Source organism: Duganella sp. Root336D2 (assembly GCF_001425005.1).
Classification (GTDB): domain Bacteria; phylum Pseudomonadota; class Gammaproteobacteria; order Burkholderiales; family Burkholderiaceae_D; genus Rugamonas.
This window is the reverse complement of record NZ_LMDB01000003.1, coordinates 114,893-230,235: the sequence shown is the minus strand read 5'-3', so window position 1 is coordinate 230,235 and position 115,343 is coordinate 114,893. Positions and strand designations below refer to the sequence as shown.

99 protein-coding genes, 1 tRNA gene and 1 pseudogene (1 of these 101 cut by a window edge) are annotated in these 115,343 nt (G+C 63.1%); 55 read left to right on the top strand and 46 right to left on the bottom strand.

Annotated elements, in window-relative coordinates; all coding sequences use genetic code 11:
* The 4 genes in view from ASD07_RS06030 to ASD07_RS06015 are tightly spaced (at most 33 nt apart) and all read left to right on the top strand, a layout consistent with a single transcriptional unit that may run on beyond the window.
* Positions 1-865 carry the 3' portion of a zinc-ribbon domain-containing protein gene (locus tag ASD07_RS06030; RefSeq protein WP_055926728.1) on the top strand. Its footprint begins 1,325 nt before the window's first position, so 865 of the gene's 2,190 nt are visible here — the last part of the coding sequence; its start codon lies off the left edge, out of view; its stop codon occupies positions 863-865.
* Positions 866-877: 12 nt separating this feature from the next.
* Positions 878-3,190, top strand: coding sequence for a bifunctional serine/threonine-protein kinase/formylglycine-generating enzyme family protein (locus ASD07_RS06025; RefSeq protein WP_055926726.1), 2,313 nt, complete (start codon positions 878-880; stop codon positions 3,188-3,190).
* Positions 3,191-3,223: 33 nt separating this feature from the next.
* Positions 3,224-3,622 carry an OsmC family protein gene (locus tag ASD07_RS06020; RefSeq protein WP_055926724.1) on the top strand — a complete coding sequence of 133 codons (399 nt, stop codon included), beginning with the start codon at positions 3,224-3,226 and terminating at the stop codon, positions 3,620-3,622.
* 4 nt (positions 3,623-3,626) lie between these two features.
* Positions 3,627-4,511: a pirin family protein gene (locus ASD07_RS06015; protein WP_055926722.1), complete on the top strand. Its 885-nt coding sequence runs from the start codon at positions 3,627-3,629 to the stop codon at positions 4,509-4,511.
* Here the strand turns inward: ASD07_RS06015 and ASD07_RS06010 are convergent.
* Together ASD07_RS06010 and ASD07_RS06005 are read right to left on the bottom strand one after the other, a co-directional pair.
* Positions 4,508-5,989, bottom strand: coding sequence for an FHA domain-containing protein (locus ASD07_RS06010; protein WP_229207068.1), 1,482 nt, complete (start codon positions 5,987-5,989; stop codon positions 4,508-4,510). The genes ASD07_RS06015 and ASD07_RS06010 overlap by 4 nt on opposite strands.
* 188 nt (positions 5,990-6,177) lie before the next feature.
* Positions 6,178-6,603: a glycine zipper 2TM domain-containing protein gene (locus tag ASD07_RS06005; RefSeq protein ID WP_055926719.1), complete on the bottom strand. Its 426-nt coding sequence runs from the start codon at positions 6,601-6,603 to the stop codon at positions 6,178-6,180.
* 195 nt (positions 6,604-6,798) lie between these two features.
* Here ASD07_RS06005 and ASD07_RS06000 point away from each other — a divergent pair, with 195 nt between their 5' ends.
* On the top strand, positions 6,799-8,235 hold the full coding sequence (locus ASD07_RS06000; RefSeq protein WP_055926716.1) for a M28 family peptidase: 1,437 nt from the start codon (positions 6,799-6,801) through the stop codon (positions 8,233-8,235).
* Here ASD07_RS06000 and ASD07_RS05995 read toward each other — a convergent pair whose 3' ends face one another.
* Positions 8,236-9,093, bottom strand: coding sequence for an MBL fold metallo-hydrolase (locus ASD07_RS05995; protein WP_055926714.1), 858 nt, complete (start codon positions 9,091-9,093; stop codon positions 8,236-8,238). It abuts the gene before it with no gap.
* Between the two features lie 155 nt (positions 9,094-9,248).
* Here ASD07_RS05995 and ASD07_RS05990 point away from each other — a divergent pair, with 155 nt between their 5' ends.
* The 5 genes from ASD07_RS05990 (at position 9,249) to ASD07_RS05970 (ending at position 15,609) form a co-directional block, all read left to right on the top strand.
* A complete protein-coding gene (locus ASD07_RS05990; RefSeq protein WP_055926711.1) occupies positions 9,249-11,174 on the top strand; it encodes a TonB-dependent siderophore receptor in 1,926 nt (641 codons plus the stop codon).
* A gap of 25 nt (positions 11,175-11,199) precedes the next feature.
* On the top strand, positions 11,200-11,583 hold the full coding sequence (locus ASD07_RS05985; RefSeq protein ID WP_055926709.1) for a hypothetical protein: 384 nt from the start codon (positions 11,200-11,202) through the stop codon (positions 11,581-11,583).
* A 72-nt stretch (positions 11,584-11,655) separates the two neighbouring features.
* On the top strand, positions 11,656-13,011 hold the full coding sequence (locus ASD07_RS05980; RefSeq protein WP_055926707.1) for a TolC family protein: 1,356 nt from the start codon (positions 11,656-11,658) through the stop codon (positions 13,009-13,011).
* The gene (locus ASD07_RS05975) at positions 13,008-14,396 is read left to right on the top strand and encodes a multicopper oxidase family protein (RefSeq protein ID WP_055926705.1); all 1,389 of its coding nucleotides are present in this window, start codon (positions 13,008-13,010) and stop codon (positions 14,394-14,396) included. Before ASD07_RS05980 ends, ASD07_RS05975 begins: the two co-directional genes overlap by 4 nt.
* Positions 14,368-15,609, top strand: coding sequence for a voltage-gated chloride channel family protein (locus ASD07_RS05970; protein WP_055926703.1), 1,242 nt, complete (start codon positions 14,368-14,370; stop codon positions 15,607-15,609). The genes ASD07_RS05975 and ASD07_RS05970 overlap by 29 nt, the downstream gene beginning before the upstream one ends.
* Here the strand turns inward: ASD07_RS05970 and ASD07_RS32285 are convergent.
* The 5 genes from ASD07_RS32285 to ASD07_RS05950 all read right to left on the bottom strand — a co-directional run bounded on the left by ASD07_RS32285 (position 15,551) and on the right by ASD07_RS05950 (position 20,357).
* A complete protein-coding gene (locus tag ASD07_RS32285) occupies positions 15,551-15,763 on the bottom strand; it encodes a DUF72 domain-containing protein (RefSeq protein ID WP_373922074.1) in 213 nt (70 codons plus the stop codon). The two genes, ASD07_RS05970 and ASD07_RS32285, sit on opposite strands and share 59 nt — an antisense overlap.
* 111 nt (positions 15,764-15,874) lie before the next feature.
* Complete coding sequence (locus ASD07_RS05965; RefSeq protein WP_162246540.1) at positions 15,875-16,642, bottom strand: NF038132 family protein; 768 nt, start codon at positions 16,640-16,642, stop codon at positions 15,875-15,877.
* Between the two features lie 47 nt (positions 16,643-16,689).
* Positions 16,690-17,307: a hypothetical protein gene (locus ASD07_RS05960; protein WP_055926697.1), complete on the bottom strand. Its 618-nt coding sequence runs from the start codon at positions 17,305-17,307 to the stop codon at positions 16,690-16,692.
* A gap of 84 nt (positions 17,308-17,391) precedes the next feature.
* Positions 17,392-18,669 carry a nitrate/sulfonate/bicarbonate ABC transporter ATP-binding protein gene (locus ASD07_RS05955; RefSeq protein WP_055926695.1) on the bottom strand — a complete coding sequence of 426 codons (1,278 nt, stop codon included), beginning with the start codon at positions 18,667-18,669 and terminating at the stop codon, positions 17,392-17,394.
* Positions 18,666-20,357, bottom strand: a complete 1,692-nt coding sequence (locus ASD07_RS05950) for an ABC transporter permease subunit (RefSeq protein WP_055926693.1) — start codon at positions 20,355-20,357, stop codon at positions 18,666-18,668. Before ASD07_RS05950 ends, ASD07_RS05955 begins: the two co-directional genes overlap by 4 nt.
* A 323-nt stretch (positions 20,358-20,680) precedes the next feature.
* On the opposite strand from ASD07_RS05950, the gene ASD07_RS05945 reads away from it, so the two are divergent.
* From ASD07_RS05945 to ASD07_RS05925, 5 genes are read left to right on the top strand one after another with little or no spacing between them, the layout of a single operon-like run.
* Complete coding sequence (locus ASD07_RS05945) at positions 20,681-21,595, top strand: STM4015 family protein (RefSeq protein ID WP_055926690.1); 915 nt, start codon at positions 20,681-20,683, stop codon at positions 21,593-21,595.
* The gene (locus tag ASD07_RS05940) at positions 21,543-22,694 is read left to right on the top strand and encodes an STM4014 family protein (RefSeq protein ID WP_156397888.1); all 1,152 of its coding nucleotides are present in this window, start codon (positions 21,543-21,545) and stop codon (positions 22,692-22,694) included. Before ASD07_RS05945 ends, ASD07_RS05940 begins: the two co-directional genes overlap by 53 nt.
* Positions 22,673-23,527, top strand: coding sequence for an STM4013/SEN3800 family hydrolase (locus tag ASD07_RS05935; protein WP_229207067.1), 855 nt, complete (start codon positions 22,673-22,675; stop codon positions 23,525-23,527). The genes ASD07_RS05940 and ASD07_RS05935 overlap by 22 nt, the downstream gene beginning before the upstream one ends.
* Entirely contained in the window at positions 23,524-24,903 is a 1,380-nt protein-coding gene (locus ASD07_RS05930; protein WP_229207066.1) for an STM4012 family radical SAM protein, read from the top strand. Before ASD07_RS05935 ends, ASD07_RS05930 begins: the two co-directional genes overlap by 4 nt.
* Positions 24,897-25,784, top strand: a complete 888-nt coding sequence (locus tag ASD07_RS05925) for an STM4011 family radical SAM protein (RefSeq protein WP_229207065.1) — start codon at positions 24,897-24,899, stop codon at positions 25,782-25,784. The genes ASD07_RS05930 and ASD07_RS05925 overlap by 7 nt, the downstream gene beginning before the upstream one ends.
* Before the next feature lie 8 nt (positions 25,785-25,792).
* Here ASD07_RS05925 and ASD07_RS05920 read toward each other — a convergent pair.
* A tRNA-Leu gene (locus ASD07_RS05920) sits at positions 25,793-25,876 on the bottom strand.
* A 125-nt stretch (positions 25,877-26,001) separates the two neighbouring features.
* Here ASD07_RS05920 and ASD07_RS05915 point away from each other — a divergent pair.
* From ASD07_RS05915 to ASD07_RS05905, 3 genes are all read left to right on the top strand, one after another.
* Positions 26,002-26,850, top strand: a complete 849-nt coding sequence (locus ASD07_RS05915) for a hypothetical protein (protein ID WP_055926681.1) — start codon at positions 26,002-26,004, stop codon at positions 26,848-26,850.
* Positions 26,851-26,853: 3 nt separating this feature from the next.
* Positions 26,854-29,055 carry an acylase gene (locus ASD07_RS05910; protein ID WP_055926679.1) on the top strand — a complete coding sequence of 734 codons (2,202 nt, stop codon included), beginning with the start codon at positions 26,854-26,856 and terminating at the stop codon, positions 29,053-29,055.
* Between the two features lie 81 nt (positions 29,056-29,136).
* Entirely contained in the window at positions 29,137-30,447 is a 1,311-nt protein-coding gene (locus tag ASD07_RS05905) for a hypothetical protein (RefSeq protein WP_055926677.1), read from the top strand.
* On the opposite strand, the gene ASD07_RS05900 is transcribed toward ASD07_RS05905, so the two are convergent.
* The 4 genes from ASD07_RS05900 to ASD07_RS05885 all read right to left on the bottom strand — a co-directional run bounded on the left by ASD07_RS05900 (position 30,444) and on the right by ASD07_RS05885 (position 35,299).
* A complete protein-coding gene (locus ASD07_RS05900) occupies positions 30,444-31,325 on the bottom strand; it encodes a hypothetical protein (protein ID WP_055926674.1) in 882 nt (293 codons plus the stop codon). The two genes, ASD07_RS05905 and ASD07_RS05900, sit on opposite strands and share 4 nt — an antisense overlap.
* 92 nt (positions 31,326-31,417) lie before the next feature.
* Positions 31,418-32,719 carry a hypothetical protein gene (locus ASD07_RS05895; RefSeq protein ID WP_055926672.1) on the bottom strand — a complete coding sequence of 434 codons (1,302 nt, stop codon included), beginning with the start codon at positions 32,717-32,719 and terminating at the stop codon, positions 31,418-31,420.
* A gap of 28 nt (positions 32,720-32,747) precedes the next feature.
* A complete protein-coding gene (locus ASD07_RS05890) occupies positions 32,748-33,926 on the bottom strand; it encodes a PLP-dependent aspartate aminotransferase family protein (RefSeq protein ID WP_055926670.1) in 1,179 nt (392 codons plus the stop codon).
* Complete coding sequence (locus tag ASD07_RS05885) at positions 33,923-35,299, bottom strand: pyridoxal-phosphate dependent enzyme (protein ID WP_055926668.1); 1,377 nt, start codon at positions 35,297-35,299, stop codon at positions 33,923-33,925. The genes ASD07_RS05890 and ASD07_RS05885 overlap by 4 nt, the downstream gene beginning before the upstream one ends.
* Before the next feature lie 139 nt (positions 35,300-35,438).
* Between ASD07_RS05885 and ASD07_RS05880 the strand changes: the two genes are divergently transcribed.
* Together ASD07_RS05880 and ASD07_RS05875 are read left to right on the top strand one after the other, a co-directional pair.
* Positions 35,439-35,990, top strand: a complete 552-nt coding sequence (locus tag ASD07_RS05880; protein WP_055926667.1) for a thymidine kinase — start codon at positions 35,439-35,441, stop codon at positions 35,988-35,990.
* Positions 35,991-36,488, top strand: coding sequence for a hypothetical protein (locus tag ASD07_RS05875; RefSeq protein ID WP_055926664.1), 498 nt, complete (start codon positions 35,991-35,993; stop codon positions 36,486-36,488).
* Here ASD07_RS05875 and ASD07_RS05870 read toward each other — a convergent pair.
* Positions 36,427-38,424 (bottom strand): methyl-accepting chemotaxis protein, encoded by a 1,998-nt coding sequence (locus tag ASD07_RS05870; protein WP_055926662.1) that lies wholly within the window; start codon positions 38,422-38,424, stop codon positions 36,427-36,429. The two genes, ASD07_RS05875 and ASD07_RS05870, sit on opposite strands and share 62 nt — an antisense overlap.
* Positions 38,425-38,674: 250 nt before the next feature.
* Here ASD07_RS05870 and ASD07_RS05865 point away from each other — a divergent pair, with 250 nt between their 5' ends.
* The 3 genes from ASD07_RS05865 (at position 38,675) to ASD07_RS05855 (ending at position 44,533) form a co-directional block, all read left to right on the top strand.
* The gene (locus tag ASD07_RS05865; RefSeq protein WP_055926660.1) at positions 38,675-40,921 is read left to right on the top strand and encodes a carboxy terminal-processing peptidase; all 2,247 of its coding nucleotides are present in this window, start codon (positions 38,675-38,677) and stop codon (positions 40,919-40,921) included.
* A 240-nt stretch (positions 40,922-41,161) separates the two neighbouring features.
* Positions 41,162-42,259, top strand: a complete 1,098-nt coding sequence (locus tag ASD07_RS05860; protein WP_055926656.1) for a serine hydrolase — start codon at positions 41,162-41,164, stop codon at positions 42,257-42,259.
* A gap of 87 nt (positions 42,260-42,346) precedes the next feature.
* Positions 42,347-44,533: an NHL repeat-containing protein gene (locus ASD07_RS05855; protein ID WP_055926815.1), complete on the top strand. Its 2,187-nt coding sequence runs from the start codon at positions 42,347-42,349 to the stop codon at positions 44,531-44,533.
* 77 nt (positions 44,534-44,610) lie between these two features.
* On the opposite strand, the gene ASD07_RS05850 is transcribed toward ASD07_RS05855, so the two are convergent.
* The gene (locus tag ASD07_RS05850; RefSeq protein ID WP_162246539.1) at positions 44,611-45,453 is read right to left on the bottom strand and encodes a head GIN domain-containing protein; all 843 of its coding nucleotides are present in this window, start codon (positions 45,451-45,453) and stop codon (positions 44,611-44,613) included.
* Positions 45,454-45,797: 344 nt separating this feature from the next.
* Here ASD07_RS05850 and ASD07_RS31360 point away from each other — a divergent pair, with 344 nt between their 5' ends.
* Genes ASD07_RS31360 through ASD07_RS05830 form a run of 4 tightly spaced genes read left to right on the top strand, consistent with a single transcriptional unit; the run spans position 45,798 to position 49,276 of the window.
* A complete protein-coding gene (locus ASD07_RS31360) occupies positions 45,798-46,439 on the top strand; it encodes a PEP-CTERM sorting domain-containing protein (protein ID WP_055926652.1) in 642 nt (213 codons plus the stop codon).
* Between the two features lie 54 nt (positions 46,440-46,493).
* The gene (locus ASD07_RS05840; RefSeq protein ID WP_055926650.1) at positions 46,494-47,684 is read left to right on the top strand and encodes an acyl-CoA dehydrogenase family protein; all 1,191 of its coding nucleotides are present in this window, start codon (positions 46,494-46,496) and stop codon (positions 47,682-47,684) included.
* 9 nt (positions 47,685-47,693) lie between these two features.
* Positions 47,694-48,818 (top strand): acyl-CoA dehydrogenase family protein, encoded by a 1,125-nt coding sequence (locus tag ASD07_RS05835; protein WP_055926648.1) that lies wholly within the window; start codon positions 47,694-47,696, stop codon positions 48,816-48,818.
* Entirely contained in the window at positions 48,818-49,276 is a 459-nt protein-coding gene (locus tag ASD07_RS05830; RefSeq protein WP_055926645.1) for a MaoC family dehydratase, read from the top strand. Before ASD07_RS05835 ends, ASD07_RS05830 begins: the two co-directional genes overlap by 1 nt.
* Here ASD07_RS05830 and ASD07_RS05825 read toward each other — a convergent pair.
* From ASD07_RS05825 to ASD07_RS05750, 16 genes are read right to left on the bottom strand one after another with little or no spacing between them, the layout of a single operon-like run.
* Positions 49,267-50,196 (bottom strand): diguanylate cyclase domain-containing protein, encoded by a 930-nt coding sequence (locus tag ASD07_RS05825; protein ID WP_055926643.1) that lies wholly within the window; start codon positions 50,194-50,196, stop codon positions 49,267-49,269. The genes ASD07_RS05830 and ASD07_RS05825 overlap by 10 nt on opposite strands.
* Positions 50,193-54,617, bottom strand: a complete 4,425-nt coding sequence (locus tag ASD07_RS05820; protein WP_055926641.1) for a PAS domain-containing protein — start codon at positions 54,615-54,617, stop codon at positions 50,193-50,195. Before ASD07_RS05820 ends, ASD07_RS05825 begins: the two co-directional genes overlap by 4 nt.
* Before the next feature lie 41 nt (positions 54,618-54,658).
* Positions 54,659-55,891 (bottom strand): acyl-CoA dehydrogenase family protein, encoded by a 1,233-nt coding sequence (locus ASD07_RS05815; RefSeq protein ID WP_055926639.1) that lies wholly within the window; start codon positions 55,889-55,891, stop codon positions 54,659-54,661.
* Positions 55,892-55,901: 10 nt separating this feature from the next.
* Positions 55,902-56,972, bottom strand: a complete 1,071-nt coding sequence (locus ASD07_RS05810; RefSeq protein ID WP_055926637.1) for a phosphotransferase — start codon at positions 56,970-56,972, stop codon at positions 55,902-55,904.
* 24 nt (positions 56,973-56,996) lie between these two features.
* Entirely contained in the window at positions 56,997-57,722 is a 726-nt protein-coding gene (locus ASD07_RS05805; RefSeq protein WP_055926636.1) for a histidine phosphatase family protein, read from the bottom strand.
* A 6-nt stretch (positions 57,723-57,728) separates the two neighbouring features.
* On the bottom strand, positions 57,729-58,277 hold the full coding sequence (locus tag ASD07_RS05800) for a prepilin-type N-terminal cleavage/methylation domain-containing protein (protein WP_055926634.1): 549 nt from the start codon (positions 58,275-58,277) through the stop codon (positions 57,729-57,731).
* Positions 58,278-58,298: 21 nt separating this feature from the next.
* Positions 58,299-59,000 carry a prepilin-type N-terminal cleavage/methylation domain-containing protein gene (locus ASD07_RS05795; protein WP_055926632.1) on the bottom strand — a complete coding sequence of 234 codons (702 nt, stop codon included), beginning with the start codon at positions 58,998-59,000 and terminating at the stop codon, positions 58,299-58,301.
* On the bottom strand, positions 58,997-59,671 hold the full coding sequence (locus ASD07_RS05790; RefSeq protein ID WP_055926630.1) for a hypothetical protein: 675 nt from the start codon (positions 59,669-59,671) through the stop codon (positions 58,997-58,999). The genes ASD07_RS05795 and ASD07_RS05790 overlap by 4 nt, the downstream gene beginning before the upstream one ends.
* Complete coding sequence (locus ASD07_RS05785; protein WP_055926628.1) at positions 59,655-60,197, bottom strand: hypothetical protein; 543 nt, start codon at positions 60,195-60,197, stop codon at positions 59,655-59,657. The genes ASD07_RS05790 and ASD07_RS05785 overlap by 17 nt, the downstream gene beginning before the upstream one ends.
* The gene (locus tag ASD07_RS05780; protein WP_156397887.1) at positions 60,194-60,820 is read right to left on the bottom strand and encodes a hypothetical protein; all 627 of its coding nucleotides are present in this window, start codon (positions 60,818-60,820) and stop codon (positions 60,194-60,196) included. Before ASD07_RS05780 ends, ASD07_RS05785 begins: the two co-directional genes overlap by 4 nt.
* Positions 60,817-62,361 carry a hypothetical protein gene (locus tag ASD07_RS05775; RefSeq protein ID WP_055926624.1) on the bottom strand — a complete coding sequence of 515 codons (1,545 nt, stop codon included), beginning with the start codon at positions 62,359-62,361 and terminating at the stop codon, positions 60,817-60,819. The genes ASD07_RS05780 and ASD07_RS05775 overlap by 4 nt, the downstream gene beginning before the upstream one ends.
* Before the next feature lie 4 nt (positions 62,362-62,365).
* Entirely contained in the window at positions 62,366-63,562 is a 1,197-nt protein-coding gene (locus tag ASD07_RS05770; protein ID WP_055926623.1) for a type II secretion system F family protein, read from the bottom strand.
* Between the two features lies 1 nt (position 63,563).
* Positions 63,564-65,258 carry a GspE/PulE family protein gene (locus ASD07_RS05765; protein ID WP_055926621.1) on the bottom strand — a complete coding sequence of 565 codons (1,695 nt, stop codon included), beginning with the start codon at positions 65,256-65,258 and terminating at the stop codon, positions 63,564-63,566.
* A gap of 6 nt (positions 65,259-65,264) precedes the next feature.
* Complete coding sequence (locus ASD07_RS05760; protein WP_055926619.1) at positions 65,265-66,902, bottom strand: tetratricopeptide repeat protein; 1,638 nt, start codon at positions 66,900-66,902, stop codon at positions 65,265-65,267.
* Positions 66,899-68,719, bottom strand: a complete 1,821-nt coding sequence (gene mshL / locus ASD07_RS05755) for a pilus (MSHA type) biogenesis protein MshL (protein ID WP_055926617.1) — start codon at positions 68,717-68,719, stop codon at positions 66,899-66,901. Before mshL (ASD07_RS05755) ends, ASD07_RS05760 begins: the two co-directional genes overlap by 4 nt.
* Positions 68,716-69,600 (bottom strand): ExeA family protein, encoded by an 885-nt coding sequence (locus ASD07_RS05750; protein WP_082507151.1) that lies wholly within the window; start codon positions 69,598-69,600, stop codon positions 68,716-68,718. The genes mshL (ASD07_RS05755) and ASD07_RS05750 overlap by 4 nt, the downstream gene beginning before the upstream one ends.
* Positions 69,601-69,779: 179 nt before the next feature.
* Between ASD07_RS05750 and ASD07_RS05745 the strand changes: the two genes are divergently transcribed.
* The 16 genes from ASD07_RS05745 to ASD07_RS05670 all read left to right on the top strand — a co-directional run bounded on the left by ASD07_RS05745 (position 69,780) and on the right by ASD07_RS05670 (position 85,869).
* A complete protein-coding gene (locus ASD07_RS05745) occupies positions 69,780-71,486 on the top strand; it encodes a GspE/PulE family protein (RefSeq protein ID WP_055926616.1) in 1,707 nt (568 codons plus the stop codon).
* Position 71,487: 1 nt separating this feature from the next.
* On the top strand, positions 71,488-72,723 hold the full coding sequence (locus tag ASD07_RS05740; RefSeq protein WP_055926614.1) for a type II secretion system F family protein: 1,236 nt from the start codon (positions 71,488-71,490) through the stop codon (positions 72,721-72,723).
* Complete coding sequence (locus ASD07_RS05735) at positions 72,720-73,202, top strand: hypothetical protein (protein ID WP_055926612.1); 483 nt, start codon at positions 72,720-72,722, stop codon at positions 73,200-73,202. The genes ASD07_RS05740 and ASD07_RS05735 overlap by 4 nt, the downstream gene beginning before the upstream one ends.
* Before the next feature lie 2 nt (positions 73,203-73,204).
* The gene (locus ASD07_RS32145; protein ID WP_055926610.1) at positions 73,205-73,774 is read left to right on the top strand and encodes a type II secretion system protein; all 570 of its coding nucleotides are present in this window, start codon (positions 73,205-73,207) and stop codon (positions 73,772-73,774) included.
* A gap of 24 nt (positions 73,775-73,798) precedes the next feature.
* Complete coding sequence (locus ASD07_RS05725) at positions 73,799-74,329, top strand: Tfp pilus assembly protein FimT/FimU (RefSeq protein ID WP_055926608.1); 531 nt, start codon at positions 73,799-73,801, stop codon at positions 74,327-74,329.
* On the top strand, positions 74,319-74,906 hold the full coding sequence (locus ASD07_RS05720; RefSeq protein WP_055926606.1) for a hypothetical protein: 588 nt from the start codon (positions 74,319-74,321) through the stop codon (positions 74,904-74,906). Before ASD07_RS05725 ends, ASD07_RS05720 begins: the two co-directional genes overlap by 11 nt.
* Positions 74,903-75,718, top strand: coding sequence for a type II secretion system protein J (locus ASD07_RS05715; protein ID WP_082507150.1), 816 nt, complete (start codon positions 74,903-74,905; stop codon positions 75,716-75,718). The genes ASD07_RS05720 and ASD07_RS05715 overlap by 4 nt, the downstream gene beginning before the upstream one ends.
* A complete protein-coding gene (locus ASD07_RS05710) occupies positions 75,715-76,164 on the top strand; it encodes a hypothetical protein (protein WP_055926602.1) in 450 nt (149 codons plus the stop codon). Before ASD07_RS05715 ends, ASD07_RS05710 begins: the two co-directional genes overlap by 4 nt.
* A 4-nt stretch (positions 76,165-76,168) precedes the next feature.
* Complete coding sequence (locus ASD07_RS05705) at positions 76,169-79,297, top strand: DUF11 domain-containing protein (RefSeq protein WP_055926600.1); 3,129 nt, start codon at positions 76,169-76,171, stop codon at positions 79,295-79,297.
* Positions 79,298-79,384: 87 nt separating this feature from the next.
* Positions 79,385-80,329, top strand: coding sequence for a pilus assembly protein PilM (gene pilM / locus ASD07_RS05700; protein WP_055926598.1), 945 nt, complete (start codon positions 79,385-79,387; stop codon positions 80,327-80,329).
* Positions 80,326-81,060: a hypothetical protein gene (locus ASD07_RS05695; protein ID WP_055926596.1), complete on the top strand. Its 735-nt coding sequence runs from the start codon at positions 80,326-80,328 to the stop codon at positions 81,058-81,060. Before pilM ends, ASD07_RS05695 begins: the two co-directional genes overlap by 4 nt.
* Positions 81,057-81,752, top strand: a complete 696-nt coding sequence (locus ASD07_RS05690; RefSeq protein ID WP_055926594.1) for a hypothetical protein — start codon at positions 81,057-81,059, stop codon at positions 81,750-81,752. The genes ASD07_RS05695 and ASD07_RS05690 overlap by 4 nt, the downstream gene beginning before the upstream one ends.
* Complete coding sequence (locus ASD07_RS05685; protein WP_055926592.1) at positions 81,749-82,105, top strand: hypothetical protein; 357 nt, start codon at positions 81,749-81,751, stop codon at positions 82,103-82,105. Before ASD07_RS05690 ends, ASD07_RS05685 begins: the two co-directional genes overlap by 4 nt.
* A complete protein-coding gene (mshL, locus tag ASD07_RS05680; protein ID WP_373922073.1) occupies positions 82,102-83,883 on the top strand; it encodes a pilus (MSHA type) biogenesis protein MshL in 1,782 nt (593 codons plus the stop codon). Before ASD07_RS05685 ends, mshL (ASD07_RS05680) begins: the two co-directional genes overlap by 4 nt.
* Position 83,884: 1 nt before the next feature.
* On the top strand, positions 83,885-84,784 hold the full coding sequence (locus ASD07_RS05675) for an ExeA family protein (RefSeq protein ID WP_055926587.1): 900 nt from the start codon (positions 83,885-83,887) through the stop codon (positions 84,782-84,784).
* Positions 84,781-85,869 (top strand): tetratricopeptide repeat protein, encoded by a 1,089-nt coding sequence (locus tag ASD07_RS05670; RefSeq protein WP_055926586.1) that lies wholly within the window; start codon positions 84,781-84,783, stop codon positions 85,867-85,869. Before ASD07_RS05675 ends, ASD07_RS05670 begins: the two co-directional genes overlap by 4 nt.
* A 21-nt stretch (positions 85,870-85,890) precedes the next feature.
* Here ASD07_RS05670 and ASD07_RS05665 read toward each other — a convergent pair whose 3' ends face one another.
* From ASD07_RS05665 to ASD07_RS05650, 4 genes are all read right to left on the bottom strand, one after another.
* Complete coding sequence (locus ASD07_RS05665; RefSeq protein ID WP_156397886.1) at positions 85,891-86,322, bottom strand: hypothetical protein; 432 nt, start codon at positions 86,320-86,322, stop codon at positions 85,891-85,893.
* Positions 86,323-86,352: 30 nt separating this feature from the next.
* Positions 86,353-87,342: an HD-GYP domain-containing protein gene (locus ASD07_RS05660; protein WP_055926582.1), complete on the bottom strand. Its 990-nt coding sequence runs from the start codon at positions 87,340-87,342 to the stop codon at positions 86,353-86,355.
* Between the two features lie 18 nt (positions 87,343-87,360).
* Positions 87,361-88,515 carry a pyridoxal phosphate-dependent aminotransferase gene (locus ASD07_RS05655; RefSeq protein WP_055926580.1) on the bottom strand — a complete coding sequence of 385 codons (1,155 nt, stop codon included), beginning with the start codon at positions 88,513-88,515 and terminating at the stop codon, positions 87,361-87,363.
* Positions 88,516-88,595: 80 nt separating this feature from the next.
* The gene (locus ASD07_RS05650) at positions 88,596-89,045 is read right to left on the bottom strand and encodes a putative toxin-antitoxin system toxin component, PIN family (protein ID WP_055926578.1); all 450 of its coding nucleotides are present in this window, start codon (positions 89,043-89,045) and stop codon (positions 88,596-88,598) included.
* A 32-nt stretch (positions 89,046-89,077) separates the two neighbouring features.
* Here ASD07_RS05650 and yaaA point away from each other — a divergent pair, with 32 nt between their 5' ends.
* Positions 89,078-89,836: a peroxide stress protein YaaA gene (yaaA, locus tag ASD07_RS05645; protein ID WP_055926576.1), complete on the top strand. Its 759-nt coding sequence runs from the start codon at positions 89,078-89,080 to the stop codon at positions 89,834-89,836.
* Between the two features lie 48 nt (positions 89,837-89,884).
* Here the strand turns inward: yaaA and ASD07_RS05640 are convergent, their stop codons facing one another.
* Positions 89,885-90,682, bottom strand: coding sequence for an outer membrane protein assembly factor BamD (locus ASD07_RS05640; RefSeq protein ID WP_055926575.1), 798 nt, complete (start codon positions 90,680-90,682; stop codon positions 89,885-89,887).
* Between the two features lie 83 nt (positions 90,683-90,765).
* Here ASD07_RS05640 and ASD07_RS05635 point away from each other — a divergent pair, with 83 nt between their 5' ends.
* Positions 90,766-91,848: an RluA family pseudouridine synthase gene (locus ASD07_RS05635; RefSeq protein WP_055926573.1), complete on the top strand. Its 1,083-nt coding sequence runs from the start codon at positions 90,766-90,768 to the stop codon at positions 91,846-91,848.
* Positions 91,849-92,670, top strand: a complete 822-nt coding sequence (pgeF, locus tag ASD07_RS05630; RefSeq protein ID WP_055926570.1) for a peptidoglycan editing factor PgeF — start codon at positions 91,849-91,851, stop codon at positions 92,668-92,670.
* Here pgeF and ASD07_RS05625 read toward each other — a convergent pair.
* Positions 92,660-92,902 (bottom strand): hypothetical protein, encoded by a 243-nt coding sequence (locus ASD07_RS05625; protein ID WP_373922072.1) that lies wholly within the window; start codon positions 92,900-92,902, stop codon positions 92,660-92,662. The two genes, pgeF and ASD07_RS05625, sit on opposite strands and share 11 nt — an antisense overlap.
* Here ASD07_RS05625 and phaC point away from each other — a divergent pair.
* The 5 genes from phaC to ASD07_RS05600 all read left to right on the top strand — a co-directional run bounded on the left by phaC (position 92,895) and on the right by ASD07_RS05600 (position 99,809).
* Complete coding sequence (gene phaC, locus ASD07_RS05620) at positions 92,895-94,616, top strand: class I poly(R)-hydroxyalkanoic acid synthase (RefSeq protein ID WP_055926567.1); 1,722 nt, start codon at positions 92,895-92,897, stop codon at positions 94,614-94,616. The genes ASD07_RS05625 and phaC overlap by 8 nt on opposite strands.
* 97 nt (positions 94,617-94,713) lie before the next feature.
* Complete coding sequence (gene phaR / locus ASD07_RS05615; protein WP_055926565.1) at positions 94,714-95,268, top strand: polyhydroxyalkanoate synthesis repressor PhaR; 555 nt, start codon at positions 94,714-94,716, stop codon at positions 95,266-95,268.
* 106 nt (positions 95,269-95,374) lie between these two features.
* On the top strand, positions 95,375-96,766 hold the full coding sequence (rimO, locus tag ASD07_RS05610; protein WP_055926563.1) for a 30S ribosomal protein S12 methylthiotransferase RimO: 1,392 nt from the start codon (positions 95,375-95,377) through the stop codon (positions 96,764-96,766).
* A gap of 90 nt (positions 96,767-96,856) precedes the next feature.
* Positions 96,857-98,020: a cystathionine beta-lyase gene (locus ASD07_RS05605; RefSeq protein ID WP_055926561.1), complete on the top strand. Its 1,164-nt coding sequence runs from the start codon at positions 96,857-96,859 to the stop codon at positions 98,018-98,020.
* Positions 98,021-98,435: 415 nt separating this feature from the next.
* Positions 98,436-99,809 carry a hypothetical protein gene (locus ASD07_RS05600; protein WP_055926559.1) on the top strand — a complete coding sequence of 458 codons (1,374 nt, stop codon included), beginning with the start codon at positions 98,436-98,438 and terminating at the stop codon, positions 99,807-99,809.
* Between the two features lies 1 nt (position 99,810).
* Here ASD07_RS05600 and ASD07_RS05595 read toward each other — a convergent pair whose 3' ends face one another.
* The gene (locus ASD07_RS05595) at positions 99,811-100,173 is read right to left on the bottom strand and encodes a hypothetical protein (protein ID WP_055926557.1); all 363 of its coding nucleotides are present in this window, start codon (positions 100,171-100,173) and stop codon (positions 99,811-99,813) included.
* A 9-nt stretch (positions 100,174-100,182) separates the two neighbouring features.
* Positions 100,183-100,530, bottom strand: coding sequence for a GFA family protein (locus tag ASD07_RS05590; RefSeq protein ID WP_055926555.1), 348 nt, complete (start codon positions 100,528-100,530; stop codon positions 100,183-100,185).
* Positions 100,531-100,598: 68 nt separating this feature from the next.
* Here ASD07_RS05590 and ASD07_RS05585 point away from each other — a divergent pair, with 68 nt between their 5' ends.
* From ASD07_RS05585 to ASD07_RS31610, 3 genes and pseudogenes are all read left to right on the top strand, one after another.
* A complete protein-coding gene (locus tag ASD07_RS05585) occupies positions 100,599-101,792 on the top strand; it encodes a CaiB/BaiF CoA-transferase family protein (RefSeq protein WP_055926553.1) in 1,194 nt (397 codons plus the stop codon).
* A 131-nt stretch (positions 101,793-101,923) separates the two neighbouring features.
* Positions 101,924-102,463, top strand: a complete 540-nt coding sequence (locus tag ASD07_RS29940; protein WP_229207064.1) for a GNAT family N-acetyltransferase — start codon at positions 101,924-101,926, stop codon at positions 102,461-102,463.
* 186 nt (positions 102,464-102,649) lie between these two features.
* Positions 102,650-102,859: pseudogene (locus tag ASD07_RS31610) on the top strand (hypothetical protein); the annotation flags it as partial.
* Here ASD07_RS31610 and serB read toward each other — a convergent pair.
* The 4 genes from serB to ASD07_RS05560 form a co-directional block, all read right to left on the bottom strand.
* Positions 102,856-103,701, bottom strand: a complete 846-nt coding sequence (gene serB, locus ASD07_RS05575; RefSeq protein ID WP_055926813.1) for a phosphoserine phosphatase SerB — start codon at positions 103,699-103,701, stop codon at positions 102,856-102,858. The pseudogene ASD07_RS31610 and the gene serB sit on opposite strands and share 4 nt — an antisense overlap.
* A gap of 14 nt (positions 103,702-103,715) precedes the next feature.
* The gene (gene mfd / locus ASD07_RS05570; RefSeq protein ID WP_055926548.1) at positions 103,716-107,147 is read right to left on the bottom strand and encodes a transcription-repair coupling factor; all 3,432 of its coding nucleotides are present in this window, start codon (positions 107,145-107,147) and stop codon (positions 103,716-103,718) included.
* A gap of 61 nt (positions 107,148-107,208) precedes the next feature.
* A complete protein-coding gene (locus ASD07_RS05565) occupies positions 107,209-108,147 on the bottom strand; it encodes a lipase secretion chaperone (RefSeq protein ID WP_156397885.1) in 939 nt (312 codons plus the stop codon).
* Entirely contained in the window at positions 108,144-109,052 is a 909-nt protein-coding gene (locus tag ASD07_RS05560) for a triacylglycerol lipase (protein ID WP_055926545.1), read from the bottom strand. Before ASD07_RS05560 ends, ASD07_RS05565 begins: the two co-directional genes overlap by 4 nt.
* A gap of 246 nt (positions 109,053-109,298) precedes the next feature.
* Here ASD07_RS05560 and ASD07_RS05555 point away from each other — a divergent pair, with 246 nt between their 5' ends.
* Positions 109,299-111,131, top strand: coding sequence for a methyl-accepting chemotaxis protein (locus ASD07_RS05555; protein ID WP_055926543.1), 1,833 nt, complete (start codon positions 109,299-109,301; stop codon positions 111,129-111,131).
* Here the strand turns inward: ASD07_RS05555 and ASD07_RS05550 are convergent.
* From ASD07_RS05550 to ASD07_RS05540, 3 genes are read right to left on the bottom strand one after another with little or no spacing between them, the layout of a single operon-like run.
* Positions 111,128-111,898 carry a PP2C family serine/threonine-protein phosphatase gene (locus ASD07_RS05550; RefSeq protein ID WP_055926541.1) on the bottom strand — a complete coding sequence of 257 codons (771 nt, stop codon included), beginning with the start codon at positions 111,896-111,898 and terminating at the stop codon, positions 111,128-111,130. The genes ASD07_RS05555 and ASD07_RS05550 overlap by 4 nt on opposite strands.
* Positions 111,895-112,893 carry an ABC transporter substrate-binding protein gene (locus ASD07_RS05545; protein ID WP_055926539.1) on the bottom strand — a complete coding sequence of 333 codons (999 nt, stop codon included), beginning with the start codon at positions 112,891-112,893 and terminating at the stop codon, positions 111,895-111,897. Before ASD07_RS05545 ends, ASD07_RS05550 begins: the two co-directional genes overlap by 4 nt.
* 2 nt (positions 112,894-112,895) lie before the next feature.
* Complete coding sequence (locus tag ASD07_RS05540; RefSeq protein WP_229207063.1) at positions 112,896-115,295, bottom strand: penicillin-binding protein 1A; 2,400 nt, start codon at positions 115,293-115,295, stop codon at positions 112,896-112,898.
* Positions 115,296-115,343 lie beyond the last annotated feature (48 nt).

Here is a 115,343-nt window from a genome sequence, read left to right as displayed (position 1 = left end):
CCAGGGCCTGGCCCTGGCCAACGCTGCCCGTCATCGCGAGGCGGAACGCATCGCCGAGTGGGAAGAGGGGCTGCACCTGGCGCGCAAGCGTGAGCAGGCGCGGGGTGAAGAAGCCAAGGATGCCAGCTCGAATGTCCACGTGGCCGAAATCAGCGCCAAGCTGGAAGAATTGAAACGCAGCGGCGCCGCGGCCGAATCGATTGCCCAGTACGAAAAGCTGCTGCGCACCATCGAGGCGGACGGGGTCCAGCAGCGGCAGGGGCAGAACCTGGCGCGCCAGGCCATGCTGGACCAGGTGGCCGTGGAAGAACAGCGCCTGGAGCTGAAGCTGCGCGACCAGGAAGCGCAGTGGCAACAGTCGCTGAAGAAAATGGAAGGGGAGCGCGAGGAGCGCTTCAACCGCTGGAAAGTGGAATACGACAGCATGATGGCGCAGCAGCAGCACGCTGCAGACCTGGCACGCATTGATATCGACCGCCTGGAAGCCATCGGCCGCATGAGCGATACCGGCAAGATTGCGTTGGCGGCGACACCGAATGCGGAAGCGCTTTCGCGCCTGATGCGCCAGCAGGCGCAGGCCGCGATGTCGCCCGAGCAGCTGCAGGCGCTGGCCGGCGTGGTGGCGGCTGAGAACAGCATCACGACCGCCGAGGCGCTGCGGCTGGCGCGCGAGGACGTGCGGGATGAACGTTCGTATCGCGATACCGTGGGCGACAAGGAACGCCAGCACCAGCTGGACCTGCTGCGGGCGCAAGCCAGTGCAGGAGTTTCGGCTGGGCGCCGTTGCCGGAATGGCCATATGGTGCCGACCGATTGCGGAGACGCGAAATTCTGTCCAGAATGCGGGGCGCCGCTAGCGAGGTAAAGCACGAGAGAGATGCAGACAGCCCGAGACAAGATTCGCGAACTGCGTGCCCTGCACGAAGATGGCCTGTTAAGCCTGCAAGAGTTCGACCGCCGCAAGAATGCCATCCTGGACGCCGAATACGCGCCGCCGGGAGGGGCGGCGGCACCCATCACCATCGTGCGCCAAGGGACTGAGCTTGGCCTGATGGCGGGGCAGGAAATTGGTCCGCATAACCGGCGCTACCGGCTGGAACGCCTGATCGGCATGGGCGGCATGGGCCAGGTGTGGCAAGCCACCGACCTGGCTACCCACGCGGAGCTGGGCCACAGCGCGGTGGTCGCGCTGAAGATCCTGCCGCCGCAGCTCACCCAGAGTCCGGCGCACGCCAAGCTCCTGATCGAAGAAGCGACCCAGGCACGCCGCCTGGCGCATGACAATATCGTGCGCGTCTACGAATGGGCGCAGGACCCGGCCACTTCCAGCTACTTCATCATCATGGAGTGCCTGGAAGGGCAGGATCTCGACGCCTGGCTGGCGGAAAAGGGCAAGGCGACGCCGGCCCAGGTCGAGCAGATGCTGCGGCCGGTGGCCAATGCGCTGCAATATGCCTGGGACAAGCACCGCCTGGTGCACCGCGACCTTAAACCTGGCAATGTGTTCCTGACCAAGGCTGGCGAAATCAAGCTGCTCGACTTCGGCATCGCGTCGCGCGCGCGTTCCACCGGCACCGACCTTGGCATGGCCACGCCAAATGCGGGCACCGCCGGTTATCGCGCGCCGGAGGCGGGCACCAGCCAGGGCGCGCCGCGCCCCCAGGTGGACGTCTACGCGGTCGCGGTCATGATCTACCAGTTGCTGGAAGGGCGGTTGCCTTTCGACCAGCACACCGCGCTGCTCGAACCTGCCAGGCCCGGCGCGCTTAACGCGCAGCAATGGGGCGTGCTGAAACGCGGCTTTGCCAATCGCGCCGGCGAGCGGCCGGAAACGGTGGCGGCACTGCTCGACGAGTTACGGGAGGCGGCCGCGCCGAACGCCGAGGAAGCCGTCCAGCGCGAAGCTGCGCGCAAGGCCGAGCGGGCAGCGGCGGATCTGCAGGAACGCGAGGCGCGTGCCGCGCGCGACCTTCGGTCGCGGGCCGACGCGATCGCCCGCGCCGAAGAGGAAGAAGAGCGCCGCCAGAAAGAAGTTGAACTTGCCGCGCGGCGCAAGGCCGAAGCGTTGGCCGCGGCGCAGGAAAAGGCCCGCCAGGAGCAACTGCGCCGCGAACAGGAAAAGCAGCGCAAGGCACAGGCCGAGCAGGAAGCGAAAGAGCGCAAGGAGCGCCTGCGCCAGCAATTGATCGCGCGCCGCGATGCCGATGCATTGAAGGCGCGCGAGGCCGAGGAGGAATACCAGCGCAAGATAGCGCAATTGAAGGCGGAAGCAGCCTATCGCGCCGAGCAGGAGCGCCACCGCAAGGAGCAGGCCGCGCGCAAGGCGGCGGAACTGGCGGCGCTGCTGCCTACCGCCAGCAGCCCGGTGGCCGATGCGGAAGGCGTGCTGCGCGACCGGTTCGCCGACGGCAGCGGGGTGGGGCCGGACCTGGTGCTGATCCCGACCGGGCGCTTCCAGATGGGTTCATCCGATCATGAGCACAAGATTGCCGTCAAGGCGGGCGCCCAGAAAACCTGGCTCGACAAGGAGTTGCCGGCGCACTGGGTCGGCATCGGGCAATCGTTTGCGCTGGGGCGCTACCCGGTGACCGTGGGCGAGTGGCGCGCCTTCGTCAAGGCGACAGGCTGGCAATCGAAGATGGACGTGGACTGGCAGCAGCCCGGCTTCGCGCAGGACGACCGCCATCCTGTGGTGTGCGTAAGCTGGTACGATGCGCAGCTTTACCTGCAGTGGCTCAGCGAGAAAACCGGCCAGGAATACCGCTTGCCCAGCGAAACGGAATGGGAATACGCTTGCCGCGCCGGCAGCCACACGGCCTTCAGCTTCGGCGACGAGATCACGCCGGAGCACGCCAACTACGACGGCCACTTCACCTACAACGACGGTCCCAAAGGCAACAGCCACGGCGGCACCACGCGCGTCGGCAGCTACCAACCCAACCCATGGGGCCTGTTCGACATGCATGGCAATGTTTGGGAGTGGACGCAGGACACGGTGCACGACAATTACCTTGGCGCCCCGATCGATGGCAGCGCATGGGAACAGGGCGGCGACCAGGCGCGCCGCATCCTGCGCGGCGGCGCCTGGCTGTACCAGCCGCGCTATCTTCGTTCCGCGCTGCGCAACGGCTACTCCGCACTGCTGGCGAACGATGTGGTGGGCTTCCGCGTAGCACGCAAGTTGGTGTAAATTGCGGGATAAACCAACAAGCAGGAAACCACCATGACCGTTAAAGTAGTCCGCGACCAGTCGCTCCCAATGCGCAGCATCCTGCATGTGCGCAACCACATTGTCTCGGTCGATGGCACGATCGAAGAAGGCGGCAACGACGCCGGTCCTTCGCCGCACGACTTGTACGATGCCGCAATCAGCGCCTGCAAGGCCCTGACCGTGATCTGGTATGCCCGCCGCAAGGGCATTCCTGTCGAAGACGTACAGGTGACCACCGAACGCGATGCGAGCGAAGAGCGCAAGGGCGTGTACCGCCTCGCCGCAACGCTGCACCTGACTGGCGAACTGAGCGAAGAGCAGCGCGAAGAGCTGCTGGCCATCTCGCAGAAGTGCCCGGTGCACAAGCTGATGACGGCCGTGACCACCGAAATCTCCACCAAACTGGGGTAAAGCCATGAATATCGCGCACCTCCTGAAAGGCCATGAAAAAGACCTGGGCGGCGGTTTCGTCGTGCGCCGCTATTTGCCGGCGGCTGTCAAGCAGGCGGTAGGTCCATTCATCTTTTTCGATCATTTCGGCCCGGTCGACGTGCCGGCCGATGCCGACCATGACGTGCGGCCGCACCCGCATATCGGCCTGGCTACCGTTACCTACCTGTTCGAGGGAGCGATGGAGCACCGCGATAGCCTGGGCACGCTGCAGCGCATCGAGCCAGGCGCCATCAACTGGATGACGGCCGGCCGCGGCATCGTGCATTCGGAGCGCACCCCGAAAGACCTGGTTGGCGTGCCGCACCGCACGCACGGCCTGCAGCTGTGGGCCGCCTTGCCGAAGGCGCATGAGGAGGAGGAGCCTTCGTTCGCCCATACCCCGGCGGCGGCAATTCCGGAGATGGCGGTCGACGGCGCCAAGGTCCGGGTGCTGATCGGTTCGGCGTTCGGCCACACTTCGCCGGTGAAGACCTTCAGCCAGACGCTGTACCTGGACGTCAGCCTGAAGGCAGGCCAGCAACTGGCCCTGAACGGCCTGCCGCCGGAAGCGGCCATCTATCCGGTCAGCGGCTCGGTCGATATTGACGGCGCGCCTGTGCCGCAGCACAGCATGGCCTTGCTTGATACATCGAATTCGCAGCGCGTCACGGCGAGCACGGATGCGCAATTCGTCATCATCGGCGGCGAACCGCTGGATGGCCAGCGCTTCCTGTTCTGGAATTTTGTTTCGTCGAGCAAGGAGCGCCTGGTCCAGGCCGCCGACGACTGGGAAGCGCAGCGCTTCGCCAGGGTTCCCGGCGAGACGGAATTCATTCCGCTGCCGAAAAGGCCATCCGTCGCGACTTAAGTAGTCGCTTCTGCTGGCGGCAAGTGCGCGGCGCCGCTGCGCACGATCCAGTGCTCCGGGTATGGATCGCTGGCGAAGCGGGTATGGGCCGGGGTGCGGCTCAGTTTTTCCTGCTTCGGCGTTGGCGCCAGCGCGGTTTCCTTGCCGGTGAGCTGGTCGATATGCCAGAAGCCGCCCTGGTGGTGCATCAGCAGCGGCAGGCTGGATGCCTTGGGCAGCGCGTTATGGCGCGGCAGCGGGTAGCCGGGATGGGTATCGGCAGCCAGCAGCACGAAACATTCGGCGCGCGCGCCCTCGTCGATCCGATGCAGGATCACGCCATGCGGCATCACGGCGCCGACTTCCAGCAGCACGATGCCCTTGATGCTGGCGCTCATTTCAATCTTCATGCCGGTGCGCAGCAGCACCGGCTTGTTCTTGCCCGGCCAGACGCCGTCCAGCAGCAGGCCGTAGCGCGACACGTCTTCGATTTCGAAGCCGTTGCGGGTGCGGCGGATCAGCGCGTGGCGGCCGGACAGGCGGCGCGTCAGGCCGGCGCAGTCCGGGCCTTCGGCGCTGAAGTGGTGCAGCAGCACGTCGGCTTCGGGATCGGCCAGCTCGAAGCGGCCGAACGAGACCTCTTCCATTGCAAACAGGCGGATGTGGCGGCAGGCGCCGTTTTCCGGCGCGGCGTTGATGAAGCTTGCGGCCAGGGTAGGGTGGGGATGCGATGGGCCGCTGCGCGGCTGCTCGATCTCGATCAGGTCTTCGTCCCAGGCGATGGTCGAATAGCCGACGTCGACCTTGCCCGCCGGTGCGCCGAGGTCGAGGTGGGCGATGCCGGCATTGCGCGCGGTGACGTCGATGTCCATGGTGTTGCCGCCCTGGGCGGAAACGCGGGCGATCGCGGCGTCGTCGGCCATCACGCGCACATTCTTGTGGGTGCTGAGGAAGGTGCGATGGATTTCATTCAGGCTGGCGTCGACACGCGGCACCAGGATGACAAAAGTGCATTCCCACTGGCGCTGGACGTTGTCATCCTTGCTGACGATCTCGGCGTGGATCTGGTACTGGCCATGCTCCTTGCCGCGCGAGGAGAATTCCACGAACACGGGCCGCCAGTCGCCATGCACCGAGCGGATGAACTGCTGCTGCAGCGAACCGTGCGGGATCAGTTCAGAACGCAGGCGGATCGACAACGTGGGGCCGCAATCCTGTGGCATGCCGCGCAATTCCATCTTGAGCGACTGCCGGCCGCCGGCGGCGCGCGGGTCAAAACCGCTGATGTGCAGCTGCGGGTAGACCCGTGCCGGCGCCGAGTAGCCTGCCACCGGAACAGGCGGCGGGCCGCTGCGGGCGCTGCGCATGGTGTTCAGCAGCTCGAAGCTGCCGCCTTCCGCTTCTGCCGCCGGTTGCGCATGGCCGCCGGCGCACATGCTTTCCCCTGGCATGACCCAGTAGGTGCAGTGCGGATGGTCTGGGTGACAGCACTTGTTCATGGAAAGACGTTTTGAGGGATAACGCAACTTTACGCGTATACCCCGTTGCTTGGCAACACGGCTTTCCTTCGATAAAGGGTGTTTTTACCCCTGTATTCCTTGTGGAGCAAAAGCGCAACGTTTTTGCTGTCGGAATGACATGCAAACTGACAAATGAAAAACCCGGCAATTGCCGGGTTCTTGTCTGATTACCAACGACCGTGGTGGCCGTGGCCATGTCCATGGCCGCGGTAGTAGTACACCGGACGCGGTTCGACGTAGACCGGTGCCGGCTCGTAATACACGCGTGGCGCTGGTTCGTAGTACACGCGTGGCGGCGGGTTGTAATAGACCGGGGCTGGCTCGTAGTAGACCGGGGCCGGCTGCGAGTAGACGCGGGTCTCGACGTAGCCGCGGTTGTGGCGGCCGCCGCCGGACAGGGAATTACCAACTGCAGCGCCCACCAGGCCGCCAACCACTGCACCGCCGGTACCACCATTGTGGTTGCCGATCGCGGCGCCGATTACGGCACCTGCGGCGGTGTTGAAGTCACGGTCACCCGCGGCAAAAGCGGCGGAGGAAGCGGTCAGGGCTGCGCCCATCAGCATCAGGCCGGCAAAACGTTTGTTGAACATGGTAAGTCCCCTTTCAATCTCTGTTGGTATGTAGATTAGCGAGCCGCGAAAACTTGCGCCAGTGCATATACACATTCTTACAAACTCCACAGGGGAGAGAGATTTGTATCGTTAAGTTGTCCTCCCAGCAGGATCTTATTAAATGCGCTATTGTGTCAAGTTCCGAGCGAAACTTAACCTTCTCACAGGAAACGCATGAACCTCCGCAAGCCCGCATTTTCCGCCCTGTTTGTCTGCCTGCTGGGCGCAGGCTTTTCCGGCATTGCCAGTGCCGCCAGCCCGAATGATGCTGCCACTTTGGGCAAGATCCGCGATGCTGCGATGCAGAGCGACTACTCCTACCAGCGCCTGGAAGACTTGACCGATCTGGTTGGCCCGCGCCTGTCCGGCTCCCTCGGTGGCGCGGCTGCGGTGGAGCAGGTGGCTGCCGCCATGCGCGCCCTGGGCGCTAAAGTCACCCTGCAGCCGGTGAAGGTGCCGCACTGGGTGCGCGGCGAAGAGAAGGGCGAGCTGGTGGATTACAAGGGCCGCCCGGCCAATATCACCCAGCGCGTGGTGCTGACGGCACTCGGCGGCTCCGGTGCTACCCCGGCAACGGGCCTGACGGCGCCCATCGTCGTGGTGCGCGATTTCGATGAATTGAAAGCCCGCGCGCCGGAAGTGAAGGGCGCCATCGTACTGTTTGACGTGGCCTTCGACCAGGGCATGGCCGATCGCGGCCTGGCAGGCAACGCCTACGGCCAGGCTGCGCGCTACCGCAGCAACGGCCCGCGCATGGCGGCCGAACTGGGCGCGGTGGCCGCGCTGGTGCGCTCGGTCGGCGGCGCCGATTACCGCCTGCCGCATACCGGCGCTACCAACCTGAAAGACGACCAGCGCATTCCCGCCGCTGCCGTGACGGCGGAAGATGCGATGCTGATCGGCCGCCTGATGAAGCGCGGCCCGGTCAGGATGAAGCTGACCCTGACTCCGCAAACCTTGCCGGATGCGGACACCTTCAACGTGATCGCCGACCTGCCTGGCACCGACAAATCCGACGAAGTCGTCATCGTATCCGGCCACCTGGATTCCTGGGACCTGGCCACCGGCGCGCATGACGACGGTACCGGCGTCACCACTTCGATGGGCGTGATCGAGACCATCAAGAAACTGGGCCTGCAACCGCGCCGCACCATCCGCATGGTGGCGTGGGCCAACGAAGAGAACGGCCTGAAGGGCGGCAATACCTACTACGAAGCGCACAAGGACAAGCTGGAAAAGCAGTTCGCTGCGATTGAGACCGACGGCGGCGTAGGCCGTACCTTCGGCATCATGGGCAGCGTGCGGGGCGAAGCGGAGAAGTATTTCGCTCCGGTGAGCAATGCGCTGCTGCCGATCGGCGCCGGCGTGTTCAACCGCCGCGATTCGGCATCGGGTTCAGACGTGCACCAGCTGGAAGCGGGCGGTGTTCCGTCGTTCATGCCTTACGTCGACACCAGCGCCTACTTCAACTACCACCACACGCCGGCAGACACCTTCGACAAGGTCGATCCGGTGAACATGAAGAAGCACGTGGCCGTCATGTCGGCGCTGGCCTGGTACCTGGCCAACACCGACGATCCGATCGGACGTTCGCCGGAGCCCTTGAAATAATCAGAGGGCGTTGAGGGGGATCTTGAGGTAGCGCACGCCGTTATCCTCAGCCTCCGGCAGGTGGCCGGCACTGAGATTGACCTGGATGGCAGGCAGGATCAGTACCGGCATCTGCAGCGTGGCATCGCGCCTGGTGCGCATGGCCACGAATTCTTCTTCGCTGACGCCGTCGCGGATATGGATATTCGCGGCGCGCTGCTCGGCTACCGTGACTTCCCAGCGCGGCTCGCGGCCGGCCGGCGGATAGTCGTGGCACATGAACAGGCGCGTCTCCGGCGGCAGCGACAGCAGGCGGTGCACCGACTTGTACAAGTCGCCTGCGCAGCCCCCGGGGAAGTCGCAGCGCGCGCTGCCCACGTCCGGCATGAACATCGTATCGCCGACAAAAACCGCATCGCCAATCTGGTAAGCCATATCCGCCGGCGTATGGCCCGGTACGTGCAGTGCGCGCGCCTTCAGCTTGCCGATCATGAATTCTTCGTCGGCCCCGAACAGGTGGCCGAACTGAGAGCCGTCTTCCTTCTCGCCTTTGCGGTTGAAGATCGCCGAGAAAGCATGCTGCACCTTGCAGATGCCGGCGCCGATACCGATGCGGCCACCCAGCTTGCCTTGCAGGTAAGGCGCGGCAGACAAGTGGTCGGCGTGGGCGTGGGTTTCCAGCAGCCAGCTGACGTGCAGGCGATGCTCGCGCACGAAAGCGATGATCTTGTCGGCGGCAGTCGTTGCGGTGCGGCCGGCCTTCGGATCGTAATCAAGTACTGAATCGACGATGGCGCATTCGCTGCCGTCAGCCTCATAAATCACGTAGCTGACGGTGGATGTAACGGGGTCGAAGAACCCTTGGATCTCTGGCTTCATATCAGGATAGTAGGATGATTCAAGCCCAGCTATTATAAAGAATCCTGATATGGCGGGCGAGGCTTATTCGTTTTACGATGAAAGCCATATGTGTGGCGGGAAAAACTGCCGCCGTGCTAAGATTTTCGACAGTGCTTCCTGAAAGAGAGGCCGCCATGCCCAAAGCAGGCTATTCACTGAAGTGGGGACTGGCCGCTGGCTGTATCTGCAGCCAGTCGCTATCGGCCGTCGCTGCCGCCGGCGGCGCAGCCACGCCGGAAAACTTTGCCAACCTGTCGCTCGAAGAATTGAGCGATGTGCGTGTGGTGTCCGTTTCAAAACGCGAAGAGAGGCTGGGCGACGCCCCGGCGTCGATCTTCGTGATCAGCGCCGACGACATCCGGCGCAGCGGCGCGCGCAGCCTGGCCGAAGCGTTGCGCATGGCGCCCAACCTGCACGTCTCGCAGACTCCTGCCGGCAATTACATCATCACCGCGCGCGGCTTTGCCGGCAACAGCGCCAACAAGCAATTGGTGATGATCGATGGCCGCTCGGTGTATACCCCGCTGCTGTCCGGCGTATCGTGGGACGTGCAGCAGGTCGCGATGGATGCCATCGAACGCATCGAAGTAGTCAGCGGTCCGGGCGGCACGCTGTGGGGCACCAACGCCGTGAACGGCGTGATCAACGTGATCACCAAGCCGGCGGCATCCACCCTTGGCGGCATGGCCGAACTGCGCTGGGGACAGGAACAGTCCGGCGCGGCTTTCCGCTATGGCGCGGCGATGGAGGACGGTGCCTGGCGTGCGTACGGCATGGATTACGCCATGCCGCACGGTGAAACCCTGGCCGGCAAGGCGCTGGGCGATGCCTGGCACAATGCCCAGGCGGGGTTCCGTGCCGATTGGCTGCGCGGCAGCGATGCGCTTACGATGCAGGGCGATGTGTACCGCATCGGCGCCGGGCAGCTCGTGACGGCGTCGGCCCTTCCTTTGCCCGCCGCATCCATGCGCGGCGCCAACCTGATGGGGCATTGGACCCGCCAGCTTGACGGGGGCGCCAGCCTGTCCCTGCTGGCTTACTACGATCGGACGGAGCGCAACCAGGTGGGCGTCTATAAGGAGAACCTGGACGTCGCCGACTTGCAGGCACTCTACAACTTCGCGCCGCTTGGCCGGCACATGCTGGCGCTGGGCGCTGAATATCGCTTTGCGCTTGACCGGGTTTCGGTCACCAGCGGTACCGCATTCCATCCCGAGCGCGCCAGCATGCATTGGGCCAGCCTGTTTGGGCAGGATACCGTCGCCTTCAGCGAGCAGTTGAACCTGACAGGCGGGTTGCGTATCGAACGCAACCAGTACACCGGGATGGAATTCCTCCCCAACTTGCGCCTGGCATGGAAGGCAACTCCCGAGACTTCCTGGTGGGCGGCCCTGTCGCGCACCGTACGCGCACCATCGCGCGTTGACCGCGAAATTTATTTCAATGCCGGGCCCTTGGGCACCCTGAGCGGCGGCCCGAATTTCCAGTCCGAGACGGCCCGGGTGCTGGAGATAGGTTTGCGCCAGCAGTTCGGCAACCGCGCCAGCTATTCGCTCACCGCTTATCGCGCCCTGTACGACAAGCTGCGCACCATCAAGCCGGTGGCGCCGCTGGTTTATGAAATCGGTAATGGCATGGAAGGCGAAACGCGCGGGCTGGAGGCTTGGGGAAGTGTCCAGGCTACGCCTGACTGGCGCCTCAGCGCGGGCCTGACCCTGATGCATGAGGAATTCTCGCTCAAACCGGGCGAGCTTGATTTCGGCAACCGTTCGGTGAGGGGCAATGTGGACCCGCGCCGTGTGGCGAAACTTCGCTCCTCATTCACCCTGGGGGAAGGGCGCGACCTGGACCTGACCTTGCGCCACGTCGGGCCGCTGCGTTTTACCGCGCTGCCCGGCTATACGGCACTGGATGTCAACTTCAACTGGCAGGTCAGGGCGGGCCTGGAACTGGCGCTGGGTGCCAGCAACGCATTGGACCGGGACCACGAGGAGTTCAGCGGCGCTACCAGGCTGTCGCTCGGGCGGGGCGCCTATGCCAGGGTCATAAGCCGCTTCTAAGGCGGTCATGGTAATATCGCTGCCCATGAAATCCGTGATCCGTTTCATTGCGCTTTGGCTGATGCTGGTGGCTTTGCCCTTCCAGGGCTTTGCCTCGGCCAGCATGCTGCTGTGCGCTCAGGCCAATGCTGACAAGCCGGCTGCCCGGGCGATGCAGGACGGGTCACACGATCATGCGGCGATGCTGGCGTCCGCCCAGCAAGCCGGCGACAGCGGCGACCATTGCGCCGGTAGCGCGCACGGCAGCGCCATGGGCGATTGCTGCGTTGGCGCCGCATTGGCCTATACCTTGCCGCAACCGGCATCACATTCCCCGCTGGCCGAGCGCCTGCACCTGCCCGATCCCGTGCCGCCGCTGCCGGTTGACCTTGCCCTTCCCAAACGCCCGCCCCGGGCGATCCCTGCCTGATCCATGCCAGCCGTGGCCGCTGGCGCTATCCTGCGTCCCCGCGCAGGACGACCAAGCATTGGAAAGATCACCATGAACCAAGCATTCAAGCTGGCGGCAATGGCCGCCGCGGCTGCGCTGCTGTCCGGTTGCGCCACGTTTTCGAACGATGGCGGCTTCGGCGCAGTGGCGCAAGCCACCAGGAGCCGCAGCGGCGCCGAGACGCGCCTGCTGCGCAATGAGCAGGACCGGCGCGCGCTGGACGAACAGTTAAAGAAGCTCCTTGCCGAGCCGCTTAGCGCCGATGCGGCCGTCCAGGCCGCACTCCTGAACAACCGCGGCCTGCAGGCTCGATACTGGGACCTCGGCATCGCCGAAGCGGAACTGGTGCAGGCAGGCCGCCTGGCCAATCCCGGTTTCAGTTTCAAGCGCACGCATGGCGGCGGCGAGGTTGGCATCGAGCGTACCCTGGGCATGAATTTTATCCAGCTGCTCACACTGCCGCTGGCCAGCCGCATCGAAACCCGGCGTTTCGAGCAAGTCAAGCTGGAACTGGCCGGTCACGCGGTCTCCATGGCCCACCAGGCCCGCCTGGCCTGGATCGAGGCCGTGGCGGCGCAGCAGGGCGTTGAATACGCCCAGCAAATCAGCGACGCGGCCGATGCCAGCGGTGAGCTGGCGCGGCGCATGCAAGCTGCCGGCAACTGGAGCAAGTACGATGCGGCCAAGGAGGAAGCTTTCCACGCCGATGCGATGGCCGACGTGGCGCGCGCCCGCAAGGCCGCAACCGCCAGCCGCGAGAAGCTGACCCGCATCCTCGGCCTGTCCGGCGGGGAGGCTACGGCTTACCGCCTGCCTGAGCGCTTGCCCGACCTGCCGGCCAAGCCGCGCGAGGTGGATGGTGCCGAAGCAGTCGCCATGCGCGACCGCCTGGACGTGCAGGCAGCCCGCCTGTCGTCGGAGCACACTGCAAGATCCCTGGGCCTGGCCAAGGCCACACGCTTCATCAACGTGCTGGAATTGAGCGGGATCAGCGAGCGCGATGGCGAGCGCCGTTCGCACGGTTACGAAATTTCCGTGGAAGTGCCGTTGTTCGACTGGGGCGGCGCTCGCGTGGCGCACGCGGAAGCAACCTATATGCAGTCGCTCAACCTGCTGGCCGCCGCAGCGGTCAATGCCCGCAGCGAAGCACGCGAAAGCCAGCAGGACTACCAGGCCTCTTACGAGCTGGCCAGGCATTACCGCGATGTGGTGATTCCGCTGCGCCAGAAGATCTCCGAAGAGACCCTGCTGCGCTACAACGGCATGTTGCTGTCGGTATTCGAACTGCTGGCCGATGCGCGCGAACAGACTGCCGCCGTCAACAATTACATCACCGCGCTCAAGGAGTATTGGATCGCCGATGCCAATCTGGATGCCGCGATTGGCGGTAAGGGAGTACAGCAATGAATAGCCCCGTCAACAAACGCCGGTCTTTCCTCGCCAATGGCGCCGCGGCCCTGATCGGAGCAGGCCTGGTGAGCCGTGCCGGCGCCGCCGGCCTGCCGGAAGCGGCGGTGCAATCGAGCGCTTCGACCGCACCGCCGCTGATGCCGCCCAATGGCCGTCCGTACAACCCGGTCGTGACCTTGAACGGCTGGAGCCTGCCGTGGCGCATGAAAGATGGCGTCAAGGAGTTCCACCTGGTCGCGGAACCGGTGGTGCGCGAAATTGCGCCAGGCATGTACGCCAGGATGTGGGGCTACAACGGCCAGAGTCCGGGACCGACCATCGAAGTGGTGGAGGGCGACCGCGTGCGCATCTTCGTCACCAACAAGCTGCCGGAGCACACCAGTGTGCACTGGCACGGCCAGATCCTGCCAAGCGGGATGGACGGGGTGTCGGGCGTGAGCCAGCCGGCTATCCAGCCGGGCAAGACCTTCGTCTACGAATTTGTCGCCAGACATGCCGGTACTTTCATGTACCATCCCCATGCTGACGAAATGGTGCAGATGGCGATGGGCATGATGGGCTTCTGGGTCACTCACCCGAAAGACCCGCGCCAGCATGCGGTGGACCGTGATTTCGTGTTCCTGCTCAGCGCCTACGATATCGAACCGGGGAGCATGGTCCCCAAGGTCAATACGATGACGGACTTTAATATCTGGACGTTCAATAGCCGCGTCTTCCCCGCCATCGACCCGCTGGTCGTGCGCCAGGGCGACCGTGTGCGCATCCGCGCCGGCAACCTGACCATGACCAACCACCCGATCCACATTCACGGCCACCGGTTTGAAGTGACCGGTACCGACGGCGGCTGGGTGCCGCCAACTGCGCGCTGGCCGGAGGTGACCACCGATGTCGCGGTGGGCCAGATGCGCGCCATCGAGTTCATTGCCGACAATCCGGGCGACTGGGCCTTCCACTGCCACAAGTCGCACCACACCATGAATGCCATGGGCCACAACGTGCCGAACCTGATCGGCGTGGACCACAAGGGCGTGGCCGAGAAGATCAACAAGCTGGTGCCGGGCTATATGGTGATGGGCGACAAGGGCGGGTCGATGGGGGGCATGGAAATGGAAATCCCCGAGAATACGCTGCCGATGATGACCGGTACCGGCCCATATGGCGATATCGAGATGGGCGGCATGTTCACGCTGATGAAAGTGCGTCCCGACCAGAAAAAAGGCGACTACACCGATCCGGGCTGGTACAAGGCGCCAAAGGGAAGCACGGCTTACGAATGGACCGGCGAAGTGCCGCCGCCTGTTTCTGCGCCTGGTGCGGTGCCGCCGGCCGGCGTCAAGCCGGTGGAAGTGACGCGTGACAAGAAGGGGCACGACCATCATTAAGCAATTGCGCTACCTGGGGAAGTGGAGCCTGCTGGCCGGCATCGTCGCTGTGCTGGCGGGCAGCGCTTCCGCTTTCTTCCTGGTGGCGCTGGATGTCGCCACCGCCTGGCGCGAGGCTTATCGATGGGTGGTATGGCTGCTGCCGCTGGCCGGCTTTGCGGTGGGCTGGATTTACCTGCAGGTCGGCAGCCGCGTTGAAGCGGGCAATAACCTGCTGATTGACGAGATCCACGATCCCAAGAACGTCGTGCCGCTGCGCCTTGCGCCACTGATCCTGTGCAGCACGGTGGTGTCGCACCTGTTCGGTGCGTCGGTCGGCCGCGAGGGCACCGCGGTGCAGATGGGCGGGGCGCTGGCCGACCAGCTCACCCACGTATTCCGGCTGCCGCGCGAAGACCGGCGTACCGTCCTGATGGCAGGTATCAGCGCCGGTTTTGCTTCCGTCTTCGGCACGCCCCTGGCCGGCGCGATCTTCGGCCTGGAGGTGCTGGTGGTGGGGCGCATGCGCTTTACCGCGATCTATCCCTGCATGCTGGCGGCGCTGTTGGCCGACCAGGTCACGCGCGCCTGGGGCGTTGGACATACGCATTACCCGGCTGGCGCACTGGGCGCGCCGGATGGCCCGCTGCTGCTGGCGCTGGCCGGCATCATTGTGGCGGGCGTGGTGTTCGGCCTGGTGGGGCGTGCTTTTGCCGCAGCCACGCATGGCTTGTCGGCCTGGTTCAAGGCGCGCTTTGGCTATGCGCCGTTGCGGCCCCTGGTTGGCGGCGCGATCATTGCGCTGGCAGTCGGTGCCGGCAGCTTCGCCGGCATCGACTTCCACCGCTACCTTGGCCTCGGCATCGGGCCGATGGTGGAGGCTTTTCGCGTGCCGCTGGACTGGTGGGACTGGCTCGGCAAATTCGTTTTTACCGTCGGCTCGCTGGGCTCCGGCTTCAAGGGCGGCGAAGTGACGCCGCTGTTCAACATCGGCGCGACGCTGGGTAATGTGCTCGCGCCGCTCCTGCACCTGCCATTCCCGCTGCTGGCGGCAATTGGTTTCGTCGCGGTGTTTGCCGGCGCGGCCAACACGCCGCTGGCCTGCACGGTGATGGCGATGGAATTGTTCGGGCCGGCAATCGGCCCTTATGCCGCGCTGGCCTGTGCGGTTGCCTTCATGTTCTCGGGCCAATCCGGGATCTATCGCGCCCAGCGGCGCCCCCTAGCCGAGTAGGCGCTGCGCCAGGCACGCTTAGAAAGTGCTCGAACAAGTCTTCATCGAATTTGAAATTGGGTGGAAACTGCCAGAGGAAGGGGCCCAGTTTTTTGCGCAGCAGGAGGACGCCGCTGGCGAAAACGTTTGCTAGCGGTTGTTCGGGGGCACGCAGGTGCCGGATGTGCGTGATGTAGCGGTTGCCTTTGTGGGCGAATACGCAGCTCGGGCGGGTAAAACACGCCGCGCCACGGAGTATATCGCCAGCCCGAGATGCCGATGCGGATCACCGCGCCAGGCGTTTCAGCACGCTGAACATGGCCAGGCCCGCCAGCAGCATCGCGTATTGTCCAGGTTCGGGGATGGGCAATGGCGCGCCGCCGACGGTAAAGGCATCGATAGCCAGTCCTGAATCGAAGTCCTGGTCGTCCCAATTGGTCACGCCGAACTCAAGCCGGTATTTGCCGGCATTGGCGATGGCGTATTGTGCCCGCACCCAGCCAGTGGCACCGCAACCGGCGTCATAGCATTCGTCGGAATCGGGGCCGAGCGGCGCCCACATGGTCTGGCCTGGCGCCACGGCGACGGGGAAGGGTGTCAGGGTCGCGGCTGGCGGCGGCATGTCGAAACCGGGGATCGCGTTGCCATTTTCGTTGGTGCGGGCGGTGAACAATAGCGCCACCTGCTTATCGTCGGCATCGAGCAGGCGCGCCCACGCATAATCGGCGTAACCTGCGCCGTCGGTCGTCACGTAATTGAAACGAAAATCGAGTGCTGCGTTGGTGTCGGCCATGAACGACACTGAACGCAGGATTGAACCATTCGCTGCTTCGCCCACGCCACCAACGCCGGGCAGCGCGACCTGGCTGCCGGAGTTGTAGCTGGAGATCCAGCCGTAGGCGCTGCCGCCGCCCGGCGCAAGGCGGACGACCCCGTTGGCACCCAGGGTGCCGCATTTGCCGGTGCAGCGCCACGGTGCCGGCATGCCATCGTCGAAAGTGCCGGCAAAGGCAGGCGCGGCAAGCGTTGAAAATGCTGCGCAGGTGGCGAGCATCAGAAAGTTTCTTGTCTTCATTTCGCAGCCCCTCGAAGAGAACGCCATCATTCTCCACGCGCGGAGCGTATGTGCCGAAAGACTTCCTCTATCGTGCGGGCGGGGACAATAGCTAGTTTCGCGAAGGAACTATCTGAACAGTCTGCCGGGCCCGGCCAGACGGTGTCAGCCAATGGCCTTCCCTGGCAGCGCGATGGATCAGTCAGGGCGCCGGTCTGGACGCCGCGGCAGACCCAGATCTGGCTGCCGTTTTCGCCGGTGTAGCGGTCCCAGGCCCATTCACGGTCGGTGTTCGGCGCGTAGGCCGGTTCGGAGGAGTACCAGTCGTCGCCGTACAGCCCGACAGTGCCGCCGACCCCGATGCTGACATCGTTATGTTTGCTGGCCGCGACTGCCAGTGCGACCACGCCGGCCGCTACCCCAACGGTGACCCAGGTCTCGCGCTCTTTGATGACGTCAGGGCAGGATGCTTCCGCCACGCCACGACGGCCCAGTTCCATGCGTAAGGCGTTGGAAAAGTCCATGTCGGGCGAACCCGTGGCAAGGGTCTTGCACATCCCGAACGTGCTGGCCGCCGCAGGATTGGCATAGAAAGTTTGCGCGCCAATGCCGGCACAGCCAGTGAGCAGCGCAGCCAGTGCTGCGATGGAAAGCAGGGTTTTCATGCCGCTAGTATAGCAACCCCGGAAGCGCCCAAGTCATGCCAAGGGCCAGCTGGCGCGGTATGCCTGGGCACAGCGCTGCGCTTGTCAGGCCAGGCGCAGGCGGCGCGTGTGGAAATCGAATTCATAAATCTCTCCATAGCGCCCCCACTCTACGGCGGTGCGCATGATACGGCGTGCTTCTTCCGGTTCGATGGCTTCCAGCAAGGGCGCCAGCACGTGTTCTTCCGGCAGCGCACCGTCCGCGGATGCGCGCAGCATGCTGTAGATGTGCTGCGGCAGCGTGACGTGGGCCAGCAACTGGCGGCCGAAGATGGCTTGGCGGCCAGCGTGGTCGGCTGCTTCATAGCGGCGGCCGAGCGCCGTCATGGTGATGTCGCCGCCTTCCACCGTGGCCAGGCCAAGCTGGGACAATGCTTCGCAGGCCGGGAACAGGGCTTCGTCCGGCAGTTCACTTTCGTCGGACAGGCGCGGCAGGTCGGCGCGGCCGTTGAAACCATCCGATGCCAGCAGCGAAAGGACCGCCTCAACGCGTTCGATGTCGGCGTCCGGCAGGCGGTAGTCCAGGCCAGCCTCACGTGCCGGCACGGCAGCCGGCGCGCGCATGGTCATCAGGCCATACACTTCGTCCACCAGCTGGCGCACGGCCGGGCTGTCGGGATTGCGCGGGCGCGGCAGGTCGATGCGGATTTCGGTGCGGATGCGGCCGGGATCGCTGGAGAGAATGACGATCCGGTCCGACATCATCACCGCTTCTTCGATATTGTGCGAAACGACCAGGATGCCGCGCGTCGGAATGCGTCCGTGATCCCACAGCTCGAGGATGTCGTCGCGCAGGGTTTCGCCGGTCAGCACGTCGAGCGCGGAAAAGGCCTCGTCCATCAGCAGCACGTCCGGATTGGTGAGCAGGGCGCGCGCGATGCCCACGCGCTGGCGCATGCCGCCCGAAAGTTCGCGCGGCAGGGCGCCTTCAAAGCCCGAAAGGCCCATCAGGTCGAGCATGGCTTCACTGCGCGCGGCGCGTTCGGCGGCAGCGACGCCTTGCGCCTCCAGGCCCAATTCAACGTTCTGCTGCACGGTCAGCCAGGGGAACAGGGCGAAGGACTGGAACACCATGGCGATGCCCGGCACTGGTTCCGCCAGCGGCGCGCCACGGTACCGGGCGGTGCCGGCGTCGGCCTGCACCAGGCCCGCGATAATGCGCAGCAGGGTCGATTTACCCGAACCCGACTTGCCGAGCAGCGCCACGATCTCGCCCGACGCCAGCGCGAAGTCGACGCCATCGAGCACGGTGCGGCTGGCGCCATCGCCAGTGCGGAAGGATTTGCCGACGCCTTGCAGGTCGACCAGGATTTCTTTTTTCATGCCTGCTCCCGATACAAACGGCTCCAAACGAAGCGGTTGATTACCATTACAAATACACACATCACACCGATGCCGAGGGCGATGCGGGGGAAGTCGCCGGCATCGGTCATCTGCTTCACATAGCTTCCCAGTCCATGCGCCACCAGCGTGGTTTTACCCCAGGTGACGTATTCGGCCACGATGCTGGCGTTCCATGATCCGCCGCAAGCGGTGACGGCACCCGTCACATAGCTCGGAAAAACTGCCGGCAGGTAGACGCGGCGCCATTTCAGCCAGCCTTTCAGGCCCAGGTTTGCCGCCGCCAGCCGCAAATCGGTGGACAGGGTGGACGCACCGGCGACGACGTTGAACAGGATGTACCACTGGGTGCCGAATACCATCAGGGGGCTGAGCCAGATGTCAGGATTGAGGCCCAGGTGCAGCACCGAGTACACCACTACCGGGAACAACAGGTTGACCGGAAACGCGGCCAGGAACTGCGCCGCCGCCTGGATCTTCTGCGCATAGCGGGGGCGCAGGCCGATCCACACGGCGACCGGCACCCAGAACAGGGATGCCAGCGTGATGAGCACAGCGACCCGCGCCAGCGTCGCCAGGCCGAGGCCAAACACGCCGGCAGCTTCGCGCCAGCCAACTTCAGTATGGATGAAGGCGGCCACGCGGTAGCTGGCCCAAGCCGCAAGCACCAGCAGCAGGGTATCGGCAGCCCGTCCCGGCAGGCGCCAGCGGCGCGCGGCCTTGCCTGGACCGCCGGCGCCGAGCGGACGGGCGGGGAACCAGCCCAGGGTGGAGCGCATCAGCTTCCAGGCCTTGCCGGTCAGACGGCTGGCGATACGGCTGCGGCGCACCCAGTCGAGCAACCAGGAGCGGCGGCCGACTTCCCCGTCCAGTTCCTCGAAGCGGAATTTGTCCGCCCACACCAGCAAAGGGCGGAAGAAGAGCTGATCGTACATGACGATGCCAACGAACATGGCAGCGATGGCCCAGGCGATGGCGCGGCCGTTTTCGGCCTCGATCGCGACCGCGATGTAGGCGCCGATGCCTGGCAGCTTGACGTCCTGCCCGGCGACGGAAATCGCTTCCGCCGCGACCAGAAAGAACCAGCCGCCGGACATCGACATCATCATGTTCCACAGCAGGCCCGGCATGGCGAACGGCAGTTCCAGGCGCCAGAAGCGCTGCCAGGCCGAGAGGCGGAACATGCGGCTCGCCTCATGCAGTTCGGCCGGCACGGCGCGCATCGACTGGTACAGGCTGAAAGCCATATTCCAGGCTTGCGAGGTGAAGATTGCAAAGATCGCCGCGCATTCGACGCCCATCTGGCTACCGGGGAACAGGGCGATGAACGGCGCAATCGCGATCGCCTGGAACCCCAGCACCGGCACCGACTGCAGTACGTCCAGCAGCGGCACCAGCACTTTTTCAGCCAGCCGGTACTTGGCCGCCACTGCCGCAAACACGAAGGCGAACAGCAGCGAAACGGCCAGCGCCGCGAACATGCGCAAAATGGTGCGCAACAGGTAATAGGGCAGTGCGCCCGGATCGAGGCTGACCGGCATGGGCTGGCCAAGCACGAAGGGGCGTGCCATCTGCATGGCGCCATAGGCGACAGCGATCAGCACCGCCAGCACGAGCGGCAGCAATGCCCAGTCCCAGCGATTGGGACGCGTTGTGATAGATGCGAACATCAGGCTCTCCGCAAGGATGCGGGCCCGCGATCGTGCGCGCTTGAATCATCATCCGCTCATGGCGGATGACGGTAGGACAGGAGCCCTGGACGTGATCGTGCCGTTATGCGAAGCCGAAGTGAATTCGGTGACAACTATGACTCGAACAAGTGCCCATGAAAGGGGGCTCCAAAATATGATAACGGGGCGGAGTTTAGGCGGATGAGCTACCCAGCGTCAACTTAGGGAATCACCTAATTTAAGCGGGCGTTAAGCATGGCGCATGCTAATATTTCAATATTTCCCAGGCGAAAGGCGCCGGGGTCTTTTCCAGGAAGCGCACTGTGACCATCTCCGAAAGCACTGAAACCTTCTTCAACAAAACCGTCACCGCTTTCGACCCGGCGTTGCCGGTCGACCTCTCTGGCGACAAAGTCTACCGCTTGGCGCTCGACTACGACGACGAGCGCAAGATGTCCGGCCTGATGGATCAGTTCCTGCAAAGCGCCGACAAGTCCAGGCTTGACGCTCTGGTGATCGGTATGTGGGGCGAGCCGTATGAAGAAGGCGCCGACGACATCATCGCGGCACTGGTGGCCCGTGCGCCGGAACTGCCGGCCCTGCGCGCCTTGTTCATCGGCGACATGACGTTTGAAGAGTGCGAAATTTCGTGGATCGTGCAGGGCGACTACACGCCGCTACTGAAGGCATTTCCAAAGCTGGAAGAACTGCGCATCCGCGGCGCGCAGGACTTGTCGCTGGAGCCGGTAACCCATGCCGCGCTGCGCAAGCTGACCATCGAATCTGGCGGCCTGCCGTCCGAAGTGGTGGAATCCCTGATCGCGTCTTCGCTGCCGGCGCTGGAGCATCTGGAACTGTGGCTGGGCTCCGATGATTACGGCTTCGATGGCGATGTCGACCTGTACCGCCGCCTGCTAGGCGCGCTGGCCGGCCCATCGCTGCGCTACCTGGGCCTGCGCGACTCCGACATCTCCGACGAGCTGGCCGAATGGCTGGCAAGCGAAGAAGTGATTGGCCGGCTGCATACGCTGGACCTGTCGCTGGGCACCTTGGGCGATGATGGCGCCAGCGCCTTGCTGGGCAGCCCCCATGTGCGTATGCTGCGCCGCCTTGACCTGTCCCACCACTATATTTCTGCAGGCATGCAGGAGAAATTGAAGGCGCTGCCGCTGGAAGTGGTACTGGATGACGCGCAGGAAGAAGACGACGGCGATCGTTACGTCGCTGTTGGAGAATAAGGCATTGCCAGGCCGCCTGGTCTTATTGGGCGTCGCCAGTGGTAAGCGCGTCCGGCTGACGCAGCTGGCCCGCAGCCAGGCTGGCCTGCCGCCGGCCGAAGTGCTGGAATGGCGCGACTGGCTCGCAGCGCCAGGGAAGTTGGGCGGCATGCTGGCGCATTCCTGTGTATTCAAGGTGGAACCTCCCGGCGACGATCCGGCCGTCCAGGCGCGGTTGCTGGCAGATGGATGCCTTGCTGAAGGCATCGCCAACCCAGGTTCCCTGGAACACGGCGAACTTGCAGTGTCCGGAGCGTGGTTCAAAGGCCTGGAGCGGGCCTTGCTGCGCCTGGAGCAGCAGGTGGCAAACATGCCGCATGTGCGTGTCATGAACGCCCCGCGTGAAACAATTTTGATGACGGACAAACTGGCCTGCCAGCACCATCTCGCAAAGCACAAGGTGGCTGTTCCAGCGGTGCTGGGCATGGTGGAAGGATATGATCACTTCCATTCATTGCTCGACCAGCATGGCCTGGACCGGGTCTTCATCAAGACCCGCTACGGCTCCAGCGCGTCGGGCGTGGTTGCGTACCGGCGCAACAGGCGCGGCGGCGAACAGGCCACCACGTCGGCGCAACTGGTGCATGGAACAGGCGCCATCCGGCTCTATAACTCGAAGCGAATGAGCCGCTACCACCTTGCTGCCGACATTCGGACTTTGGTCGACCTTTTGGCCAGCCAGCAGGCGTATGCCGAAGGATGGCTGCCCAAGCCGCGTGCCGGTAATGGGCACTACGATATCCGCGTACTCACGCTGGGCGGACAGCCGGCGCACCGTGTCGCGCGCATCGGCAAGTGCATGATGACCAACCTGCACCTGGACAATCGCCGTGGCGCTGCCGACAGCCTGCTCGATCCCGCGTCGCAGGAAGCACTGGAGAAAGTAGCGCGGCAGGCCGCGCAGGCTTTCCCCGCAAGTCACGTCATCGGGCTGGACGTAGTCGCGCAGCGGGGCGAGGCCCATGTGCTGGAAGCGAACGCATTCGGCGACCTTCTTCCCGGCTTGCTCTGGCAGGAACAGGATACCTATACCGCCCAATGGAAAAGCTTCCTGCAATGACGCAGCCGGTACACAGCATTCCCGACATGAACCAGGTGGTCGGCAGCCACGATATCCTGTTCATTACGCTCGATACCCTGCGCTACGACGTTGCGCAGCAACTGTACGAGGCAGGAGAGTTGCCCGTTCTGGGGCGCCATCTTCCACCCGGCGGCTGGGAGCGCCGGCATTCGCCGGCCAGCTTCACCTATGCCGCGCACCACGCTTTCTTTGCCGGCTTCCTGCCGACCCCGGACAGTCCAGGCCCGCATCCCCGCCTGTTTGCTACCGCCTTCCGCGGCAGCGAGACGACTTGCGCGCATACCCGCGTGTTCGAGCAGGAGAGCATCCTGGCCGGGCTGGTGGCAGCGGGCTACCATACCGTCTGCATTGGCGGCGTCGGCTTTTTCAACAAGCAGACCGCGCTGGGATGTGTGCTGCCGTCGATGTTCGCTGAAAGCCATTGGTCGCAATCGATGGGTGTCGACGCCCCAAGATCCACCGCCAAGCAGGCGGCGCTGGCGCTGCAACGCCTGCAGGCTGCGGTTGGACAGCGCGTGATGCTGTTCCTGAACGTGGCTGCGATCCACAAGCCAAACCGCGTCTACCTGCGCGGCTGCAAAGCCGACAACCTGGAGAGTCACGCAGCTGCACTGCGCTACGTCGACCGCGAACTGGAACCGCTGCTGGCCGCTTGCGCGGCGCGTGCACCGACGTTCGTCATCATCTGTTCCGACCACGGCAGCGCCTATGGAGAAGCAGGATTCCAGGGACACCGCCTGGCGCATGAAACCGTGTGGAACGTCCCTTACGCGCATTTTTTCCTTAACCCGCCCGGAGCGACGCGATCTTGAACCACCCCGCCCCCGCCAGCACGCTGGCGCAACGCATGCGGCAGACGCCGTACCAGGCTTACTCCTACTCCTACCCGCACAAGTCCGCATACCGGACCCTGGAACAGCCAATGCCGCTGCAACCATTGTGGGCGGGAGAAGACCGTTCTGCCTTGTTCGGCTATATCCATGTCCCGTTTTGCGAGATGCGCTGCGGTTTCTGCAACCTGTTCGCGATGGCCAATCCCGGCGACGAGCTGGTGGAGCGCTACGTATCCCAGGTAGTGCGCCAGATGCGGGTGCTGAATGACGTACTGGGCGAACGACGGTTTGCCCGTTTCGCGCTGGGCGGCGGCACGCCAACCTTCCTGCAGCCGCGCCAGCTTGAAACCTTGCTGCGCGCCGCCGAGGATGTCCTCGGCATTTCATTGCAGGACACACCCTCCGGCATCGAGGCTTCGCCGGAAACGGCGACCGCAGGCAAACTGGCGGTATGCCGCGCCATGGGGATCGACCGCGTGAGCCTCGGCATCCAGAGCTTCTCGGCCCCGGAGATGCGCGCATTGGCAAGGCCGCAGCAAAATGACGCGGTGCGCAGCGCCATTGGGCGCATCCGCGCTGCAGGATTCCCGACCCTTAACCTCGACTTAATCTACGGTATCGCCGGGCAAACGATCGCCAGCTTGCTGGCATCGATCGACAGCGCGCTGGAATTCACGCCGGAAGAACTGTACCTGTACCCGCTTTATGTGCGCCAGCACACCGGCTTGGGCAAGCTGGCGCAACGGCGGGCGGCAGGAAGCTTCAACACGATCGCGCTTGCGCCGGATGGCGACAGCCGGCTGCAGCTGTATATCGCAGCGCGCGACCATCTTCGCGCACGGGGCTATGTGCAGGTGTCGATGCGCATGTTCCGTGCGCCCCATGCGCCGGGCCAGGAAGGACCTTCCTACTGCTGCCAGAACGATGGCATGGTAGGTTTTGGTACCGGCGCCCGTTCCTATACGCGCGCACTGCATTATTCAACCGATTACGCGGTGGGACGCGCCGGCACCATGGATATCATCCAGGGTTATCTCGCGTACGGCGATGAAGACTTCCTGCAAGCCCGCCATGGCTTCCAGCTTGGCCTGGACGAACAGCGGCGCCGCTACGTGATCCAGTCCCTGTTGACGGACCCTGGCCTCGATTTGCTGGCCTATGCGGCGCGCTTTGGCAGCTCATGCCTTGAGGATTTGCCGGACTTGCAGGAATTGGCGGCCCTTGGCCTGGCGGAGCAACACGGCTCCATCCTTCGCCTCAACGACCTTGGATATGCCTATGCCGATACGGTTGGACCATGGCTGGCATCCGGGCGGGTGCAGGACCTGATGTCCAGCGGCGGGGCATCGTGCTGAGCACCTCTGGCGAAACGCCGCTCTCGCTGCTGTACCGGGGAACGCTTGAGAGCTGCAATTATGACTGCGGCTATTGTCCCTTCGCCAAGCGCAAGGATAGCCGCGCCAGGCTGGAAAAGGATGCCGCCGAAGTCGCGCGCTTCGTGGTTTGGGCGGGGGAGCAGAAGCGCCCCCTGCGCATCCTGTTCACGCCGTGGGGCGAAGCCCTGGTGCGGCGTCATTACCGCGCGGCAGTGCAGGCGCTGGCGGCGATGCCGCATGTGCAGCAGGTTTCGGTCCAGACCAACCTGGCTGCGCCCTTGTCGTGGCTGGAGCAGGTCGAACCGGATAAAGTCGCCTTATGGTGCACCTGGCATCCGGGGCAAACCTCGCAGGTGCGCTTCCTGGAGCGTTGTGCGCGGCTGGCGAAGATGGGAATCAATTTTTCTGTTGGCGTGGTGGCAATGCGTGAGCATTTCAGCGCCATCAAAGAACTGCGGGCGGCACTGCCGCAAAGCCAGTATCTCTGGCTGAATGCCTATGACCGGCGTGGCCCGGGTTATTACACGTCAGAGGAACTGGCTTGGCTGGATGCGATCGATCCCTGGTTCATCCATAACCGCCGCCCGGCGCCTTCCCGCGGCAGGCCATGCGCCGCCGGCGAAGAAGCGATTGCCGTGGATGGGGCCGGGGAGGTGACGCGCTGTCATTTCATTCCCGGGCGGCTGGGGAATTTGTACCAGGATTCGCTGGAATCGATGCTGCGCGAGCGGCCATGCAGCCGCCTGAAATGCGATTGCTATATCGGATATGCACAGCGGCGGGATTTGCCGTTCGGACGGGATTTCGGAGCAGGGAAGCTGGCGCGTATTCCTTTGCGTATTGCAGCAGCGGAAACCTGACTTGAGAGTGCCCCGGGCCGGAATCGAACCGGCACGGCCTTGCGGCCAACGGATTTTAAGTCCGGTGTGTCTACCAATTTCACCACCGGGGCATGCTTGAAGCCCGCTATTATGACATGTCCTTTGGTTAACATCCAGTGGTGGTAAATTTGGCAATTCTTGTAATCGCCGCGGAATGTTGTAGCATGCTGGTCGCAGAATTCCCTTGAAAGACCACATGCAAATCAAGATTAACGACGTCCTGCGGGACTATATCGAACCGTTGACCGAGGCCGAGCGCACCGCGCTGGAACGCAGCCTGCTGGCCGAAGGTTGCCGCGATGCGCTGGTGCTGTGGAACGACATCCTGGTCGATGGCCATAACCGCTATTCGATCTGCCAGCAGCACGGCATTCCCTTTAAAGTCACCCAGAACACGAGCTTCAAGGATATTGAAGACGTGATGCTGTGGATGATCGACAACCACCTGGGCCGCCGCAGCGTGTCGGACTTCCAGCGTGGCGTGCTGGCCCTGCGCCAGCAGGAAATCATCGCCAAGCGCGAACTGATCGTGAAAGCGCAGGCCAAGGCGGAAGATGACGCCATTGCGCCGCCCGACCCGGAAGCCGAAGAAGCGGCGCCGCCGCCGAAGGCGAAAGCCAAGCGCGAAGATATTGCCCGCGCCGCCCGCCTGAGCGCCAATACCCTGGGCCAGATCGAGAAGATCACGCGCAGCGCCACGCCCGAACTGGTGGATGCGGTGCGTTCCGGTACGATCTCGATCAATGCCGCCGCCACCGTGGCCTCGCTGCCGGAAGAAGACCAGAAATCGGCTGTCGCCGGCGGCCGCAAGTTCCTGCAGCAGGCGGCCCGCGAGATCCGCGAACAGCGCGCCGCCAACCGCCCGGCAAAGGCAGCGAAGGAAGACGCCGGCGAGGGGCATTACGAGGCCGCAGAACGTCCGGCTCCGCTGACCGAGTTGGAGGTGCTGCGCCTCGAGATCTCGCAACTGAAGGAAAAGAATTCGGCGCTGCGCGCTGAAAACGCCGAACTGCGCGAACGTATTGCCCAACTGGTGGAGCAATAAAGCATGCTGAAGCTGAGTGCCGCGCTTGTCGCGTTCTGTGCCATTCCTGCGCTTGCCGCTCCCGCCGCCCCAATGGCGGCAGGAGCTTTGAGTCCTGCGGAAGTGCTGCGCCTGCAAGCGATTGCCAAGCGCGTCACCATCTTGCGCGACAAATGGGGCATTCCGCATATTTACGGCAAGAGCGACGCCGACGCGGTGTTTGGCATGATGTATGCGCAGTCGGAGGATGATTTCAAGCGTATCGAGCTGAATTTCATCAACGCCATGGGCCGCCTGGCGGAGGTGGAGGGCGAGAAGGCCTTGTACCAGGACCTGCGCATGAAACTCTTCATCTCGCCCGAGCAGTTGAAGGCCCAGTACAAGGCCAGCCCGGATTGGCTGAAGAAGCTGATGGTGGCTTGGGCCGATGGCCTGAACTTCTACCTGCACACCCACCCGAATGTGCAACCGCGCCTGTTGGCGCGCTTCGAACCATGGATGGCGCTCAGTTTCAGCGAAGGTAGCATCGGCGGCGACATCGAGACGGTGAATATCGAGCAGTTGAAGGCGTTCTACAGCAAGCAGCCGGCGCCTGCGCTGGCTGCTGTCGGCAGCGACCTGGATAATGAACCGCGCGGCTCGAACGGCTTTGCCATCGCACCGGCTTTGAGCAAGTCCGGTCACGCGCTGTTGATGATCAACCCGCACACCTCGTTCTATTTTCGTCCCGAGATCCACGTGAATAGCCAGGAAGGCTTGAATGCCTATGGTGCCGTGACCTGGGGCCAATTCTTCGTCTACCAGGGCTTCAATGAGCGGATCGGCTGGATGCACACTTCCGGCGGTGGCGACGTGATCGACGAATACCTGGAAACGGTGGTTGAAAAGAACGGCAAGTATTCCTACCAGTACGGCAAAGAGCTGCGCCCATTCCGCTCCGAAAGCGTGCGCCTGCCGTACAGGGCGGCAGACGGCAGCATGACGGAAAAGACCGTTACCGCGTACTTCACGCATCGCGGCCCGGTTGTGCGCGAGCAGAACGGCAAATGGGTGTCGGTGGCGATGATGAACGAGCCGCTGAAGGCGCTGACGCAATCCTTCATCCGCACCAAGGCCCGCAATTACCGGGCCTTCTACAAGTCGATGGAGTTGCGCACCAACTCGTCGAACAATACCGTGTATGCGGACGCAGACGGCAACATCGCCTACTTCCACGGCAATTTCATGCCGGTACGCGACCCGCGTTTCGACTACACCAGGCCGGTCAACGGCGCTGAGCCGGCGACAGACTGGAAGGGCCTGCACCAGGTGCGCGAAACCATCCAGCTGTTCAACCCGAAAAACGGCTGGATCCAGAACACCAACAACTGGCCGTTCTCCGCGGCTGGCGCGTATAGCCCGCGCCCTGCGGACTATCCGGCCTACATGTCGGTCAACCCTGAGAATGCGCGCGGCATCCACGCGGTGCGCGTGCTGCAAGGGAAGAAGGACTTCACCATCGACAGCCTGATCGCCGCCGCTTACGACAACCAGCTGCCGGCGTTCGAACCGCTGTTGCCGCTGCTGGTGCGCGCCTATGACGAGGCGCCGGCCAGCGACCTGTCGAAGGCTGCGGTGATCGAACAAGTCACGCTGCTGCGCGACTGGGATATGCGCTACTCGCTGGCGTCGGTGCCGACCTCGGTGGCGATCTATTGGCTGCAGGACCAGGTCAAGCATTACGGACCGGCGGCGAAAGAGAAGGGCATGCCGATCCTCGACTACCTGGCCACCCAGCTTACGCCGAAGCAGCGACTGGAAGCGCTGGTGCGCGCCTCGAACAAGCTGGCGGCGGACTTCGGCAGCTGGAAAACGCCGTGGGGCGAGATCAACCGTTTCCAGCGCCTGACTGGCGACATCGTGCAGCCGTTTGACGACAACAAGCCAAGCATACCGGTACCTTATGTATCCGGTAATTTCGGCGCGCTTGCCGCGTATGGCATGACGTCGCAGCAGCGCACCAAGCGCATGTATGGCGAGCGCGGCAATAGCTTCGTTGCGGCCGTTGAATTCGGCCCGAAGGTAAAGGCCAAGAGCATCCTCGCCGGCGGCGAAAGCGGCGACCCGACATCGCCGCACTTCAACGACCAGGCCGAGATGTATGCGCGCGGCGAGTTCAAGGACGTACTGTTCTACAAGGAAGACATCGAAAAGAACCTGGAACGCAAGTACCGTCCGGGCGAATAAGGTTACGTTTGAGGTAGCGCAAAGTCCTCCCCGCATTAGCAGGCGCACAATGAAGTGACAACCTGTTAAGGGGAGGCGCCAATGTCTTCCAGTTCCGACGAGAATGGCAGCGCCGCCTGCCAACGAATCGAAGACTTCATCTTCGTGCGTGAGCTGAATGAAGTCTTCCTGCTGCTTGACCACATCTCCGGACGCTGGGACAAGAGCCTCTACAACTTCCACAGCCACGACGACGGAGAGCCGCACATCGATGAACTGTGCGCGATCGGCCTGGCGCCGCCAGAAGGCGACCAGCAGCGCGTGGCGCAGGCAGTCAAGGTGCTGTGCGCCAAGGACAAGCTGAATGCAGCTGCACGCCCGGCGACGGGCCTGACCATCGCATTCACCTTGCTGGTAGTCGGCGAGGATAACCGGCGCGACTGGCGCAGCTGGATGCGCAGCATGATGTTTCGCCATGAAGCCGCTCAGGCCGGGCCGGAACTGGCGCCGCACTGGGAAAAGCCGACACGCCTGACGCTGGCCCGCTACGCCTTCCCCGGCCTGGTCAAGGTGGCCGAGCGCTTTAACCGGCGCATCTTCTGGATCGTGGTCCTCTTGCTGCTTGGCCTGGTGCTGACCTGCGTGATGTCCTGGCACGTCACGGGTGGCAGCGCGATGCTGCAGCACCTGGACACGTTGCAGGCGCAGCAGCTTACCTTGTTCAAATCCATCGAGGAAGCGGAGATCAAGCACGCCACCAATGCGACAGCACCGCCTGTGCAGTTTTGCACTGAGGTCGACATGACCGGTGCGCCGCATTTTCGCAGCACAGAGGAGTACCAGCTTTGCACGCGGCGCCGTGCGCTGTCGGAGCAGTTGGCCGTTGTGCGCATGAACCTGCGCAACTGGCTGGTGCCTTGGCGCACTTGTTACGCCAAGGTGGCAGGATTGTTTGGCCAATTGCCTGAAGAAGAGGCCGCGCCTGCAAGCGCAACGCCAGCCGAGAAGGCGCGTTACATGAGACGCGGCACGGAGGAGCAGGCCCGCGTAGTGACGCTGGTCGTCGGCACGGCGGTCTTGCCGCTGTTCTACGGCATCCTCGGCGCCGGTGCCGCCGTGGTACGCGGCTTATGGGCCAAGATGCGTGAAAGCCTGCTGTCGCCGCGCGATTACACGCTGGCCCTGCTGCAGCTGGCCCTGGGCGCCACGATCGGCGCCTGCATCGCGCTGTTCGTCAATCCGTCCGGGCAGACGCCAGGCAGCGAGATCGGCCTTCTGGGACACTGGGCGCTCAGCACCTCTGCGCTGTCGTTTATCGCGGGCTTCGGGGTGGAAGGCGTGTTCGTGGCACTGGAAAGCCTGGTGCGCCGCGTGTTCAATATCTCAGACCCGGCGCGGCGCCCGGCAGATTAGAAGAAGCGGTGCCGCATGTAAGTGATGAAGACGAAGGCTGCAAGCAGGATACCGACGGCAATGCGGAATTCCAGGTTCTTCCGCCACTGGCCGCGCTGCCCCTCGATGTAGGTGTTCATGGCGCGGTGGGAGGCCAGTGCATTGGCGGCGCTGGCGGCAGCCTCCTGGCGCTTGCGTTGCGCCCGTGCGGCGGACTGCGCCAGTTCCGACGCGTTTGCCGCGGCAGTGGCGGCATCGGCGGTATCGTGGCGCAGCACAGGCGCATGGCAATGCGAGCAATAAATCTCGCGCGACTGGTCGACGGCGCCTCCGCAAGCGTGGCATTTATGCTGGTCGAGCGCGGTCGCTGCCGGTAACGGGGGCGCTTCATGCCGGTCGATCGCCATGGCCAGCCGGGTAGGGTCGATGACTTCGACAGCCGATTTGCAGGCTGGGCATTCTCCAATCGGCCGGTCGGGCAGGGGATAGCCGCAGTCGGCGCAAAAGAGCTTCTTGCCGGCGCCAAGCAGCGAGCGGATGTCGGCCCATGCCAGTGGCCTTACGTAGCCTTTTTCGGCAAGGTAGAGGATATAGGTCTGGTAATACCCGTGCCCCTGCGGGCATTCCATCTGCCTGGTACGTCCGAAGCGGGTGCGATTGGATACGGTCTTGAGCGCCGATTGGCAAACCGGGCAAGATTGCATGCGCGCCAGCGAGATTGCATGGTCATGGTCGCCGCCGGCCTGCATTGCGCCATGGATCTCGCGCACGAACTCAGCGATGCCCGGGCCAGCCAGGCGCACCGATTCCGTCTCATCGAACCACACCAGGCAGCAATGCGAGCAGGTGTCGATCTGGATTCGCCGCTGGTAGTGGCCGGACAAGTCGAGCACCCGCATCGGGTGCCCACAGTTGCTGCATTGGCGTTCAGAGGGTCTCAAACTATTGGAGCACAGGTTGTCGTAGCGCTTGATTTTACCTTGCCGGGGGCTTAGCGTGCTTCAATCACCTCGATCAGGTGAAATCCGTCTTCCGCCAGTATTGGCGGACTGATTTCGCGGACCGGCAGGCAGAAGGCAGCACGTTCGACTGCAGCCAGGGCTTCGCCGCGGCGAAAGAAGCCGGGCGGCATGCTGCCTGGCGACGCAAACGGGTTGTTGAATTGATGTTCCAGCAATCCAAAGTCGATGCCGTTTTTCCAGTCGTTGCGCAAGGCGATGGCGCGCTGGTAGGCTAGGCGCATGGCGCCGTAGCTTGCGATCGCCGGGCCGGGAGCGGGAGCCCCGGGCATCACGATCAACTGGCGTACTTTCACTTCTCTGCGTACCGCGGAATGCAGGTCGCATTCCATTCGCTCTTCCCTGAAACGCGGGCTGTATGAAATCGCCGCGGCTAGTTCCATGATTCCTTTGGGCTGTTGCGGTTGCAGGTTCCCGGCGATGATCCAGAACGCAATTGCAACCACCAGGAAGCCGACCGCAATCCGGAAAGCCCGGTTGATTCCTGGGTGCGCTGCACGCTTTCCGCTGAAATGGACCAGCGCTAGCTGCGCCGCCGAAAGCGGGGCACGGGCCGCAGCCGCCTGATGGCGCTCATCGGCGGTCGGTACGAGGCGCGGCGTAGCTGCCGCGGCATCGGCCATGCCGGGGACGTCATGGCGTAGCACAGGGGCATGGCAGTGCGGGCACTGGACATCGTGCACCAGGTCGATGCCGCCACCGCAAGCGTGGCATTTGTGTTGCTGGACGTCCGTTGCGACGTTCCTGACGGCAGTCACACCGTCGGCCGCGTGGGTTGCGATCGCCAGGCGCGCCGGATCGATCACGCCCACCGCCGAATGACAAGCAGGGCAGGCGTCGGCCGGCCGGGCCGGCAAAGGGAAGCCGCAATCGGCGCAGAACAGCTCCTTGCCGGCGTCGGCCAGGGAGCGGATGTCGGCCCAGGCCAAAGGGCGCACGAAGCCCTTTTCGGCCAGGTACAGGATGTAGGTCTGGTAATAGCCATGCCCAAGCGGGCAATCCAGGTGGCTGGTGCGCCCGAAGCGCGTCATGTTGGAGACCGGCTTCAGTGCGGAGCCGCAAACGGGGCAGGACTGCACCCTTGCCAGCGACACCGCATGCGCGTGATCGCCATCCGCCTGCATCGCCCCATGGATTTCGCGCACGAATTCGCTGATGCCGGCGCCGGCCAGCCGCAGCGACTCCGTGCCGTCGAACCACACCAGGCAGCAGTGCGGGCAGGTGTCGATCTCCACCCGCCGCTGGTAATGGCCGGACAAATCAAGCACCCGCATCGGGCGCTTGCAGTTGCTGCAGTGACGGTCAGATGGCGTCAAGAGCGTTACGCAGGTCTTGGCGCAAGTCCTCGATGTCTTCGATGCCGACCGAGAGCCGGATCAGGCCATCGCCGATGCCCAGCGTTGCTCGCTGCACCGCCGGAATCGATGCGTGGGTCATCAGCGCCGGATGCTCGATCAGCGATTCCACGCCGCCCAGGCTCTCCGCCAGCGCGAACACTTCGCAGCGTTCGAGGAAGCGCCGCGCGCCCGCCAGGTCGGTGTCGAGATCAATCGAGATGATGCCGCCGAAACCATCCATCTGCGCCTTGGCCAGCGTGTGCTGGGGATGCGATTCCAGGCCCGGATAGAACACCCTCTTGACCTTGGGTTCGCGTTCCAGCCAGCGTGCCAGCTCCAGGGCGCTCTTGCAGTGGCGCTCCATGCGGATCGCCAGCGTCTTGACGCCGCGCAGGGCGAGAAAGGCGTCGAACGGACCCGCAATGGCGCCGACGGAATTCTGCAGGAAGGCCAGTTGCTCGCGCCAGGCCGACTGGCGTTCTTCTGCGCCAACGACAGCGATGCCGCCGATGATGTCCGAATGCCCGTTCAGGTACTTGGTTGCCGAGTGCACCACGATGTCGAAGCCCAGTTCCAGCGGGCGCTGCACGATCGGGCTGGCGAAGGTGTTGTCGGCCACGGCCAGGATGCCGCGCTCGCGGCAGATGCGGGCGATTGCTGCCAGGTCGGCCAGCTTCAGCATCGGGTTGGTCGGGGTTTCGACCCACACCATCCTGGTTTCCGGGCGCAGGGCTGCCAGCAGGTTCTCCGGGTTGGTCAGATCGGCGTAGGTGAATTCATGCCCCGCGCTGCGGCGGCGCACGCGCTCGAACAGGCGGAAGGTGCCGCCGTACATGTCGTCGCCGGCCACGATGTGCGAACCCGCGTCCAGCAGTTCCAGCACGGTCGAGATGGCCGCCAGGCCGGACGCGAAGGCGAACGCCTGCGCGCCGCCTTCCAGGTCGGCCACGCAGCGCTCCAGCGCCCAGCGCGTCGGGTTGTGCGAGCGGCCGTAATCGAGGCCCTTATGCACGCCAGGGCTTTGCTGGACGAAGGTGGAAGTGGCATAGATCGGCGGCATGATGGCGCCGGTCGATGGATCGGGGTGCTGGCCCGCGTGGATGACGCGCGTGGCCAGGTGGGCTTTGGTTTTCTTTTCGCTCAAGATAAGGTCCTGCGCAGGTGGTTGAGTAAGTCGTAGCGGGTGATCAGTCCATAGAACTTGCCGCCTTCGGCGATCACGGCGGTCAAGCCACGGTCCAGGGTATCACGGAGGGCAGGCGTGCCGGCAGACGGCGCCAGGGTCTCGACGCGGCTGGTCATGGTTGCGCCGACTTCGCTCTTGAACTGGGCGGCGTCATTCTCGACCTTGAGCAGGATGTCCGACTCGTCGATGATGCCTGCCAGTTTGCCGTTCTCGATCACCGGCAGCTGCGCCAGGTCGGCCGAACGCATGCGATTGAAGGCGATCAGCAGGGTGTCGCTCGGCGCCACGCTGACCACGTCGCCGTTTTCGAACCGGCGGCCGATCAGGTCGCGCAGGTCGCCCAGCTTCTGGCGCTGCAGCAGGCCCTGGTCGAACATCCAGCTATCGTTGTAGACCTTGGACAGGTAGCGGGTGCCGGTGTCGCAGACAAAGGTCACCACGCGCTGCGGCTTGGTCTGTTCGCGGCAGTATTTCAGGGCCGCGGCCAGCAGGGTACCGGTCGAGGAGCCGGCCAGGATGCCCTCGGCACGCAGCAGGGCGCGCGCGCCGTCGAAGCTTTCCTGGTCGGTGATGGTGTAGGCCTGCGAGATCGCATCCATGTTCGCAATGGCGGGAATGAAGTCTTCGCCGATGCCTTCCACCGCCCAGGAGCCGCTGGTGTCGGACACTTTGCCGGTATCCACGTATTCCTTCAGGATCGAACCTTTGGGGTCGGCCAGGATGAACTTGACGTGCGGCGCGACCTTGCGGAAGTAGCGGGAAAGACCGGTCAGGGTGCCGGAAGAGCCGACGCCGACCACAATGGCGTCGATTTCGCGCGCCATCTGCTCCCAGATTTCCGGGCCGGTGGTGGTTTCGTGGGCCAGCGGATTGGCCTGGTTGTTGAACTGATCGGCGAAGAAGGCGCCGGGAGTCTCGCTGGCCAGGCGGGCCGCGTAGTCCTGGTAGTACTCGGGATGGCCCTTGCCCACGTCGGAGCGGGTGATGCGCACGTCGGCACCCAGCGCTTTCAGGTGCAGGATCTTTTCGGTGGCCATCTTGTCCGGCACCACCAGCAGCACCTTGTAGCTTTTGATGGCGCCGACCAGGGCCAGACCCAGGCCGGTATTGCCGGCCGTGGCTTCCACGATCGTGCCGCCTGGCTTGAGCATGCCATCGCGTTCGGCCGCTTCGATGATGGACAGGCCGATGCGGTCCTTGATGGAACCGCCGGGGTTCTGGGATTCGAGCTTGAGGAACAGCCGGCATGGGCCGGTGTCAAGACGTGTGACTTCGGCAAGCGGTGTATTGCCGATCAGGCTGAACAAAGCTGCAGGACGGGTATTCTGCATTTTCTCTCCTTGCGAAAAACGCGCATTGTGTGGCGATCCGATTGAACCAAGAAGGAATATCTTTGCGCTAGCTTATACCTTTTTTGGTGGATAGCGGCTCGCGTATAATCCCGCAGCGACTTTTAAATTAATTTCCACCGTGGCAAAACTCTACTTCCGCTATTCTGCGATGAACGCAGGCAAATCGACCTCCATGCTGCAGGTCGCCCACAACTACGAAGAGCAGGGCCTGATCGTGCGCCTGTTCACCGCGGCCATCGACGACCGCTACGGCGTGGGGAAGGTGACTTCCCGCCTCGGGCCGCAGCGCGAAGTCGAGCTGTTCTCGTCCGGGACGAACTTCCTGCAGGACATGCAGAAAGTGGCTTGCGTGCTGGTCGACGAGGCGCAATTCCTGTTGCCGGAACAGGTCAAGCAGCTGCACCAGCTGGCGCAGGCCAAAGGCGTGCCGGTGATCTGCTATGGCTTGCGCAGCGACTTCCGCGGCGAGCCATTCCCGGGTTCGGCCTACCTGCTCGCACTGGCCGACGATATCGAGGAAATCAAGAACATCTGCCCCTGCGGCAAAAAAGCCACGATGAATATCCGGGTCGACGAGAAGGGTGAGCGTATCCGTGAAGGCGAGCAAATCAGCATCGGCGGCAATGAGGCCTACCGCCAGGCATGCGGCCGCTGCTTCTATACGGGTTAATTGGATAAACTGTTTTACCTGACGCCGTCGCTCTGCCTGGCGCTGGCAAGCTGGGTGCTGTCGCGGCGCTACGTGGTATTCACGCTGCTGCGGCTTCCTGGAACGCTGTGCCATGAACTGGCGCATTTCCTGGCCGGGCTGGCGACGTTCGCGCGGCCCACGTCACTTTCCATCATTCCGCGCCGCGCGGGCCGGGGCTATCGCCTGGGGGAGGTGCAACTCGCCAACGCGCGCTGGTACAACTCCGCGCCCACCGCACTGGCGCCAATCCTGCTGCTGCTGATCCCGTGGTGGGTTGCCACGCTGCGTGCGCGCGGCGCCTGGCACTTTACGCCGTTGGACGCCGGACTGGCCTTCCTGGTCGCGCCGCAGTTCCTGGCTTGCTGGCCTTCCGCGACGGACTGGAAATTGGCCATGCGATCATGGCCCTTGGCATTTATCGCAGGCGCAGGCTGGTACGCTTGGGCGAAGTACCCCTGGCTGCATTCGTGGCCTTGACCGGCAGCTTGAAGGCGCCCACTTCGCGCGCCAGCGCTTCGGCCTGATCCTGCATGGCCGCTGCCGCAGCGGCGGCTTCCTCGACCAGGGCGGCATTCTGCTGCGTCACCTGGTCCATCTGGCCGATGGCCTGGTTGACCTGGTCGATGCCGGCGCGCTGTTCCTCGCTGGCGGCGCTGATTTCACCCATGATGTCGGTCACGCGGCGCACGCTGTTGACCACTTCGTCCATCGTTGCACCGGCCAGTTCGACCAGCTTGGCGCCGGCTTCGACTTCGCCGGTGGAATTGGCGATCAGGCCTTTGATCTCTTGCGCCGCAGCGGCACTGCGCTGGGCCAGGTTGCGCACCTCGGATGCCACGACTGCGAAACCGCGACCCTGTTCGCCGGCACGCGCTGCTTCAACTGCGGCATTCAGCGCCAGGATATTGGTCTGGAAGGCGATGCTGTCGATCACCGAAATAATGTCTTCAATCTTGCGCGAAGCTTCGTTGATGGCGCCCATTTTCTCGACCACCTGCGCTACCTGCGCACCGCCGCGCGAGGCCACATCCGACGCTTCACGCGCCAGCGCATTGGCCTGGCGGGCGTTGTCGGCGTTCTGGCGCACGGTGGACGTCAATTCTTCCATCGAGGCGGCAGTTTCTTCGAGGCTGGAGGCCTGCTGCTCGGTACGAGCCGACAGGTCCTGGTTGCCGGCCGCGATTTCCGAGGATGCGGTGGCGATCTGGTCGGCGCCTTCGCGCACGCCGCCTACCACGTTGGCCAGGCGCTCGCTGATGCCGTTCATCGCAGCCAGCACCTTGCCGATCTCATCGCCGGTGGTAACGTCCAGGCGCACAGTCAGGTCGCCGCTGGCGATACGGCCGGCGGCATCCTGCACCTGCACCAGCGGACGGCTCACAATGGTGCGCACCAGCAGCAACAGGCTGGCGGCAAAGGCGAGCAGGGCGACGATGCCGCATACTGCGTAACGGTTGCGGGCAGTGACGGCATCCCTGGTGATCTCGCTGACGTAGGTGCCGCCCGCGACGATCCATTTCCAGTCGCCGAAGTAGCGGTAGACCAGCAGCTTTTCCTTAGGGGCGGCCTTGCTTTCGGCATCGGCCCACATATAGCGGATTTCGCCCGTCTTTTGCTCCAGCATGTCCTGGATGAAGGCCTTGCCATCGCTGTCCTTGGTATCCAGCATCGATGCGCCCTCCTTGGACGGATGCACCAGCAGCGTGCCGTAGTCCTTGCCGGCGGCGGCGCTCAATACATAGACATAGCCTGTCTCGCCAATGCGGATACCCTTGATCTTATCCTTCAACGCTGCGATGTTCTTGCTGATATCCAGACCGATGAACAGCACGCCAACGACCTTGCCCGAGGCATCCTTGACCGGGTCGTACTGGGTGATGTACGGCTTGCCGAACAGCTGCGCCAGGCCGGTGTAGGAGCGCCCTTCGCGCAGCAGGGCGTAGCTTGGATTGCCGTGATCAAGCCTGGTGCCTACTGCGCGCTCACCGTTTTCCTTTTTGACCGAAGTGGTGACCCGGACGAAATCAGTGCCATCGGCGGCGAAGATGGTCGCAATGGCGCCGGTCTGCGTGGTGAAATTGTCGGGGATGCTGAAGTCGTTGTTGACGGCCTTGCCGTTGGCCGTCAATTGGCCGCCATCGAGCTCGAACGGGCCTGGCACGTAGGCCGCAAACTGGCGGGCATAGCTGCCGGCATCGTTCACCATGGCAGCATTGAATACGTCCAGCATATTTGACACGCCATTCAGGTCGGCGGCGACATGCTCGCGCGCGCGCTGCTCCAGCATGGCGGTGCTGCTCCAGCTGATGAAGGTAATAAGTAGCGCTAACAGTGCGCTGACAAGGACGAAGGTGAAGGCGGCAATCTTGGTGCCGACGCTCCAGCTGCGCGCAGGGGGCGTTGGATTGGACATGGATGCTTGTTTATTTTCGGGGAAGGGCCGATATGATATCTCGTTGCCGAGTGGAAATTTCGCTTGTTACAAAATGTTTCTTAGTAAATTCAATGACTTAGCGTAAAGCTTGCCAGGAAGCTCAGCCTTCAGACTGGCTTAAGTGAAGGGCAGCACACTGCCCACTATCGCTCTCTCCTCGAGAGTGTCCTATCCTGTAGAATGGGATTAGCACTATTCTTTTAGAAACACCTACGTTCGGAGCAAGCCGATGAAGAAGCACACCCTGTTGGCCACCATGTCCCTGGCACTGATCACCGCTTATGCAAGCGCAGCCCAGGCAGACAAGGCGACAGACGTAACCGTCAAGCCTGCAGCACAGCAGACCCAGGCCGCCTTGTGGGCCTCCCGCGTGCTGTCGCGCTACCATTACAAGGCTATGCCGCTGGACGACGCGATGTCGGAAAAGATCTTCGACCGCTACTTCAAATCGCTCGACGGCGAAAAGCTGTTCTTTACCCAGGCTGATATCGATTCCTTCAACAAGGAAAAATCCCGCCTGGATGACGCGATCACCAGCGAAAACCTGCAAACGCCATTCGCCATTTACAACCTGTACCAGCAGCGCTTTTCCGACCGCATGGCCTATGCCCGCGAGCTGTTGAAAACCAGGTTCGACTTTACGCAGGATGAGAGCTACCAGTTCGACCGCGAAAAGGCCGACTGGCCGAAGACCGAAGCCGAAGTGAAAGACTTGTGGCGCAAGCGCGTGAAAAATGACTGGTTGCGCCTGAAACTGGCGGGCAAGGACGACAAGTCGATCCGCGAAACGCTGGACAAGCGCTACGAAAACTACGTTACCCGTTCGCGCAAGCTGAATAGCGAGGACGTGTTCCAGATCTTCATGAACGCCTACGCCATGTCGATCGAGCCGCACACCAACTACCTTGGCCCGCGCGCTTCCGAGAACTTCGACATCGCCATGCGCCTGTCGCTGGAAGGCATCGGCGCCGTGCTGCAGAACCGCGACGAATACACCGTGATTCGCGAAGTGGTGCCTGGCAGCCCGGCCGGCCTGTCCAACAAGCTGAAAGCGGGCGACCGCATTGTCGGCGTGGCACAGGGCGATTCCGACAAGTACACCGACGTGCTGGGCTGGCGTATCGACGACGTGGTGCAATTGATCCGCGGCCCGAAAGATTCCACCGTCAAGCTGCAGGTACTGGGCGCCGATGCGGGCCCGGACGGCAAGCCGTTCGTGCTGTCGCTGGTACGCAAGAAAATCAGCATGGAAGAGCAGTCGGCCAAGCGCTCGATCCTGGAAGTCAAGGACGGCGCTGTGAAACGCCGCATCGGCGTGATCTCGCTGCCGACCTTCTACCAGGATTGGGACGCGCGCCGCAAGGGCGACAAGGATTACAAGAGCGCCACGCGCGACGTATCCCGCCTGCTGGGCGAACTGAAGAAAGAGAAGGTCGACAACGTCCTGATCGACCTGCGCAACAACGGCGGCGGTTCGCTGACCGAGGCAGTCGAGCTGACCGGCCTGTTCATCGATCGCGGTCCTGTGGTGCAGCAGCGTAATGCCGAAGGCCGCGTGGAAGTGGAAGCGGACAATGTGCCTGGCCTGTCGTGGGATGGCCCGGTGGGTGTACTGATCAACCGCGGTTCGGCATCGGCTTCCGAGATCTTCGCGGCGGCAATCCAGGATTACGGCCGCGGCCTGGTGATCGGTGAGCCCAGTTTCGGCAAGGGCACCGTGCAAACCCTGGTCAACCTGGACCGCTTCGGCCAGAGCGACAAGTCGCGCTTCGGCGAACTGAAGATGACGGTTGCCCAGTTCTTCCGCATCAACGGCGGTACTACCCAGTTGCGCGGCGTGACACCAGACATCAAGCTTGCCTCCACCAGCGATGCCGAAAACTTCGGCGAATCGAGCTACGACAACGCGCTGCCATACACCCAGATCAAGCCTGCGGTGTACATTCCGGCCGGCGAGTTGAAGGAAATCGTGCCGATGCTGGACAAAAAGCATGAGGCACGCGTTGCCAAGGACAAGGACTACCAGTACCTGCTGGACGACATCAACTATGTCAAAAAGCAGCGCGCGGACAACGTGGTGTCGCTGAATGAAACGGTGCGCCGCAAGGAGCGCGACCAGCAAGAGGCGCGCGCCAAGCTGCGCGAGCAGCGCCTGGCTGCAGGCCCATCGCCGGATGATCCTATCCTGGTGCCGGACCCGAAAGATGCGCTGAACAAGGCGATTGCCGCCAAACCTGCCAACCCGCGCGCCGCCCAGCGCCAGGCCAACCAGGTTCGTGGCGCGATCCGCACCGACGATGGCCTGCAGGCGGACGAACGCTCCCTGTCTGCGGAACTGGATGCCGAAAAGGCAGCCAAGAATGCCAAGGACGTACTGCTGAACGAGGCAGTGCACATCCTGGCCGACGAGGTAAGCGTGCTGCGCACTGATACCCGCCTGGCCACCCGGGTGCTGCCTTACGTAAACGACAAGTGATATTTCGGTTGGTTATATCTAGTATTACTACAATAAAGTAGACAGATATACCGCGCCGCAGCATACTTGCACCTGTCTCCTCTATTCTCCTCCAAGGAAATAGACTTCAGCCCGCTCCCTGAGCGGGCTTTTTTTTTGCATTTCAGGCAAGCAAAATCGCCGCCTGTCGCATATTCAGCCGCAACGAACGTGCGATCTCTTACATTTAAGTCACCTTAATACATACCAGGAGTCTTATCGATGCGGCCTACCTTTTGCTTCGCCTACGCTGTGGCGGCCATGGTTTTGTCTACATCCAGCGCACATGCCGGCAGCCTTGACGCCCAACTTGCCACGGCCCTGAAAGATCGCAGCATCCCTGCAATGGCCGTGCTGGTCATTCGCGACGGCAAAGTTGAAGATCAGGCGGTGCGCGGGGTGCGTGCTGGAGGCAGCCCCGCTCGCGCGCAATTGTCCGACCATTGGCATATCGGCTCAGATGCCAAGGCGATGACAGCAACGCTGATCGCGCGCCTGGTTGAGGCGGGCAAACTTTCCTGGGACGCCAAGCTGAAGGACATGCTCCCCGACACCGTAATGCGTACGGAATATCAGTCCGTCACGCTGGCCGACTTGCTCTCGCATCGCGCCGGACTGCCTCCCAACAGTGACGAGAAGCGCATCGAAGCCACGCGCAAGGACCGGCGTGCGCTGCCGGTACTGCGCATGGAATACGTCCAGCGCGCACTCAGCGAAGCGCCAGCGGGCCCGGTCCGCGCCGAGTCGCAATACTCCAACAGCGGCTACATCATCGCCGCCGCCGTTGCGGAGCGCGCCACCGGCCAAAGCTTTGAAAGCCTCATGCAGGAACAGGTGTACGCTCCGCTCGGCATGCAAGTCGACACCAGCCCCTCGCGCCAGGGGCAAGTACTCGGCCACAAGGCCGGCAAGCCGCTGACAGGATTGGCTGCCGACATCCCGCCTTTTTTTGCACCTGCCGGCGCGACCATCAAAATGAGCTTGGCAGATTGGTCCAGGTTCGTACTCGACCAGATGGCCGGTGAACGCGGCGAGGGCAAACTGCTTTCGCAGCAAGGCTATCGATTCCTCCATGCGCCCCAAGGGGAATCCGGCGCGGCCCTTGGCTGGGGCGTGAAAAGCAACTGGCCGGCCCACGCACCGATGCGTCTACTGATGCACGCCGGTTCCAACGGTTACTGGAATGCCCTGGTGGCCCTGGCGCCGGACAGCCAAAGCGGCGTTTTGGTCGTCGCCAATGCCGGCGAAGGTAGCGGCGCCGAGCAGCAGGAAACCCGGCTGGTCATGAGCCTGATGTCCGGCATGGCCAAGCCACAGTAAGGCAGTTTGCCGGTGATTGCCACGGCGGCCTGCGGCTACCGTGGCAATGCCTTCATCTTCTGCAAAGGGGCAGGTAGAATCCAGGCTGTGAGTACATCTATCAAACTGACTGCTATTGGGGCTGCTGTGCTGGCGATTGCCGGTGCCGGCGGCTATTTCTACTATTCCGCGCCAGTAGCCAGCGTGGCGGCACGCTTGCCGGAACTGGTCAAGCGCGGACCGGCGCCAACCGAGAGGGCCTGGCCGGCGCGGCTGGATACCTTGCTGGAGTCTGGACTGGCCGACCCATATGGGGTTGCTGTCGACAAGCAGGGGAATGTCTATTTCTCCGATGGCGGAGAAAAGAACACTGTGTCGGTGCTGGCTGCGGACGGCAGCACGCGCGTGCTGGCAGGCGGCATTGAAGGCTACCGGGAGGGCATCGGCGCCGCCGCCGCCTTCAACACGCCTTCCGGCATAGCGCTGGACAAGCAGGGCAATGTCTACGTCGCCGATACGGGCAATCATGTGATCCGCAAGATCGCGGCGGACGGCACGGTGTCGACCTTGGCCGGCAGCGGCATTGCCGGCTTTGCGGACGGGCAGGGTGCGCAGGCGCAGTTTAACGGTCCGGTCGGCGTGGCAGTCGATGCGGCGGGCGTCGTCTATGTCGCCGACACCTATAACGACCGGATTCGCAAAATCGCCCTCGATGGCACGGTCACTACGCTGGCTGGCAGCGCAAGCCCCGGTTTCACGGATGGCGTTGGCGAGGCGGCGCAATTCGACACCCCTTGCGGAATCGCAATCGGCAAAGATGGCATCTACATCGCCGATACCAGCAATGACGCCGTGCGCCGCATTAACCCGGACGGCTCGGTAGTGACCCTTGCCGTGGCACCCGAACTGGAAAAGGAACCGCTGCTGCGCCGCCCGATGGCGCTGGCGCTTACGCATGATGGCTTTGTCTATATCGCTGTGTCGTCGCGCGGCCGCCTGCTGCAACTGGCGCCGGATGGCAGCCTGGCCGGCATGCCCGATGCGGCGCGGCCAGCCGATCCGGCTACCGGTATCGATGGCAATATCCAGGTCTACGGCCCGCGCAGCCTGGCGCTGGCGCCGAACGGCACGCTGGTCCTCTCGGACGGCGCCGCACAGCGCCTGCATCGCGTGGTGCATGCCGGTGCAAACGCGGCACCGCTGCCCACGGCCGCGCAAGCTGCCGCGCCGCTGATCGGCAGCGCGCAGGCCGCAGGGCAGGCGCTGGCCGCGGCGGCACCGGCGCCGACAGCGAGCGAGATCATGGCCCGGCGCAGTGAAGGCCCGATGCCCTGGCCGGTCCTCCCGCAAAACCAGCCGCACGAAGTGGTGGGCCTGATGGGCGAGGTGAGGGGAAGCTATGACGGCGACAGCCGCCATCACTTCCACGCCGGCCTCGACGTCCAGGCCGACGTCGGCAGCTCGGTGCATGTGGTCGAAAAAGCCAAGGTCAGCGACCCGCTGCCGAACTGGGCATTTGCTTCGCTGGGCGAAGGCATCAACCTCGGCACGACCAGCTACATCCACATGAAGGTCGGGCGCGACAGGAAGAACCGCGCATTGGACGACCGTTTCCAGCTCCTGCTCAACGAGAAAGGCAAGCCGGAACGCGTGCGTGTGCGTCGCGGCACGCGCTTTTATGTCGGCGAACAACTGGGTGTGGTGAACCAGATGGCGCACGTCCACCTCAATTTGTACGACCGCGGCCGCGTTGTGAACCCGCTCGCCCTGCCATTCCCGGGTCTGCGCGACACCATTTCGCCCGTAATCCAGGGCATCGCCCTGTACGACGCCAACGACAAGCGCCTGCCGGGCAAGAGAGGGCAGCGCCTGGAAGTGTCGCGCAACCTGGGCGAAGTGAACGTGGTAGTCGATGCATTCGACCAGATGGACGGCAACCTCGCGCGCCGCCGACTTGGTTTGTACAAGCTGGGCTACCAGCTGCTGCAAGCTGACGGCACAGCTGTCTCGGGCTACGAGCAGCCGCGCATCATGCAGACCTATGACCAGCTGCCAAAGCAGCGCGAGGCGGTGAAGGTGGTGTACTCCGCCGATAGCGGCATTACCGTCTACGGCAGCAAATCCACGCGCTTCACCTACTCGCTGCTAAGCCACCTGTCTGCTGGCGAAGTCGTGCCAGGCCGCTGGCAGGTAAGTGGTCTCGCACCGGGCGACTACACGCTGCGCATTTATGCGGCAGACTACGCCGGCAACACCGCCACAACCGGCCGCGACCTCGCTGTGACAATCAACTGACAAGTCGGGGTCAGGTCCGGCAATCGGACATTTCGCTGCGCGAAATGTCCGATTGCCGGACCTGACCCCGACTTTTATTATTGGATCGAAGTGTTGCGGCCGTACAGGGTGCGCTGGGATGGGTTGCCGGTGACGGCGATGCGTCCGGAGCCGTTGGCGCGGGCGTCGACTTTGTGCTGTACCCATGCTTGCACGCCGCCGGATCCGTTGCTGGTGATGCTGGCTTCGTCGGCGCGCAAGTCGTTCAGCTGGGCGCTGCCGGAGCCTTGCACCTGCACGTCGAGGGTGCGCACGATGCCGCGCGCGTAAAAACTGCCGGAGCCGGAGGTCGACACGCGCAGCGAGTCGCCGCGTACCGAGCCGATATTCACACGGCCCGAGCCGACCATGTCCACCACCGCGGCTTTGCTTTCCAGCCCGTCCGCATACAACTGGCCTGAGCCGGTGTGGCGCATATCCAATTGATCCACGCGGCCGCGCAGTTCAAGGTAGCCGGAGCCATTGTGTGAAACGCTCAGCGGACCGCCGGCCAGGCCTTGCACCTCGGTGTGCACGGAGCCGCTCGACTCCAGGTGATCCAGGCGTTGTACGGTGTAACGCACGTGGATCGGTGTGCGGCTGTCCAGGCGCTCCTCGGTCCATACGCGCAGGGTATCGCCGCTCACTTCCGTATGCACCAGCGGCACGAGGTTGTTGTCGCCCTCGATTACCAGCGATGGCGCGCCCCCTACCTTCACTTCAACGTCCAGGTCCACACGATGGCGGTTTTCGATGCGCAGCCCACTGGCGCTGGCGATGCTGCGGTTTTCGATGGTAGTCGTACCGCTGCCCTTGACGTAGTCGCTGCTGTCGTTCAGGACGATGACGCAGCCGGCCAGGCTGAGGGAGAGCAGGGCGGCGAGAGTGCGCTTGGATCGCATGGTTGTGTCCTTGTTGTACATGCTAAGTGGGATGGGAGCATCCTATCGGCCATCCCCCATGCATATGGCCGAAATGCGACGAATTGCAGAAATTGAGTGCTGAGTTGTAAAAATTGATAAGATGAAAGTGTCGGCCCCGTGCCGGCCCGGCAGCTCCGCTGCTGAGAACAATCTAGTTATATACCCCTTATTTGCGCCGCGGATAGGCCATCTGCGGCGTTTCTTTTGCCTTCGCCATGCATGAGGGCGAGTGACTATATTTCGGAAAGGTAATGAACGCCGTCGAGGTCGCTAAATTGCTACATTCAAGTGGCAGTCTCAACTTCACAAGAAGGGGAATCGGAATGGAACCAATTGCAAAGAAGTTTGCATTGGCCGCCAGCAGCATGCTCCTGGCGGCAAGCGCCTTCGGCGCTACAACCATCGGTAATACCTCTGCAGACGACGCCACGCTCGACGCACAAAGCGCCGACGCCTTCGTCTTCACCCCGGGCTGGAATCCGCAAGCCGGCCTGCGCGGCAATACCAGCGGCATGGGCGGCGCTTTCGACGGCTTAGGCGGCGGCGACTGGACCTTGCTGGGCAAGCATGAAGGCGGCTCAGGCTCGGGCTTTAGCCTGTACAGTACGCTGGACTTCAGCTTCGATGCAGGCGACGGCAGGACCGGCACCTGGTCCATCACCAATACCAGCGCGACCCAGGGTGTTTCCCTCGACCTGGTGCTGTCGCTCAAGGCTGCAAATGGCGCCGCTGCCTTCCTGTTCGATAACCAGAGCATCGACGCTGGCCAGACATTGAGCGGCACCTGGAATATCGAATGGTTCACCGGCAATAACCAGTCCAATCCCGGGATCTCCAACCTGACCATCTTCGGGCGCGAGATGGATGGCATTACCACTCCCGTCCCTGAACCCGGCGAATATGGCATGTTGCTGGCCGGCCTGGGTCTGATTGGCTTTGTGGCGCGGAGGCGCAAAGCGCTGTAGACTCTTTGAAACGGTCGTGCTATTTCGCTGGCGCGACCAATTCAAGGAGACAGCATGGACCTGAATTACTCTGCCAGGGATGAGGCCTTCCGCGCTGAAGTGCGTGCTTTCCTGGCAGCAAACCTGCCGGCCGACCTGCAAGCCAAAGTCCGCAAGCACTTGCGCCTGAAGCGCGAAGACTATGTGCGCTGGCATAAGATCGTTGCGGGACAAGGCTGGGCGGCGCCGGCGTGGCCGACCGAATCCGGCGGCCCTGGCTGGGATGCCACCCAGCGCCACATCTGGGAAGAGGAGTGCGCGATTGCCGGCACCCCGCCCATCCTGCCTTTCGGCGTCAATATGGTGGCGCCAGTCATCATGGCTTTCGGCAGTCCCGAACAAAAAGCCTTCTACCTGCCGCGCATCCTCGATTGCACCGATTGGTGGTGCCAGGGTTATTCGGAACCGGGCGCCGGCTCCGACCTGGCTTCGCTGAAAACCACGGCAGTGCGTGACGGAGATCATTACGTCGTCAATGGCCAGAAGACCTGGACCACGCTGGGTCAGCATGCCGACATGATCTTCTGCCTGGTGCGCACCGACCAGAACGTGCGCAAGCAGGAGGGCATCTCCTTCCTGCTGATCGACATGAAGACGCCCGGCATCATCGTGCGCCCGATCATCATGCTGGATGAAGACCACGAAGTGAATGAAGTCTTCTTCGACAACGTGCGGGTGCCTGTGGCGAACCTGGTCGGCAAGGAGAATAAGGGCTGGACCTATGCCAAGTACCTGCTTGGCCACGAGCGCACCGGTATTGCGGCAGTCGGGCGCTCCATGCGCGAGCTGCTGTTCCTGAAAAAGGTCGCGAAGCAGGAGCAGAAGAACGGCAAGCCATTGCTGGACGATCCGCTGTTCGCTGCGCGCGTGGCGAACCTTGAAATCGAGTTGATGGCGCTGGAAGTGACGGTGTTGCGCACTATCGCGCAGGAGGCGCACGGTCCGGGGCCGCAGGCGTCGGTGCTGAAGGTGCGCGGCTCCGAGATCCAGCAGATGCTGACCGAATTGATGGTGGAAGCCCTCGGTCCGCAAGCCTTGCCGTTCGATCCGGATTACCTGGACGGCGAGCGCGAACATGCGCTGGCCGGGGCCGATGATGCGGCGCCGCTGGCCGCTTACTACTTCAATTTCCGCAAGACTTCGATCTACGGTGGTTCGAACGAAATCCAGAAGAACATCATCACCCAGATGATCCTGGGATTGTAAGGGGGCGGCATGGATTTCACATTCAAGGAAGAACAACAGCAATTTGCCGATGCGCTGCGCCGCTGGGTCGACAAGGATTACAGCTTTGAGGCGCGCAAGAAAATTATCCACTCCGAAGCTGGCGTTTCCGGCGAAGCCTGGGCCACGCTGGTGGAGCTGGGAATGCTGGCGCTGCCGGTACCGGAGCAGCAGGGCGGTTTCAACGGCAGCGCGCTCGACATGATGGTCGTGATGCAGGAACTGGGGCGGGGCCTGGTGGTCGAGCCGTACTTTGCCACCGTGCTCGGTACGCAGTTCCTCAAGTTGGCGGGCGGGCAGGAGGCGTTGCTGGAGCGTGTCGCGGCGGGTGAGCTGAAACTGGCGTGTGCATTGGGTGAGCAGCAGTCCCGCCACGCGCTGAACGACCTACTGGCCACGGACAGCGCTGGCGCCGGGGCGATCAGCGGCCGCAAGACGGTGGTCCTGCATGGCGGCCAGGCCGGCGCGTTCATCGTATCCGCTCGCAGCAGCGGCGCCCAGCGCGATAGCGACGGCATCTCCCTATACCTGGTGCAGCGCAACGCGCCGGGCGTGCGGGTTACCGACTATCGAACCATCGACGGCCAGCGCGCTGCAACGGTTGAATTCAAGGATGCCCAGGGCACGCTGCTCGGCGAGCAAGGTAAAGGCTGGCCGCTGATCGAGGCTGGCGCCGACTACGGCGCTGCGCTGCTTTGCGCCGAAGCCATCGGTGCCATGGACGCCATTTTCGCCGCTACACTGGAATACCTGAAGACACGCCAGCAGTTCGGCGCGCCGATCGGGAAATTCCAGGCGCTGCAGCACCGTATGGCCGATATGTTCATCCACCTCGAACAGGCGCGTTCGATGGCCATGCTGGCCGCGGTCAAAGTGGGGTCGAACGATCACGAGGAGCGCCGCCGCGTGGTTTCCGCCGCCAAAGTGCGCGTCGGACAGGCGGCGCGCTTCGTTGGCCAGCAGGCCGTGCAGCTGCACGGCGGCATGGGCGTGACGGACGAACTGCCTGCGGCCCATTATTTCAAACGCCTGGCGATGATCGAGATCACGCTGGGCGATGCGGATCATCACCTGGAGCGCTTCATCGCGCAGCCAGGATTCAAGGAGGCAGGCTGATGGCGCGTTTGGTACGTAATGTTGGGGAGCTGGAAGCGTTGGTCGGGCAGGAAGTTGGCGTTTCGGGCTGGGTCGACATCACCCAGGAAAGGGTGAACACGTTCGGCGCCTCGACCAACGACCAGCAATGGATCCACACCGAACCGCTGCGCGCCGCCGCCGAATCGCCCTTCGGCGGCACGGTGGCACACGGTTTCCTGACACTATCGCTGTTGCCCGGCCTGCTGCAGGACGCGGTGTTCATGGAAGACATGCGCATGGGTTTGAACTACGGCCTGGACAAGGTCCGCTTTCCGGCACCGGTGCCGGTGGGCAGCCGCGTGCGCGGCCATGTCGTCCTGCGCAGCATTGCGCCGGTAGCCGGCGGCCACCAGCTGGCCTGGGAGGTGACAGTCGAATGCGAGGGCAGCGAGAAGCCGGCCTGCGTGGCGGAATTCCTGATGCGGCGCTACTCCTGATCGCAGTCCGCGACGCGGTAGCGGTTGCGGCCATCTTCCTTGGCCTGGTACAGGGCATTGTCGGCGCAGCGCACCAGCGCCTCCGGATTTCCCACCTTGCCCGGCATGAGGGTGGACACCCCGAGGCTGACCGTCACCATGTCGCTTGCCGATGACATGCGGTGCGGGATGGCCAGTGCCCGTACGCTCTCCAGGATGCGCTCGGCCACCGTTTGCGCGCCTGGCGCGTCGACCTGGGGCAGCAGGATGACGAACTCTTCGCCGCCGTAGCGCGCCAGCAGGTCCGGTGAGCGGCCGGCGCATTGCAGCATGGTGTCGGCCACCTGGACCAGGCAGGCGTCGCCGGCCTGGTGGCCGTAAGCGTCGTTGTAGCGCTTGAAGTGGTCGATGTCGATCATGATGACCGAGAGCGGCGTGGCGGAACGGGTGCAGCGGCGCCACTCGTTCTGGATCGCGTCGTTGAAGCTGCGCCGGTTGGCAACGCCGGTCAGGGCGTCGGTCAGCGTCAGTTCGCGCATGGCGTCGGACTGGCGTTTCAGGGTGAGGTGGGTGCGCACGCGGGCGCGCACGACGGCGACGTTGAAAGGCTTGGTGATGAAATCCACCGCGCCGGCCTCCAGCGCCCGCGTCTCGTCCTCGGGCGTGGTCAGCGCGATGACGAAGATCACCGGGATGTCGTGCACATCCGACGAGGCGTGCAGGGCGGCGCAGACTTCGTAGCCGTCCATGCCCGGCATGACCGCATCGAGCAGGATCAGGTCGGGCTGGTGCTGGTGCGCCAGCTCCAGCGCCCTCTCGCCGTTCATGGCAAACAGCACCTCATGCTCCTCGCCCAGGACGTGGTTGAGGATCTGGATATTCTCCATGGCGTCATCGACGATCAGCAGGCGCCCGTTGCGCGCCTGGTCGGTCCATGTCATGCGGTTTCCTCCCGTTTCATGATTTCCTGCAGCCGTTGTTCGGCACTGGTGAAGTCAAGCGTCTCGATGGCGTTGGCCAAGGCGGGCAGGAGGTCGGGGCAGCGCTGTTCGAGGACGGGGCTGAGGGCCTTGAACGCGGCCAGCGCGCGCATATTGCTGTTCCTGAGCAGCATCTGCAAGTCGCCCAGGGCTTGCGGCAGGCTGGATACCGGCGTACTGCTGGCTGCGGCGGGCACCGGGACCGGCAGCTCGCGCGCGGCGCTGATCACCACGGCCAGCGCCTGTTCCAGCGACAGCAGCAGGGCGGCAGCCGAGCTGTCCTGGCCTTCGGCAACGGCGGCTTCCACCTGGGCGCTGAGGCGGGCCACCTCGCTGGCGCCGAGGTTGGCGGCCACGCCCTTCAGGCGATGCAGCACGCGCGTGGCGGCATAGCGCTTGTCCTGCGCCAGGCAGTCGCGTATTTCGCGCACGGCGTCGCCCTGCGAATTCTCGAAGCGCTTGAGCAGGCCGGCGAAGGCGGCATAGTTGCCGGCGACGCGCCGCAGCGCGGCTTCCAGGTCGATGCCGGGCACGGAGGCGGGGCAGCCGTCGCTGCGCTGCTCCCCGCCCGGCTGTGCGGCGCCGACAAGTTCCGGATGCAGCGGTGCGAGCCGGGTCAGGGTGGCGATCATTTCGTCGACATCGATAGGTTTGGCGATATGCGCATCGACGCCGGATTCAATGGCACGTATGCGGTCTTCCGGCATGACATTGGCGGTCATGGCGATGATGGGCAGGGAGCGCAGGCCCATGGAGCGTATCGATTCGGTGGCGCGGTAGCCGTCCATCACCGGCATCTGCAGGTCCATCAGCACCGCGTCGAAGCGCTGCGGGTCGTCGCGCAGCATGTCGAGCGCGATCTCGCCGTTGGACGCCACCTCCACCAATGCGCCGCAATGGAGCAGGATGTAGCGCGCCATTTCCTGGTTGATCTCATTGTCTTCCACCAGCAGCAAGTGCATGCCCGCCAGGCTGCCGGAAAGCGCGGCATTACCGCTGCGGTGCTCGGGCTGGTTGGCGCCGGTGAGTGCGGCCAGGGCGGCGTCGCGCAGGCCCGACGGGGTAAATGGCTTGGCCAGCACGGCGTCGATTTGCAGGCTGTCGGCCAGCTGCTGCAAATCGTCGCTGGAGCGCTCCGGCGCCATCATCACGATTTTGGGGAGGGCCAGGTGTTCGTCGCGCGCCTGCACCAGCATGGCGACGCCGTCGGTGGCGGGCATCGCGCTGTCGAGCATCATCAGGTCGAAGCGACGCGTGCGCAGCGCCTGCAAGCCTTGATCGGCACTGGCCACTGCGACGGTGGTCCATTGCAGGGCCCGGCCGGCCCTCAGCAGGGCCTGGCGCACGGAGGCGTTATCGTCGACCGCCAGTACGGTCAAGCCGCGCAGGCGGGCCGGCGCTTCCCGGGGAGCGCTGTCGGCAAGGCGCTGCAAAGGGCAGGTAAAGCGGAAGGTGGAACCCCGGCCCAGCGTGCTTTCGACGTCGATGACGCCGCCCATCAGGTCCGACAGGCGGCGCGCGATGGCCAGTCCCAGCCCCGTGCCGCCATAGCGGCGGCTGGTGCTGCTGTCGCCCTGGGAGAAAGCGTCGAACATATGGTGCTGCTGCTCCGCCGGAATGCCGATGCCGGTGTCGCGCACGGTGAATTCCAATGCCAGCGAATTGGCGCTGCCTTCGGTTTCGCGCACGGTCAACACGACTTCGCCGCGTTCGGTGAATTTGATGGCATTGCTGAGGAGGTTGAGCAGCACCTGCTGCAAGCGCATCGCATCGCCCACCATTTCGGCCGGCAGTGTGGGGGCGATGTCAAACACCGGCTCCACCCCTTTGTCCCAGGCGCCGTTGGCGACCAGCACGGCGGCCCCGGCCAGCAACTGATCGAGGTTGAAGCGCGCCTGCTCGAGCTGGAGCTGGCCGGCCTCGATCTTCGAGAAGTCCAGCACGTCATTGACCACGCCCAGCAGGCTTTGCGTCGCAAGCTGGATCTTGCTGACAAAGCTGCGCTCGCGCCGTTCCAGGGGCGCCTCTTCCAGCAGGCGCGCCAGCCCGGTAATGGCATTCATCGGGGTGCGGATCTCATGGCTCATGTTTGCCACGAATTCGCTCTTGGCCCGGCTGGCAGCTTCGGCGCGATCGCGCGCCCGCATCAGTTGTTCGTTCAGCTCCTGCAATTTCAGTTCGCCGCGCTTAAGTTCAGTAACATCCGAACCCAGGGCATAAAAGCCGCGTACGGCGCCCGATTCGCCACGGTCGGGGATGAAATTGATCCACGCGTAGCGCGGCTCGCCCGTCGGCAGTTCCAGTTCGCGCAGGAAGTGCTGCGGACTGCCATCCAGCACCGCATTGATATGGGGCCGGATCTGTTCCAGCAGGCCGGCCGGCAGCACGCGGTCGATCGGTTCGCCCATGGCTTGCTCCAGCGTTTTGCCGAACCAGGCCAGGAAATACTTGTTGGCGAAATGGCAGCGCAGCCCGGCATCCCAATAGGCCACCAGGCCTGGCAGGTTTTCCGTCACCGTATGCAGGAAGCTGGTGCTGCGCGCCAGGCTGAGGGAAGTCTGCTGCAAGGCTTCGTCCGCGCGTTTGCGGTCAGTGATGTCGAGCGAGATGCCCAGCAAGTGGGTGGCGATGCCTTGTTCGTCGCGCAGCGCCACCTTGCGCGTGGTGAGGTAGCGCATTTCGCCGGCGGCGATGCGTAGCGCTTCTTCCGGAATCTCCATGACCTGCTCGCCGGCCAGCACCTTGCGGTCCGATTCCTGGAAGGCCGCCGCCTGCTCCGGCGGGAAGAAATCACGGTCGCTCTTGCCGAGCAAGTCCTCGCGCGGACGGCCGAGCAGCAATTCGCCCTGGCGGTTCAGCAGTTCAAAGCGCAGGTGCTGGGCATCCTTGACGAACACCATGGCCGGCATGTTTTCCAGCACGGACTTGAACAGGGCTTTGGACTGGCGCAGTGCGGCTTCCGTCTCCTTCTGCTGGGTGATATCCATGAGCACGGTCGTGATGCCGACCATCGTGCCGTCGGCGCCGAATACCGGGAAATAGCCGGTGAGGAAGTGGCTGCTGCGGCCGGGGCGCGCCGAGGTATTGCCGGAGATTTCGGCGTTGGGCACCGCTTCGCCGTTGGCCAGGACCTTGCGGTAGGCCTGGTTCACCTGCGCCACCAAGGCGCGATCGCTGATCACTTCATCGAAGCGGCGCCCGATATGGTCGTTGACCGCCAGGCCGTTCATCGATGCCAGGTAGTCGTTGATCATCAGGATGCGCAGCCTGGTATCGACAAAACTCAGGCCGACCGGCGCCGTGGCGTAAATCGTCTCCAGCAGGGCGTTGGAATTTTCCAGTTGCTGGGTGCGCTCCTCGACCACGCGTTCCAGGTCTTGCCGATGGCGGGTCAGGTCGCGGTCAAGCCGCAGCAGGGTATCGCCAATCTGCCGCGCCTCCTGGAAGGAGACGTGCGGAGCTTCGATGCTGGCACCGCTTCCCAAGGCCTGGGCCGGCGCGTGCAGCGCATCGATGGAGTTTGCGATGCGGCGCGCGGCCAAAGCTGCGGCGGCAAAACCGGCCAGCACCAGCGCCGCGAGCACGACGGCCAGACCGAAGAACAGGCCATCGAAGGCATTCAGCGCTCCAAGCCCGGGTGCGGCGACCGCCACGCTCCATGGACTGTCGGCGCCGCGCAGGTAGCCGACTTGCAGTGGCAGGCCATGCAAGGCTTCTGCCGCAGGCTGCCCGCGGGAACGCCCGTCGTCGTGGCTGCGGGCCACCAGGCGCCCGTCGGGCGCCAGCACGGCGATCACGGCGTCGGACGGAAGCTGCATCTCCTCGGCGATCTTGTCCAGCGTGTCGGCCGGCAGCAGGACGCTCAGCGCCGCCTGCGGCTTGCCCGGGCGCTGGATCGGCACGTCGATTGCAATGTGGGCCGGTTCCTTGCCATTCGCGGGCAGCAGGCTGGCGGCCGATCGCGCGTTTGGCGCAAACTTGATGCGGGCCGCATTGGCGGCGCGCTCAATTGGCAGCGCACTGCCGGCGATGAGCTGTGCTGCGCCGTTTTCAGTGAAAAGAACGTGCGAGAGATAGGGCAAGGCCGGCGGCAGGGCGCCCGCAGCCTGGCTGCGCAGGGCTACCAGGTCGCCGCTGCGGGCGCTGGGACTGCTGGCCAGCATGATGGCCGCTGCTTGCGCGGCCAGCAACTGGCGGTCCACGATGGCTGCGGCCGCGCGTTCGATGCGCTGCAGCTGCAGTTCCGCGCGGCCCAGGTCGCGCTGCTGGAAGTACACCAGCAGCAGGGCTACGGCCAGCAGCGCAGGCGCGGCGCAAGCCGCCGCCAGCAGCGCAATCTGCGACCGCAACGGCGGCAAGGGCTTGCTGGATTCGTCCTGCACGGCACATCCTTTCGGAAGAGTGACTGCAGGATGATGATAGCTTAGCTTTTGGTAGACGAGAAGCGCGCAATTTCCAGTTTGGCAATGGCGTTGCGGTGCACTTCATCCGGGCCGTCGGCCAGGCGCAGGGTGCGGTTGCCGGCCCACTGGTAGGCCAGCGGGAAATCGTCCGACACGCCGGCCGCGCCATGGGCCTGGATGGCCCAATCCAGCACCTGCTGCGCCACATTCGGGGCTAAAACCTTGATCATGGCGATTTCCGACTGGGCGACCTTGTTGCCGACCGTGTCCATCATATAGGCCGCCTTCAGCGTCAGCAGGCGTGCGGTGTCGATCTTGATGCGGGATTCCGCGATGCGTTCGCGCCACACGCCCTGGTCGGAAAGCCGCTTGCCAAACGCAACCCTCGATGACAGGCGCTGCACCATCAGTACCAGCGCACGCTCGGCCACGCCGATGGCGCGCATGCAATGGTGGATGCGGCCGGGACCCAGGCGCCCCTGGGCGATCTCAAAGCCGCGGCCTTCGCCCAGAAGAAGGTGCGAAGCAGGCACCCGCACGTTCTCGAACACCATTTCGCAGTGCCCGTGCGGCGCGTCGTCGTAGCCGAAGACCGGCAAGGGGCGCAGGACGGTCAGCCCGGGCGCATCGGCAGGCACCAGGATCATCGACTGCTGCGCGTGGCGTGGCGCATCGGCATCGGTTTTGCCCATGGCGATATAGACCTGGCAGCGCGGATCGCCGGCGCCCGAAATCCACCATTTGCGCCCGTTGATCACATAGTGCTCGCCGTCGCGCTCGATGCGCGTCTCGATATTCGTAGCGTCCGACGACGCCACCGCAGGTTCGGTCATCGCGAACGCGGAGCGGATCTCGCCGCGCAGCAGCGGTTCCAGCCAGCGCTGTTTATGTTCCTCGGTGCCGTAGCGCTCCAGCGTTTCCATATTGCCGGTATCGGGCGCGGAACAGTTGAACACCTCCGCCGCCCACGGCACGCGGCCCATGATTTCGCACAGCGGCGCGTAATCGAGGTTGGACAAACCTTCCGGCGCACGGCTCGAGCGCGGCAGGAACAGGTTCCACAAGCCCTGTTCGCGCGCGAGCGGCTTGAGGCGCTCAATCAGTTCGGTCGGGATCCAGCGGCTGCCTTTTTCGCGGCCGTTGCGCTCCACTTCTTCGTGGAACGCCTTCTCGTTCGGGTAGATATGCTGGTCCATGAAGGCCAGCAGGCGCGCCTGCAATTCCTTGGTGCGCGGGGAGTAGTCGAAGTCCATTGCGATTCCCTTATTCGATTGCCTTGCCCTGGGCGTAGGCCCAACCCATGGCCGACATCGGGCGCGCCAGCTTGCCCGATTCCAGCGCCTGCGCGCTGGAAGCCGTACCGTCCACGTAGCGCTTCATGATGCCCTGCATGATGCTGGCCAGGCGGAACATATTGAATGCCAGGTAGAAGTTGAAGTCTTCCAGGCGGATGTCCTTGCCGGTGCGTTCGGCGTAGCGCGCAATGTACTCGCGCTGCGATGGGATGCCGAGCGCTTCCAGGTCCAGGCCTGCGATGCCGCGGAACTGGCCCGGCTCGATGTGCCAGCTCATGCAGTGGTAGCTGAAGTCCGCGAATGGATGGCCCAGCGTCGACAGTTCCCAGTCCAGCACCGCCAGGATGCGCGGCTCGGTCGGGTGGAAGATCATGTTGTCGAGGCGGAAGTCGCCGTGCACGATGGCGGTGTCTTCGCCGGGCGGAATATTGGCCGGCAGCCAGGCGATCAGCTGGTCCATCGCTTCGATGGTTTCGGTCTCGGATGCCTTGTACTGCTTGCTCCAGCGTTCGATCTGGCGCTGGAAGTAGTTGCCAGGCTTGCCGTAGTCGCCAAGCCCGATGGCGCTGTAGTCGATGCTATGCAACTGCGCGATGACGCGATTCAGTTCATCGTAGATCGCGGCGCGCTCGGAGGGCGCCATGCCGGGCAGGGCCTGGTCCCATAGCACGCGGCCTTCGACAAACTGCATCACGTAGAAGGCGCGGCCGATCACCTCTTCGTCCATGCACAGGCAATACTGGCGTGCGGCCGGGAAGCCCGCCCTGTGCAGGGCGTCCATTACGCGGAATTCGCGTTCGATTGCATGGGCCGATGGCAGCAGCTTGGCGGCCGGCGCCGGCTTGGTGCGCAGCACATAGTGCTGGCCGCCGATTGAGAGCTTGAAGGTGGGATTCGATTGGCCGCCCTTGAACTGCTCGACCTTCAACTCGCCTTGCGGATAGCCTTCCACGTGCCGGCGCAGGTAGGTGTCCAGTGCGGCGGTGTCGAAACGGTGGCGCGCCGACACCTCCTTGGTGCCCATGAATTCTTCGAACATAATGCCTCCTTCCGAACGATCGTACTATTTTTGTGGGCGGGAAAGCAAGCGCGATTTGGAATATTCGTTAAACAGCTGCTCCATCGTGGTGTTGCGGGTTGCGCCTTGCAGCGGGGCGGGCGGCGCGTAGTTGGAAAAACGCACAATCCAGTCGTGGCGCGCATGGCCGACGTCCAGCGCGTTGATGCAGCCGGCGGCCTGCGACAGGTTGCCGAGGAACAGGCGCTGGCCGCCGGTCAGGGCATAAGACAGGATGGCGCGATTGACGCCGCCGTGCAGCACCAGCAGCACGGTGTCCCAGCTGTCGTCGGCGACCAGGCTGGCGATCGCCGGATGTATACGGTCCATCAGCTCGCCCACCGATTCGCCGCCGAGGAAGCGGCGCTGCTCCGGCACCACGCCTTCGAAAACGCCGGTGAAGGCCTCGCGCAGCTTGTCGTCGGGGATGCCGGCCAGCTTGCCGCCGCGGATTTCGGCCAGTTCGGGCCAGGTTTCGAGCTGGATCTGCTGGCCGGTTTCCGCCAGCACGCGCTTTGCGGTTTCGACGGTGCGCGGCAGGCCGGAGACGATGACGCGGTCAAACTGGATGCCGTCGGCCGCGAAAGCACGGCCGGCTGCCGCCGCTTGCGCGCGGCCAGCATCGTTCAAGGGGACGGTTTCCGGGAGGTGGGGTTTGCCGGCCTCGTCGAAGTAGGTGACGCTGCCATGCCGCATCAGGAAGACGCGGCGCCGTTCAGGGTTTGCTGTCATAGAGTCTCAGAAAAAGATTGCCAGGCGCGTGATGATGCTTCCGTTATTAGTATAAGGCCCAGTCGCGCGCACGTTGCCGGAATCCGGTTTGCCGTCATCCAGCTTGGCGTCGATCTGCTCCGCAAACGTGTCCGGCAGGTTGTCGAAGCGGATCCCATTACCGCCCCGGCCGCCGACCACGTCGTTGTAAATGTACACCGCGCCGCCCTGGGCGCTGGTCATGAAATCGGTGCTGCCGTTGTAGGAGCCGGTGATCAGGCCTGCCAGCGCCAGGTGCTGCGGCGCCAGCTGGTATTCGGTGATCTGGCCGTCGCCATTGCCATTGCCGGCTGCTCCGGGAATGTGGGTGGTGGCCAGGATATCGTCGCCGGGCAGGGCGCGGAAGCGGTCCTGGTAGGCGTTGACTGCCGCCTGCAATGCCGTGGCCTGCTGGATGATGCTTTTGACCTTGGCGCTGTCGATCAGGGCCTGGCCTTTCAGCACGCCGCCAAGCAGCAGGCCGATGATGACCAGGACAATGGCGATTTCAACGAGGGTGAAGCCGCGATGTTTCATGGCGCTCTCCTTGGTTTGTGTTCACGGCAGCCTTTGGGCTGCGAGCATTCGGTTGAACAGGATGTTGGGCGATAGCCAGACCACGATATCGTCATAAGCGCCGCCTGGAGCAGCAGGGTTGTCGGCGCGGTCGCGCGCGATGAACATGCGGCCGTCGCCCTGGAAGTTGGCTTTTTCGTCGACATTGCCCTGGCCCATGTCGGCAGCCTGCACGCCTACGTCGCTGAAGGCGCCGAAGCCATTGCGGCCTTGCGACAGCACCACGGCGGGAATATCGTTCTGGGCGCTGGCCGGTACCAGTGCGCCCGTCGCTTCACGGCTGGCGATGCTGATGTCGCGCGCGGTGTTGAGGCGGAACGGCACGCCGCTGTCGCTGAACGAAGGGGTGACGCTGTACAGGTAGAGGTGCTGCCAGGCGTCGAGCTTGGGCAGGCCCAGGGTCGCCCACGGCAGGAACCCGAGGCGGCGCCCGTTGCTGCAGCGGGTGCCGCTGCGGTCCTCCAGGCCGTTGGAGGCGGAGATGGCGGGGCAGGGCAGGTAGCCGTTGCGGGCGGCGAATCCGGCCAGCGCGTCGCGTGCTTCTTCCAGCGCTTTGATGGTATCGGCGGCGCGCCGCTGTTCCATCTGCGCCGACAGGGGCGCCAGCATGCCGCCCAGCAGCAGGCCGACGATCACCAGCACGATCGCCATTTCAACCAGGGTGAAGGCAGTTTGCTGTTTCATGGCAGGGTCCTGGCGGCCGCCATCCTTTCGTAGAGCGTGTGCAGGGGGACGGTGACGAGCAGGTCGTCGAAGGCGCCGCCCGGCGCGTCGCTGTCGGCGCTGCGTGGCCGCTGCATGAAGTCGGCGGTCGCCTGCAGGTTGCCGGCTTCGTCCTGGCTGTCCAGCGCATCGCTGCGGCCGCGCGAGAAGATGAGCGCCGGCGAACATTGCGCGGCCAGCGAACATGTCTCTTGGCCGGCCACGAAGAACAGCGCGCCACTCGCGTCGCGCGACAGGACGCGCTTGCCGGCAACCAGTGCGGTCCGTGCCAGCGGTGCGACGGTGAATGCCGGCGTTACGCTGTAGCGCAATTGGCGGCCCCAGTTGTCTTGCGCCGGCACGCCCAGCTCCATCCACGGCAGCAGGCCGCTGCAGTCGGCTTCGCTGGCACACGATGCCGATCGTTCGCGTCCGGCCTCGTCCGTCGCGGGCCGCGGCAGGCGGCCGTGGGTCGCGGCAAAGCCGATCAGTGCCTCGTTGGCTTGCGCCAGCAGGGCATGGGTTCGCTGTTCACGTGCGCGTTCGACGCTGCCGCCGCTGAAAGCCGACAGCAGCAGCGCAGCCATGGCTACCGTGGCAACCAGCAGGAGCGCCAGTAGCGCAGCGCCGCCTTGCTTAGCGCGCGGCTTCATGCACTTCCCCAGTGGCCGGATCGTAGCGCTGGCCCGGCTTCAGCACGACAGAGCGCCCGTCAGCCTGCAAAGTAACCGTGCCGCGCGTGGCAGCCCCCGGGGGCGCGGGCTGCGCTTCGCCATTCACGATGATCATCGCCGCGCCATTGCTGCGCCGGATCACCCCGCCCAGCCGAAGTCCTGCCGGCTCCGCATTGCCCGCTCCCGGCAGCTCGGCCGTACCGTCCGCGCCTGTCATGGCGCCGTTCGCACCGCCCATGCCGGGCTCGCCAGCCGGCAAGCATCCCGGCGCCGCCCCGGGGGGGCAGCCCGGCGATGAATTCATCCCCGGCGCAGCAGTCCCGCCGGCCGGCGGTTGGACGCTGCCCGGCCCCGCTATGCTGCCGGCTGGCGCCGCCTGGTTGCGCTGCGCATCAAGCCGCACGCGTTCGTCCGGCGTGGTGAACAGCCGCCCCAGGCTGACGAAACTCTGCGCGCCAGCCTGGCAGGCCAGTAGCAGAAGCAGCGCCGGCAAACCGCGCCTCATAGCGGGCCTCGCAGCGGCTTTCCGGGCGTCGTGGCAGGCGTCAAGGTCAGCCAGTTCAAGGTGCAATCGGCATTCAGGGTCGGCGCCAGGACGCCGGTTGCCGGCGATGCGCCCGCAGCGCGCCGGATCACGCAATCCTGCACGGCGAAAGTCCCGGTCAAACGCAGGTCGGAAAGGAAGTTCAGTAAATCCAGTTCGTGCAGCAAGTCCATATGCAGGGCCATCCGGCTGCCAAGCAAGGCGTAGTCGCCCGTCGGTAACGTGGTCTCAAGCCGGTACGGCTGCTGGACCTCGATTTCATAAGTCAAAGGCAGCAAGCGCCGCTGCTCCTGAATCTGCCGGATCGCCTCCACCCAGTCGAGCCGCCGCTCGGGCCCCACCAGTCCGCGGCGGCGCAGCTCCACGAACTGCGGCTGGTACTGGCGGATCTCTTCCTTTTCCGTCTCGGCGTGGGCCAGCCGCAAGCGCGCCCCGTCGCGTTCCAGTACAGCTGCGGCCTCCTCGAAATGGGCGCGCCGCAGATGCCATGAACTCGCAGACACCAGGGCCAGCGAAACGGCCAGCGTGGCCAGGAACACCAGCACGGCATTTCGCAGCAGGGAAAACTCGCGAAAGACGATCATGGCGCCCACCTGAGATTCAAAGTGAATTTGGAGCGCTCTCCCAGGCCGGTCGGCGAACCCGCCTTGCCACTGAGTTTGACGTTTGGCCTGACATCAAACGGCAGTTGCTCGATCTCCACCGTCATGCCCGGCGTGCGCGCCAGTTCCTGCGCAAAGCGATTCATGCTGAGCAGGACGCTGCGATAGTCGTCCTGGCCTACCAGCACTTCTGCCTGCAGCCGCACCTGCTGCGGCGGCGCCTTGGGAATCCCGATCAGCATGGACGACTGGGGCGCCACCAGGGCAGGCGAAGTTGCCGTGCCCGGGAAGGCGCTGCTCGCCGTCACCGGCGCCACGCCTGGAGCATTGGCCCGCCAATCGAGCTGCGTCAAGCGGATTTGCGGTGAACGCTCAAGGGCCTCGCTCAGCACGGCCATGACCGCCTGCGGCCAAGGTCCCTGGCGCGCCACCATTTGCGCGATCTGCACCGCGGCCTTCATATTGGCAGTCTTGTCGACGGCTGGCGGCATGCTTGACATGCTGCCCTGGTACGCGGTGGTGAATCCATGCGTCTCCCGCTGTAGCGCCTGCGTATGGCTGCGCGCCAGCGAGTAGCCGATCATATTGGCGCCCGTCCACAACAGGCAGCATGCCGCCATGACCGCGCTCGACGCATACAGGGATTTGCGCGCGCGCCACAGGCTGTAATAGCGCTGGCGTACACCAAGCGGGTAGTGGCTGGGCGGGGCGGTGCGTGCCGCCATGCCGAGAATCAGCTGGTCGGGATTGTCGGAAGCAGCCAGCCGTTGCCGGGCCGCCGCTTCCGCCAGCGGCATGACGCGCCAGTCAAGCAGCGGGGCAATGCTGGCCGCGGGCGGGGTGGCGATACGGGCCAGGGGCAGCAAAGCCAGCACCTGCAAGGGTAGGTCGCGTTTCAGCATGTGCGCGCCGACCAGGAACTGGCGGGTGCGCTCCGCTTCCTGCTCGGGACTTGCCGCGGCTTGCGCGAGCCGGGAAAAGCGCAGTTTACCGTACTGGAAATAGGTCTGCCTTATGCCGCCCGCATGCTCCGTCACCAGCAGGAGATGCGGCTCCTGCCGTGCTCCTTCCGGCAGCAAGTCTGCGCTCAGGAGTGCGGGCGTATAAAGCGCCGCCAGCGGAATACGCTGGCTTTCCAGCGCCTCGAGCCAGGGGACAAGCATGGCCGGGTTGGTCAGCGCGGAGAGGAGAACGATATCGTCGCGCCGCCCCTCATCCTCGCGGCCTTGTACGTGCGCGCAGCGGAAAGGCGTGTCGCGCCACGCCTGCGCCAGGCGCCTGTCGCGCATGGCGTGCCCCGCGCGGCCGGCAACGTGCGGCAGCAAGTGGCGCTGGAAGTCTTCTTCCACCAGGTCGGCCAGCATCAGGGCAGGCGTATCCTCGCGGCCCTCCAGCCATGCGGTAAATTGCTGCAAGCCGGCGGGCGTGTGCTCGAAGCAGGGACCGGTACCGAGGCTGCCGCGTTCCCACAGCCAGCAGCAAAGCCGCTCGCCGGTCAGGTGCAGGAGTAGTTTGCGGGTCATGGACTCAGATCCTGATCGAACTGATGGTGTCGTAAATCGGCCCGAGCACGGAGAGCATGATCCAGCCCAGCACGATGCCGAGGATCACGGTCATCGCCGGCTCGATCATGGATTGCATGCGCTCGATCCGCTCCCTTACTTCGCGGTTGTAGAAATAGGCGACATTGCGCAGCGTCGCATCGAGTGCGCCGGTGGCTTCGCCAACGCGCAGCATGCGCACCACCAGCGGCGGGAACAGCTCGACCTGCTTGAAGGCCGCAGCGACGGTATGGCCTTCCGAAATCAGCTCGCGCGCGCGGCGCATGGCGGCCGCCACCACGCGGTTGCCGGCAATGCCTTCCGACAGGCGAATGCATTCGAGCACGGGAATCCCGGCGGAATACATCAGGGCGAAATAGGTCGCGAAGCGGGCCATGATCAGTTTGTGCAGCACCGGTACCGCACGCAGCATCAGGCGGTCGAAGGCGAAAGCAGTGCGATCGTCGCGCCGCAACTGCCAGCGCAGCAGCTGCCACGCCAACACCGGCATCGCCAGCAGCAGGTACCAGTAATGGATAAAAATGTCCGACAGCGCGATCAGGATACGCGTATGCAGCGGCAGCTCCTGCCCCATGTTCTTGATGAATGCAGTCAGCTGCGGCACCAGGTAGATCATCAGGAAGAACATCACCCCGCTGACGATGACCAGCACAAAGGCCGGATAGGTGATGGCCTTGCGCGCCTGCGCCGCCAGCTCATCTTGCCATTTGAGGTTTTCCGCCAGGTCGCGGAAGACTTCATTGACCTTGCCGCTTTGCTCGCCTGCGCGTACCAGGCTGGTAAAACTCTGGTCGAAGACCTCCGGATACGATGCCAGCGCACTGGAGAGTTGCAGGCCGCCTTCGATCTTCTCCACCAGGTCGGTAATGATTTCTCGCAGCCGCAGGTTGTCGGCGCCATCGCGCAGGTCGCGCAATCCTTCCAGCATCGGCACGCCGGCACTGCTCATTTGCTCAAGGTGGAAGCAGAAGTTGATCAGGTCGCGCCGCGTCACGCGCTGGCCGCCGATGCGCAGCTTGCGCTGGCGCGTTTCGCGGTAGTCGATCAGGTCCAGCGCCATGCGCTGCAGGCGCAGTTCGAGGTCGGGCACATTATGCGCGTCCATATTCCCCGGCACGATGCTGCCGCTGGCGTCCATGGCGCGGTAAATGAACTGTGGCATATCAGCTCAGCCTGTCAGTGAGGTCGACCACGCGCGACACCTCGTCCAGCGTGGTCAGGCCTTCCATCACGCGGCGCATGCCGTCGTCTACCAGCGAGTGCAGGCCGGCGGCACGGGCGGCATTGCGCAGCTCCCGCGCCGGTGCGCGGCGCGCCACCATTTCGTCAAATTCAGCGCTCATTCGCAACAGCTCCATGATCGCCATGCGGCCTTTGTAGCCCTGGTGCGCGCAGCGGTCGCAGGCGCCGGCGCGGAAGATCGTGACGGGCGCCTGGTCGGCCGGGAGCCCGAGCAGGCGTCGTTCCAGTTCGTCGGCTTCGACCGGCTGCCTGCAGTGCGGGCAAAGCTTGCGCACCAGGCGCTGGGCGATGATGCCGATGATATTCCCCGACAGGACATCGGCTACTACGCCAAGGTCGAGCAGGCGCGGAATGGCGCCGACCGCGGAATTGGTGTGCAGCGTGGAATAGACCTGGTGCCCGGTCATGGCTGCCGCCAGCGCCATGTCGGCGGTCTCCTTGTCACGGATTTCGCCGACCAGGATCACGTCGGGGTCCTGGCGCATCATGGAGCGGATGCCGTCGGCAAAGCCCAGCTTGGCCGATTCGTTGACCGAGGTCTGGCGGATCTGGTGCATGGGATATTCGACCGGGTCTTCCATGGTCATGATGTTCACGGATTCCGTGTTGATATGGTTCAGGATCGAGTACAGCGTGGTGGTCTTGCCGCTGCCAGTGGGGCCGGTGACAAGGATCAGCCCGTCGGGCCGCGCGATCATCAGCTTCAATACGTCGAGTTCATGCTCGGCCAGGCCCAGCTTTTCCAGGGGGACGATGCCTTTCTGGCGGTCCAGCACGCGCAGCACGATGTTTTCGCCATGGGTGGTGGGCTGGCTGCTGGCGCGAAAGTCGATCTGGCGGCCGGAAAACCGGATCGAAATGCGGCCATCCTGCGGCGCGCGGGTTTCCGCGATGTTCATATGGCTGATCACCTTGAGCCGCACGGCCATGGCGGGCCAGTACGAGCGGTGCAGGCTGCGGATCTGGCGCAGGATGCCGTCGATACGGTAGCGGATGCGCAGGAAGCTGTGCTCGGGCTCGAAGTGGATATCCGAAGCGCTGTTCTGCACCGCATCGGCCAGCAGGGCGTCGATCAGGCGCACCATGGGCTGGCTGTATTCGTCGGAGGCGGCATCCAGCGTCACCTCGCCGGTTTCGATTTCGTGCAGGATGCCGTCGATCGACAGCTCAAAACCGTAGTAATGGTCAATGGCGTAGGCGATATCGGAATCGTTGACCAGCAGCGGCACCAGCGTGATGCCCTTGACCAGCATGGCGTTGATCTGGTCGAGCGCGACGATGTTGGTGGTGTCGGACATGGCCAGCACCAGTTCATCGGTCGCCCGTTCGTACACGATGGGGAAGACCCGGTAGCGCTTGGCCACCTCCTTGGGAATCAGCTGGAGTGCAACGGCGTCGACCACCAGGCTTTTCAGGTCGGCCGAGCGGGTATTCAGCTTTTCGCTGAGCGCCTCGCGCATCGTCGCTTCGGTCACGAAGCCGAGCGCAATCAGCAACTTGCCCAGGGGCTCGTTGTTGCGTGTTTGCTCGGTCAGTGCGATCCGCAGCTGGTCTTGGCTGATGACGCCTTTCTGGATCAGCAGTTTGCCGAGCGGGATTTTCTGCGTGTCGGCCATTGTGCTTTATCGGGGCGGCGTTTCCAGGATTTGCAATCGCTTGCGGACGGCTTCGATGTTGAATGTTGGAGGACTGGCCTGCGCCAGTTCCAGCGCGCGGCGGTAATAGGTTTGGGCCAGGCGCGGCTGGTTCATGCGGTCAAGGCCGACGCCAAGGTTGAAAGCGTAGTCCGCGTTTTCGGGCATGGCGCTGAAGGCGCGGAAGTAGCTTTGCTGGGCTTCCGGCCAGCGGCCCTGGCGCGCGAACAGGTTGCCAAGGGCGAATTGCACGGGGCCGGAGTCGGGGTGCTGGCGCGCCAGGCCGCGCAGTTTGATCTCGTTTGCCTGCAGGTCGCCGGGGCGCAGTTCGGTGAGTCCGGCCAGGGCATCCGGGTCGTTGGGGTCCAGTTCGAGCAGGCGCAGGTAATTGCTGGATGCCTGTTGCCCATCGTGTTCGCGCAGCGCCACGGCGGCGGCGCCGAGCAGTGCGTCGCGGTTCGTCGGGTCTTGCAGCAGGGCGAGATCGTATTGCTGGTGCGCGGTGGCGAGGTCGCCGGACTTCAGGGCGGCGTAGCCATTCTGTACGGCTGGCTCGACCTGGCTCGACGCCGTGCTGCGCACAAACTGGACGGTGCCGGTGTCGCCTATTGCTGTTTTAGGCGCAGGCGATCTTACGACGCTGGCCGCAATGCTGCCGGCATTTTGTGCCTGCAGCCTGCTTTGCCCTCCAGCCGGTTGCGACGCTGCCGCGCCCTCTGCGCGCACCTGCCGTGCCGCGCGTTCCCCGGCGTCGCGCATTGCTTCGGCGCGAATGGCGGGATCGGTGATGGCGGCAAGCTGTTCGGGCGTGGGGATCGCAACCTCGGCATTCGGGCGCGAGGCTGGCGCTTTTGCGGCAGGCGTTGGCGTTGGCGTGGCAGCGCCTGCGCCGACCAATCCCGAAGTCCCGTTGGCGCCCGCCGAGGCAAACGAGTCGCCCGCGCCGGCTTCGGCTGCACCGGCGGCGCTGCCTGGTGCAGCGGCCTGCAGGCCGGGATCGCCGCCGGGCGGGGTAACATAGGGTGTCACCGGTATGGGCGCACCTTGCTGCGAGCCGTCCTGCGCTACCGGAGGCGATCCGGGCGCCGGCATGGGCACCATCGGCAGCCGCGCTCCGGGGCCGGGCGCTGACACGGCACGCCAGTAAATAAAGGCAAATACCGCGAGCAGGGCCGCCAGGGCGGCGGCCAGGATCGCAAGCCGGCGCGGTGGCGAGGCCATCGCCCGCTGCAATCCCGCGCTGCGCGACCCGCCAGCCTCCATGCCTTTCCCTGGGCCAGCGGCGGCCCCGTTGCCCGGGCTGCCTGCCGCCGCGCGGGGCGAAACTGTGGCGCGTGGGGCGGCCGCTGCAGGCGGCGGCTGCTTCGGCTCATGGCGCGCTTGCGGCGGCACAGGGTCATGTGCCGCTTCCTGCGCCGCAACGACCGGTGGCTCGGCATCAAGCGGTTCGAGCCGCCAGGCGTCAGGCATGACAGCGAAGGCAGGTCCGCCTTCGATCGGCGCAGGCGAAGGCACGGCATCCGCACCAAATGGTGGCGGCTCCAGGCTGGGCTCGTGTTCCGCATCATGTCCGTTCTGCGCGCGCGCGCGTTCGGCCTTGCGCAAGGCCTGCATCAGCAAGCTCATAATTCACCCGCCGGCCGCGGGGGCATGAGGTAGCGGTAGCTGCGATAGTCGCCAGCCAGGCTGGCATCCTTCACGACCACCGGCCGCAGGAAGATCACCAGTTCGGTTTTGCTGGCCGTCTCATTACGGTACGAGAACAGGTTGCCCAGCACCGGCACGGAACCGAGCAAGGGAATGCTGTCTTTCTTGTTGTCGACGGAATCCTGCATCAAGCCGCCCATGACGGCGACCTGTCCGCTCTGGATCTTGAGGATGGACTCCATTTCACGGGCCTGGATCACCGGTACCCGGCTCTTCACATTCTGTTTGCTCAATTCGGGATTGGGGTCCTCGACATAATCGACAATGCGCGTAATGGTCGGCCGCACATTGAGCGTGACTTCATCTTCCGCCGAAATCTGCGGCGTTACGCTCATGACGAAGCCCACTGGTACCGTCTCCACCTTGGACTCATAGGTGGCCGGCGTCGCAATGGTGCCGGTCGACGTGAGGACCGCAGGCGTGACTTTCAGCGTAAAGAAGATGCTGTTGTCGACCACTTTCAATAAAGCCGTCTGGTTGTTCAGCACGCTGATCTTGGGGCTGCTCAGCACCTTTACTTTGCCAAACGATTCCAGCAGCTGGATGGTGGCCGTGATATTGCCGAAGCGTGTAGTCGGGTTGGCGTAGTCAAAGATGAAGACCCCGGCCGAGCTTTTTGGCGCTACGCCGGAGGGAAGTGGTGTGGTGCCGACCTGTCCCTGTCCCAGCTTGCCATTGCTATTGATGCGCGCCCAGTTGATGCCCTGCTGGTACTGGTCGCTGAGCTTGACCTCGATGATGGTCGCCTCGATCAGTACTTGCCGTTTGGCGGTGGACATGATGATGTCGAGGAATTCCTGTACCTTTTCATGCTGCCGGCTGGTGGCGCGCACGGATAGCAAACCGCCTTCCGGATTGGCGATCACGGACGGCGGGTTACGGCCCGCTGGGGCCCCGCCGTTACCGAACGCGGTATTCGCGGCAGGCCCGCCAACTAGTGCGCGTGCCTGCGCCGCACTGGCCTGCGCGCCAGGGTAGCCGGCTTCCGGTGCAGCACCGCCTCCGGCCTGCATTTGCTGCATCATCGCATTGGCTTGTTCGCGCATCTGCGCCAGCGGATCGGTAAGCTGGTCATTGAGCGTGGTCGGGCGCAGCATATCGCGAATATTCTTCTCGAGGCTGTACCAGAAATTGTTATCGGAACGATTGGCAACCGATGTCGTGGAGTTGTTGTTGCCGCCGCTGCCCAGCGAACTGCCGGCAGTGGGTACCGGGTTGGATGGCGTGCCGCCGCCACCGTAGGCAGAACCGCCCGTGGTGGAAATCTGCGTCGCGATACTCACGCTGCTATTGGTGCTGCGCGCGATATTGACGTAGTCGATCTTGTAGTGGTTCCAGTACGGCTGGTCCGGCAGCACCAGCAGGTTCTTTCCCTGCAGTTCGTAGCGCATATCGACTTGCTTGCCGATGCGCGCCAATAGCTGCGGCAAGGTCTGGTCGAGTGCATTCAGCGTTACCGTGCCATCAATAGCAGGATGCACGTCGACATTCAGCCCTGCATCGCGCGCCAGCGCAAACAGCACCGATTGCACCGGTACGCGGTGCACCGACACGCTATAGGTCTCCTGCCGCGCAGCCGGCCGGGGCGGCGCAAGTGCGGCGCTTTGCTGCACCGGTTCCGGAATCGCGCCTGCCACCGGCTCGGGTTCGGCCACATGGGTAGGGGATAGGGGAAGTTTCGGCGCTGCGCAAGCCGCAAGCAGGACGCATAACAGGGAAGCCGCAAGGTTCTTCATGTCGTTCGCCGCCTGAAGCAAGTTGCCAGGAGTTTATCGAAAACGATCATACTGCGATTACCGCGAACCACCGCGCACGAATAAAGGCTGTCTTCAATCGCCTGCCGCACGTGGTAGGAATTTACATACGGCAAATCCTCGGCAAAGGCAGCCATCAGCGATTTGTCCGCCAGTACATTGATGCGGCGAACGATGCCTTGCGAGCCGCGCGCAATCAGCCGCACCGCGCCTCGGCTGAACAGTTCCGGCCCCTGGTAGCCTGCAGCGCGCAAGCGGTGCGACAGGAAGTAGGGGATCTGCTCGCGCGGCATCGGCGGCACATTGAAGCTGTGCGTGATGCGCTCGCGCAGTTGCCGCATGCGCGGCAGGGCCAGATGCTCATCCAGTTCCGGCTGGCCGAATAGCACGATCTGCAACAGCTTGCTGCTGGCGGTTTCCAAGTTGGTCAGCAGGCGCACCTGCTCCAGCGTTTCAAGCGGCATCGCCTGCGCTTCTTCGACCAGGAGCACCACGCGGTGCTTGGCGGCATGGCGAGCGATCAGTTCGGCGTGCAGGGCGCGCAACACCTCATCGGCACGGCGGCCGTTGGTGTTGAGTCCGAGCTCGGCGGCGATGGCATGCAATACTTCCTGCGGGCCCAAAGTTGGATTGACGAGGTAGAGCACGTCGACGCCGCGCGGCAAGCGCGCCTCGAGCATGCGGCACAGCATGGTCTTGCCGCAGCCGACTTCGCCGGTCACCTTGACGATACCTTCGCCTTGGGTGACAGCGTAAAGCAAGGCGGACAGGATTTCGCCGCGCGTATTCCCGCTATAAAAAAAGGCGGGGTTCGGCGTAATGCCGAAGGGGGCCTCGTGCAGGCCAAAATGTTGCTGGTACATGGCGGCGTGCAGGCATCGGGTCGATTGGAAATGGGCCCTGCAATTGGATCACGTATCGCAAGAATTCGTCGCGCTCCAGCATCGTGGCTGGAGTGTGGTTATTCTGCTAACTGGATTTGCTATGCTTGCACGATTCCTTCGCATACAATGCCAGCAAATAATGTAATCGGGGAAGTGGTATGACGAGACCGGAAAAGGTTCGTTTAGGTGAAATCCTGGTGCAGCAAAAGCTGCTGTCGGAAGAACAGTTGGGCATGGCGCTCGCGGAGCAGAAGCGCAGCGGGCGAAAACTGGGGCGGGTGTTCGTTGAACACGGCTTTGTCACCGAAGAACAGATTTCCGGCGCGCTCGCGCGCCAGCTCAACATCCCCTACATCAACCTCAAGTTCTACCAGATCAGTTCCGACCTGGTTCGGCTGCTGCCGGAAACCCAGGCGCGCCGCTTCCGCGCCCTGGTGCTGGAAGACCGCAAGGGAACCATGCTGGTCGGCCTGTCCGACCCGACCGACCTGTTTGCGTATGACGAAATTGCACGCCTGCTGAAACAGACTATCGAGCTGGCCGTGGTCAACGAGACCGAGGTGCTGGCCGCCATCGACCGCATTTACCGCCGCACGGAAGACATCTCCGGCCTGGCACGCGAGCTGGAACAGGAGATGGGCGAGGGCTCGGTGGACTTTGGCGCACTCGCTGCCGCCAGTCCGGGGCTGGAAGAAGCGCCGGTGGTCAAGCTGCTGCAATCGCTGTTCGACGATGCGGCCCAGGTGCGCGCGTCCGACATCCACATCGAGCCGCAGGAAGGCCGGCTGCAGATCCGCTTCCGTATCGACGGCGTGCTGCACCTGCAAACGGAAGCGGATATCAAGATCGCGCAGGCACTGGCGCTGCGCCTGAAACTGATGTCCGACCTGGACATCTCCGAGAAGCGCCTGCCGCAGGATGGCCGCTTCGCCGTGCGGGTGAAGGCTGCCCGCATCGACGTGCGTATTTCCACCATGCCGACGCAGTACGGCGAATCCATCGTCATGCGTTTGCTGAACCAGAGCGGCATGACTTTGCGCCTGGATGCCATCGGCATGCCCAAGCCGTTGCTGGACCGCTTCCGCGCCATCGTGGCGCGCCCGAACGGCCTGGTGCTGGTGACCGGGCCCACCGGCAGCGGCAAGACCACCACGCTGTACTGCGCGCTGGCCGAACTCAATTCGATGGAAAAGAAACTGATCACCGTCGAAGACCCGGTCGAATACCGCCTGGCCGGCATCAACCAGGTGCAGGTCAATGAGAAGATCGAGCTCGATTTTGCGCGCGTGCTGCGCTCCGCGCTGCGCCAGGACCCGGATATCGTGCTGGTCGGCGAAATGCGCGACCAGGAAACCGCCCAGATCGGCCTGCGCGCCGCAATGACGGGCCACCTGGTGCTGTCGACCCTGCACACCAACGATGCCGCCAGCACACCGCTGCGCCTGATGGACATGGGGGTGCCGCGCTATATGGTGGGCAGCTCGCTGCAGGCCGTGCTGGCGCAGCGCTTGCTGCGCCTGATCTGCGAGTCCTGCACCACGCCTTACACCTTGACGCCGAACGAGCACGAATGGCTCAGCCTCGAGCTCAAGGACAAGGTCGACATGGGCCGCTACTTCTATGGCAAGGGCTGTTCCCATTGCAATGGCCTTGGCTATCGCGGACGCACCGGGATTTATGAGCTGCTGGAAATGACCCAGTCGGTGGTGGACGCTGCCAATGATCCGGACCCGGCAACCTTCCTCAAGGCTGCGTCCCAGCAGATGGCCGGGCAGACCCTGCGGCGCCATGCGGTGCAGCAGGTGGTGCAGGGACGTACCACTGTCTCGGAGGCGATGCGTATCAGTAACCAGTTAGAGGATTGAGTTGCCTTATTTCGCATACAAAGGCCGGAATGGCCGTGGTGAATTGCTGGCCGGCGTGCTGGAGGGCGCGGACAGCGGAGCCGTGGCCGACCAACTGTTTGCAACCGGGGTGACCCCGGTAGAAATTACCGAGACCGCCAACCGCGCCACTGGCAAGTCGGGCTGGAGCCAGCTGTGGGAAAAGCTGACGGAAAAGAGCGTCAATTCGATGGACGTGCAGCTGTTCAGCCGGCAGATGCATACCTTGCTGAAATCGGGGGTGCCCATCATGCGCGGCCTCGCTGGCTTGCAGGAGTCGGCCATCAGCAAAGCCTTTGCCCGGGTGATCGCCGACCTGCGCGAGTCGCTCGATGCCGGCCGTGAGCTGTCGGCATCGATGCGGCGCCATCCGGAAGCATTCACGCCGTTTTACCTGTCGATGATACGGGTCGGCGAAATGACCGGCCGGCTGGACGAGGTCTTCCTGCACCTGTTCGACCACCTTGAATTCGAACGCGATATGCAAGAGCGCGTACGTTCGGCGCTGCGCTACCCGACTTTCGTGGTGATTGCGATGGCGGTGGCAATGGTCGTGATCAATATGTGGGTGATCCCCGCCTTCGCCGGGGTATTCCGCAGCTTGAATGCGGAGCTTCCGCTGATGACGCGCATCCTGCTGTCGACTTCGAATTTCACCGTCAATTACTGGCCCCTGTTCGCCGGCCTGCTAGTCGTTGCGGGCTTCGGCTGGCGCTCATGGATCGCGACCGAAGCGGGGCGCTATAACTGGGACCGATGGAAATTGCGCCTGCCGATCGCCGGCAAGATCATCCACAAAGGAACCATGTCGCGCTTTGCCAGGAGCTTTTCGCTGTCGGCCCGCAGCGGCGTGCCGATCGTGCAGGCCCTGACGGTCGTGTCGCAGACCGTGGACAACGCTTACCTGGCTGCCCGCGTCGAACAGATGCGCGACGGCGTCGAGCGCGGCGAAAGCATCCTGCGTACGGCAGTTGCGGCCAATGTCTTTACGCCCGTGGTGCTGCAGATGATCGCGGTCGGCGAAGAAACCGGCTCGCTCGACGACTTGATGGAAGAGATCGCCTCGATGTACGAACGCGAGGTCGACTATGAACTGAAGACCTTGTCGGCGCAGATCGAGCCGATCCTGATTACCTTCCTGGGCATCATGGTGCTGATCCTGGCGCTCGGCGTGTTCCTGCCGATCTGGGACCTGGGCAAAGTCGCTTTCAAAAAATGACGAAGCAGAGCAGGTTCCGGCGTTTTGAAGCATTGGTATGGTTGATCGTTGGTTTGGTGCTACTGGCCGTTTTCCTCGGCAAGATTCCGTTCTACACTAGGAGCGCAGAGGAGCGGGCAATAGATGTGACGCTGTCACAACTGCGCGCCGCAGTGGAAATGCATCGCCTAAGATCCAACGCAGCAACGGATGCGCTTGCGGGCAGCAATCCGATGCAACTGCTGGCGGTGAAGCCCGTCAATTACGTGGGCGAGTTCGCGAACCGGGGCAGCGCTCCGGCCGAACCGGGGACGTGGTTCTTTGATAGGGAGTCGAAGGAGCTGGTGTATGTATTACTTGCCCCAGAGAAATCTTCATTGAAGCAACAACAAATGCTCTATTTCAAGTTAGAATTGCGGCGCTTGCCCGAACGAACCGTCAGGCCATCAGAACCGCCCGCAGAAAATGCCGGCGTTGTTCTGAATCAACTAAATGACTAGCCATGACGCTGGTCCGTATGATTTTTGAACTCATGGGAGAAGTGATGAAAAATATTCCAAACTCGATGAACCGCTCGCAGCAAGCCGGCTTTACCTTGATCGAACTGATCGTTGTGATCGTGATTCTCGGCATTCTGGCCGCAACCGCTCTGCCGCGTTTCCTGGATGTCGGCACTGAAGCACGTGCTGCAAGCGTATCGGCAGTGCGTGGTTCGCTGAACGCTGCAAACGCGATGGTCCATAGCCGCTGGCTGATCTCGCAATCGTCCCCGGTAAAGCTCGAAGGCCTGGACGTCACGGTTGATGCCGCTGGCTACCCGACCGTCACCGGTACGCAAATCGCAAGCATGGCTGGCATCAACAGTGCCGATTACACGACCATCGCCCCAAGCCAGGGGGCAGGTAATGGCCCAGCTACCTCGGCCACTGAAACTGCGTTTGTGCCGAACAGTGTTGCGGGATCGACCAAGGGCGCCAAGTGCTATGTGAAATATACGGCAGCTGTGATCAGCGCGGCAACTCCGCCTGTCGTCACGCCCCCAGTCATTTCGCAAGATACGTCCGGCTGCTAAGCGGCCCGGCAATATAACGGAGCGATGGCAACCAGCGGAGCTTCGCCTGACCGCGGCTTCACAATGGTCGAGCTGATCATTGTGCTGGTTGTTATCGGCATCCTGTCAGCGCTTGCTTTCGGTCGTTTTTTTGCGCGCGGCGACTACGATGCGGCTGGCTTTGCGGCGCAAGCCAGGGCCACCCTGCGCTATGGCCAACAATTGGCGATCGCCCAGAACCGGCCAATATACGTCTACCTTGACGGCACCAGCGTGGCGCTTTGTTTTGCCGCCAACTGCAGTGCTGCCAATCACGTGCGAGATCCTGGCGGCGGCAACAGCTTTAACAGCGGCCAATGCGGCACAGACCGCTCATGGGCCTGTATAGCGCCCCCGGCCAATGTGACCCTGGGGCTGTCGCCGGCTGGCGCCGCAAACAACCATTTCTTTTTCGATGCAGCTGGCAAACCTCAGCTGTCTTCGGGTGCGGAGTTCAGCTCCCTCAACCTCCAGGTGAGTGCCGGCAGTGTACAGCAGGCGGTCAGGGTGCAATGGGAAACCGGCTATGTCTATTAGACGCCAACGCCAGTCGGGCCTGACTTTTATCGAATTGATCCTGTTCATTATCATTGTCGGCATCGCGGCTGCAGCTATCCTGCGGACGCTGGCCAATACCAGCAATACCAGTGCCGACCCGCTGCGCCGCAAGCAGGCCTTGCTGATCGCCGAGGGTTTGCTGGAGGAAGTGCAGCTGGCGGCATTCACATTCTGCGATCCGAGCGACACCACGGAAAACCCTGCGGCGCCCGCCAATTGTGCGACGCCCGAAGGTGTCGGAACCGAGCCCGGCAACACACCACGGCCTTTCGATAACATCAATGACTATGTGGGAAGTCTAGGGGTGCCGGTTGCCGCCTTCAATAACGCGGCCGGCAAACTTGTAGACGCCGCTGGCAACGAACTGGGAGTGAGCGGGTACGCTGCGACGCTCACTTTGCGTGCCGAATCGCTGAACGGGATCACGTCGACCGCTGCGGTCGCGACGCAGGAAGTACTGCGGCTGACGGTGCGCGTGACCCACGGCCCGCTGGCGACCGATTTCGTTGAACTCGACACTTACCGCACCCGTCACTCGCCGCAGGTGGCGCAATGAGGCGGGCAGGGGGCTTTACGCTGATCGAGATGATCGTTGTGATGGTCGTGACCGGCATCGTGGTCGGCATGGTTGCCGTATTCCTGCGCGCACCGGTGCAGGCTTATGTCGACAGCGCCGCGCGCGCCGAGTTGAGCGACGCCGCCGACATCGCGGTGCGGCGCATTGCACGCGAGGTGCGGCGGGCGCTGCCCAATAGCGCGCGGGTCACCGGCGGTGGCACCACGGTGGAATTCTTCCCGACCAAATCCGGTGGGCGCTATCTGGCCGAAGAAGATAACGAGGGCGCCGCCTACCTTGATTTCGTCGACAGCACCGACCGTACTTTTACCGTGGTGGGCCAGATGCCGTCGCCTGCGATTGTGCCTGGCACCGACTCCATCGTGGTGTACAACCTGGGGCCCGGCATTGACCGCGCAGATGCTTACGCGGGCGACAATATTGCCTTGGTCAGTGCGGTGGCGGGCAATACCGTTACCCTGGCCAACAATCCTTTCGCCGGTCCGGGCGGCAGCGCGCCTGTACTGAGTTCGCCTGCGCGCCGGTTCCAGGTGGTGACCGGCCCGGTCAAGTTTGTCTGCGACCTGGCGAATCGCCAGCTGGTGCGGCAATGGAACTACGCGCCGCCAGCTGCAGCGCCGGATACGGCCATACTGGCCACCAACGTCACGGCCTGCCAATTTACGTATGAGGCGAATATCGCCAATACCCGTTCAGGCCTGCTTGGCATCAGCCTGACACTGGCGCGGCCGGATGTGCCGGCGGAGTCGGTGACGCTGTTCCACCAGATCCACGTGGATAACCCGATATGACGACCATGCGCAGACATTCGCGGCAGCGCGGCGTGAGCCTGGTTGCGGCCATTTTCCTGGTCGTGGTCCTGTCCTTCCTGGCGGTGGCCATCGTCACCGTCACCACCACCCAGCAGGCAGCCTTCGGGCTCGACGTGCAGGGAACGCGCGCCTACCAGGCCGCGCGCTCCGGTGTGGAATGGGGCCTGCACCGCCAGTTGCGCAGCGCCGCCTTGTGCCCGGCAGCGAGCGGCGCTTCGTCCACGTCCAGCTTCGCCATGCCGGCCAATACCACCCTGAGCCCCTATACTGTTACCGTGACTTGCACCACCACGGTGCTGGGAGCGATCAAGCGCTATCGCATGCGCTCGGTGGCCTGCAACCAGCCTGCAGCAGGCGCTTGCCCGAATGCGAACAATAGTTCCGACTATGTGCAGCGGGTCATCCAGGTCGATTTCGGAGATTGAAGAAGTGAATAGCCTGTTGCGCCTTTGCCGCTTCCTGCTCACTGCCGCCATGTGCATGGTGCTGGCGGCGCCTGCGCATGCGGATACCACTATTTCGCTGTTCAAGAGCTTTGCCGGCAACGTCAATTTCGTTGGCGCGGAAAGGACGCTGCGCAAGGCGTCCAACACGACCAATCCTTGCACCATTTATGCCGCCAACGAGATCACGGACGTGACCTTGAGCGGGATTCCGACAACGGCCAAGATCCTCAGCGCCCAGCTTTACTGGGCCGCTTCCGGTACCACCACCGATTATGGCGTGGTCTTCGAGGGCAAGGCGATTACGGCGCCCGCCTCGCGCCAGTACAAGAGCGCCACCGTGGGCTACGATTTCTTCAGCGGCGCTTATGACATCACGGCCGAGGTCACCGCCAAGCGCAACGGCAAATATACGTTTTCGGGCCTGACCATCAATAATGCGGCGAAGTGGTGCGATGTGCAGGCCGTGGTCGGCGGCTGGGCAATGGTGGTGGTCTATTCGCTGCCGAGCGAAACGTTCCGCGTGCTGAATATCTACGAAGGCTTCCAGTACATCCAGTACAGCAGCGTGAGCCTGTCGCTGTCGAATTTCAAGATTCCGCCACTGACAACACAGACCGGGCGCATTGCGCACATCACCTGGGAAGGCGACAGCACGCTGAGCAGTACGTCCAACGGCGAGTTCCTGACCTTCAACGGCTATTCGATGTCGAACACCGTCAATCCGCCGGGCAACCAGTTCAATTCCGTCAGTACCATTGCCGGCACCGATTCGGCTTCCTATGGCATTGACTACGATTCTTACACGGTCAGCAGCCCGGTGATCCAGGCGGGACAAACCAGCGCCGCCACGGTGTACCGTTCCGACCAGGACCTGGTGCTGCTGAGCGCCGAGGTGATCGCGGTGCCGAATACGCCGGTGACCGACCTCGGCATTACGATCTCGCGCGATCAGGCGCCGACGCTCGGCCAAACCATGGTGTACACAGTGAATGTCACCAACTATGGCCCGGCGGCGGAGCCGGGCACCGTGCAGGTGGTCGACGACCTGCCTGCGCAAGTGAGCCTGGTGTATGCGGGCGGCGATGGCTGGACCTGCGCCCAGCCCGGCCAGAAAGTCACCTGCAACTACAACACGCCGCTGGATGTTGGCGCCAGTGCGCCGCCGCTACAACTGACTGTCATGGTCAACGCAGTGACGAATTCGCTTAGCAATACCGTCACTGTGAGCGGCAGTGAATTCGACAACCAGATGTCGAACAACACTGCCACCGACACCGCTTCGGTGGACGTGGCGCCCTACGTATTTACGAAATCGAAATGCACCAAGGGCGTGGCGTTCGGCAGCGCAGGACAATGCCTGTTCATTGACTGGAAGAGCGTAGTCGCGGGCGACGATATTCCCGTGTACATCACGCTGGTCAATTCGTCCGGCGTCCCGACCGCTCCCAGTGCGACTTTGCCGACGACGGTCTCGATGCGCTTTGGTATGTCCTGCCAGAATCCAGTCAAGGGATCGTCGGAGTTCGCTTCCTTCCCCGACCGCAGCGCCTTGCTGCCAAAATGCGCGGAGAACAGCGCCACTCCAAGCGGCACGCAATGGTCGGCATATCGCGCCCTGGTGGTCGACGCCAACCAGGCCAGCATCAGCACCCCGCTGACGTTCAATTATTTCGACGTCGGCCGCATCAAGCTTTTCATGCAGGACTCCTTGGGCAAGACGGGCGCCAGCGGGCCGGTGGTGATGCGTCCTTACATGCTGGAGATGGAAGTCTACAAGACCGCTGCAGATGGAACCCGTACCGACAATCCAAGTGCCAGCACTGCCACCGGCGCACAGTTCGCGGCCGCCGGCGAACCATTCACGATACGCGTCGGTGTGCGGACCCGCGACAAGACCAGCGGCACCAAGTACTTTGCGCAGAACTTCGGCAACGAGGTGTCGCCGCGCAGCGTGGATTTCGATCCGGATCCAAGCGACGGTCTTTCCTTTGCCGACATGGTGGCGCGGCCGGCCCTTGAGGGCAGCCTCAATCCGTTTTCGCTGGGACGCTCAAGCGGCACCTTCAACTATCCTGAAGTAGGCATCATTACCGTAAAGGCGACCCTGGCCGGCAACGACTACCTTGGCAGCGGCGGCATCAGTCCGGCCACGACCAATATAGGCCGTTTCGTGCCCGACCACTTCAACACCAAGCTGGAAGCGGCCGACTCGCTGGGGCCTATCCTGCCTTGCCCGGCCGACGTCCCATGTTCCGCCACCAGCGGCATGGTGTATTCGGGCCTGCCGTTTGCCACGACTGTGACGGCGCACGATGTGGAGGGCAACCTGCTGAAAAATTACCGCGGTGCGTTTTCAAAGGCGCTTTACATGTGCGGCGCAGGCAACCAGACGCTCGCGCCGCCCAACGGGGGCGTGTGCCCGGCGCTGGTCTTCGCTGCGGCCGCTCCTGACAATTCCCTGCGGCGCGACAAAAAAGCGGCGATGGTGAAGGACAGCGGCGACATCGATTTCGATAATGACGAAGGGACCTTGTCGCTGTCGGTCGACTACAAACTGGCGAACCCGTATTCGATCACCGGTACCGCGGCTGCCGGGCGCCAGGCGCCTGTCCTGGTGTATGTACGCGCCACCGATGCCGACGGCGTCAGCTCGCTGTACGGATACAACGCGGCGCGCGCATTGGTCGAGGGCGAGGTGGTGCTGGTGAATGCGCGCCTGCAGTTGCCGAACCTGTTCGGCTCGGAGTTGCAATACCAGCCGGTCAACGCGCGCGTGCAATACTGGAACGGTACGCGCTGGGCCACCAGCGCCGGCGATTCGATGGCCGACGTGGTCAATCCCGCTTTGCTCAAATTCACCAACTGCAAGAAGAACCTGTTGGCCGGCGCCAGCTGCAAGCCAGTGCTGGGCGCCACCTCGACCGCACTGCGCTCCATCAGCAGCGGCCAGACGCGCTTCCTGCTGAAAGCGCCGGGTGCAGGCAACAATGGCACGGCGGATTATTACTTCGACCCTTTGCTGGCGCCGGAATGGCTGCCAAGTACGGTGGGCAGGGCGACATTTGGCATTTATCGCAACACACCTGTCACCTATATAAGGGAATTGTACTGACACCGGGGCTGAACAATGGCAAAATATGGCATATTAATCAAACAATTACGATTGTTTCTTCATCTAAAAGTTTGAAGACAGGGCGCGATGCGATTCTTTTCGAAAGCTAAAAAGGAAAAAGACGCCTGGCTGGTGTTTGCGCCTATGCCGCAAGGCATGGCGTTGGCGACGATGCGCCGGCACGGCGCAAGCACGCCTGTGCTGCTTGGCTGTGTGGAGGCGGGACTTGAAGGCCAGGGCGCCGACGAGGCGCTGGCGCGCGCGGCGCGTTCGCGCAATGCCGCGCGATTCCGCTGTAGTACGCTGCTCTCGCCCAGCGAGTACCAGCTGTTGACGCTGGAGGCACCCAACGTTCCGCAAGATGAACTGAAGACGGCCGTGCGCTGGCGTATGAAGGACATGCTCGACTTCCACGTCGACGACGCGACCTTCGATGTGATGGCGATTCCGGTGGAGCGCGCCAGCGGCCGCACGCCCAGCATGTTCGTGGTGGCGGCACGTAATAGCGTGATCCGCCAGCGCCAGGAACTGTTCTTCGGCGCCGACATCGACCTGGAGGTGATCGACATTCCGGAGACAGCCCAGCGCAACGTATCGGCTTTGCTGGAGCAGGAGGGACGCGGCCTGGCGATGCTGTCGATCGGCGCGCAGGGCGGCCTGTTGACCGTCACTTACCAGGGCGAGCTGTATCTGGCGCGCCGGATCGATGTCACGCCGGCACTGCTGGACGAGGGCGATGCCGATCGCCGCCATGCCGCACTGGACCGGCTGATGCTGGAGATCCAGCGTTCGCTCGACCACTTCGAGCGGCAGTTCGGCTTTGTTTCAATCTCCAGGATGGCGCTGGCCCCCGGCTGCGGCGAGCCGCTGCTGAATTACCTGTCGTCGAATATGTATATGCCGGTAGTCCAATGCAACCTGGCGGAAGTGATCGACCTGTCCGCTGTGCCTGAGTTGCAGGACAGCGCGCAGCAGGCGCATTACTTCTTCGCCCTCGGCGCAGCATTGCGCCAGGAAGTGATCGCGCCATGAGCCAGCAGATCAACCTGTTCAACCCGATCTTCATGCGGCAGCGCCACAGCCTTGGCGCGCGCGGCATGGCGCTCGCCCTGCTGGCCATGGCGGCCGGCACCATTGCGATCACCATTTTCGCCGACCAGCAGTTGCAGCCCTTGCGCAAGCAGGCGTCGCAGCAGGAGATGCGCTTGAAGGAGCGGCAGGCGCGGGTGCAGGCGGTGGCCGCGGAGTTTGCGCCGCGCCCCAGCGACCCGGTCTTGAAGGCTGAGCTGGCAACGAAAGAATCACGCTTGAAATCGCTGCAGCAAGCGATGCAGATGCTGCGCCAGGCCGAAGGCGAAGGCGCCGCAGGCTTCGCCGAGTATTTCCGCGCTCTGGCACGCCAGAGCGTCAGCGGCTTATGGCTGACGGAAGTAGCAGTAGAGGGCGAGCGGCGCGACGTGAGCATGCAGGGCCGCGTGCTGCAGGCGGCGCTGGTGCCGGCCTACCTGTCGCGCCTTGGCGGTGAACCTGTCTTGCGCGGCAAGTCTTTCCAGACCCTGGAATTGGGACCTGCGGCAGTGCAGGCGCCGGCCGCCGACGTGGCCGGGAACATGCCGCTGACAGCGTTGCCGCCGGTTGCAGGCAGCACGGCAGCTGGGGCGCTGGCAGCGGCAGCCGCCCCGGCCGAAGCGCCGCCGCCGGTGCGTTTCCTTGAGTTCCGGCTGCGCAGTACGGCCGCCGTGCCAAGCGGGGTGAACCAATGAAGGCCGCGCTGCTGAAACTGGAACAACGCATTGATGCCATGCCGCTGCCGCAGCGAGCGGCCCTGTTCGCTGCGGGCATCGTGCTGGTCGCCGGCATTGCATGGTTCGGAAAATTCGGACCCATGCTGGCCGAGCGCCAGTCGCTGCATGCCGCCATCCAGCAGGGACAGTCCCAGACCGACACGCTGGACAAGGAAATAGCTGCCACGCTGAAGGCTTACGAGGCGGATCCGAATGCCACCATGCGGCGCCGCCTGGCCACGGTGCAGGAAGAAACGCGCGTAACCAGCGAGGATTTGTTGAACCGCAAACAGGGCATGGTGCAGCCGCAGCGCATCGTCCCGCTGCTGCAACAAATGCTGGCCGGCCATCCCGGGCTGAAGGTGGTGGGGATGAAGACTTTGCCGGTCAGCGGCTTGCGCGACGGACAGTTCGACCAGGCTGTCGCAGCCGCGCAGGGCGCGGCCCCGCAGCCGTCCAGCCAGGCGCCGGCGATCCTGTACCGCCATGGGGTCGAGCTGGTGGTGCAGGGCAGTTATGCCGACCTGCTGGGCTATATGGCAACACTGGAAAAAGTGTCGCCGCGCCTGATCTGGGGCAGCGCACGCCTGAGTGTCATCAAGCATCCTGAGACCAGCCTGAGGCTGACGGTGTACACATTGAGTCTCGACGAAACCTGGGTGAAGCTATGAGAATTATCCTGGCCGCCCTGGTGGCGTTTGCCGCAATGCCGGTATTGGCGCAAACGGCGCTGCCCGACCCGACCAGGCCGCCGCCGGAAGTGCTGGCGCCGCAAACCGAGCGCAGTGGTCCGGCCGTGGCGGTAGTTGCCGCCGGTCCCCAGCTGCAATCGGTGTTGGTGGCGCGCCGCCCGGGCGGGCGCAAGCTGGCAGTGATTGACGGTGCCATTGTCCCCCTGGGCGGGAAGGTGGGCGGCGCCGTGCTGGTCGAGGTACGCGAGAGTGCCGTTGTCCTGCAACGCGGGAAGCAGAAACAAGTATTGAAATTGGTATCATCGGGACAGGATAAGGCGCAACAGCCATGACAGAGAAAACGAGCATCTCGAAAGCTTCACAAATTTGCCGGCTGGCGATGGGCAGCGGCGCATTCGCAATGCTGGCGGCATGTACCCAGACGCCGATGCGCGACACCTACAGCACCATCAGCAACGAGGTGAAAACCGCGGCGCAGTCAGCGGCTGCGGCGCCGGTTCCGCGCCAGGTATCCGACGCCTTGCTGCCGTCGGCCGAACAACTGGCAGGGCAGCTGCCTAAGGCGCGCCCGGTGCTGGAAGAGCGCTTCAATGTCGCCTTCAATGATGTGCCGGCGAGCCAGTTCTTCAATTCGCTGGTGGCAGGCACGCGCTACAACATGCTGGTGCACCCCGAAGTCAGCGGCAATATCACGGCCAACCTGAAGGACGTGACGCTTGCGGAGGCGCTGGAGGCGGTGCGCGAGATGTACGGCTATGACTACCGGATCGAGGGCACGCGCATTTCGATCAAGCCGCTGACCATGCAAAGCCGGATGTTCCAGGTGAATTACCTGACCGCGTCGCGCCGCGGCTCGTCGAACCTGCGCGTGACGTCGACATCGGTGCAGAACGCCGGTAACAACAATAACAACAATAACAATGGTGACTCCAGCAACAACAATCGCCAGAACCGCAATAACAATAATGGCGACCCGAATTCGCCGAATGCCAACGTGCTGGATGAAGCGGCCAATGTCACCACGCGCTCAGAGTCCGATTTCTGGGCCGAGCTGAAGATGTCGCTGGAAGCGATCGTCGGCGCCGGCAAGGATGGGCGCGCCGTCGTCATCAGCCCCCAATCGGGCCTGGTGGTGATCCGCGGCATGCCGGAAGACCTGCGTAACGTCGACCGTTACCTGAAGGCGACCCAGCTGGCAGTCGCGCGCCAGGTGATCCTGGAGGCAAAAATCCTCGAGGTGGAGCTGAGCGAGAAGGCGCAGTCCGGCATCAACTGGGCCGCCTTCGGTTCGCGCATTTCCGCCGGCATGATCGCCCCGGGCACGGCGCTGGCGCCGCGCATTAACGGCGCCAATTCCCTCATAGGCCAGCCGAACGGCTTGCTGGGTACGCCTGGCAGCACGCTGGCAGCTGCCGCCAGTGCGCCAGGTTCGCTGTTCGGCCTGGCGTTCCAGAGCTCCAATTTCGCGGCCCTGATTTCCTTCCTTGAGTCGCAGGGTACGGTGCATGTGCTGTCCAGCCCGCGCATTGCCACACTGAACAACCAGAAAGCAGTGCTGAAGATCGGCACCGACGAATTCTTCGTCACCGGCGTCAGCACCACCACCAATACCAATGCGACCGGCAATGGCACGGTGTCGCCGAATGTCACGCTGCAGCCGTTCTTCTCCGGCGTGGTACTGGACGTTACGCCGCAGATCGATGAAAAAGGCAATATCATCCTGCACGTGCACCCGTCGGTGAGCCAGGTATCAACGGTGAACAAGAATATCAACCTGGGCAATGCCGGCAGCCTGAACCTGCCGCTGGCGGCATCCGCCACTTCGGAGATGGACAGCATGGTGCGCGGCGAGAACGGCAGCGTGGTGGCGATCGGCGGCCTGATGCGCCAGTCGACCAGTGCCGACCGCTCGCAAATCCCGGTTGCCGGCCGCATCCCTGTGATTGGCGGCTTGTTCCGCAGCACGGCCGACACCATCCAGAAGCGTGAGCTGGTGGTCCTGATCAAGCCCACCATTGTCGATACGGCCAGCGACTGGAGCCACGACCTGATGGAAAGCAGCCGCCGCATCGACCTTCTCGATCCGAAGCAGTCGACGGGGCGCCGCTGATATGTACGAGAGCCACTTCGGCTTGCGCGAGGCGCCGTTCGGCATTACGCCGGACACCAGCTTTTTCTTCAAGAGCCCGCACTCGCAGGAGGCGCTGAACACCTTGCTGGTGGCTGCGCGCAGCGGCGAAGGATTCATCAAGATCACGGGCGAAGTCGGCACCGGCAAGACCCTGCTGTGCCGGACGTTCATGAAAACGCTTGGCGACGATTTCGTCACGGCCTACTTGCCCAATCCGCTGCTTGAGCCACGCACCCTGATGCTGGCCCTGGCCGATGAACTGGAATTGCCGCTGGCGAGCGACGTCGACCAGCACCAGTTATTGAAGTCGCTGACCGCGCGTTTGCTGGAACTGGCGGCGCAAGGCAAGCGTGTCGTGCTGTGCGTCGACGAGGCGCAGACGATCCCGCGCGAAAGCCTGGAAGCGCTGCGCCTGCTGACCAACCTGGAAACGGAAAAACGCAAGCTGCTGCAGATTGTCCTGTTCGGGCAGCCGGAACTCAATGAGCATTTGCAGGTGCGGTCGATCCGCCAGTTGGCACAGCGCATAACGTTCCAGCACGACCTGGGCGGCTTGACGCGCGACGACATGGAGTACTACCTGGCGCACCGGCTGCGCGTGGCGGGCTTTACGGGGGCGCGCCTGTTCAGTAAAGGGGCGGTGCGCAAGCTGTTCGCTGCCAGCCGGGGCATCCCGCGCCTGGTTAACATCATTGCGCACAAGGCCATGCTGGTCGCATACGGCCAAGGGCGCCAGCGCATTGATGCGCACCACGTGAAACTGGCCGCCAAGGATACCGCGGTGGCCAGCCGGCGCGGATGGCCGTGGCTGGCCACGGGACTTGCCCTGGCAGCACTCGCTGCCGCGGGCGCTTTGCTGTCTTATCGTTTGAGCTTATGAGCCTGATTAACAAAATGCTGCAGGACCTGGATGCCAGGGGCGGCGCTCCACAAGGGAGCGGCCTTTCCGATTCCGTGCAGGCGGTCCAGTACGGGACTTCGCGCAACCGCACGGTCTTGCTGGCTCTCGCCGGAGTGATTATTGTCGCCTGCGTCGCCACTTTCGCAGGCTGGCGCTATATGCGCAATGTGCCCGCGGATGCGGCTGCGACGCCCGTCGCGGGAGTTATCCGCCAGGCGCCGGTTGCAGAAAAGCCGCAAGCGACACCGCCGGAACAGATGGTCGATGGCTTGCAACTGCCGGCCGCGGACGCGGTGGCGGCTGTTGCAGCACCTGCCAACGATGCAGCCAGGGAAGGCGCCACAGTTGCGGCAGCTCCGGCCAAGCGCGAAGCCGGCAGCAATGGCGCCAAGGCAGCGGGGCGCAAGAGCGACAACGTCGCCATGGCGGCGCCTAAAACGCAAGCGCGCGCCCAGGCAAATCCTGGCGGCGCCGTAACTCCGGCATCGCGCGAGCCAGGCGCACAGGCATCAGCGACGGCACTGTTCCAGCGTGCCCAGGACAAGCTGGCGTTCGGGCGCGTGGCGGAAGCAATTGCGGACCTGGAAGCGGCGCTTGAGATGGACCAGCGCTACCTGGCTGCGCGCGAGACGATTGTCGGCGTGCTGGTGGAGACCGGCCAGCAGGCCGATGCAATGCGCCATTTGCGGCGAGCCCTGGCGCTGAATCCGGAACAGACCGGCATGGCCATGCTGCTGGCACGCCTGCAACTGGAACATGGCAGCGGCGCCCTGGATACGCTGGAAAAGAGCCTGCCTTACGCCCAATCGAATCCCGATTACCGGGCGATGCTAGGCGGTGTGCTGGAGCGGGCTGGCCGGCATCGCGAGGCGGCGGAGCATTACCGGGCTGCCGTGCAACTGCAGCCTGCCAATGGCATCTGGTGGATGGGCCTGGGGATTGCGCTGCAGGGCGACAAACGTGAGGCTGAGGCCAAGCCGGCTTTCCAGCGTGCGCTGGATTCCGGCCGCCTCTCGCCGGAACTGCAATCCTTTGTCGAACGGCGCTTGCAGCAATTAAATTAAGTGTCGACCTGCATTCATTCACTACCCGGCATGGCTCGCAAAATAGTAGACCAGCCACCTGTTGTCCGAAGTTCGACGCAAGCTGACACCCAGTAGGCAAGCCCCCTCGAATTCGACGCGCACTTCGTCCATATCGATGCTTTGCCCGCGAATCAGCCTGCGCAGCCGGTTTCCATTAGTCTGGGGTGGAGAGCTCCAGACGAATCGGCCACTCAAGCAGGTGTGACGCTGGGTGAACTGTTGCAGATCCGCTGGGGTCTTGCCGACATAGCCGTTCTTGGTCGTCAACTCGAAGGCGTTTTCATAATCGCCACTTCGCAACCTGAATAAAAAAGTCTCGGCTACGGATACAGCCTCCGCTTGGCCATACTCTGCCTTCGCCCAAACAAAGAATCCGGTAATGGCTGATGCCAAAGCAAGGCAACCGAAGAGTGCGCGCGCACCAAATTTCAATCTCACGTTCAAACCCAGGTGTGGTGCAAGTCAAAGCGCGGCTTGCGCGCCCCAGATCTGCTTCATGCTGAAGCGCAGTTCGGCCTGGTCCTCGGTGAGGGCTTCGAGGATTGCGCACTGCGGCTGGTCGGTGCGGCGATGCACTGACGCTGCCAGCGATTTGCCTGCCGCATCGCGCATGCAGTGCACCTCCAATACGCCGTCGCCGCTGTCACGCGCGGTCACCACACCCATCTCGCCGTTCGCCAGGCGCACCAGGACCCCGGGCGGATATTTGCCGACCTGGCGGTGGAACTGCTCCTGCAAGAACGGATCGGCAGGATGCAGCGGATCGTGCAGGAGCTTCTCAAGCGCCTTGTCCGGCAGCATCGAGCAGCGGTAGTTGCGCGCCGAGACCCGTGCGCAATAGCGGTCGGCCAGGCTAAGCAAGCGCGCGTTGTTGGTGATCTGTTCGCGCGTCATGCCGGCCGGGTAGCCGGTGCCGTCGTCATTCTCGTGGTGCATCAGGACGCAGGAAATCCATTCGTCGTCCTCAACGCCGGCATACTTCAGGATCTCCGCGCTGTCTTCCGGATGGCGGCGCACAATCGCCATTTCTTCGCTATTCAGCGTGCCCGGCTTGCTCTGGAAATTATCGTGATGGCGCAGCATCCCCACATTCATGGTCAATGCCGCCGCCGTCAGCGAAACCACTTCATCCGAAGCCTTGTCCAGGCCGCGCGCTACGAGAATCACCACGATGGCGGTTTCAATGCAGTGGCGTACCGCATAGGTGCCTGCGATCTGGTTCAGGAACAGGCAGGCCAGTGCGATTTCGGGATTCATTTCGACCGCGCGAACTACTTCGCGCGCGATGTTGCGCAAATCGGCATCCGCATTGCGTTCATTGCGCAAATCCCCCAACAACTTTTCCAGGCGCTTGTTGGCCAGGTTGAGTTCATGCAGCACGGACGGCGGCGGCTCCAGCCGCGATCCGCCTTCCATGCCCAGGTCCTGTAAGCTGTTGAGGTACTGGTTCATAATCTGTCCCCGAAGTGGTTACACGCGCGCCAGTCGCTCCAATGCGAGCGCCAGCGTCTCGTCTTTCTTGGCAAAGCAGAAGCGCACAATGCCCGAATCCTTGCCGTTGCGGTAGAACGCCGATACGGGAATGGCGGCGACCTTGATTTCGCTGGTCAGCCATTCCGCAAATTCCGCTTCCGAGTGTGACGAAATGCGGTCATAGCGCACGCATTGGAAGTAGGTGCCATCCGCAGGCAACAGTTCGAAGCGGCTGCCTTCCAGTCCCCTGCGGAACAAGTCGCGCTTGCGCTGGTAAAAGGCCGGCAGCCCAATATATGGCGCAGGGTCTGCCATGTAGCTGGCGATGCCGTGCTGCATGGGCGTATTCACGGAGAACACGTTGTACTGGTGGACCTTGCGGAATTCGACCGACATCATGATTGGCGCAGCGACATAGCCGACCTTCCAGCCGGTGACGTGATACGTCTTGCCGAAGCTGGATACGACGAACGAGCGCTCGGCCAGGTCTGGATAGCGGCACATCGACTCGTGGAGGTGGCCGTCGTAGACCATGTGCTCGTAGACTTCGTCGGACAGGATCAGGATGTCGGTGTCGCGCACGATTTCACGAAGCGCGTCCATGTCGGCGGCGCGCAGTACGCTGCCGGTTGGATTGTGCGGCGTATTGATGATGATCATGCGCGTGCGCGGCGACACGGCTGCCTCCACGCGGGTCCACGGTACGCTGAAGCCGCCGTGCGCCGCCAGTTCCATCTGCACCAGCACCGGCACGCCGCCCGCCAGTTCGATGGCGGGCAGATAGCTGTCATAAGCCGGCTCGATGACGATCACTTCGTCGCCGGGGTGCACGCTGCACAGGATGGCGGTGGTCAGGGCTTCCGTCGCACCGGGCGTGACGGTGATTTCGGTATTGACGTCGTAATGGTGGCCGTAGGAGCGACTGATCTTGTCGGCAATGGCCTGGCGCAGTTCGAGCGCGCCAACGCCGGTCGGGTACTGGTTGTAACCTTCGCGCATGGCGACGGTGACCATGTCGACCAGCTTCGGGTCGCAGGCGAAATCCGGGAACCCCTGGCCCAGGTTGACCGCGCCATGCTGCCCAGCCAGGGCCGACATGCGCGAAAAAATGGTGGTGCCGATGTGGGGCAGGCGGGAAGTCAGTTGTTTCATCGTGCTCAGGAAATGGACATTTTTTCCATTCTAGCGCAGCCAAATAAAACAAGTGTTGCCCCGAGGGTAAAACTGGAATGTCAAGCCTCCAGGCTCCATTTTTCCGGCAGCATGACCTTGAACATGCCGGCTTTCGCCAGCCGCTTGGCCAGCTTGAGCAGGGCCTTGTCCTTGGTGATCAGGATGTCGGCCTGGGCGTCGCGCGCCAGTTCCAGGAACTTCTGGTCGTCGCGGTCGGTGCAAACCGGCAGCCGTGCGCCGGATTCCGGCGGCTGCACCACCTTGATGTATTGGTCGAAGCGGGCCGCACTGGCGGGACGCGTACTTTCATCGAGCGGCAGGTGAGGGTAGTTCAGGACGAACAGGTATTCGGCGCGGCAGTCGGCACGCGTGATCGCTTCGACCGCGCCGCTTTCAATCGCCGCCAGCAGCGATGCCCAGCGCGGGTCCTGGAAAACGAACAGGTCGAGGCAGACATTGGTATCGATAACGATGCGCTTCGGTGCAACTTGTGGTGGAACAGGTATCATGTCGGGGTTTTTCGTTTTGGATTTTGAATCTTATGCTGATTGTGCTGTCGCCTGCAAAAAGTCTTGACCTGGAAACCCCGCCAACCACCAAACTCGCAACGCAGCCTGCGTTCCTCGATCATTCGGAGCAGCTGATCGAACGCCTGCGCGATTTTTCGCCCAACCAGCTGGGTGAGCTGATGGACCTCTCCGATGCCTTATCGGCGCTGAACGTGGCGCGCTACGCAAGCTGGACCAAGGATACCAGCGAGGCACGCCAGGCGGTCATGACCTTCAACGGCGACGTCTACGATGGTCTCAATGCGCGCGCGATGTCGGCCAGGCAGCTTGATTACACCCAGTCGCGCATCCGTATCCTGTCCGGCCTGTACGGCATGCTGAAGCCGCTGGACCTGATCCACGCGCACCGGCTGGAAATGGGCACCCGCCTGCAAAACCCGCGCGGCAAGAATCTTTACGAATTCTGGGGCGACATGATTACCGAGGCGCTGAACAAAGAGGGTTCGCCGGTGCTGGTAAACCTGGCTTCGGACGAGTATTTCAAGTCGGTCAAACCGAAGAAGCTGGCAATGCCGGTCATCACGCCAGTGTTCGAGGACTGGAAGGGCGGCAAGTACAAGATTATTTCCTTCTTCGCCAAACGCGCGCGCGGCATGCTGGCGCGGTATGCGGCGGTAAACAACATCACCGACCCGGCCAAGCTGAAGAAGTTCGATGTGGATGGCTACAAATTCGAAGCTGACGCCTCGAACGATACTACCTGGGTATTCCGCCGCAAGATCGCGGCCTGACGACAGCCCGGTGCCGGGCCCTGTGGGCCAGGCACCGGATTGCCGGTCTTACCAGATGTTGTACCAGGCCTTCTTCTTGAAACCGTCCTCCGCCAGCATCTTGCTGTCAGGGAAATTCTTGTCGAAGACGCGCTTGGTATCATCGCGCAGGGTGAAGTTGCCCATCTTGTCGTAGCCGCGATACATGATGGCCAGTGCTTCTTCGATCGACGGCGAATCCGCGTAATCGGTCAGTACGCCCTGGGCGCGGTTGATTGCTGCCAGGTAGGCGCCGCGGCGGTAGTAGTAACGCGCCACGTACACTTCATACTTCGCCATCGCATTGATCAGGTACTTCATGCGATCAATCGAATCCGGCGCGTATTTGCTTTCAGGAAACTTTTCGACCAGTGCCTTGAAGGCGGCGAACGCTTCGCGGGTTGCTTTCGGGTCGCGTTCTGCCGGATCCTGTTCGTACAGGAAGTTCAGCAAACCGATCGAATCGTTGAAGTTCACCAGGCCACGCAGGTAGTACATGTAGTCAACGTTCGGGTGGTTCGGGTGCAGCTTGATAAAGCGCTCCACTGCGGCCAGCGCCTGTGCCTGGTCTTGCGACTTGTAGTGGGAATAGGCGATTTCCATCTGCGCCTGTTGCGCATAAGTGCCGAACGGATAGCTGGATTCGAGGCGTTCGAACAGCTGAACGGAACGTTCATAGTTGCCGCTGGCCTGTTCTTCCTTGGCCTCCGAGTATAATTTCGTTGCGGACCAGCCTCGAGTCTCGTCTGCACGTTCTGGTAACAGGCCACAAGCTGACAAACTAAACAGTACGACTGTTGCTGCAACTACTGATAATTTTTTTTGCATGTTGATGTGCAAGGAATCGTTAACCAAAATACTAAACTTGGCTGATTATAGCCGATGGGAATGCTGTGATATTGAAACCTGAGATGAATTCGGCAGAACAAGTGCCTGATAATGATTTTGACGCCGATTTTGAAGGTGATTTAACGGCCGATCCCCTCGCGCCGATCGAGCTCGAACTGAGCAAGTCCGACTGCGGCGAGCGCCTGGACAAGGTTGTGGCCCGCCTGGTGCCGCAGTTTTCGCGCGGCCGCCTGCAATCCTGGATTGAAGAAGGCCATGTTACTGTCGATGGCAAGCCGGCCAAAGTCCGCGCCACCGTCTATGGCGACGAAAAAATCCTGGTCATTCCGCAGCCGGCACCGGAAGACGTGGCATTCGCGCCTGAAGACGTGCCGCTGGACGTGGTTTTCGAGGACGACAACCTGCTGGTGATCAATAAACCGGCAGGCCTGGTGGTTCACCCGGGCGCCGGCAACTGGTCCGGCACCATGCTGAACGGCTTGCTGCATCGCTGGCCGCAGCTGGGTGGCGTGCCGCGCGCCGGCATCGTGCACCGCCTGGACAAAGATACCAGCGGCTTGATGGTGGTGGGCAAGGACTTGCCGACCCAGACCGACCTGGTGCGCCAGCTGCAGGCGCGTACCGTGAAACGCGTGTACTGGTGCATCGTATGGGGCACGCCGCGCATGAGCGGCACCATCGATGCGTCCATGGGCCGCGACCAGAAGGATCGCGTCAAGATGGCGGTATCGACCAGTATGGGCTCCAAGCCTGCGATTACGCATTACCAGCGCCTGGCTGAAGGCGTGCTGGACGGCCGTCCGGTATCGCTGGTGCAGTGCCGCCTGGAGACGGGCCGCACCCACCAGATCCGCGTCCACATGGCGCACCTGGGTTTCTCGCTGATCGGCGACCAGGTCTACGGCAAGCAGCACATGGCCGGCGTGTTCCCGCGCCAGGCGCTGCAGGCGCGCCGCCTCGGCCTGGTGCATCCGGTGACCGGCGAGCCGGTGGAGTGGCTGGTGCCGCTGGCGGATGACTTCAAGGAGCTGATGGAGCGCGCGGCCATCGAGGAGCCGGATGAATCGGTCCTGTCGGCTGCCGCCTCCGAGCACGGCGAATACGAAGACTACGACATCTACGACGACGAATTCGACGACGAATAAATGCAGCAATCTTTCCAAGGGGCCCAATGGCTGGTGCCTGACTGGCCCGACGCCCCCGCCAATATCGGTTTTGTCTGTACCACGCGGCGCGGTGGCGTGAGCCCGGAGCCGTACGGACCGGGGCCGCAGGCCATCCCCACCACGGGCGGCGGCTTGAACCTCGGCGTCCACGTCGGCGACGATCCATCGAATGTGGCATTTAACCGGGCCATCCTGCGCGGACGCTTGCCGAGCGAGCCGGCCTGGCTGTCGCAGGTCCACGGTACTGCCGTGGTCCGCGCCGACCGTCATGGGCGGGGCGAAGTGCCGGAGGCGGATGCCAGCTTTGCTGCCATGCCGGGAGCCGTGTGTGCCATCCAGACGGCGGATTGCCTGCCGGTCCTGCTGGCGAACCGCGCCGGCAGCGTGGTCGGCGCAGCCCACGCTGGCTGGCGCAGCCTTGCCGGCGGCATCCTGGAGGCGACGGTGGAAGCCATGCGTGCCGAGGCAGGCGAGGGCGAGATCATCGCCTGGCTTGGCCCGGCGATCGGCCCGCAGGAATTCGAGGTCGGTGAAGACGTCCTGTCGGCCTTCCTGGCCAGCGCCGATGGCGCGGCTGTGGAGGAAGCGGCAGTACGCGCCGCCTTCGTCGCAAGACCGGGAATCCCGGGCAAGTACCTGGCGGACATTTATGCGCTGGCGCGGCTTGCGCTGCGCAGGGTGGGGGTGACGGCGGTGTCTGGCGGCGGTTTATGCACGGTTACCGACGCCAGCCGCTTCTATTCCTACCGCAGGGACAAGGTCACCGGAAGACAGGCGACTTTGATCTGGATCAAGGAGTAGGCGGATCATCACGACGGGCGGCTTCGGCTGCCCGTTTGCGTTTGCGGCGTTTGCCGCCAGTTAGATAAAATAGTATTCCTAATGGCAACACGCCGTACAGCAGGAAAGTCATGATCCCGGCGACCACGGTTGGTTCCGTGAACGCCATCAGGATGGTGACGTAGAGCCAGGCAACAGCAACAATCAACATAAGTAGTCTTTTTAAATTCTGAATGGACTCAAAAATGAACATGCCCGACCCGCAAGCCTTCGCAAACGCATGGATGGCGCAAATCAGCGATCCAAACCAATGGCAATCCTGGTTCAAGATGATGCCGGAGATGGATGCTGTCCCTGGCGCCGCGCTGCTGCGCGATGCCGGCGCCACCGTGCGCCCTGAAGCGATGGAGCAGCTGCAAAACCAATACATGGGCGAGTTCGGTGCGCTGTGGCAGGAGTTCCTGACCACCGGTAAAGCGCCTTCCTTGAAGGATCGGCGCTTTTCGTCCGAAGCCTGGCAGGGCAACCCGGTGTCCGCGTTCAATGCGGCATCATACCTGTTAAACAGCAAATTCCTCATGCAAATGGCGGAAGCCGTTGACGCGAGCCCCCACCAGAAACAGAAGATCCGCTTCGCCGTGCAGCAACTGGTCGACGCGATGTCGCCCGCCAACTTCCTGGCTACGAACCCGGAAGCGCACCAGAAACTGATCGAAACCAAGGGTGAAAGCCTGACCAAGGGCCTGGCCAACCTGCTGGGCGATATCCAGAAGGGCCATATTTCCCTGTCCGACGAAAAGGCGTTCGAAGTGGGCCGCAACCTGGCCACTACCGAGGGCCAGGTGGTGTACGAGAACGAGCTGTTCCAGCTGATCCAGTACACCCCGCTGACCAAGACCGTGCACGAGCGCCCGCTGCTGATGGTGCCGCCTTGCATCAACAAGTACTACATTCTCGACCTGCAGCCCGAGAACTCGCTGGTGCGCTACGCGGTGGAGCAGGGCAACACCGTGTTCCTGGTCTCCTGGCGCAATCCTGACCAGTCGCTGGCCGGCACCACCTGGGACGATTACATCGAGAAGGGCGTGATCAACGCCATCAGCATCGCCCGTGAAATTACCAGGCAGGACAAGCTGAACGTGCTGGGTTTCTGCGTCGGGGGTACCTTGGTGTCAACAGCGCTGGCGGTGCTGGCGGCGCGCGGCGAACAGCCGGCGGCCGGCATCACGCTGCTGACCACTTTCCTGGACTTCAGCGATACCGGCGTGCTGAACGTGTTCGTGGACGAGCCACAGGTGCAGTTGCGTGAGCAGACCCTGAAATCCGGCGGACTGATGCCGGGACGCGACCTGGCAAGCACATTCTCCAGCCTGCGCCCGAACGACCTGGTGTGGAACTATGTGCAGTCGAACTACCTGAAGGGCAACGAGCCGCCGCCGTTCGACCTGCTGTACTGGAATTCCGACTCGACCAACCTGCCAGGCCCGATGTTCTGCTGGTACTTGCGCAACACCTATCTGGAAAACAGCCTGAAAGTACCGGGCAAGCTGACCGTGGCCGGCGAAAAAGTCGACCTGTCGAAGATCCAGGCGCCGGCCTTTATCTATGCTTCGCGTGAAGACCATATCGTGCCGTGGAATTCGGCCTACCAGTCGACCAAGCTGCTGAACAACAAGAATCCGGAACTGAACAAGTTCATCCTGGGCGCCTCCGGCCACATTGCCGGCGTGATTAATCCGGCCGCGAAGAAAAAGCGCAGTTACTGGACCAATGATGCCCGCCCGGCCTCGCACGATGAGTGGTTCAATGGTGCGGCCGAACATCCGGGAAGCTGGTGGGGTGAATGGGCGGAGTTCCTGGCGGCGAATGGCGGCAAGGACGTGAAGGCGCGCAGCAAACTGGGCAGCGCCAGTTATGAACCGATCGAGCCAGCACCTGGGCGTTATGTAAAGGCAAAGGCAGATTGAACCTCGGCAACGTTAAGTTGCAATGCAATATTGTCGTGCCAAAAGCTTTTTTTTCGCCCTATAATGGGCTTGAAAATATTATCAACGGGACACAGCGATGAGTAGTGCAAAGAAAAGTACTGAACGTTTGATTAAGAAATACCCAAATCGCCGTCTTTACGATACCCAGACCAGTTCCTACATTACCCTGACGGATGTGAAGCAACTCGTGCTCGATGCCGAGGAATTCACCGTCGTTGACGCCAAGTCAAATGAAGACCTGACTCGCAGCATCCTGCTCCAGATCATCCTGGAAGAGGAAGCGAGTGGCGTTCCGATGTTCTCGACCGACGTACTGGCACAAATCATCCGCTTCTACGGTCATGCAATGCAGGGCATGATGGGCTCTTACCTGGAAAAGAATATCCAGGCATTTACTGATATCCAGCGCAAATTCACGCAGGGCGCCGCGACGTTCGATGGCAATTCCTTTAGCCCCGAAATGTGGACCCAGTTTATGAACGTGCAAGCGCCTATCATGCAGGGCATGATGAATAACTACATCGACCAGTCGAAGAGCCTGTTTGTGCAAATGCAGGAGCAAATGCAGAACCAGAGCAAGAATATCTTCGGCACCTTCCCGTTCGCGCCGCCTCCGGCCGATAAAAAGTAAGTCAAAAAAATAGGGGCATTCCCGATTTTTCCGCTGTGCGGAAAATGGGATATGCCCCTATTTTTTGATATAATGGTGGATTGCCCTGAATCATCAGCTCTCTGCCATGCAATCCAAGCAAATCATTCGCCTCACTCCCGCCGACGGCACTCCAGCCCCAAAAGTAGGTTTTGTCTCCCTCGGCTGCCCGAAAGCGCTGGTCGACTCCGAACAGATCCTGACCCAGCTTCGCGCTGAAGGCTACGAAACCGCCAAGTCCTACGACGGCGCCGACCTCGTGATCGTGAACACCTGCGGCTTCATCGATGCTGCGGTGCAGGAATCGCTGGACGCCATCGGCGAAGCGCTGGCCGAAAATGGCAAGGTCATCGTGACCGGCTGCCTGGGCGCCAAAAAAGATAAAGACGGTGACGACATCATCCAGAAGGTCCACCCGAAGGTGCTGGCCGTAACCGGTCCGCACGCTGTGGGCGAGGTGATGGCCCAGGTGCACACCCACCTGCCGAAGCCGCACGAGCCGTTTATCGACCTGCTGCCGCCACAGGGCATCAAGCTGACCCCGAAGCATTATGCTTACCTGAAGATTTCCGAAGGTTGTAACCACCGCTGCTCGTTCTGCATCATCCCTTCGATGCGCGGCGACCTGGTATCGCGCCCGATCGCTGAATTGATGCTGGAAGCGGAGAACCTGTTCAAGGCCGGCGTGAAGGAACTGCTGGTGATTTCGCAGGATACTTCCGCTTACGGCGTGGACGTGAAGTTCCGTTCCGGCTTCTGGAATGGACGTCCGGTGAAGACCCACCTGACCCAGCTGACCCAGTCCCTGGCCGAGTTGGCCAAGCAGTATGGCGCGTGGGTGCGTATGCACTATGTCTATCCTTACCCGCACGTGGATGAGATCATCCCGATGATGGGCGACGGCCATATTCTGCCTTACCTGGACATTCCGATGCAGCACGCGCATCCGGATGTGCTGAAGCGCATGAAGCGCCCGGCCTCCGGCGAGAAGAACCTCGAGCGCATCCTGAAATGGCGCGAAATGAATCCGGGCCTGACGATCCGTTCAACCTTTATCGCTGGCTTCCCAGGCGAGACTGAGGCCGAATTCGAGTACCTCCTGGACTTCCTGAAGGAAGCGCAGATTGACCGCCTGGGTTGCTTCGCATACTCGCCAGTGGAAGGTGCCACCGCCAACGAACTGGCCAACCCGGTGCCGGAAGAAGTGCGCGAAGAGCGCCGTGGCCGTGTGATGCTGCTGCAGGAAGAGATTTCGCGCAATCGCTTGAAGGCCAAGGTTGGCACGACGGTGAAAGTGCTGATCGATGAACTGACGCCTAGCGGCGCGATTGGCCGCTCGGCTGCGGATGCGCCGGAAATTGATGGCGTGGTGCACGTCAAGCGTCCGTTCGATCCGAAGAAGAAGCTGGCGGTTGGGCAGTTCTTTGATGTTGAGATCACCACTGCCGATGCGCACGACCTGTGGGGCGAGGCGCAGTAAAACCGGTAAACCAGGGTCTGACCCATAGGGTCAGACCCTGTCTGTTCAGCGGCCGCGGAATTCGATTCGGTTTTGGTTAGAATAGGTCCCATGACCAAAAAGCACCTCCAAACCCAAATCATCCACACGGACTACGTGCCGCCCGAAGGCTTCGCCGCTTTCCCCAGCGCCATCCACCACGCGTCCACCGTCCTGTTCAAGAACGTCGCCGCCATGCGCTCTGGCGACTGGAAAGAAAAGAACGCCTATACCTACGGCCTGCACGGCACTCCTACCACGTTCACGCTGGAGGCCCGCCTTGCCGAAATCGAAGGCGGCACGCACTGCCTGCTGGCCCCCAGCGGCCTGGCAGCCATCGCCATGTGCAATTTCGGGCTGCTGAAATCCGGCGACGACGTCCTCTTGCCCGACAACGTCTACAGCCCCAACCGCGACCTCGCCAAATGGATGTCGAACGACTTCGGCATCACAGCTCGGCTGTACGACCCGATGATCGGCGCCGGCATCACAGAGCTGATCCAGCCCAGCACAAAACTGATCTGGACTGAGGCTCCCGGCTCGGTTTCGATGGAAGTGCCGGACCTGCGCGCGATCTGCGACGCCGCGAAGCAAAAGGGCGTGCTGGTCGCACTCGACAACACCTGGTCCGCCGGCCTGGCGCTGCGCGGCTTCGACCTTGGCGTCGATATCGTGATGCAGGCGCTGACCAAATACCAGTCCGGCGGCTCCGACGTGCTGATGGGGGCCCTGGTCACCCGCGATCCACTGCTGCATGAACGCCTCAGCATGGCCCACATGCGGCTGGGCATGGGCGTCAGCGCCGACGATACCTACCTCGTGCTGCGCAACCTGCCCACACTCAAGATTCGCTTCGAAACCCACGACGCATCCGCGCGCAAAGTGGCAAGCTGGCTGAAGGCCCGTCCCGAGATCCGCAAAGTGCTGCACCCGGCATTCGAAGACTGCCCCGGCCACGAAAACTGGAAGCGTGACTTCACCGGCGCCGGCGGCCTGTTCTCGGTCCTGTTCGACGAAAAGTTCACCGAAGCGCAGACCGACCGCTTCGTGGACTCGCTCGAACTGTTCGGCATCGGCTATAGCTGGGGCGGCGCGCACAGCCTGTGCATTCCCTACCGCATCCAGGCCATGCGCAAGAGCTGGAAAGAGAAGGGCACCCTGGTCCGCTTCAACATCGGCCTCGAAGATCCCGACGACCTGATCGCGGACATCGAGGGCGCCTTGGCAAAGCTGTGAGTATGGTCGATTGGCGCCAGGAGCTGAATCGAATTGCTGTCGAGTTCTGGTGTGACGTGGGAGACTTGGGCGAGCTCCCGGTAGTCGCGGAACTTGCAAACGATGAGCTCGGCGAGGCACATCCTGACATCTGGGATTTCTATGGCGACCTTTCGGGTAAGACAAAAGCCTGAAAATTTGCCTGATATTGCAGTAGGCTGGATGGGAGATCTGTGGAACAACTGCGACTGGTGCGACGATAGCTGGACTCATGAAAATTCACCATCACTGGTCGAAGAGGTGCGCAAGGTCGCAGCGTTCCTCGCGAACCGCTAGTTAGCTATCTATGCGATAGATCAATACAATGGCGTGCGCGTATTGATCGAGTCTCCCTACTTGCTTAAATTGGTCGGACATCAAGCGAGGGGAGACCGTCATGCAAATTCTTAAGATTGCAGCAGGCGCCGTGCTGTGTGGCGCTACTTGTTTGATTTCCGCGGCACCACCATCCAGCTATATGCCCGTGGTGGCGAAGGAAGATTTTCAGACCACATTTGAGCGGATGAAGGCGGCGCGGGCGGGCTTGCTGCGTGAGCAGGCGGCTTTCCTTGAAACCCGCTATGACTTGTCGAACCGGCCTGCGAACGGGGTCACCATGTTCCGCGGCAAACCGGTCCAGGAGGGCATCCGGGTCAAACTGCCGCGCGGTGCCACCTGGGACAAACTGGGCGCCATGAGCCCGGACGAAATCCGCGAGAAAAGCCTGTATCCGCAGGGCTTCCTGCCGTTGCCGCATCCGAATCATCCGGAAGGCGGCATGCTGTTCCCGCAGTTCCACATTGACGAAATCAAGAAGCAGGAACAGCGCGACCTCAATCGCTTCGACCTGGCGTTCGACTTCCCCGATCACCTGCTGCCGGAATTTCCCGCCCCGATGTTCCTGACCACGCGCCCGGACCTGGGCGACGTCTCGAAGGGCAAGCTGCTGACCATCGATAACTTCCACCAGATGTTCAACGGCATCCTGAATCCCAAGCAGCTTGAGGGCTTGCGCCTGCTGCTGACGCCATTTCCGCAGCAACAATTCAACCAGTCCGAAGACCGCCGCTCGGAACGGCCAAGCCGCGGCGTCACCTGCTTTGACTGCCACGCGAATGGACACACCAACGCTTCAACCCACCTGGCAGGCGATGCGCGGCCGCAGGCATTCCGCCACCGCATTGATACCCCATCTCTGCGTGGTGTCAACCTGCAGCGGCTGTTCGGTTCGCAGCGCGCGCTGAAATCGGTGGAGGATTTCACGGAGTTCGAACAGCGTGCGGCGTATTTTGACGGCGACCCGGTGATCGCGACCAAGAAGGGCGTCAACGTATTGGAACGGGGCAGCCAGGTGCACTTCATGGCCGAATTCCAGGAACTGCTCGACTTCCCGCCCGCGCCAAAACTGGGCGTCACCGGCAAGCTCGATCCGCGCAAGGCCAATGAACAAGAGTTGCGCGGCCAGGCGCTCTTTTTCGGCAAGGCCCAGTGCGTGACGTGCCACACACCGCCGCATTTCAGCGACAACATGATGCATAACTTGCACACGGAGCGATTCTTCAAACAGCATGAAGCGAAGGGCGCAATGATGGTGGGCGATGGCCCGATCAAGACTTTCCCGCTAAGGGGCATCAAGGAATCGCCGCCTTACCTGCATGACGGGCGGTTGCTGACGCTCGAGGATACGGTCGAATTCTTCAACCTGATCCTCGAGACGAAACTGACTGCGGCAGAAAAGGCCGACCTGGTGGCCTTCCTGCGCACGTTATGAATTAATTGCCGACCGGGGCGTTGTTATTGAGGGCAGAGATGCCGCGAATCAGGCGGTAGATTTTCCACAGCCATGCGCCGCCCCAGACCATCAGGGCGAACAGCATGCCGAAAATGGTGATGAACAGCAGCCAGCCAATGGCCATCCACACCAGGTACCACCAGAACGAGCGGATCATCCATCCATGGTGGCTGTGGACGAAGGTACCGGCGCTGTCATCGCGTTTGATGTAATTCAGGATCAGGGGAATAAAGGACGCGGCGCCGAGCGTGAAGAATACGCTCAGGCCGTGGCCGAGGTACAGCCAGAACGCCCAGTCCTTGGCGGAGCGGGTCTGTTCGTCGAACACGAGTTCTTGTGCCATATTGGTTCCTTACAGTTTGCGTCCGTCGTAATGCGTGACAGGGTAAGCGCCCAGTTCAATGTCTTCCAGCACGTTGGCATTGACTGCTGCCATAAGTCCGCCGCCAGGGGCAATTCCCTCGCCATAGGTGTGGATGCCGCACTTCGGGCAGAAGCGGTGCTTGATGACGTGCTTGTTGAAAACATAGGTTGCCTGGTCTTCTTCCGGCGTCAGCAATTTCAGGCTGGTGCGCGGTATGAACCACATCAACGCGCCCTTGCGCTGGCAGATGGAACAGTTGCAGGCTACCAGGCCTTCGATATTGCCTTCTGCTTCAAACTTCACATTGCCGCAATGGCAGCTTCCCTTGTACAGCATTTTTCGCCTCCGGTTAGAATGATTGGTTTGGCGCTAATGATAATGTAATTGCAAGAGGAGTGTGCGAAATGGCGGGTCCGCTGCAGGGAATTAAAGTTATCGAAATCGGGACGCTGATCGCTGCGCCGTTCGCAGCGCGGCTGATGGCGGAGTTCGGGGCGGAAGTCATCAAGGTTGAAGCGCCGGGCGAGGGCGACCCGATCCGCAAATGGCGCAAGCTGCACAAGGGGACCTCGCTCTGGTGGTACCTGCAGTCGCGTAACAAGAAGTCCATCTCCATCAACCTGAAGGCGCCGGAGGGCATCGACCTGGTCAAGCAGCTGTGCGCGGATGCCGATGTGCTGATCGAGAATATGAAGCCGGGCGCGCTGGAGAAGCTGGGCCTGGGCTGGGACTTGCTGCACGCCTTGAATCCCAGGCTGACCATGGTGCGTATTTCCGGCTACGGCCAGACCGGCCCGTATAAAGACCGTCCGGGCTTCGGCGCGATTGGCGAGGCAATGGGCGGGATTCGCTACACCACGGGTGAGGCGGGCGGCGTGCCGGCACGCGTTGGCGTGAGCCTTGGCGATTCGCTGGCCTCCTTGCATGCTGTGATGGGCGCGCTGATGTCGGTGTTGCGTGTGAAGATGGGCCATGGCGATGGCCAGGTGGTTGATGTGTCGCTGGTCGAGAGCGTGTTCAACCTGATGGAATCGCTGGTGCCGGAGTATGACCTGCTGGGCCATGTGCGCGAACGTAGCGGCGGTGCGCTGCCGGGCATTGCTCCTTCCAACACCTATCCGACGCGCGATGGCTCTTATGTGGTCATTGCAGGCAATAGCAATCCGATTTACAAGCGCCTGATGCATGCAATCGGCCGCGCCGACATGGCGGATGACCCGCAGTTCGCACAGAACGACGGCCGCGCGGCACAGGAAAAGCTGATCGACGCCGCAATCGCCGGTTGGACTTCCGCGCATACCATTGACGAAGTGCTGGCGGTGCTGGAGCGCGCCGAGGTGCCGGCGGGCCGGATCTACTCGGTCAAGGATATCGTCGCAGACCCGCATTATCAGGCGCGCGACATGTTGCTGGACACGGAGCTGCCGGATGGGGTGCACGTGAAGATGCCGGGTATCGTACCGAAGCTATCGGAGACGCCAGGTGAAGTGCGTTGGCAAGGGCCGACGCTGGGCGAGCACACTGACAGCGTTTTGTCATTGCTGGGCGTCAGTGCGGCCGAAATCTCTGCTCTGCGCGAACGCGGCATTGTGGCCTGAGCTTTAGCCGTCAAGCCCAAAATCTTGATCAGAAAAATGCGTGCTAGCGCAATGATGTCTTTGGCTTTTGGAGCTGCGCAGGCGAAGGATTGCCGGAAGCCTTCGACTTGAAGCTCGATTAAGCAGGCCAGATGAAGGCAAGTCCGTTTCCAGACCTATCAATGTCCATGCCACTAAACTTGCACTTCGAAAACCTGCTGGCTTCACATCTCGACGAGCTGGCCGGAGTCCTGCTCCATCCTGCCGTCTATCTGCACATCGAAGAGAAGCCACCAAGCCTTTCGGAGTTCAAGCTCGGACTGGAGCGTGCAATTGCGGGACCTGGCGAGGATGTTAAGGGAGAGCTTTGGCTTAACTATCTTGTGCGCGACGAAGCCGGGTCGATGCTTGGGCGCCTTGAAGCGACGGTACATCACCAATTAGCCGAAGTTGCGTTCCTTTTTGGGCCTCAATATTGGGGCCGTGGACACGCCGCGACAGGATTATTATGGCTTCACGAAGAACTGGAGCGAGGCTTTGCAGTCACAGAGTTCTGGGCCACGACTACCCCGGAAAATGATCGTTCGCAGGCACTCCTGCGTCGCTGCGGGTACATTGGGTCAGAGCTTCCGGCATGCCCTCTTTATAGCTTCGCGCCTGGCGACCTTATTTTTCAACGAAGTTCGAATTAAGCGGGATGTGATATGAGGACCGCAGGAATTCCCTCATCAGCGGTAGGCGCTGCTCGAAGAGACCAACAACTTGGCTCTACACAACGTCGCGAACCGGAGATCGAGTTTTTACTCATCCTTCTTTCCCGCCGGGGTCCCGATTGAAGTGCCGAACCTCGATTCCGATTGCAGTATTCGCCAAGACGCGATGCCGGGCGAGTCGACATTGCTGATCGCTACCAGGACCTGGCGATAGCCTGGAATTGCCTCGGCGAGTTTGGCGCATCACTTCAGGAGCGATTCCTGGTCCAGTACGGTGTCCATAAGCTGGACCGAAGAAAGCTCCAGTTTCACTGCTGGATGAACTGTTCTGATCGCCGAAAATGTCCGATTGCCGGACCTGACCCCGACTTTTAATGCGCTAGGAGGTTGAGGATGCCGTCCAGGCCGACGTAGTTGAGGGCGACGTTGGCTTGTTCGCGCACGACCGGTTTCGCGCGGAAGGCGACCGACATGCCGGAGATGCTCATCATCTTCAGGTCGTTGGCGCCGTCGCCCATGACGATCGCTTGCTCGGGCAGGATGCCGATGGCGGCGCATACGTGTTCGACGGTGCTGCGCTTGACGGTGGCGTCGACGATCTCGCCGATTACCTTGCCGGTCAGTTTGCCGTCAACGATTTCCAGTTCGTTGGCGCGGGTGAAGTCGAGGCCAAGGCGGGCTTTCAGGCGTTCGGTGAAGAAGGTGAAGCCGCCCGATACCAGCAGGGTTTTCAGGCCGGCGGCTTGTACGGCTCTCAGCATGTCTTCGGCGCCCATCGACAGGCGCAGGCGTTCTTCGTAGACGCGTTCCAGGGCGGATGCGTCCAGGCCTTCCAGCAGCGCCACGCGGCGTTTCAGGCTTTCGGAGAAATCGAGCTCGCCGCGCATGGCGGCTTCGGTGATCTCGGCGACTTGCGGCTTCAGGCCCTGCATGTCGGCGATTTCGTCGATGCATTCGATGGTGATCAGGGTCGAATCCATGTCCATCGCTACCAGCTTGAATTCGTCCAGTCGGCGCAGGCCCATCATGTAGGTGGCATCGAGCTGGGCTGCCTGGGCCGCGATTTCGATGGTCTGGCGCAGGGCCGGGGTGAAGCTGATTCCTTCGCAGCGCAGGGCGTTGCCGGATATGGCCACCACGTTCTTGGGTGCGGTCAGGGCGGCGATGCGCTGCAGGCGGGCGGTGCATTCGCCGACGCCTTGCAGCACAAGGTTCATGGTCATGTCGTTGTTCATGTCAGTTGTTTGATGGCGGTCTTGATCTGGTTCACGCGGGCCGCCAGGTCAGGCATATTCGCTGTGATCTTGAGCTTGTCCTGTCCGTTCAGCTTGATGTGGCGCTGGTTCTGGATCAGGTGGATGATGCGCATCGGGTCGATCGGCGGCTGCGGCATGAATTGCAGGTTGACCGCTTCCGAGTGGGCATCGATCTTGATGATGCCGACGGTCTTGGCGGCGATGCGCAGGCGGTGGGTCTCCACCAGCGCCTTGGCAGGGTCGGGCAGTTTGCCGAAGCGGTCGATCAGCTCCTCTTGCAGGTCGTCGATTGCGTTCTGGGTTTCGCAATTGGCCAGGCGTTTGTAGATCGACAGGCGTTCGTGCACATCGCCGCAGAAGTCCGCGGGTAGCAGGGCAGGCGTATGCAGGTTGATTTCGGTGGTGGTGGCCAGTGGGGCCGCCAGGTCGGGTTCTTTGCCGGCCTTCAGCGAGCGCACGGCTTCGTTCAGCATGTCGGTATAGAGCTGGAAACCGACTTCCAGCATTTCGCCGGACTGGTTTTCGCCCAGCACTTCGCCGGCGCCGCGGATTTCCAGGTCGTGCATCGCGAGGTAGAAGCCGGAGCCCAGTTCTTCCATCTGCTGGATGGCGTCGAGGCGGCGCTGCGCCTGTTTGGTCAGGCCTTGCACGTCGGTCACCAGAAGGTATGCGTAAGCCTGGTGGTGCGATCGGCCGACGCGGCCGCGCAACTGGTGCAGCTGGGCCAGGCCGAACTTGTCGGCGCGGTGCATGATGATGGTGTTCGCGGTCGGCACGTCGATACCGGTTTCGATAATCGTGGTGCACAGCAGGATGTTGTAGCGCTGCGCCACGAAGTCGCGCATCACTTTTTCCAGGTCGCGTTCGTGCATCTGGCCGTGGGCAACGGCGATGCGCGCTTCCGGCAGCATTTCGGTCAGCTTGGCCAGGCGGTTCTGGATCGTTTCGACTTCGTTGTGCAGGAAGTAGACCTGGCCGCCGCGCTTCAGCTCACGCAGTACGGCTTCGCGGATGATGGAGTCGTTCTCGCTGCGCACGAAGGTCTTGATGGCCAGGCGCTTTTGCGGCGCGGTGGCGATCACGGAGAAGTCGCGCAGCCCTTCCAGGGCCATGCCGAGGGTACGCGGGATCGGCGTGGCTGTCAGGGTCAGTACGTCGACTTCGGCGCGCAGGGACTTCAGTGCTTCCTTCTGGCGCACGCCGAAACGGTGCTCTTCATCGATGATGACCAGGCCGAGGCGGTCGAACTTGACGTCGTCCGACAGCAGTTTATGGGTGCCGATCACGATGTCGAGCGTGCCGTCCTGCATGCCTTTGATGGCGTTGGCGATTTCCTTGCCGGTGCGGAAGCGCGACATTTCGGCGAGGCGCACAGGCCAGTCGGCGAAGCGGTCGGCGAAGGTCTGGGCGTGCTGCTCGGCCAGCAGGGTGGTCGGCGCCAGGATGGCGACCTGCTTGCCGCCCATGACGGCAATGAAGGCGGCGCGCAGGGCGACTTCGGTCTTGCCGAAACCAACGTCGCCGCACACCAGGCGGTCCATCGGTTTGCCGGAGGTCATGTCCTTGATCACGTTCATGATCGCGGCCGCCTGGTCCGGCGTTTCGTCGAAACCGAAGCTGTCGGCGAAGCGTTCGTAATCGTGCGAGGAATACTCGAAGGAGTGGCCCTGGCGGGCGGCGCGGCGGGCGTACAGGTTGAGCAGTTCGGCGGCGGTGTCGCGTACCTGTTCGGCGGCCTTGCGCTTGGCCTTGTCCCACTGGCCGGAGCCGAGGGTGTGCAGCGGGGCGTCGTCCGGCGAGGCGCCGGAGTAGCGCGAGATCACGTGCAGCTGCGACACCGGCACATACAGCTTGCTCTCCTTGGCGTATTCCAGGTGCAGGAATTCGGTTTCGCCTTCGCCCAGGTCCATGCTGACCAGGCCCATATAGCGGCCGATGCCGTGGTTGATGTGCACCACAGGGTCGCCGATCTTGAGCTCGGACAGGTCGCGCACCATCGATTCGACTTGCGTGACCGCTTCCTGTTTTTTGCGGCCGGCGCGGCGGCCGCTGCCGGCATACAGTTCGGTCTCGGTGATGAAGGCTATGCCCTCATCCAGTTCGAAGCCGGCGTGCAGCGGCGAGACGCCCAGCGTGAACTTGGCGTCGCTGGCCAGGAAGCCGTCGAAGCCTTCGATCAGTGCCGGCGACAGGTCGAATTCGGCGAAGTACTGCTGCAGGGTCTCGCGGCGGCCGTTGCTTTCGGCGCAGATCATCACCCGGCGGCCGGACTGCATCAGGTAGGCGCGCAGGTTGGTCAGCGGGTCGTCCAGGTGGCGATTCACCGCGATGTTCGGGATCGGCGCCGACAGTTCGGACGATGGCAGCGACATGTCGCGCGATATGGCGAGGCGCGGGTGCGGCTTGGCCAGCACGAAGAACTGCTCGTCGCCCAGGAAAATGTCCTGCGGCGGCAGGATCGGGCGTTCGCGGTCGGCCTTCAGGAATTTGTAGCGCGACTCGGTGTCGGCCCAGAAGCGTTTGATGGCGGCGTCGATGTCGCCGACCATGGCCACGCTGGCTTCCGGCGGCAGGTAGTCGAAGAAGGTGGCGGTTTCGTCGAAGAACAGCGGCAGGTAGTACTCGATACCCGCCGAAGCGATGCCGCTGCTGATGTCTTTGTAGACCACCGAGCGCGATGGGTCGCCTTCGAAGGTTTCGCGCCAGCGGCTGCGGAACGCGGTGCGCGAGGTCTCATCCATCGGGAATTCGCGGCCCGGCAGCAGGCGCACTTCCCTGACCGGGTACAGCGAGCGCTGGGTGTCGGCGTCGAAAGTGCGGATGGTCTCGATCGTGTCGCCGAACAGGTCCAGGCGGTACGGCAGGGCGGAGCCCATCGGGAACAGGTCGATCAGGCCGCCGCGCACCGAATATTCGCCGGGCGACATCACCTGGGACACATGGGTGTAGCCGGCCAGGGTCAGTTGCGACTTGAGCTTGGCCTCGTCCAGCGACTCGCCTTGCTTGAAGAAGAAGGTGTAGGCGGCCAGGAAGGAGGGCGGCGCCATGCGCACCAGTGCGGTCGTGGCCGGGATGATGGCGACGTCGCACTGGCCGGTCTGGATCTCATGCAGGGTTGCCAGCCGCTCGGATACCAGGTCCTGGTGCGGCGAGAAGGCATCGTAAGGCAAGGTTTCCCAATCGGGCAGCAGGTTGCAGCGCAGGCCGCCGTTGGCAAACCACGCAATCTCCGCCAGCAGGCGCTGGCCGTCGCTGGCCTGGGCGACGACCACGGCCAGCATCTGGCCGCGTGCCTTCAATTCGAGTGCCGCGTGCGCCAGCGCGTAAGCGTCGCCGGAGCCGAACAGATTGGGCAACGCAAAGCGGTTGCCGGGTTTGGGAAGTGCTTTTTTGAAGTCGAAGGGCATGCAAACGTGGCGCTAACTGAGGAGACACTAATATGCTGGCCCCACATTATAGTGCAAGCACCTATTCGTAGGCGCCCAGCCGTTTCTGTTCCCACGATGTAAAAAGACTATCGCGCAATTGCTGGATTGCGGCCTGGTTGCCGCCTAAGCCGGCGCTTGCAGTGCGGTAGGCGCTGATCCGGCGCAGCCATTCGCCTTGTTCCCGGTCCAGTTGGGCCAGCCGGCCGGCGGCTTGCGGGTCGAATGCTGCTGCGCGCAGGCGGTACACCTCATCGTCGCCGGCGCCGCCCCTGCGGGCGGTTTCGACCTGCTGCTCCACGTTCAGCACGCGCAGCGGGGCGGTCCGTTCCTCCTGGAGCCCGGCTGGCAGCCTGCGGTCAAGGTCGGCCATCCGTTGCAGGCGCTGGTCCGGCGCCAGGGTTTTGTCGTCCAGCAGCGCCAGGCGGGCGATGGCATCCTGGTCGCGGGCATCCGTATCGCCGAACAGGCCGGCGGCTTCGGCGGGCGTGAAATAGCGTTTGCGCAATTCCTGCATGGCGAGAAGGCGGCCGCGGGCGGCGGCGGCGAACGAAGTGCCGGAAGCGGGCGCTCCCTGGCTGCGCTCGGCCTCGGCCAGGGCACGCTTGTAGGCCAGGTATTGGCCGAGGAGCCGCCTGGCATCGGCGGCTGCGCCGGGTTTCAGCCGCTTCTCCAGCTCCTTCTCAATGCCGGCCCGGATGGCCGGCAGCTCCGCTTCGCCCAGTGCCGACAGGTAGTAGTCGAACAGGTGGCGTAGTTCGGCGTCGACTTCGAGTGTATCGCCGGCAGCGGCACCCAGCCGGCCGTCAGGCTGGGTGCCGGCCATGGAGGGGACGAAGGGGGGCGTGCTCGCCGGCGCCGGCGGTGCACTTGACCCGGGCGCCGGCGCCGACGGCGCTGCAGCGCCATGTATCCATAGTGCGGCGACAGCGGCAGCTGCCAGGCCACACGCCGCCCATGCCATCCGTCCCCGGGTACTCACAGGCCCATACCCTGCAAACGGTTGGCGTGCTGGCGGAACAGCGTGACCGGACTGGTTTCAAACAGGTGGGTGATGCCTACCATCTGGTTGACCTCATCGAGGTGGTTCATCCAGTAGTCGTCGCGAATTACGCGGCCCAGATGGGACGAACAGCTCGCCACCAGGCCATCATTCTTGGCGCCGCCGAAAGCAATCGAGGTGACGGCGAGGAAAGGGTCGGCCGGGTCGAAGAAATTGGTATAGGGCGTCGCGCCGCTCCAGGAGAAGTAATACACGCCATTGGCCTGGTGCGCGCCTTCGCCGCAGGAGGTCGAGGGCAGGCCGGCAGGATGGCGGGCGTTGAAAGCGGCGGTGCCGGCGGTGCTGAGCGACTGTGCCGCGGCATAGGCATCCTGGGGCAGCGAGGAGCTGCCGGAAATCAGGCCGAGGAAGCCGCCCAGGGCGTTGCCAACGCTGTAGACCAGGTCCGGGGCTGCGCCGACCAGCACGTCCGCCACCCTCGAGCCTTTGTTCACGCCGCCAATGCTGGTCACCGAGGCGACCAGGTCGGGCCGCACCGAAGCGACATAGCGCGAGGTCGGGCCGCCGTGGCTATGGCCGATCAGGTTGACCTTTTCCGCACCGGTGGCGGCAAGTACCTGGCGAACCTGGAACAGGAGCTGTTCGCCGCGCACTTCCGTGCTGTTGGCCGCCGACACCGAGGTTACATAAACCCGTGCGCCGCCGCTGCGCAGGGCGCCCGGTACGCCGTAGAAATATTCGAGGGGGCCCAGGCTGTCGAAGCCGAACAGGCCGTGGACAAGGACGATGGGGTAGCGGGTTTGCGTGTAGCCGGTTGCGGAAGCGGGAAGTGAGGTGATTGCGATGAACAGGACCGATAGCAGCTGCCAGACGAACTTCTTCATAAAGCCTCCTGTGCTGATTGGTGGTGGGAGAGCCCAATCTAGCACCGGCGGCGGGCAGCGCGGCAAGATTGCTGAATAAGCACGGTGGGTTCCTTCAGTGCCAAAACACTTTGTTGCATGAATGGCGCGTGGGGGCTGGATTGCGTTGACGCACGGGAATTTAAGCTCGATATTCATCTGATAAGAGCACAATCTCACCAAATACCACAAGATTAATAATGTTGCCTCGAAAGAAAGGGTGGAGTCATGTTCAAGAATCTCTTGATCAAATGGAAACTGGCGGTATTGGTGGCGGTAATGATGCTGGCGCTCGCGGTGCTTGGCGTCTCCGGCTACCGCGGTATCGCCAGTGTGGGCGAGTCGGTCAACGAGATAGGCGTGGTGCGCCTGCCTTCCATCTACGGCTTGCTGGTCCTGAGCGAGGGCCAGACGGCGGTCGATAAGGCGACCCTGCAGACGGCGATCTACGAGAACGATTACCAGGCGCAGGCCAAATTCGCTGAGGTGGCGAAAGCGCGTGACGCGGCCTGGGCGAAAGCAATGGCCGGCTGGAAGAAGTACGAGCCGCTGCCGCAAACCGATGAAGAAGCGGTGATGTGGAAGCAGTTTGTAGCCGAATGGGATGCCTGGAAGGGGGCCGATGGGAAGCTTGGCGGAACCGTCTCCGCGCTGGCCGGAAACAAGGACGAAGCGAAGCAGAAGGAGCTGTTTGCCCAGTTCTTCCAGCAGTACCAGGCTTCGGGACCGTTATTCGCCAAGGCGGAACATAGCCTGAACAGGATCATAGAGCTTAACGACCGCATCGCGCAGGACTCCATCAAGTCCGGCACCGAGACAGTCATTTCGGCGGAGCGCACGATGATGGCGACGGCCGCGGTGGCGATGGTGCTGGCGATCGTCATTGCCTGGTATATCGCACTGGCGATCACGCGGCCGATCGAGTCGGCGGTGCAGGTGGCACAAACTGTGGCGGCGGGCGATCTGACCAGCGACATCGTGGTCGAGACGAAAGAGGAAACCGGCCAGTTGCTGCAGGCGCTGAAAGACATGAACGAAAGCCTGATCCGCGTTGTGGGCCAGGTGCGCAAAGGGACCGGCACGATCGCGAATGCCACTTCGGAAATCGCTACCGGCAATATGGATCTGTCGAGCCGCACCGAGGAGCAGGCCAGCTCGCTGGAGGAAACCGCCTCGTCGATGGAGGAATTGACTTCCACCGTACGCCACAATTCGGATAATGCCCTGCAGGCGAACCAGCTTGCGAAAACGGCATCCACGGTGGCTGCCAAGGGCGGCGAGGTAGTGGCACGCGTGGTGGAAACCATGGATTCGATCAACGAGTCGTCCAGCAAGATCGTGGACATCATCAGCGTGATCGACGGCATTGCCTTCCAGACCAATATCCTGGCGCTGAATGCCGCGGTGGAGGCGGCGCGGGCGGGCGAGCAGGGGCGCGGCTTTGCGGTGGTGGCATCGGAGGTGCGCAACCTGGCGCAGCGTTCGGCGGCGGCAGCGAAGGAGATCAAGCAGCTGATCGGCGATTCGGTGGAGAAGGTTGGCGCTGGCAGCCGGCTGGTTGGCGAGGCCGGAGCGACCATGGGCGAGGTGGTTACCAGCGTGCAGCGGGTGACGGACATCATTTCCGAAATCAGCCTGGCGACGCAGGAGCAAAGCGCGGGCATCGACCAGATTAATACGGCGATCAGCCAGATGGATCATGTGACGCAGCAGAATGCGGCGCTGGTCGAGGAAGCCGCCGCGGCGTCGGCGGCGCTGGAGGAGCAGGCGGCGCGGCTGATGGAAGTGGTGGGCGTGTTCAAGCTGGATGCTTCGGCGATGGCCCGTCTGGAGGCCGAGGCGCCGGCACGGCGGCCATCAACGCAGGCCAGGGCGCTGGCAGTGGCGCGGCCGGCGCGCGGCAGCGAGCAGCGTGCGGCCCGGCGCAATGAAATGGCGGCACCGGCCGTCGCTGCGGGCGGCGCGGATCGCGAGGCGCAGGCCGATGCCGCGCCGCGGGCCGGTGCACGCCGTCCTGCTGCCGCGGTGGGCAAGCCTGACGAGGACTGGGAAGAGTTTTAAGCGCGGCAGAGCAGCAGGACGGCCGTGATGTTATCGCGGCTGCCGTCCTGCTTGGCTTTTTCGACCAGTGCGGCGCAGGTTTGCGGCAGGTTGTCCGGGCCGGCACTGCCCAGCAGCGCTGCCAGGGCCTCGTGCGTTGACGCGCCATACAGGCCATCGCTGCACAGCAGGTAAATATCGCCTGGCGCCAGCTGCTGCGAGAATACGTCCGGGCGCACCTCTTCGGCCGGCCCGATCGCCTGCAGCAGCAGGTTGCGCGGCGGCAGGATACCTTTCATGCCCGCTTCCAGCGCTTGCTGGTACAGGGTCTGGTCGTGCGTTAGCTGCGCCAGGTGGCCGTCGCGGTAGCGATAGATACGGCTGTCGCCGACGTGGAAGATGAAAGCCGGGCCATCGGCATGCGGCTGCCACATGCCGGTCAGCGTCGTACCCATGCCATAGCCATCTGCCAGCCCTGCAGCCGAATTATTGTGGAACAGGGTGCTGTTGGCGAAAAGGACTGCCTCATGCAATTGGCGCAGCGCCTCGGCGTCGCTGCCAGGGACGTGCTGGGTGCGCAGGTGCTTCCACACCAGCAGCAAGGCTTCGGTGCTGGCGATGTCGCCGCCGACGTGGCCGCCCATGCCGTCGGCAACCGCGACCAGATTTATTTCCGGCAGCAGCAGCAAGTTGTCCTGGTTGCTGGGGCGTACAGTGCCGACGTCAGTCAATCCATAGGCCAGGCCTATGGTCATTTGCTGCAATACCGGCGGCGACAGCGGGATCATTTGATTTGCTCCGCAAACTGCAGCACGCGCGCCGGCGGCATCATGCCGAGCTGGCGTGCCACGTCCATGTTGACGAGGTAAGAGTAGGTGCCCGGCGTTTCAACCGGAAGCGCGGCGGGCTTGACGCGATGGTACAGGATCTGGGCTACTTTATGGGCAGTCAGGCGCCCGACATTCATATAGCCAGCCACCAGGCCAAACAATGCACTGCCGTCACGCAGCGCGACTTCGGCGGCGGAAAACACCGGCAGCCCCAGCGCCAGCGCGGTTTCAGTGACCAGGATGCGCTGGGAAGCGATAAAGCTGTCGGGGCCGATATAGAGTAGCTGCGCCTTGTTCTCGGCGAGACCGGTCAGCATGCCCGGGATGGCGTCGGTGCGCGGTTGTCCCGTATCGTCCAGCGGGACCGGGTGGGCCGTGAATTCGGCCCCAATGCGTTCGGCCTCTGCGCGCATTTCGCGCATGGCGACCCTTGCATTCACTTCGTTCGGATTGAATATCGCGCCGATCCGGTCGAAACGGCGGTAACTGAGGATGGCGCTCATTTGCTGGCGCGCCGGCACCACGTGGCTGACGCCTGTCAGGTTGCGGCGGGAGGTGGCCAGGCTTTGCACCAGCCCGGCCGCAATCGGCGCGGAAACCATGGTGAACACAATGGGGATTTTAAACTCCCTTGCCGCCACCGCCAGGCTGACCGGCGTACCCCAGGTGTAGATCAGGTCCGCGTGCCAGGCGCGGGCTTCATCGAGCAAGGCCGGCACGCGGCTGGCGTCCATGTCGACGCTGCGTACCATGAATTCCGCTTGCAGGCGGTTGTCCTTGAACCACTGGTGGAAACCGGCCTCCACATCGGTCTCGCCGCGGAACAGGATCATGCAGACGCGCGGGATACGGCGGGCCGCGCAGGCCGCCGGCGCCATGGCCGCCAGCGGCGCGAACACCGCCGCGGCGCCGAGCAGGCGCCGGCGCCGGAACGATGGAGCCGGGCCCGGCATGTTCAAGTACCTACCGGGGCTTGCTGTTGCGGGATCTGCTGGAGCGCAGGCTGGACCGGCGGTGCAGGCTGCGCTGGCGCGGCCGGCGCGGCTGGCGGCTGCGGCGTGCCGTCGGCCGGCTCCGGCTGCTCGCCTTCACCCGGTACTTCGCCCATGTCGATCGCCAGCACCGTCGGGTCGTTGGCGTATTCTTCCAGCAGCCAGTCGCCGTTCAACTGCACCACGCCTTCCGGCGCCGGACGCTCGAGCGGGGGATGCTTCGGCAGGGCCGAGCGCATATAGTCCATCCAGATCGGCAGCGACAGCGTTGCACCGAACTCGCGGCCGCCAAGCGATTTCGGATCGTCGTAGCCCATCCAGGCTACCGCCACCACGCCGCCGCCGTAGCCGGCGAACCAGCCGTCGAAGGAATCGCTGGTGGTGCCGGTCTTGCCGGCCAGGTCAGGGCGGCCCAGGCGGCCGGCGGCTGCGCCGGTGCCGCTGCGGGCGACGTCGCGCATCATGCTGTCCATGATGAAGACATTACGCTCGTCGAGCACGCGTTCGCCGGAGTTGGCAGGCGCCGGCGGCTGGATATCCATGATCGGCACGCCCTTGGAGTCGGTCACGCGCGAGATCAGGAAAGGCGTAGCCTTGTAGCCGCCATTGGCGAAGACCGCGTAGGCGCCAGCCAGTTGCAGCGGCGTGACGGCGCCGGTGCCCAGGGCCATGGTGAAGTTCTTTGGATGGCGCGACAGGTCGAAGCCGAAGCGGGCCAGGTAGGCATGGGTGTCATCCAGGCCGGCAGCGCGCAGGATGCGCACCGACGGTACGTTCTTCGATGCCGCCAGCGAGCGGCGCATGCTGACCTGGCCATCGAACTTGCCGTCGTCATTCTGCGGCTTCCACGGCTGGCCGATCGAGCTGCCCGGCAGTTCCAGCGGTTCGTCGGCGATCACGGTGCCTGGACCGAAGCCCTTGGCGACCGCGGCGGAGTAGACAAACGGCTTGATCGAGGAACCCGGCTGGCGCCAGGCTTGCGTCACGTGGTTGAACTTCTGCAGGCCGTAGTCGAAGCCGCCCACCATTGCCTGGTAGGCGCCGGTATTGGCGTCCAGCGCTACAAAGGCAGCGGCGACTTGAGGCACCTGGGTGATGGCCCAGCCTTTCTTTTCGGTCTGCATGACGCGGATTACGGCGCCGGGATGGATTGCGATAGCCGGCTTGGCCTTGCTCGACAGTGCGGACGCGGCCAGTTTCAGGCCGTCGCCGCTGATCGACAGCACGTCGCCGTCCGAAGTTTCCGCCTTGACCAGGGTAGGGCTGGCTTCCAGCACGACGGCCGGAATCAGGCCGTCGCTGACCACGCGCTTGCCCAATACTTCGTCGATGGCATCGCCGCGCTCTTCTTCGTCGGCGGGCAGTTCGATCGACGCCTCAGGGCCGCGGTAGCCGTGGCGCTGGTCGTAGGCCACCACGTTGCGGCGCACGGAATCGTAGGCAGCTTCCTGGTCGCGCGACTGGATGGTGGTGTAGACGTTGATGCCCTTGGTGTAGCTCTCTTCCTTGTACTGCGCAAAGACGGCCTGGCGCGCCAGTTCGGCCACGTATTCGGCATGGACGTCGAACTCCTGGCCGCGGTGGTTGACGTGAAGCTGCTCCTTCTTCGCCTTTTCGTACTGCGCTTCGGTGATGTATTCGAGCTCGAACATGCGGCGCAGCACCACTTGCTGGCGCGAGCGCGCCTTCTTCGGATTGACTGCAGGGTTATTGCGCGACGGGTTTTGCGGCAGGCCTGCTAGCATCGCCGTTTCGGCAATCGACAGTTCCTTCAGCGATTTGCCGAAGTAAGCCTGGGCGGCGCTGGAAAAGCCGTAGGAGCGCTGGCCCAGGTAGATATTGTTCATGTACAGCTCGAGAATCTTGTCCTTGTCCAGCGCATCCTCGATGCGATAGGCGAGCATGGCCTCGGCCAGCTTGCGCGACAGGAACTTGTCTTTGCTGAGGTAGAAATCGCGCGCCACCTGCATGGTGATCGTCGAACCGCCCTGGCGGAAACTGCCGCGCAGGTTGGCGCGGGCCGCGCCAAGCACGCGCACCCAGTCGATGCCGCCGTGTTCATAGAAGCGCGAATCTTCGATCGCCAGTACGGCCTTCTTCATCAGGTCAGGCACTTCGGCGATCGGGGTGAAGTCGCGGTGCTCTTCGCCGAATTCGCCGATCAGCACTTTGTCTGCGGTATAGATGCGCAGCGGGATCTTGGGGCGATAATCGGTGACCGCTTCCAGGGTAGGCAGGTTGGGACGGATCACAAAGGCCGCATAACAGGCCAGGGCAATGCCGCCGGCCAGGGCGGTGAGGCTGGCGCCGATGCTGGCGCGGATGACGTTGCGGCGGTTCAGCCAGGAAGGACGATTGATCAAATCAGCTCTCACGGTTGCTAAGTCGGGGCATTATAGACTACTCGATAG

Coding starts and splice junctions, on each gene's coding strand:
- ASD07_RS06025 (WP_055926726.1), top strand. CDS start 878: ATGCAGACAGCCCGAGACAAGATTCGCGAACTGCGTGCCCTGCACGAA.
- ASD07_RS06020 (WP_055926724.1), top strand. CDS start 3,224: ATGACCGTTAAAGTAGTCCGCGACCAGTCGCTCCCAATGCGCAGCATC.
- ASD07_RS06015 (WP_055926722.1), top strand. CDS start 3,627: ATGAATATCGCGCACCTCCTGAAAGGCCATGAAAAAGACCTGGGCGGC.
- ASD07_RS06010 (WP_229207068.1), bottom strand. CDS start 5,989: ATGAACAAGTGCTGTCACCCAGACCATCCGCACTGCACCTACTGGGTC.
- ASD07_RS06005 (WP_055926719.1), bottom strand. CDS start 6,603: ATGTTCAACAAACGTTTTGCCGGCCTGATGCTGATGGGCGCAGCCCTG.
- ASD07_RS06000 (WP_055926716.1), top strand. CDS start 6,799: ATGAACCTCCGCAAGCCCGCATTTTCCGCCCTGTTTGTCTGCCTGCTG.
- ASD07_RS05995 (WP_055926714.1), bottom strand. CDS start 9,093: ATGAAGCCAGAGATCCAAGGGTTCTTCGACCCCGTTACATCCACCGTC.
- ASD07_RS05990 (WP_055926711.1), top strand. CDS start 9,249: ATGCCCAAAGCAGGCTATTCACTGAAGTGGGGACTGGCCGCTGGCTGT.
- ASD07_RS05985 (WP_055926709.1), top strand. CDS start 11,200: ATGAAATCCGTGATCCGTTTCATTGCGCTTTGGCTGATGCTGGTGGCT.
- ASD07_RS05980 (WP_055926707.1), top strand. CDS start 11,656: ATGAACCAAGCATTCAAGCTGGCGGCAATGGCCGCCGCGGCTGCGCTG.
- ASD07_RS05975 (WP_055926705.1), top strand. CDS start 13,008: ATGAATAGCCCCGTCAACAAACGCCGGTCTTTCCTCGCCAATGGCGCC.
- ASD07_RS05965 (WP_162246540.1), bottom strand. CDS start 16,642: ATGCTCGCCACCTGCGCAGCATTTTCAACGCTTGCCGCGCCTGCCTTT.
- ASD07_RS05960 (WP_055926697.1), bottom strand. CDS start 17,307: ATGAAAACCCTGCTTTCCATCGCAGCACTGGCTGCGCTGCTCACTGGC.
- ASD07_RS05955 (WP_055926695.1), bottom strand. CDS start 18,669: ATGAAAAAAGAAATCCTGGTCGACCTGCAAGGCGTCGGCAAATCCTTC.
- ASD07_RS05950 (WP_055926693.1), bottom strand. CDS start 20,357: ATGTTCGCATCTATCACAACGCGTCCCAATCGCTGGGACTGGGCATTG.
- ASD07_RS05940 (WP_156397888.1), top strand. CDS start 21,543: ATGACGCGCAGGAAGAAGACGACGGCGATCGTTACGTCGCTGTTGGAG.
- ASD07_RS05935 (WP_229207067.1), top strand. CDS start 22,673: ATGGAAAAGCTTCCTGCAATGACGCAGCCGGTACACAGCATTCCCGAC.
- ASD07_RS05915 (WP_055926681.1), top strand. CDS start 26,002: ATGCAAATCAAGATTAACGACGTCCTGCGGGACTATATCGAACCGTTG.
- ASD07_RS05910 (WP_055926679.1), top strand. CDS start 26,854: ATGCTGAAGCTGAGTGCCGCGCTTGTCGCGTTCTGTGCCATTCCTGCG.
- ASD07_RS05905 (WP_055926677.1), top strand. CDS start 29,137: ATGTCTTCCAGTTCCGACGAGAATGGCAGCGCCGCCTGCCAACGAATC.
- ASD07_RS05900 (WP_055926674.1), bottom strand. CDS start 31,325: ATGCGGGTGCTCGACTTGTCCGGCCACTACCAGCGGCGAATCCAGATC.
- ASD07_RS05895 (WP_055926672.1), bottom strand. CDS start 32,719: ATGCGGGTGCTTGATTTGTCCGGCCATTACCAGCGGCGGGTGGAGATC.
- ASD07_RS05885 (WP_055926668.1), bottom strand. CDS start 35,299: ATGCAGAATACCCGTCCTGCAGCTTTGTTCAGCCTGATCGGCAATACA.
- ASD07_RS05870 (WP_055926662.1), bottom strand. CDS start 38,424: ATGTCCAATCCAACGCCCCCTGCGCGCAGCTGGAGCGTCGGCACCAAG.
- ASD07_RS05865 (WP_055926660.1), top strand. CDS start 38,675: ATGAAGAAGCACACCCTGTTGGCCACCATGTCCCTGGCACTGATCACC.
- ASD07_RS05860 (WP_055926656.1), top strand. CDS start 41,162: ATGCGGCCTACCTTTTGCTTCGCCTACGCTGTGGCGGCCATGGTTTTG.
- ASD07_RS05850 (WP_162246539.1), bottom strand. CDS start 45,453: ATGCGATCCAAGCGCACTCTCGCCGCCCTGCTCTCCCTCAGCCTGGCC.
- ASD07_RS31360 (WP_055926652.1), top strand. CDS start 45,798: ATGGAACCAATTGCAAAGAAGTTTGCATTGGCCGCCAGCAGCATGCTC.
- ASD07_RS05840 (WP_055926650.1), top strand. CDS start 46,494: ATGGACCTGAATTACTCTGCCAGGGATGAGGCCTTCCGCGCTGAAGTG.
- ASD07_RS05835 (WP_055926648.1), top strand. CDS start 47,694: ATGGATTTCACATTCAAGGAAGAACAACAGCAATTTGCCGATGCGCTG.
- ASD07_RS05830 (WP_055926645.1), top strand. CDS start 48,818: ATGGCGCGTTTGGTACGTAATGTTGGGGAGCTGGAAGCGTTGGTCGGG.
- ASD07_RS05825 (WP_055926643.1), bottom strand. CDS start 50,196: ATGACATGGACCGACCAGGCGCGCAACGGGCGCCTGCTGATCGTCGAT.
- ASD07_RS05815 (WP_055926639.1), bottom strand. CDS start 55,891: ATGGACTTCGACTACTCCCCGCGCACCAAGGAATTGCAGGCGCGCCTG.
- ASD07_RS05810 (WP_055926637.1), bottom strand. CDS start 56,972: ATGTTCGAAGAATTCATGGGCACCAAGGAGGTGTCGGCGCGCCACCGT.
- ASD07_RS05805 (WP_055926636.1), bottom strand. CDS start 57,722: ATGACAGCAAACCCTGAACGGCGCCGCGTCTTCCTGATGCGGCATGGC.
- ASD07_RS05800 (WP_055926634.1), bottom strand. CDS start 58,277: ATGAAACATCGCGGCTTCACCCTCGTTGAAATCGCCATTGTCCTGGTC.
- ASD07_RS05795 (WP_055926632.1), bottom strand. CDS start 59,000: ATGAAACAGCAAACTGCCTTCACCCTGGTTGAAATGGCGATCGTGCTG.
- ASD07_RS05790 (WP_055926630.1), bottom strand. CDS start 59,671: ATGAAGCCGCGCGCTAAGCAAGGCGGCGCTGCGCTACTGGCGCTCCTG.
- ASD07_RS05785 (WP_055926628.1), bottom strand. CDS start 60,197: ATGAGGCGCGGTTTGCCGGCGCTGCTTCTGCTACTGGCCTGCCAGGCT.
- ASD07_RS05780 (WP_156397887.1), bottom strand. CDS start 60,820: ATGATCGTCTTTCGCGAGTTTTCCCTGCTGCGAAATGCCGTGCTGGTG.
- ASD07_RS05775 (WP_055926624.1), bottom strand. CDS start 62,361: ATGACCCGCAAACTACTCCTGCACCTGACCGGCGAGCGGCTTTGCTGC.
- ASD07_RS05770 (WP_055926623.1), bottom strand. CDS start 63,562: ATGCCACAGTTCATTTACCGCGCCATGGACGCCAGCGGCAGCATCGTG.
- ASD07_RS05765 (WP_055926621.1), bottom strand. CDS start 65,258: ATGGCCGACACGCAGAAAATCCCGCTCGGCAAACTGCTGATCCAGAAA.
- ASD07_RS05760 (WP_055926619.1), bottom strand. CDS start 66,902: ATGAGCTTGCTGATGCAGGCCTTGCGCAAGGCCGAACGCGCGCGCGCG.
- mshL (WP_055926617.1), bottom strand. CDS start 68,719: ATGAAGAACCTTGCGGCTTCCCTGTTATGCGTCCTGCTTGCGGCTTGC.
- ASD07_RS05750 (WP_082507151.1), bottom strand. CDS start 69,600: ATGTACCAGCAACATTTTGGCCTGCACGAGGCCCCCTTCGGCATTACG.
- ASD07_RS05745 (WP_055926616.1), top strand. CDS start 69,780: ATGACGAGACCGGAAAAGGTTCGTTTAGGTGAAATCCTGGTGCAGCAA.
- ASD07_RS05735 (WP_055926612.1), top strand. CDS start 72,720: ATGACGAAGCAGAGCAGGTTCCGGCGTTTTGAAGCATTGGTATGGTTG.
- ASD07_RS32145 (WP_055926610.1), top strand. CDS start 73,205: ATGACGCTGGTCCGTATGATTTTTGAACTCATGGGAGAAGTGATGAAA.
- ASD07_RS05725 (WP_055926608.1), top strand. CDS start 73,799: ATGGCAACCAGCGGAGCTTCGCCTGACCGCGGCTTCACAATGGTCGAG.
- ASD07_RS05720 (WP_055926606.1), top strand. CDS start 74,319: ATGTCTATTAGACGCCAACGCCAGTCGGGCCTGACTTTTATCGAATTG.
- ASD07_RS05715 (WP_082507150.1), top strand. CDS start 74,903: ATGAGGCGGGCAGGGGGCTTTACGCTGATCGAGATGATCGTTGTGATG.
- ASD07_RS05710 (WP_055926602.1), top strand. CDS start 75,715: ATGACGACCATGCGCAGACATTCGCGGCAGCGCGGCGTGAGCCTGGTT.
- pilM (WP_055926598.1), top strand. CDS start 79,385: ATGCGATTCTTTTCGAAAGCTAAAAAGGAAAAAGACGCCTGGCTGGTG.
- ASD07_RS05695 (WP_055926596.1), top strand. CDS start 80,326: ATGAGCCAGCAGATCAACCTGTTCAACCCGATCTTCATGCGGCAGCGC.
- ASD07_RS05690 (WP_055926594.1), top strand. CDS start 81,057: ATGAAGGCCGCGCTGCTGAAACTGGAACAACGCATTGATGCCATGCCG.
- ASD07_RS05685 (WP_055926592.1), top strand. CDS start 81,749: ATGAGAATTATCCTGGCCGCCCTGGTGGCGTTTGCCGCAATGCCGGTA.
- mshL (WP_373922073.1), top strand. CDS start 82,102: ATGACAGAGAAAACGAGCATCTCGAAAGCTTCACAAATTTGCCGGCTG.
- ASD07_RS05675 (WP_055926587.1), top strand. CDS start 83,885: ATGTACGAGAGCCACTTCGGCTTGCGCGAGGCGCCGTTCGGCATTACG.
- ASD07_RS05670 (WP_055926586.1), top strand. CDS start 84,781: ATGAGCCTGATTAACAAAATGCTGCAGGACCTGGATGCCAGGGGCGGC.
- ASD07_RS05660 (WP_055926582.1), bottom strand. CDS start 87,342: ATGAACCAGTACCTCAACAGCTTACAGGACCTGGGCATGGAAGGCGGA.
- ASD07_RS05655 (WP_055926580.1), bottom strand. CDS start 88,515: ATGAAACAACTGACTTCCCGCCTGCCCCACATCGGCACCACCATTTTT.
- ASD07_RS05650 (WP_055926578.1), bottom strand. CDS start 89,045: ATGATACCTGTTCCACCACAAGTTGCACCGAAGCGCATCGTTATCGAT.
- yaaA (WP_055926576.1), top strand. CDS start 89,078: ATGCTGATTGTGCTGTCGCCTGCAAAAAGTCTTGACCTGGAAACCCCG.
- ASD07_RS05640 (WP_055926575.1), bottom strand. CDS start 90,682: ATGCAAAAAAAATTATCAGTAGTTGCAGCAACAGTCGTACTGTTTAGT.
- ASD07_RS05635 (WP_055926573.1), top strand. CDS start 90,766: ATGAATTCGGCAGAACAAGTGCCTGATAATGATTTTGACGCCGATTTT.
- pgeF (WP_055926570.1), top strand. CDS start 91,849: ATGCAGCAATCTTTCCAAGGGGCCCAATGGCTGGTGCCTGACTGGCCC.
- phaC (WP_055926567.1), top strand. CDS start 92,895: ATGAACATGCCCGACCCGCAAGCCTTCGCAAACGCATGGATGGCGCAA.
- ASD07_RS05625 (WP_373922072.1), bottom strand. CDS start 92,902: ATGTTCATTTTTGAGTCCATTCAGAATTTAAAAAGACTACTTATGTTG.
- phaR (WP_055926565.1), top strand. CDS start 94,714: ATGAGTAGTGCAAAGAAAAGTACTGAACGTTTGATTAAGAAATACCCA.
- rimO (WP_055926563.1), top strand. CDS start 95,375: ATGCAATCCAAGCAAATCATTCGCCTCACTCCCGCCGACGGCACTCCA.
- ASD07_RS05605 (WP_055926561.1), top strand. CDS start 96,857: ATGACCAAAAAGCACCTCCAAACCCAAATCATCCACACGGACTACGTG.
- ASD07_RS05600 (WP_055926559.1), top strand. CDS start 98,436: ATGCAAATTCTTAAGATTGCAGCAGGCGCCGTGCTGTGTGGCGCTACT.
- ASD07_RS05595 (WP_055926557.1), bottom strand. CDS start 100,173: ATGGCACAAGAACTCGTGTTCGACGAACAGACCCGCTCCGCCAAGGAC.
- ASD07_RS05590 (WP_055926555.1), bottom strand. CDS start 100,530: ATGCTGTACAAGGGAAGCTGCCATTGCGGCAATGTGAAGTTTGAAGCA.
- ASD07_RS05585 (WP_055926553.1), top strand. CDS start 100,599: ATGGCGGGTCCGCTGCAGGGAATTAAAGTTATCGAAATCGGGACGCTG.
- ASD07_RS29940 (WP_229207064.1), top strand. CDS start 101,924: ATGAAGGCAAGTCCGTTTCCAGACCTATCAATGTCCATGCCACTAAAC.
- serB (WP_055926813.1), bottom strand. CDS start 103,701: ATGAACCTTGTGCTGCAAGGCGTCGGCGAATGCACCGCCCGCCTGCAG.
- mfd (WP_055926548.1), bottom strand. CDS start 107,147: ATGCCCTTCGACTTCAAAAAAGCACTTCCCAAACCCGGCAACCGCTTT.
- ASD07_RS05560 (WP_055926545.1), bottom strand. CDS start 109,052: ATGAAGAAGTTCGTCTGGCAGCTGCTATCGGTCCTGTTCATCGCAATC.
- ASD07_RS05555 (WP_055926543.1), top strand. CDS start 109,299: ATGTTCAAGAATCTCTTGATCAAATGGAAACTGGCGGTATTGGTGGCG.
- ASD07_RS05550 (WP_055926541.1), bottom strand. CDS start 111,898: ATGATCCCGCTGTCGCCGCCGGTATTGCAGCAAATGACCATAGGCCTG.
- ASD07_RS05545 (WP_055926539.1), bottom strand. CDS start 112,893: ATGCCGGGCCCGGCTCCATCGTTCCGGCGCCGGCGCCTGCTCGGCGCC.